105 protein-coding genes and 1 pseudogene (1 of these 106 only partly in view) are annotated in these 110,985 nt (G+C 68.6%); 40 read left to right on the top strand and 66 right to left on the bottom strand.

Annotated elements, in window-relative coordinates; genetic code table 11:
- Window positions 1–2,374 carry the 5' portion of a tetratricopeptide repeat protein gene (locus tag AB0F51_RS11230; protein ID WP_360277581.1) on the bottom strand. It extends 305 nt beyond the left edge of the window, so 2,374 of the gene's 2,679 nt are visible here — the first part of the coding sequence; its start codon is at window positions 2,372–2,374; its stop codon lies beyond the left edge, outside the window.
- Complete coding sequence (locus AB0F51_RS11225; RefSeq protein ID WP_360277578.1) at window positions 2,371–4,140, bottom strand: HSP90 family protein; 1,770 nt, start codon at window positions 4,138–4,140, stop codon at window positions 2,371–2,373. Before AB0F51_RS11225 ends, AB0F51_RS11230 begins: the two co-directional genes overlap by 4 nt.
- A 65-nt stretch (window positions 4,141–4,205) precedes the next feature.
- Between AB0F51_RS11225 and AB0F51_RS11220 the strand changes: the two genes are divergently transcribed.
- On the top strand, window positions 4,206–5,168 hold the full coding sequence (locus AB0F51_RS11220; protein WP_360277576.1) for an endonuclease/exonuclease/phosphatase family protein: 963 nt from the start codon (window positions 4,206–4,208) through the stop codon (window positions 5,166–5,168).
- 13 nt (window positions 5,169–5,181) lie between these two features.
- Entirely contained in the window at window positions 5,182–6,837 is a 1,656-nt protein-coding gene (locus AB0F51_RS11215; RefSeq protein WP_360277573.1) for a hypothetical protein, read from the top strand.
- Here the strand turns inward: AB0F51_RS11215 and AB0F51_RS11210 are convergent.
- Window positions 6,821–7,597, bottom strand: a complete 777-nt coding sequence (locus tag AB0F51_RS11210) for a TetR/AcrR family transcriptional regulator (protein ID WP_360277570.1) — start codon at window positions 7,595–7,597, stop codon at window positions 6,821–6,823. The genes AB0F51_RS11215 and AB0F51_RS11210 overlap by 17 nt on opposite strands.
- 82 nt (window positions 7,598–7,679) lie before the next feature.
- Here AB0F51_RS11210 and AB0F51_RS11205 point away from each other — a divergent pair, with 82 nt between their 5' ends.
- From AB0F51_RS11205 to AB0F51_RS11190, 4 genes are read left to right on the top strand one after another with little or no spacing between them, the layout of a single operon-like run.
- A complete protein-coding gene (locus AB0F51_RS11205) occupies window positions 7,680–8,513 on the top strand; it encodes an NmrA family NAD(P)-binding protein (protein ID WP_360277567.1) in 834 nt (277 codons plus the stop codon).
- A 56-nt stretch (window positions 8,514–8,569) separates the two neighbouring features.
- On the top strand, window positions 8,570–9,595 hold the full coding sequence (locus AB0F51_RS11200) for an Rv2578c family radical SAM protein (RefSeq protein ID WP_360277564.1): 1,026 nt from the start codon (window positions 8,570–8,572) through the stop codon (window positions 9,593–9,595).
- A gap of 46 nt (window positions 9,596–9,641) precedes the next feature.
- Window positions 9,642–10,259: a TetR/AcrR family transcriptional regulator gene (locus tag AB0F51_RS11195; protein ID WP_360277561.1), complete on the top strand. Its 618-nt coding sequence runs from the start codon at window positions 9,642–9,644 to the stop codon at window positions 10,257–10,259.
- Window positions 10,256–10,969, top strand: coding sequence for a GAP family protein (locus AB0F51_RS11190; RefSeq protein WP_360277558.1), 714 nt, complete (start codon window positions 10,256–10,258; stop codon window positions 10,967–10,969). The genes AB0F51_RS11195 and AB0F51_RS11190 overlap by 4 nt, the downstream gene beginning before the upstream one ends.
- Before the next feature lie 47 nt (window positions 10,970–11,016).
- Here the strand turns inward: AB0F51_RS11190 and map are convergent, their stop codons facing one another.
- Complete coding sequence (map, locus tag AB0F51_RS11185) at window positions 11,017–11,784, bottom strand: type I methionyl aminopeptidase (RefSeq protein ID WP_360277555.1); 768 nt, start codon at window positions 11,782–11,784, stop codon at window positions 11,017–11,019.
- 135 nt (window positions 11,785–11,919) lie between these two features.
- Here map and AB0F51_RS11180 point away from each other — a divergent pair, with 135 nt between their 5' ends.
- Window positions 11,920–12,468 carry an rRNA adenine N-6-methyltransferase family protein gene (locus tag AB0F51_RS11180; protein ID WP_360277552.1) on the top strand — a complete coding sequence of 183 codons (549 nt, stop codon included), beginning with the start codon at window positions 11,920–11,922 and terminating at the stop codon, window positions 12,466–12,468.
- A gap of 98 nt (window positions 12,469–12,566) precedes the next feature.
- On the opposite strand, the gene AB0F51_RS11175 is transcribed toward AB0F51_RS11180, so the two are convergent.
- The 3 genes from AB0F51_RS11175 to AB0F51_RS11165 are packed head-to-tail and all read right to left on the bottom strand — an operon-like array spanning window position 12,567 to window position 17,239.
- Window positions 12,567–14,303: an ABC transporter ATP-binding protein gene (locus AB0F51_RS11175; protein ID WP_360277549.1), complete on the bottom strand. Its 1,737-nt coding sequence runs from the start codon at window positions 14,301–14,303 to the stop codon at window positions 12,567–12,569.
- A complete protein-coding gene (locus AB0F51_RS11170; RefSeq protein ID WP_360277546.1) occupies window positions 14,300–16,021 on the bottom strand; it encodes an ABC transporter ATP-binding protein in 1,722 nt (573 codons plus the stop codon). The genes AB0F51_RS11175 and AB0F51_RS11170 overlap by 4 nt, the downstream gene beginning before the upstream one ends.
- Before the next feature lie 54 nt (window positions 16,022–16,075).
- A complete protein-coding gene (locus AB0F51_RS11165) occupies window positions 16,076–17,239 on the bottom strand; it encodes a DUF418 domain-containing protein (RefSeq protein ID WP_360277543.1) in 1,164 nt (387 codons plus the stop codon).
- 147 nt (window positions 17,240–17,386) lie between these two features.
- Here AB0F51_RS11165 and AB0F51_RS11160 point away from each other — a divergent pair, with 147 nt between their 5' ends.
- The gene (locus tag AB0F51_RS11160; protein ID WP_360277540.1) at window positions 17,387–18,352 is read left to right on the top strand and encodes a glycerophosphodiester phosphodiesterase; all 966 of its coding nucleotides are present in this window, start codon (window positions 17,387–17,389) and stop codon (window positions 18,350–18,352) included.
- Here AB0F51_RS11160 and AB0F51_RS11155 read toward each other — a convergent pair.
- Window positions 18,349–19,617 (bottom strand): M48 family metalloprotease, encoded by a 1,269-nt coding sequence (locus tag AB0F51_RS11155; protein ID WP_360277537.1) that lies wholly within the window; start codon window positions 19,615–19,617, stop codon window positions 18,349–18,351. The genes AB0F51_RS11160 and AB0F51_RS11155 overlap by 4 nt on opposite strands.
- Window positions 19,618–19,742: 125 nt before the next feature.
- A complete protein-coding gene (locus AB0F51_RS11150) occupies window positions 19,743–20,063 on the bottom strand; it encodes a PspC domain-containing protein (RefSeq protein ID WP_360277534.1) in 321 nt (106 codons plus the stop codon).
- A gap of 152 nt (window positions 20,064–20,215) precedes the next feature.
- On the opposite strand from AB0F51_RS11150, the gene AB0F51_RS11145 reads away from it, so the two are divergent.
- Window positions 20,216–20,551 (top strand): MmcQ/YjbR family DNA-binding protein, encoded by a 336-nt coding sequence (locus AB0F51_RS11145; RefSeq protein WP_360277531.1) that lies wholly within the window; start codon window positions 20,216–20,218, stop codon window positions 20,549–20,551.
- 1 nt (window position 20,552) lies between these two features.
- Here AB0F51_RS11145 and AB0F51_RS11140 read toward each other — a convergent pair whose 3' ends face one another.
- Window positions 20,553–21,122 carry a GNAT family N-acetyltransferase gene (locus AB0F51_RS11140; protein WP_360277528.1) on the bottom strand — a complete coding sequence of 190 codons (570 nt, stop codon included), beginning with the start codon at window positions 21,120–21,122 and terminating at the stop codon, window positions 20,553–20,555.
- A 236-nt stretch (window positions 21,123–21,358) separates the two neighbouring features.
- Here AB0F51_RS11140 and groL point away from each other — a divergent pair, with 236 nt between their 5' ends.
- Window positions 21,359–22,987 carry a chaperonin GroEL gene (gene groL, locus AB0F51_RS11135; RefSeq protein WP_360277525.1) on the top strand — a complete coding sequence of 543 codons (1,629 nt, stop codon included), beginning with the start codon at window positions 21,359–21,361 and terminating at the stop codon, window positions 22,985–22,987.
- A 70-nt stretch (window positions 22,988–23,057) separates the two neighbouring features.
- On the opposite strand, the gene AB0F51_RS11130 is transcribed toward groL, so the two are convergent.
- Both AB0F51_RS11130 and AB0F51_RS11125 read right to left on the bottom strand, forming a co-directional pair.
- On the bottom strand, window positions 23,058–24,044 hold the full coding sequence (locus tag AB0F51_RS11130; RefSeq protein WP_360277522.1) for a glycoside hydrolase family 6 protein: 987 nt from the start codon (window positions 24,042–24,044) through the stop codon (window positions 23,058–23,060).
- Window positions 24,045–24,149: 105 nt separating this feature from the next.
- Window positions 24,150–24,674: a DinB family protein gene (locus tag AB0F51_RS11125; RefSeq protein WP_360277520.1), complete on the bottom strand. Its 525-nt coding sequence runs from the start codon at window positions 24,672–24,674 to the stop codon at window positions 24,150–24,152.
- Window positions 24,675–24,874: 200 nt separating this feature from the next.
- On the opposite strand from AB0F51_RS11125, the gene AB0F51_RS11120 reads away from it, so the two are divergent.
- Both AB0F51_RS11120 and AB0F51_RS11115 read left to right on the top strand, forming a co-directional pair.
- Window positions 24,875–25,798 (top strand): GNAT family N-acetyltransferase, encoded by a 924-nt coding sequence (locus AB0F51_RS11120; RefSeq protein WP_360277518.1) that lies wholly within the window; start codon window positions 24,875–24,877, stop codon window positions 25,796–25,798.
- A 120-nt stretch (window positions 25,799–25,918) separates the two neighbouring features.
- Window positions 25,919–26,362, top strand: coding sequence for a hypothetical protein (locus tag AB0F51_RS11115; RefSeq protein WP_360277515.1), 444 nt, complete (start codon window positions 25,919–25,921; stop codon window positions 26,360–26,362).
- On the opposite strand, the gene AB0F51_RS11110 is transcribed toward AB0F51_RS11115, so the two are convergent.
- The 11 genes from AB0F51_RS11110 to AB0F51_RS11060 all read right to left on the bottom strand — a co-directional run bounded on the left by AB0F51_RS11110 (window position 26,334) and on the right by AB0F51_RS11060 (window position 40,098).
- Window positions 26,334–27,623 carry an epoxide hydrolase gene (locus AB0F51_RS11110; RefSeq protein WP_360277513.1) on the bottom strand — a complete coding sequence of 430 codons (1,290 nt, stop codon included), beginning with the start codon at window positions 27,621–27,623 and terminating at the stop codon, window positions 26,334–26,336. The two genes, AB0F51_RS11115 and AB0F51_RS11110, sit on opposite strands and share 29 nt — an antisense overlap.
- A 115-nt stretch (window positions 27,624–27,738) precedes the next feature.
- Window positions 27,739–28,449 (bottom strand): FHA domain-containing protein, encoded by a 711-nt coding sequence (locus AB0F51_RS11105; RefSeq protein WP_360277510.1) that lies wholly within the window; start codon window positions 28,447–28,449, stop codon window positions 27,739–27,741.
- Window positions 28,446–29,723 (bottom strand): VWA domain-containing protein, encoded by a 1,278-nt coding sequence (locus AB0F51_RS11100; protein WP_360277507.1) that lies wholly within the window; start codon window positions 29,721–29,723, stop codon window positions 28,446–28,448. Before AB0F51_RS11100 ends, AB0F51_RS11105 begins: the two co-directional genes overlap by 4 nt.
- A gap of 26 nt (window positions 29,724–29,749) precedes the next feature.
- On the bottom strand, window positions 29,750–30,811 hold the full coding sequence (locus tag AB0F51_RS11095) for a PP2C family serine/threonine-protein phosphatase (protein WP_360277505.1): 1,062 nt from the start codon (window positions 30,809–30,811) through the stop codon (window positions 29,750–29,752).
- The gene (locus AB0F51_RS11090; protein WP_360277502.1) at window positions 30,808–33,192 is read right to left on the bottom strand and encodes a tetratricopeptide repeat protein; all 2,385 of its coding nucleotides are present in this window, start codon (window positions 33,190–33,192) and stop codon (window positions 30,808–30,810) included. Before AB0F51_RS11090 ends, AB0F51_RS11095 begins: the two co-directional genes overlap by 4 nt.
- On the bottom strand, window positions 33,189–34,313 hold the full coding sequence (locus tag AB0F51_RS11085) for a hypothetical protein (protein ID WP_360277499.1): 1,125 nt from the start codon (window positions 34,311–34,313) through the stop codon (window positions 33,189–33,191). The genes AB0F51_RS11090 and AB0F51_RS11085 overlap by 4 nt, the downstream gene beginning before the upstream one ends.
- Window positions 34,310–35,308 (bottom strand): glutamate ABC transporter substrate-binding protein, encoded by a 999-nt coding sequence (locus AB0F51_RS11080; protein ID WP_360277496.1) that lies wholly within the window; start codon window positions 35,306–35,308, stop codon window positions 34,310–34,312. The genes AB0F51_RS11085 and AB0F51_RS11080 overlap by 4 nt, the downstream gene beginning before the upstream one ends.
- On the bottom strand, window positions 35,305–36,630 hold the full coding sequence (locus AB0F51_RS11075; RefSeq protein ID WP_360277493.1) for a hypothetical protein: 1,326 nt from the start codon (window positions 36,628–36,630) through the stop codon (window positions 35,305–35,307). The genes AB0F51_RS11080 and AB0F51_RS11075 overlap by 4 nt, the downstream gene beginning before the upstream one ends.
- A complete protein-coding gene (locus AB0F51_RS11070) occupies window positions 36,627–38,153 on the bottom strand; it encodes an AAA family ATPase (protein ID WP_360277490.1) in 1,527 nt (508 codons plus the stop codon). Before AB0F51_RS11070 ends, AB0F51_RS11075 begins: the two co-directional genes overlap by 4 nt.
- Window positions 38,150–38,728 (bottom strand): hypothetical protein, encoded by a 579-nt coding sequence (locus AB0F51_RS11065; RefSeq protein WP_360277487.1) that lies wholly within the window; start codon window positions 38,726–38,728, stop codon window positions 38,150–38,152. Before AB0F51_RS11065 ends, AB0F51_RS11070 begins: the two co-directional genes overlap by 4 nt.
- Before the next feature lie 92 nt (window positions 38,729–38,820).
- A complete protein-coding gene (locus tag AB0F51_RS11060) occupies window positions 38,821–40,098 on the bottom strand; it encodes a toxic anion resistance protein (RefSeq protein WP_360277485.1) in 1,278 nt (425 codons plus the stop codon).
- Window positions 40,099–40,497: 399 nt separating this feature from the next.
- Here AB0F51_RS11060 and AB0F51_RS11055 point away from each other — a divergent pair, with 399 nt between their 5' ends.
- Both AB0F51_RS11055 and AB0F51_RS11050 read left to right on the top strand, forming a co-directional pair.
- Window positions 40,498–40,701 (top strand): hypothetical protein, encoded by a 204-nt coding sequence (locus AB0F51_RS11055; protein WP_360277482.1) that lies wholly within the window; start codon window positions 40,498–40,500, stop codon window positions 40,699–40,701.
- A complete protein-coding gene (locus tag AB0F51_RS11050; protein WP_360277479.1) occupies window positions 40,698–40,847 on the top strand; it encodes a hypothetical protein in 150 nt (49 codons plus the stop codon). The genes AB0F51_RS11055 and AB0F51_RS11050 overlap by 4 nt, the downstream gene beginning before the upstream one ends.
- A gap of 76 nt (window positions 40,848–40,923) precedes the next feature.
- Here AB0F51_RS11050 and AB0F51_RS11045 read toward each other — a convergent pair whose 3' ends face one another.
- From AB0F51_RS11045 to AB0F51_RS11025, 5 genes are read right to left on the bottom strand one after another with little or no spacing between them, the layout of a single operon-like run.
- On the bottom strand, window positions 40,924–41,094 hold the full coding sequence (locus AB0F51_RS11045) for a hypothetical protein (RefSeq protein ID WP_360277477.1): 171 nt from the start codon (window positions 41,092–41,094) through the stop codon (window positions 40,924–40,926).
- A gap of 10 nt (window positions 41,095–41,104) precedes the next feature.
- Window positions 41,105–41,686 (bottom strand): dihydrofolate reductase family protein, encoded by a 582-nt coding sequence (locus AB0F51_RS11040; RefSeq protein WP_360277474.1) that lies wholly within the window; start codon window positions 41,684–41,686, stop codon window positions 41,105–41,107.
- Window positions 41,687–41,695: 9 nt separating this feature from the next.
- Entirely contained in the window at window positions 41,696–42,166 is a 471-nt protein-coding gene (locus AB0F51_RS11035) for an SRPBCC domain-containing protein (protein ID WP_360277471.1), read from the bottom strand.
- A gap of 2 nt (window positions 42,167–42,168) precedes the next feature.
- On the bottom strand, window positions 42,169–42,510 hold the full coding sequence (locus tag AB0F51_RS11030) for a metalloregulator ArsR/SmtB family transcription factor (RefSeq protein WP_360277469.1): 342 nt from the start codon (window positions 42,508–42,510) through the stop codon (window positions 42,169–42,171).
- Window positions 42,511–42,560: 50 nt separating this feature from the next.
- On the bottom strand, window positions 42,561–43,352 hold the full coding sequence (locus AB0F51_RS11025) for a thymidylate synthase (RefSeq protein ID WP_360277467.1): 792 nt from the start codon (window positions 43,350–43,352) through the stop codon (window positions 42,561–42,563).
- A 339-nt stretch (window positions 43,353–43,691) separates the two neighbouring features.
- Between AB0F51_RS11025 and AB0F51_RS11020 the strand changes: the two genes are divergently transcribed.
- Both AB0F51_RS11020 and AB0F51_RS11015 read left to right on the top strand, forming a co-directional pair.
- Window positions 43,692–44,378, top strand: coding sequence for a peptidyl-tRNA hydrolase (locus tag AB0F51_RS11020; protein WP_360277464.1), 687 nt, complete (start codon window positions 43,692–43,694; stop codon window positions 44,376–44,378).
- Window positions 44,379–44,445: 67 nt separating this feature from the next.
- Window positions 44,446–44,769 carry a hypothetical protein gene (locus AB0F51_RS11015; RefSeq protein ID WP_360277461.1) on the top strand — a complete coding sequence of 108 codons (324 nt, stop codon included), beginning with the start codon at window positions 44,446–44,448 and terminating at the stop codon, window positions 44,767–44,769.
- On the opposite strand, the gene AB0F51_RS11010 is transcribed toward AB0F51_RS11015, so the two are convergent.
- From AB0F51_RS11010 to AB0F51_RS10965, 10 genes are all read right to left on the bottom strand, one after another.
- On the bottom strand, window positions 44,746–45,348 hold the full coding sequence (locus AB0F51_RS11010; RefSeq protein ID WP_360277459.1) for a dihydrofolate reductase family protein: 603 nt from the start codon (window positions 45,346–45,348) through the stop codon (window positions 44,746–44,748). The two genes, AB0F51_RS11015 and AB0F51_RS11010, sit on opposite strands and share 24 nt — an antisense overlap.
- The gene (locus AB0F51_RS11005) at window positions 45,345–45,947 is read right to left on the bottom strand and encodes a dihydrofolate reductase family protein (protein WP_360277456.1); all 603 of its coding nucleotides are present in this window, start codon (window positions 45,945–45,947) and stop codon (window positions 45,345–45,347) included. Before AB0F51_RS11005 ends, AB0F51_RS11010 begins: the two co-directional genes overlap by 4 nt.
- The gene (locus AB0F51_RS11000; RefSeq protein WP_360277453.1) at window positions 45,944–46,426 is read right to left on the bottom strand and encodes an SRPBCC family protein; all 483 of its coding nucleotides are present in this window, start codon (window positions 46,424–46,426) and stop codon (window positions 45,944–45,946) included. The genes AB0F51_RS11005 and AB0F51_RS11000 overlap by 4 nt, the downstream gene beginning before the upstream one ends.
- Window positions 46,423–46,761: a metalloregulator ArsR/SmtB family transcription factor gene (locus AB0F51_RS10995; RefSeq protein ID WP_360277451.1), complete on the bottom strand. Its 339-nt coding sequence runs from the start codon at window positions 46,759–46,761 to the stop codon at window positions 46,423–46,425. Before AB0F51_RS10995 ends, AB0F51_RS11000 begins: the two co-directional genes overlap by 4 nt.
- A 77-nt stretch (window positions 46,762–46,838) precedes the next feature.
- Window positions 46,839–48,368 (bottom strand): multicopper oxidase domain-containing protein, encoded by a 1,530-nt coding sequence (locus AB0F51_RS10990; RefSeq protein ID WP_360277449.1) that lies wholly within the window; start codon window positions 48,366–48,368, stop codon window positions 46,839–46,841.
- Window positions 48,365–48,835, bottom strand: a complete 471-nt coding sequence (locus AB0F51_RS10985) for a hypothetical protein (protein ID WP_360277446.1) — start codon at window positions 48,833–48,835, stop codon at window positions 48,365–48,367. The genes AB0F51_RS10990 and AB0F51_RS10985 overlap by 4 nt, the downstream gene beginning before the upstream one ends.
- Complete coding sequence (locus AB0F51_RS10980) at window positions 48,832–49,233, bottom strand: hypothetical protein (protein ID WP_360277444.1); 402 nt, start codon at window positions 49,231–49,233, stop codon at window positions 48,832–48,834. Before AB0F51_RS10980 ends, AB0F51_RS10985 begins: the two co-directional genes overlap by 4 nt.
- Window positions 49,234–49,299: 66 nt before the next feature.
- Complete coding sequence (locus AB0F51_RS10975) at window positions 49,300–49,644, bottom strand: hypothetical protein (protein WP_360277441.1); 345 nt, start codon at window positions 49,642–49,644, stop codon at window positions 49,300–49,302.
- Between the two features lie 85 nt (window positions 49,645–49,729).
- Window positions 49,730–49,954 (bottom strand): hypothetical protein, encoded by a 225-nt coding sequence (locus tag AB0F51_RS10970; protein ID WP_360277438.1) that lies wholly within the window; start codon window positions 49,952–49,954, stop codon window positions 49,730–49,732.
- Window positions 49,955–50,050: 96 nt separating this feature from the next.
- Window positions 50,051–51,088, bottom strand: coding sequence for a LacI family DNA-binding transcriptional regulator (locus AB0F51_RS10965; RefSeq protein WP_360277435.1), 1,038 nt, complete (start codon window positions 51,086–51,088; stop codon window positions 50,051–50,053).
- 134 nt (window positions 51,089–51,222) lie between these two features.
- Between AB0F51_RS10965 and AB0F51_RS10960 the strand changes: the two genes are divergently transcribed.
- Genes AB0F51_RS10960 through AB0F51_RS10950 form a run of 3 tightly spaced genes read left to right on the top strand, consistent with a single transcriptional unit; the run spans window position 51,223 to window position 53,064 of the window.
- Window positions 51,223–51,927, top strand: coding sequence for a copper homeostasis protein CutC (locus AB0F51_RS10960; RefSeq protein WP_360277431.1), 705 nt, complete (start codon window positions 51,223–51,225; stop codon window positions 51,925–51,927).
- A complete protein-coding gene (locus AB0F51_RS10955; protein WP_360277428.1) occupies window positions 51,924–52,181 on the top strand; it encodes a DUF4031 domain-containing protein in 258 nt (85 codons plus the stop codon). The genes AB0F51_RS10960 and AB0F51_RS10955 overlap by 4 nt, the downstream gene beginning before the upstream one ends.
- Before the next feature lies 1 nt (window position 52,182).
- Window positions 52,183–53,064 carry a serine hydrolase domain-containing protein gene (locus tag AB0F51_RS10950; RefSeq protein ID WP_360277425.1) on the top strand — a complete coding sequence of 294 codons (882 nt, stop codon included), beginning with the start codon at window positions 52,183–52,185 and terminating at the stop codon, window positions 53,062–53,064.
- Window positions 53,065–53,106: 42 nt separating this feature from the next.
- Here the strand turns inward: AB0F51_RS10950 and tuf are convergent, their stop codons facing one another.
- The 3 genes from tuf to AB0F51_RS10935 form a co-directional block, all read right to left on the bottom strand.
- Entirely contained in the window at window positions 53,107–54,294 is a 1,188-nt protein-coding gene (tuf, locus tag AB0F51_RS10945; protein ID WP_360277422.1) for an elongation factor Tu, read from the bottom strand.
- A gap of 525 nt (window positions 54,295–54,819) precedes the next feature.
- Window positions 54,820–55,605: a class A beta-lactamase gene (bla, locus tag AB0F51_RS10940; RefSeq protein WP_360277419.1), complete on the bottom strand. Its 786-nt coding sequence runs from the start codon at window positions 55,603–55,605 to the stop codon at window positions 54,820–54,822.
- Between the two features lie 140 nt (window positions 55,606–55,745).
- A complete protein-coding gene (locus AB0F51_RS10935; RefSeq protein ID WP_360277417.1) occupies window positions 55,746–58,127 on the bottom strand; it encodes a hypothetical protein in 2,382 nt (793 codons plus the stop codon).
- A gap of 135 nt (window positions 58,128–58,262) precedes the next feature.
- Between AB0F51_RS10935 and AB0F51_RS10930 the strand changes: the two genes are divergently transcribed.
- Window positions 58,263–59,141: a Gfo/Idh/MocA family oxidoreductase gene (locus AB0F51_RS10930; protein WP_360277414.1), complete on the top strand. Its 879-nt coding sequence runs from the start codon at window positions 58,263–58,265 to the stop codon at window positions 59,139–59,141.
- Window positions 59,142–59,174: 33 nt separating this feature from the next.
- On the opposite strand, the gene AB0F51_RS10925 is transcribed toward AB0F51_RS10930, so the two are convergent.
- The 7 genes from AB0F51_RS10925 to AB0F51_RS10895 form a co-directional block, all read right to left on the bottom strand.
- Complete coding sequence (locus tag AB0F51_RS10925; protein WP_360277412.1) at window positions 59,175–61,430, bottom strand: PQQ-binding-like beta-propeller repeat protein; 2,256 nt, start codon at window positions 61,428–61,430, stop codon at window positions 59,175–59,177.
- Between the two features lie 91 nt (window positions 61,431–61,521).
- The gene (locus AB0F51_RS10920; protein WP_360277410.1) at window positions 61,522–62,397 is read right to left on the bottom strand and encodes an RNA polymerase sigma-70 factor; all 876 of its coding nucleotides are present in this window, start codon (window positions 62,395–62,397) and stop codon (window positions 61,522–61,524) included.
- 16 nt (window positions 62,398–62,413) lie between these two features.
- Window positions 62,414–64,420, bottom strand: coding sequence for an AAA family ATPase (locus AB0F51_RS10915; RefSeq protein ID WP_360277408.1), 2,007 nt, complete (start codon window positions 64,418–64,420; stop codon window positions 62,414–62,416).
- 47 nt (window positions 64,421–64,467) lie between these two features.
- Entirely contained in the window at window positions 64,468–65,217 is a 750-nt protein-coding gene (locus AB0F51_RS10910) for a phosphatase PAP2 family protein (protein ID WP_360277406.1), read from the bottom strand.
- A 189-nt stretch (window positions 65,218–65,406) separates the two neighbouring features.
- Window positions 65,407–66,294 carry a carbohydrate ABC transporter permease gene (locus AB0F51_RS10905; RefSeq protein ID WP_360277403.1) on the bottom strand — a complete coding sequence of 296 codons (888 nt, stop codon included), beginning with the start codon at window positions 66,292–66,294 and terminating at the stop codon, window positions 65,407–65,409.
- A complete protein-coding gene (locus AB0F51_RS10900; RefSeq protein ID WP_360277400.1) occupies window positions 66,291–67,235 on the bottom strand; it encodes an ABC transporter permease subunit in 945 nt (314 codons plus the stop codon). The genes AB0F51_RS10905 and AB0F51_RS10900 overlap by 4 nt, the downstream gene beginning before the upstream one ends.
- Entirely contained in the window at window positions 67,236–68,858 is a 1,623-nt protein-coding gene (locus tag AB0F51_RS10895) for an extracellular solute-binding protein (protein WP_360277397.1), read from the bottom strand.
- Window positions 68,859–68,918: 60 nt separating this feature from the next.
- On the opposite strand from AB0F51_RS10895, the gene AB0F51_RS10890 reads away from it, so the two are divergent.
- Genes AB0F51_RS10890 through AB0F51_RS10880 form a run of 3 tightly spaced genes read left to right on the top strand, consistent with a single transcriptional unit; the run spans window position 68,919 to window position 71,614 of the window.
- Complete coding sequence (locus AB0F51_RS10890) at window positions 68,919–69,980, top strand: sialidase family protein (RefSeq protein ID WP_360277394.1); 1,062 nt, start codon at window positions 68,919–68,921, stop codon at window positions 69,978–69,980.
- A 16-nt stretch (window positions 69,981–69,996) separates the two neighbouring features.
- A complete protein-coding gene (locus tag AB0F51_RS10885) occupies window positions 69,997–70,938 on the top strand; it encodes a dihydrodipicolinate synthase family protein (RefSeq protein ID WP_360277391.1) in 942 nt (313 codons plus the stop codon).
- A 4-nt stretch (window positions 70,939–70,942) separates the two neighbouring features.
- Complete coding sequence (locus AB0F51_RS10880) at window positions 70,943–71,614, top strand: FCD domain-containing protein (protein ID WP_360277388.1); 672 nt, start codon at window positions 70,943–70,945, stop codon at window positions 71,612–71,614.
- A gap of 1 nt (window position 71,615) precedes the next feature.
- Here AB0F51_RS10880 and AB0F51_RS10875 read toward each other — a convergent pair whose 3' ends face one another.
- The gene (locus tag AB0F51_RS10875; protein ID WP_360277385.1) at window positions 71,616–73,256 is read right to left on the bottom strand and encodes a DNA repair helicase XPB; all 1,641 of its coding nucleotides are present in this window, start codon (window positions 73,254–73,256) and stop codon (window positions 71,616–71,618) included.
- Window positions 73,257–73,444: 188 nt separating this feature from the next.
- On the opposite strand from AB0F51_RS10875, the gene AB0F51_RS10870 reads away from it, so the two are divergent.
- Window positions 73,445–73,636, top strand: coding sequence for a hypothetical protein (locus tag AB0F51_RS10870; RefSeq protein WP_360277382.1), 192 nt, complete (start codon window positions 73,445–73,447; stop codon window positions 73,634–73,636).
- A gap of 25 nt (window positions 73,637–73,661) precedes the next feature.
- Here the strand turns inward: AB0F51_RS10870 and AB0F51_RS10865 are convergent, their stop codons facing one another.
- Window positions 73,662–74,417: a carbonic anhydrase family protein gene (locus tag AB0F51_RS10865; RefSeq protein WP_360277379.1), complete on the bottom strand. Its 756-nt coding sequence runs from the start codon at window positions 74,415–74,417 to the stop codon at window positions 73,662–73,664.
- 140 nt (window positions 74,418–74,557) lie between these two features.
- Here AB0F51_RS10865 and pepN point away from each other — a divergent pair, with 140 nt between their 5' ends.
- Window positions 74,558–76,984, top strand: a complete 2,427-nt coding sequence (gene pepN, locus AB0F51_RS10860) for an aminopeptidase N (protein WP_360277376.1) — start codon at window positions 74,558–74,560, stop codon at window positions 76,982–76,984.
- A 42-nt stretch (window positions 76,985–77,026) separates the two neighbouring features.
- On the opposite strand, the gene AB0F51_RS10855 is transcribed toward pepN, so the two are convergent.
- Window positions 77,027–79,315 (bottom strand): helicase C-terminal domain-containing protein, encoded by a 2,289-nt coding sequence (locus tag AB0F51_RS10855; protein WP_360277373.1) that lies wholly within the window; start codon window positions 79,313–79,315, stop codon window positions 77,027–77,029.
- A gap of 155 nt (window positions 79,316–79,470) precedes the next feature.
- On the opposite strand from AB0F51_RS10855, the gene AB0F51_RS10850 reads away from it, so the two are divergent.
- Window positions 79,471–80,253 carry an alpha/beta hydrolase gene (locus AB0F51_RS10850; protein WP_360277370.1) on the top strand — a complete coding sequence of 261 codons (783 nt, stop codon included), beginning with the start codon at window positions 79,471–79,473 and terminating at the stop codon, window positions 80,251–80,253.
- On the opposite strand, the gene AB0F51_RS10845 is transcribed toward AB0F51_RS10850, so the two are convergent.
- Window positions 80,196–80,819: a TetR/AcrR family transcriptional regulator gene (locus AB0F51_RS10845; RefSeq protein ID WP_360277368.1), complete on the bottom strand. Its 624-nt coding sequence runs from the start codon at window positions 80,817–80,819 to the stop codon at window positions 80,196–80,198. The genes AB0F51_RS10850 and AB0F51_RS10845 overlap by 58 nt on opposite strands.
- 78 nt (window positions 80,820–80,897) lie before the next feature.
- On the opposite strand from AB0F51_RS10845, the gene AB0F51_RS10840 reads away from it, so the two are divergent.
- On the top strand, window positions 80,898–81,908 hold the full coding sequence (locus tag AB0F51_RS10840; protein WP_360277366.1) for an aldo/keto reductase: 1,011 nt from the start codon (window positions 80,898–80,900) through the stop codon (window positions 81,906–81,908).
- Between the two features lie 99 nt (window positions 81,909–82,007).
- On the opposite strand, the gene AB0F51_RS10835 is transcribed toward AB0F51_RS10840, so the two are convergent.
- From AB0F51_RS10835 to AB0F51_RS10815, 5 genes are all read right to left on the bottom strand, one after another.
- Entirely contained in the window at window positions 82,008–82,388 is a 381-nt protein-coding gene (locus AB0F51_RS10835) for a DUF427 domain-containing protein (RefSeq protein WP_360277363.1), read from the bottom strand.
- 160 nt (window positions 82,389–82,548) lie between these two features.
- The gene (locus tag AB0F51_RS10830; RefSeq protein WP_360277360.1) at window positions 82,549–83,340 is read right to left on the bottom strand and encodes a metallophosphoesterase; all 792 of its coding nucleotides are present in this window, start codon (window positions 83,338–83,340) and stop codon (window positions 82,549–82,551) included.
- Window positions 83,341–83,347: 7 nt separating this feature from the next.
- Window positions 83,348–84,583, bottom strand: coding sequence for an Nramp family divalent metal transporter (locus AB0F51_RS10825; protein WP_360277357.1), 1,236 nt, complete (start codon window positions 84,581–84,583; stop codon window positions 83,348–83,350).
- 63 nt (window positions 84,584–84,646) lie between these two features.
- A complete protein-coding gene (locus tag AB0F51_RS10820) occupies window positions 84,647–85,432 on the bottom strand; it encodes a hypothetical protein (protein ID WP_360277354.1) in 786 nt (261 codons plus the stop codon).
- 118 nt (window positions 85,433–85,550) lie between these two features.
- Window positions 85,551–86,171 (bottom strand): SIMPL domain-containing protein, encoded by a 621-nt coding sequence (locus AB0F51_RS10815; protein WP_360277351.1) that lies wholly within the window; start codon window positions 86,169–86,171, stop codon window positions 85,551–85,553.
- A gap of 84 nt (window positions 86,172–86,255) precedes the next feature.
- Here AB0F51_RS10815 and AB0F51_RS10810 point away from each other — a divergent pair, with 84 nt between their 5' ends.
- The gene (locus AB0F51_RS10810; RefSeq protein ID WP_360277349.1) at window positions 86,256–87,878 is read left to right on the top strand and encodes an AMP-binding protein; all 1,623 of its coding nucleotides are present in this window, start codon (window positions 86,256–86,258) and stop codon (window positions 87,876–87,878) included.
- On the opposite strand, the gene AB0F51_RS10805 is transcribed toward AB0F51_RS10810, so the two are convergent.
- Window positions 87,852–88,772 carry a LysR family transcriptional regulator gene (locus tag AB0F51_RS10805; RefSeq protein WP_360277346.1) on the bottom strand — a complete coding sequence of 307 codons (921 nt, stop codon included), beginning with the start codon at window positions 88,770–88,772 and terminating at the stop codon, window positions 87,852–87,854. The genes AB0F51_RS10810 and AB0F51_RS10805 overlap by 27 nt on opposite strands.
- Here AB0F51_RS10805 and AB0F51_RS10800 point away from each other — a divergent pair.
- Window positions 88,763–89,830: pseudogene (locus tag AB0F51_RS10800) on the top strand (MFS transporter); the annotation flags it as partial. The gene AB0F51_RS10805 and the pseudogene AB0F51_RS10800 overlap by 10 nt on opposite strands.
- Window positions 89,831–89,842: 12 nt before the next feature.
- On the opposite strand, the gene AB0F51_RS10795 reads toward AB0F51_RS10800, so the two are convergent.
- The gene (locus tag AB0F51_RS10795; RefSeq protein WP_360277344.1) at window positions 89,843–91,093 is read right to left on the bottom strand and encodes an MFS transporter; all 1,251 of its coding nucleotides are present in this window, start codon (window positions 91,091–91,093) and stop codon (window positions 89,843–89,845) included.
- 38 nt (window positions 91,094–91,131) lie between these two features.
- Between AB0F51_RS10795 and AB0F51_RS10790 the strand changes: the two genes are divergently transcribed.
- Complete coding sequence (locus AB0F51_RS10790) at window positions 91,132–91,569, top strand: helix-turn-helix domain-containing protein (RefSeq protein ID WP_360277342.1); 438 nt, start codon at window positions 91,132–91,134, stop codon at window positions 91,567–91,569.
- 77 nt (window positions 91,570–91,646) lie between these two features.
- Window positions 91,647–92,282 carry a hypothetical protein gene (locus AB0F51_RS10785; RefSeq protein ID WP_360277339.1) on the top strand — a complete coding sequence of 212 codons (636 nt, stop codon included), beginning with the start codon at window positions 91,647–91,649 and terminating at the stop codon, window positions 92,280–92,282.
- A gap of 1 nt (window position 92,283) precedes the next feature.
- On the opposite strand, the gene AB0F51_RS10780 is transcribed toward AB0F51_RS10785, so the two are convergent.
- The 3 genes from AB0F51_RS10780 to AB0F51_RS10770 all read right to left on the bottom strand — a co-directional run bounded on the left by AB0F51_RS10780 (window position 92,284) and on the right by AB0F51_RS10770 (window position 94,797).
- Window positions 92,284–93,231 (bottom strand): R2-like ligand-binding oxidase, encoded by a 948-nt coding sequence (locus tag AB0F51_RS10780; protein WP_360277336.1) that lies wholly within the window; start codon window positions 93,229–93,231, stop codon window positions 92,284–92,286.
- Entirely contained in the window at window positions 93,228–93,815 is a 588-nt protein-coding gene (locus AB0F51_RS10775) for a TetR family transcriptional regulator (RefSeq protein WP_360277334.1), read from the bottom strand. The genes AB0F51_RS10780 and AB0F51_RS10775 overlap by 4 nt, the downstream gene beginning before the upstream one ends.
- Before the next feature lie 61 nt (window positions 93,816–93,876).
- Window positions 93,877–94,797 (bottom strand): TauD/TfdA family dioxygenase, encoded by a 921-nt coding sequence (locus tag AB0F51_RS10770; RefSeq protein WP_360277332.1) that lies wholly within the window; start codon window positions 94,795–94,797, stop codon window positions 93,877–93,879.
- 115 nt (window positions 94,798–94,912) lie between these two features.
- Here AB0F51_RS10770 and larE point away from each other — a divergent pair, with 115 nt between their 5' ends.
- The gene (gene larE / locus AB0F51_RS10765; RefSeq protein ID WP_360277329.1) at window positions 94,913–96,394 is read left to right on the top strand and encodes an ATP-dependent sacrificial sulfur transferase LarE; all 1,482 of its coding nucleotides are present in this window, start codon (window positions 94,913–94,915) and stop codon (window positions 96,392–96,394) included.
- A gap of 145 nt (window positions 96,395–96,539) precedes the next feature.
- Entirely contained in the window at window positions 96,540–96,923 is a 384-nt protein-coding gene (locus AB0F51_RS10760) for a cold-shock protein (protein ID WP_360277327.1), read from the top strand.
- Between the two features lie 48 nt (window positions 96,924–96,971).
- Here the strand turns inward: AB0F51_RS10760 and AB0F51_RS10755 are convergent, their stop codons facing one another.
- Window positions 96,972–97,703, bottom strand: a complete 732-nt coding sequence (locus AB0F51_RS10755) for a TetR/AcrR family transcriptional regulator (protein WP_360277324.1) — start codon at window positions 97,701–97,703, stop codon at window positions 96,972–96,974.
- 109 nt (window positions 97,704–97,812) lie between these two features.
- On the opposite strand from AB0F51_RS10755, the gene AB0F51_RS10750 reads away from it, so the two are divergent.
- On the top strand, window positions 97,813–99,390 hold the full coding sequence (locus AB0F51_RS10750) for an MFS transporter (protein ID WP_360277322.1): 1,578 nt from the start codon (window positions 97,813–97,815) through the stop codon (window positions 99,388–99,390).
- Window positions 99,391–99,426: 36 nt separating this feature from the next.
- Here the strand turns inward: AB0F51_RS10750 and AB0F51_RS10745 are convergent, their stop codons facing one another.
- A complete protein-coding gene (locus AB0F51_RS10745; protein ID WP_360277319.1) occupies window positions 99,427–101,424 on the bottom strand; it encodes an MFS transporter in 1,998 nt (665 codons plus the stop codon).
- Window positions 101,425–101,509: 85 nt separating this feature from the next.
- Here AB0F51_RS10745 and AB0F51_RS10740 point away from each other — a divergent pair, with 85 nt between their 5' ends.
- A complete protein-coding gene (locus AB0F51_RS10740; RefSeq protein ID WP_360277316.1) occupies window positions 101,510–102,499 on the top strand; it encodes a DUF3027 domain-containing protein in 990 nt (329 codons plus the stop codon).
- A gap of 1 nt (window position 102,500) precedes the next feature.
- Here AB0F51_RS10740 and AB0F51_RS10735 read toward each other — a convergent pair whose 3' ends face one another.
- Complete coding sequence (locus AB0F51_RS10735) at window positions 102,501–102,818, bottom strand: DUF2530 domain-containing protein (protein WP_360277313.1); 318 nt, start codon at window positions 102,816–102,818, stop codon at window positions 102,501–102,503.
- Window positions 102,819–102,905: 87 nt separating this feature from the next.
- Between AB0F51_RS10735 and AB0F51_RS10730 the strand changes: the two genes are divergently transcribed.
- Together AB0F51_RS10730 and AB0F51_RS10725 are read left to right on the top strand one after the other, a co-directional pair.
- Window positions 102,906–104,378: an NCS2 family permease gene (locus tag AB0F51_RS10730; protein ID WP_360277311.1), complete on the top strand. Its 1,473-nt coding sequence runs from the start codon at window positions 102,906–102,908 to the stop codon at window positions 104,376–104,378.
- 67 nt (window positions 104,379–104,445) lie between these two features.
- Window positions 104,446–106,539, top strand: coding sequence for an alpha/beta fold hydrolase (locus AB0F51_RS10725; protein WP_360277308.1), 2,094 nt, complete (start codon window positions 104,446–104,448; stop codon window positions 106,537–106,539).
- On the opposite strand, the gene AB0F51_RS10720 is transcribed toward AB0F51_RS10725, so the two are convergent.
- Window positions 106,501–107,589 carry a hypothetical protein gene (locus tag AB0F51_RS10720; RefSeq protein ID WP_360277305.1) on the bottom strand — a complete coding sequence of 363 codons (1,089 nt, stop codon included), beginning with the start codon at window positions 107,587–107,589 and terminating at the stop codon, window positions 106,501–106,503. The genes AB0F51_RS10725 and AB0F51_RS10720 overlap by 39 nt on opposite strands.
- A 93-nt stretch (window positions 107,590–107,682) precedes the next feature.
- On the opposite strand from AB0F51_RS10720, the gene AB0F51_RS10715 reads away from it, so the two are divergent.
- The 3 genes from AB0F51_RS10715 to AB0F51_RS10705 are packed head-to-tail and all read left to right on the top strand — an operon-like array spanning window position 107,683 to window position 110,888.
- Complete coding sequence (locus tag AB0F51_RS10715) at window positions 107,683–108,132, top strand: MarR family transcriptional regulator (RefSeq protein ID WP_360277302.1); 450 nt, start codon at window positions 107,683–107,685, stop codon at window positions 108,130–108,132.
- A complete protein-coding gene (locus tag AB0F51_RS10710) occupies window positions 108,129–109,442 on the top strand; it encodes an MFS transporter (protein ID WP_360277299.1) in 1,314 nt (437 codons plus the stop codon). Before AB0F51_RS10715 ends, AB0F51_RS10710 begins: the two co-directional genes overlap by 4 nt.
- A gap of 48 nt (window positions 109,443–109,490) precedes the next feature.
- On the top strand, window positions 109,491–110,888 hold the full coding sequence (locus AB0F51_RS10705) for a mycothione reductase (protein WP_360277296.1): 1,398 nt from the start codon (window positions 109,491–109,493) through the stop codon (window positions 110,886–110,888).
- Window positions 110,889–110,985: the final 97 nt, after the last annotated feature.

Genomic DNA, 110,985 nt, shown 5'->3' with positions numbered 1-110,985 from the left:
GGAGGCCGGCTTGCTGAAAGAGGACCGCCTGGTCGGCTGAGGGGAGTGACTCGAGGACCGGGCGGGCGCGTTCCAGTAGTTCGACAACGAGGTCGAAGTTGCCGCAGTAGCGGGCTGATTGGCCTGCGAGCCGGATTGCCTGGACGTACTCGACGGGCCTCTCAGCGGACTCGAAGTACTCCGCCGCCGCCAGCAGCGCGTCGATTGCTTCCTCGTCGCGGTCCATCCGTTCGAGCAGCATGCCCTCGTCCTGCCGCAGCATGCCGAGCCACTGGGGATGCGCGTCGGCCGGCGCCTCAGTGAGCTGGGCACGGAGCTTCGCCAGCGCCGCGTCCAGCTCACCGAGTGCCCGATAAGCATCGATCAGTACGCCGCGCGCCTCCGCCAGCACCCCCGCCAACTCGGGATCACCCTCCAGCGTCGGCGAAGCCTCCTCAGCAGTTTCGGCTGCCTCCAGCGGACGCCCGCTCATCAGGTAAGCGCGCGCCAGATCGACCTGGCAGAAGGCGAGATGCAGTTCAGCACCCGGTACGCCGATCGCGACGGCGATCGCCTCCTCGAGGTCCTCCACCGCTTCGCCCGGCCGGTCCAGCATCGTCCGGATCCGGCCGCGTTGCCGATAAGCCACCGACCGCGGCAGGTCGTCGCTGACGGTCAGCCCCGCCGTCGCGGCGACCTCGGCCTCGTCGAGCCGGTCGAGCTGGGTCAGCAGGTTGCTCTGCAGGATCGCCGAGTTCGCCAACTGATCGGCATCAGTCTCCGGCAACTCACGAGCGGCCGCCAACTCGACCACGGCCTCCTCGAAACGACCGGCCTGCGCGTACATGGTCGCCAGCGAGTCCTGCCAGCCAGCACGGCGACGCGGTTCGTCGTTGGCGATCAGCCAGCGCAGCGGTGCCTCTCCGGTAGCCAGTGCCTCCTCGATCTGCCCCAAGTAGCCGAGCAACCGCGAGATCCGGGCACGGTCGCGCAGTAGTCGCGCCTCCTCGCCCAGTTCGGCGTACAGGGTGAGTGCCTCACGCCACGCTTCGAGCGCCACCTCGGGTTCGCCGTACGACGCCAGGCCCTTCCCGTCGAGCAGTCGCGCGCGGTCCAGCGGCGTACGGTCGCCCTCGGGCACCTCCCGCTCGAACGCCTCCCAGGCAGCGATCGCCTCGTCCCGCTGGTAGTTCTGCCAAGCCTGCTCAGCCTTGTCGAGCCACTCGCGCCCACTAACCGGTACTACGGCCTCCACCCCAGCCGCCTCCCGCACCTCAGCCGACTTGGCCTGCTGGCGAGCATGAGCGCGGCGGGCGGTCTCCGACAGCGGCAGGTACTCCACCCACGGCTCAGCGTCCAGCACCGCCTGGACGAGCTCACTCTGATGCTTCGTCCCATTGCGCTCGTCGAACCGCGCCGCCAACTCGACGGCCCGCCCAGCCAACTCCTCAGCCAGCTGCCCAGCCGGTACGTCCTCACCCTTCGGCTGCCGGATCATCAACCCCTCGCCACTGATCCGTCGCAAGGCCAGCGATGCGGCCGCAGCAAAGTTCATCTCCGCCAGCGTGCTGGGCGGATCCGCAAGCTCACCCAGATGCCGCTCGACCAACTCGACAGCCCTGGTCTCGTTGCCGGTTCGCGCGAGAAAGACAACATGGTCGGCGTACGCGTCCAGCTCGCCCGGCCGGTCACGCAGCATCCGGTAGGCCCGCCGATGCGCATCGACGGCTTCCGAATACATGCCCTCGGCAACATAAGCGGGCAGCAACTCGGTCAGCATCATCTGCGGCTGTTCCGCGCACGTCAGCGTCCCGTCCAGTACTCCGACCGCCAGCGCCACCGCGTCATCCGGCCGGCCCGTGCGGATCAGATGCCGCACCTTGGAGGTCGGATCGCAACCGACACAGTCGGACAAGGAGTCGCGCGGCGCGGTCGACCACAGCCGGTACTGCTCGGCGGCCGCCTCAGCGTCCCCGACATGGTCGGCGACAACCCACCGGTACTGGTGCACCGCGTGCATGCTGTGTCCACCCGCACGCCACCGTCGCTCCATGTCGTCCAGTACGCCGTACGTCTGCGCCAGCGGCACTTCCGGGAACTTGCTCAGCGTGCTGGGCGCGTACTTGAACGTCCACAAGAAGCTGTGCGTGTGATCGCGGTACCGCTCCGGGTCCGCGTCCCACTCCGCCACGCACCGCGCGAACGGCACTAGCGACTTGCGTGCCTCGCCACCCATCACGTACGCCGTCACCAGGCTGAGCCGCGAGTAGAACGCCAGCTCTTGCTCCTCGGCCGCATCCGCCCGCCGGACAACGTCCTCCAGCAGCGCCGACCGCGCTTTCCCGTACGGCGTACTCTCCGCGCGCCGCAGCCGCTCGATCAGTTCGTCACTCATCGCGGGTCCTCCTGAGCAGGGACGGCCTGGTCGAGCAGGCCGAGGAAGGAGCGGTTCACCAGGGCGGAGTCCGCCGGGCCGATCGGGTGGTAGCCGAGCATCAGCGCGTGCCCATACAGCCCTTCGACGGCCAGCCTGGCCAACTCGGGGTCGGCCAGCGAGACCATCCGGCGTACCAGCGGGCTGCGGTGGTTGAGCACGAGTTGTGGGCGGCTGTCGTCCTGGGTGTCGAGCGCGCCGAGGACCTCCGACCACAACGCGTCGGCCTTGCTCTTCGTACTGCGCAGCTCGGCGGCGAACTGTGCCGACCGGTCGACCAGGTAGATCGCGGGCAGCCCGGCCGGGTCGAAAGCGCGGACGACGACCTCACAACCCACGCCGTCGAGCGCCTCCTGGGCGAGCCGGACGAACGGGCGCAAGGCGAGTTCGGTGGCCGGGTCGAGACTGTCGAAACTGGTGCTCAGCTCGGTCGGGTCGAACCTGCTGGTCGTCAGGCCGGGGACGACCTCGGGCAGCCGTTCGATCAGCTCGCTGTCGTAGGTGTAGCCGCCGTTCACCACCGTGAGCTGCTGGGCCGCGGCGACCGCCGCGAGCTGGCGGAACTCCTCGATCGTGGCGACGTAGCGGATCTCGCCGTGCCGTTCGTGCAGGTCGGCAGCGGTCATCCGGCCGTGGTTGGTCTCGAACCTCAGCCAGCGGTAGACCAGCCGGAGCATCTCGTCGTCGTGCAGCGCGAGCGCTTTGACGCCGAGCTGGTGGATGCCGAGGAAGCGGTCCAGCTTCTGCGGATCGGTGCTGCCGAGCCGGACCAGCCAGCCGCGCAACTGCGCCCCGAGCGCTTCCCGGGTGGCCTCGAGGTTGCCGTCGTCGAAGAGGGCCTCACGGCTTGCGGTGGGCCGGAGTTCCGAAGTGTCGATCACGGCCCGGACGAAGAAGGCCCAGTCGGGCAGCAGCCCTTCGATGCCTTCGGCAAGCAACATCCGCTTCAGGTAGACCCGATGGGTCGCGCGCTCGGTCGGGTTGGCCGGGAACGGCAGCACGAACGCGACGCCGGTCAGCCCGGCGGCCGGGATGTTGAGCGGTATCACGTCGAAGGGAGTGAACCCGAGTTTGTCCTGCGCATACCCGACCAGCTCGGCGCGTTGCGTCGTACCGGTGGCTTCCCAGGGGGCGTGCCCGTCGGTGACCTGTTCGCCGTTGACCCGGATCTCCAACGGGAGCAGGGCCCCGAAGAGCCGGATGAGCTCGACGACGGTCGCGTGCTTGTACCACTGCTCGGCTCCCCGCCTCGCGGTGAGCGTGACGGTGGTGCCGATCTCGTCGCGTTCGGCGGTCTGCTCGAGTGAGTACCGGCCGTCCGCAGTACCGATCCAGAGGGTGGTGGGACCGCCGGACGGTCGGGTCACCACCTCGATCTCCTCGGCCACCATGAACGCCGACAGCAACCCGATCCCGAACTGGCCGAGGAACTCGGTCCGGGCGAAGCCGATCTCGTCGCGTTTGGAGCTGCGCCCGATCGTCGCCAGCAGCTCGGTCACCTGGCCGGGATCCAGCCCGATTCCCGAGTCGCTGATGCTGATCCGGCCGTCGTCGACCCGGACGTCGATCCGGCCGGGCGCGTCGGCCTCGACCGCCCGGCGCGCGGTGATCGCGTCCACGGCGTTCTGCAGCAGCTCGCGCAGGTACACCCGCGGACTGCTGTACAGATGATTGCTCAGCAGGTCGACAACCCCATGTAGATCGACCTGGAACTTCTCGGTCCCCATCCCCACCTCCAGCGGCCCCGGACACGCTACCTTGGGAAAGGAGTATTGAGCCTGGGGAGGGGCCGATGGTGCTCACGGTGGGGACGTTCAATCTCAACAACCTGTTCGACCGGTGGAACTTCGCGGGAGCGGTCGAGGCCTTGGCGACCGGGACGAGTTCGGTGCCGGCGACCTACACCTTCGACGACGAGCATCGGCGCCGGTTGCAGCTCGACGGTCACGGGAAGCTGCTGGTGTCCAAGCCGGCCGCCGACACCGAGCGGATCGCGGAGCGGTTGCTGGCCGCCGATGTCGACGTCTGGGTGGTGCAGGAGGTGGAGAACATGGACGTCCTGCGCGAGTTCAACCGCGACCACCTGAACGGCGCGTACCCGCACGTGATGGTGATCGACGGCAACGACTCGACCCGGTTCATCGACATCGGGATCCTGGCCCGGCGGCCGGTCGGTGGGGTGACGAGTTTCCAGCGGGTCTTCCATCCCGACGTGCCGACCCGACCGATCTTCTCCCGCGACCTGGTCGAGGTGGAGATCCTGGACACCGAGGGACGCCGGCTCCTGACCGTCTACGGGACGCATCTGAAGTCGAAGTTCGTGGACTTCACGGTGGCCGATCCGGTCGCGGCGCTGGCGGAGTCCCAGCTGCTGCGGCAGCGGCAGGCCGAGACGATCACCCGGATCATCGCGGCCCGGACGACGAGCCGGCAGCACTACCTGCTCTGCGGCGACATGAACGACACCCCGGACTCGACGGCCCTGGTCGCCTTCGAGCGGGCCGGTCTGGTCAACGCGCTGACGTCGCCGACCGAGGTCGGCACGGTGACGACCACCGTCGACTTGCCGGCCAGCCCGGCCTGGACGTCGACCTTCAAGGCGTCCGGTCAGCCTCGCACCTTCGACCTGATCGACCAGATCTGGCTGTCGCCCTCGCTCGCGCCGCGGCTGACCGGGTCCTTCATCGGCCGCCGCCGCAAGCTCGACCGCGACGGCACCGACCACGATCCGGCCTGGATCAGCCTGGAGCTGTGACTACAGTTCGAGGATGGAACCAGATCTCGCCGGGCTGATCGCGCCGGTGGACAGCCTGGTCTTCGGGCCGGACCCGGCCAAGGCGCTGGAGCCGTTCGGTCGCGCGATCGCGGCGTACGACGCGAACCCGGATCCCGATGAGCTCGACGGTCTGCTGACCACCTTCGGCTACGTCGTCCTGCAGTTCGACGAGTACTACGGACTGCCGCTGGACCGCACGCTGGAGATCCTCGACGACCTGGAACGGCGGCACCGCGAGGCCGGCAACAGCTTGCGGATCGTGCACTTCAGCCGCTGGCTGATCGCCCGGCACCTCGGTGACCGGGCGACGGCGGAGGCGCAGTACGAGGCGTGTCTGGCCGCGCCGCGGGACGAGTTCGCCTGGTGCGAGGGCTGCGAACAGGTCTACCAGGTGAGGCACCTGATCGAGACGGGCCGGCCGGAGCAGGCTGTGGCGGTGGCCGAGGCGGCGTTCGCCGATCCGGTTGATGGTTGCCATCAGCAACCACAGGCCTTGCTGACCGCGGCGTTGCCGGGGTATGTCGCGGTCGGCGATCTCGAGGCCGCGGCCGACGCGCACCGGACGGCGTACAGGATGGTTCGGAACGACCCTGACGAGTTGTTCGCCCATGCGCAACACATCCGTTTCTGTGTGCTGACGGGGAATCAGGAGCGCGCGGAGGAGTTGGTCGAGCGGCATGCGGAGGGGTTGGAGGCGGACGTTTCGCAGTACGACGCGCTGGCGTTCTGCGTGGCGGCCGGACGGACCCTGGGCGAGGGGGAGTTCACCGAGCGGGCTTGGCGGTTGGCGGCCTCCTTTGATCGGCGGAACGGGACCACTCACCAAGGGGAGCTGGTCAAGACCCAGTTGGCCGAGCGACAGTGGGTGGCCGAGCTGGAGTTGTTCGGCGATGGTGGTTGCGCTGAGCAACTTGCCGCGGTACGGGCGCGGCCGGACGACCCGGTCGCGGGCTGGGAGCTGGCGCGGGCGCGGATCGATCTGGCGCACCGGATGCACCTCGAGGAGCGCAATCTCGAGGCGGCCGAGATCGGCGAGCAGGTGCTCTCGGCGTTGACCGATCCGGGCATCGCCGCACTGGCCGATCCGCAAAGCCTTCAGGTACTGCGGAACGTGCTGTTCGCGGCGTACCTGGAACTCAACGAGCCGGAAGCCGCCTTGCCGCAGGCCGAGCTGGTGCTGGCGAACGTGCCGCCCGATGCCGGCCCGGACTGGCTCGGCATGGTGCTGCGCAAGAAGGGCGAGCTGCTCGAACAACTCGATCGCGATGGCGAGGCAAGGGACACGCTGGTCGCCGCTGCGGCGCAGTACCGGCTGGCTGGACTGGCACACGAGCAGGTCGGAGCACTGCGCCTTGCTGCGCAGTCGGCTCGCTACATCGGCGAACTGGACGAGGCGGAGAGCCTGCTCGACGAGGCGCGCGTAGTGGTCGACCAGTTGGATGCGGAAGACCTCCGGAGCGCGACCACCGATGCAGTGGTGCAGTGGGAGCTCGCAATGGTGCGGGACATGCAGGGCAGGCTCTCTGAAGCCATCGAGCTCGCGCTGGTGTCGGCGGCCCTCTATGAGGCGGTCGGACAGCTCGAGAGCGCCTCCAACGCTCGCGACTACGTGGAGAACCGGCAGTCGCGGCTCAGGCCTGGCTTCTGAGTGCCTCGATGCCGTCGAGCAGGCGGTTCAGACCGAATCGGTAGACCTCTTCGGTCCCGTCGTCGAAGCCCTGGGCATTCCAGATGGCTGTCATCGTCGGGTGGCGCTCGACATCGAAGTACGTCTCCCAGAGGTCCGAGCGCTCGTGCCACCAGGCGTCCTGGCTCTGCCCGGTCGACCGCTCCAGTTGCTCAGTCTCGGCTTCCAGGCCGGCCGCGGAGTCGACGTACGTCGTGATCGCCAGAGCCGCTGTGTTCGTCTGCCGCGGGGACAGCCCCAGTACTGCGCACGCCGACAGCAGGTACTCGCGACCGGCCAGCATGCCCGGTCCGACGGGCGGGCGGATCGTGGAGATGCTCGCAAGCCAGAGGTGGCGACGGAACATGGCTCGCGTCTGGTCGGAGTACAGGTAGATCTGGTCGCGCCAGCTGGCGGGTCGCGGCTCACCTGGGCCGGGCAAGGCGCGCTCGGCGAGGACCTGGTCGACCATCAGGTCGAGCAGCTCCTCCTTGGAAGGGACGTAGGTGTAGAGCGTCATCGTCCCGACGCCCAGCGCCTTGGCGACGCCGCTCATCGACGCGGCGGCGAGGCCTTGTTCGTCGGCGAGGGTGATGCCTGCGTCGACGACCTTGTTGAGGTCGAGGGTCGGGCGGCGGCCGAGGGCTGGTTTGGCATCCGTGGCCGGGGCCGGCCGGTGGTTCCGCCAGAGCAGGGCCAAGGTCCGATCGGCCGGACCGCCGCCGCTGTGCCGCACCGTCATTGGCCCTCCCGTCGCTGTCGCTTCCCCTGTCGACGAACTTTCTCATAGGCGCGCCGGGGCTATTCTCGTATACCCTACGAGAATGACGATTCTGGTGACCGGTGCGACGGGCAGTGTGGGACGACTGTTGGTGGATGAGTTGGTGGAGGCGGGCGCGCCGGTGCGGGCGCTGACGAACAATCCGGCGAAGGCGGCGCTGCCGGCAGGGGTAGAGGTGGCCCAGGGGTACCTGGGGCGGCCCTCGACGCTGCCGGATGCGTTGAAGGGGATCGACACGGTCTATCTGGCGCCGTTGCCGGCGAAGGTGGACGAGTTCGTCGCCTGCGCCCTGGAGGCCGGCGTACGGCGAGTGGTCGTGCTGTCGGGGGAGCCTGCGGAGTACGAGGCGCAGGGCGATCCGGCCGGGTGGCACTACTACAAGGTGGAGCGGGCGATCGAGGAGGCCGGGTTCGAGTGGACTCATCTGCGGCCGGGGCAGTTCATGAACAACACGCTGGACTGGGCGGAGATGATCAAGACCGACGGGGTGGTGCGGGCGCCGTACCCGGAGGCCGTGCAGACGCCGATCGACCTGGGTGACATCGCGGCGGTGGCTCGCGTCGTGTTGCTGGACGAGAGCTACACGGGCCGCAAGCTGACGATGAGCGGGCCCGAGGCGATCACTCAGCCGGAGGAAGTCGAGCTGATCGGGGCTGCGATCGGGCGGCCGCTGCGGTTCGAGGAGTTGTCTCGGGAGGAGGCGCTGGCGGCCTGGGCTCCGGTGATGGGGGAGGGGTCGGCGGAGTGGTTGCTGGACGGGTTCCGGATGATGTCGGAGTACCGGATGACGCCTGAGTCGACGGTGCTGGAGGTGACCGGCCGGCCTGCGCTGCCGTATCGCGAGTGGGCTGTGCGGAACGCCGCTGCCTTTATCTAGCGGGCGAGTTGGCGGTGTGGGTTGAAAGGCTGGCGAACATGTGTTCGACTATCATCATGCGATGGGCTGGACAGCAGGTCGAGGCGGAGGCGCCGGGGGCGTTGCCGGGTCTGGCGTCGATTGCCGGGCTGGTGCGGAGCGTGACGACACCGGAGTTCCAGGGCGTCACGTTCCACGAGGTGCTGGCGCGCTCCGCGCTGAACTCGGTGCCGGGCTCGTCGTTGCCGTTCAACTGGACGATCAACCCGTACCGCGGCTGCACCCACGCCTGCCGGTACTGCTTCGCCCGGCCGACCCATCGGTACCTGGAGCTGGACACCGGGCTGGACTTCGACCAGCAGATCGTGGTGAAGACGAACGTGGCGGACGTGCTGCGCCGCGAACTGGCCCGGCCGTCCTGGCGTGGTGAGCAAGTTGCTCTGGGTACCAATACCGATCCGTACCAGCGGGCGGAGGGGCGCTATCGGTTGATGCCGGGCATCATCGAGACGCTGGCCGCCTCGGGGACGCCGTTGTCGATCCTGACGAAAGGGACGCTGGTACGCCGCGATCTCGGCGTACTGGCTGCTGCTGCCGAGGAGGTGTCGGTCGGGATCGGGGTGTCCCTGGCGCTGGCTGACGAGGAGCTTCGCCGGCAGGTGGAGCCGGGGGTGCCGTCGGTGCGTGCGCGGCTGGAGTTGATCCGGGCCGTTCGCGAGGCTGGGCTGCCGTGTGGGGTGATGGTTGCTCCTGTGCTGCCGTGGCTGACGGATTCTGCGGAGCAGCTCGACCATCTCTTCGGGGAGTTGGCGCGGGCTGGGGCGACTGGTGTCACTCCGTTGGTCCTGCATCTGCGGCCGGGGGTGAAGGAGTGGTTCATGGGTTGGCTTGCCCGTGAGCGTCCCGAGCTGGTCGAGCGCTACGAGGATCTCTACTCCCGGGGCGCCAACGCCTCGCCCAGTTACCGGAGCGCTTTCGATCACAAGGTCCGGCCGCTCCTCGACAAGCACGGCTTTGGTCGCCGCTCGCGCCATCGCAGTTCCGCTCAGCCGCGCGCTCGGGCCCGGGCTGCTCCGGCCGTCGCTCAGGAGACCTTGTTCTGAGCCTGCTGGCTGGCGGTTTTTACATTAAGGGCTTAATGTAAAAACCGTGCCGAAGAGAGTGGACCAAGATCAGCGGCGTCGCCAGGTAGCGGAGGCGCTGCTGCGGGTCGTCGACGCCGAAGGGCTGGATGCGGCGAGCCTGCCGCGGATCGCCCGCGAGCTCGGGGCGACGACCGGGCTGATCCAGCAGTACTTCCGGAGCAAGAGCGAGTTGCTCCAGTTCGCCGTCGATCATCTCTCGGTGGTGCAGAGAGCGCGCGCCGCCGAAGCGTTGGAGGCGACACCGGTCGATCAGGTGCGCGATCGTCTGGTCGCCGCGATGAGTGTCGTCGGGGGAGCGGGTGACCAGTCCGGCGCGGAAGGGCGGATCTGGCTCGCGTTCCTGGCCCGGGCTGCGGTCGATCCCGTCCTGCGCCAGATCCACATCGACGGCGCGAACGAGATCCGCGAGCACTGCCGGCTGGCCTTCGAGTACGCGCGCAGTCTCGGGCAGGTCCCGCCGGAGCTCGATGCCGCCGCTGAGGCGAGGGGGCTCGCGGCCTTCGCGGACGGGCTCGCAGTACAGCGGGCGATGGAACCCGAGCTGATCACGCCGGCCGAGGTGCGGGAGCACCTGGATCGCTACCTGCAAAGGATCTTTGTGACCGAGGGGAGTTCGTCATGAGTGCCGTGCTGCTGGGGAGCCTGGCCGGCTTGGCGTTGCTGGACAGCACCAGCATCGGGACGCTCTTCATCCCGGTCTGGTTGCTGCTGACGCCGGTGCGGCTGCGGGTCGGGCGGATCGTGGTCTACCTGCTGACCATCGCGGCGTTCTACTTCCTGATCGGCCTGGCGGTGGTCGCGGGGGTGGCGTCGTTCGGTGATGAGCTCGGCGACTTGATCGACAGCCGGGTCGGTTTGTGGATCCAGCTGGTGCTGGGCGTGGGGATGTTCGTCCTCAGTTTCCGGTTCGACCCCAAGCGTCGCAAGGAGAAGGGCGGCGGTGCCGTCGGGCGGTGGCGGGAGCGGGCGATGTCCGGGGCGTCGTCGGCGATGGTGCTGGCCGGTGTCGCTGTGCTGGCGGGGCTGGCGGAGCTCGTGATGATGCTGCCGTACCTCGGTGCGATCGCGATGATGACCGCTGCCGAGCTGTCCTTCGCCGCCACCGCTCTGCTGCTCGCCGGCTACTGCTTGCTGATGATCGCGCCCGCGGCGGTGCTGCTCGGGGCACGAATAGTTGCTGAAGGCAAGATCATGCCGGTGCTCGAACGACTGAACCGGTGGGTCAGCACCAAGGGCGCCGGAGCCACCGGCTGGCTACTGGCCATCGCAGGCTTCCTGGTCGCCCGAGACGCCGCCGCACGACTCTGGTTCCCTCACCTCATGGGCAGCTGACCCGAGGTGGCTCGCCGGCTGTCCTCCGGCTCCGCCAGCCCGGCCGGTTAGCGGGCTGTGAGGATCTCCGGGCCTTCGGGGGTGATGGCGACGGTGTGTTCGGCGTGGGCGCCTCGGGTGTGGTCGGCCGAGCGGAGGGTCCAGCCGTCGTCGTCGATGACGTAGACACTGCCGGGGCCGTGCCAGAACCAGGGCTCGATGGCGATCACGTGGCCGGGACGGAGCTTCAGGCCCCGGCCCGGTTGGCCGCCGTTGGGGACATGGGGTTCTTCGTGCATGCGGCGGCCGATGCCGTGACCGCCGAAGTCGAGATTGGTGCCGAGACCCGCGCGCCGGCCGACCTCGCCGATCGCCGCGCCCACGTCGCCCAGGCGGGCACCTGGCACGGCTGCCGCAATGCCGGCCGCGAGTGCACGCTCGGTCGTCTCGATCAGTTCCAGGTCCTCAGGCCGCGGCGTGCCGACCACGAAGCTGGTGGCCGAGTCGGCGCACCAGCCGTCGACCGAGGCGCCGCAGTCGACGTTCAGTAGGTCGCCGTCGGACAGTCGCAGGTCCGTGGGCAGGCCGTGGAGCACGGCGTCGTTGACCGACGTACAGATGACGCCGCTGAACGGGCTGGCCGCGAACCCGGGCTGGTAGCCCTCGAACAGGGAGACCGCGCCTTCGGACCGGAGTACCTCGCGGGCCACCTCGTCCAGCTCCCGCAGCGAGACGCCGACCGCGGCGTGTTTCTTCACGGCGGTCAATGCCGCGGCGACCACCTGCCCGGCGGCGCGCATCTGCTCGATCTCGGCAGCGGTCTTCAGGTCCACCATCTACTGCTTCCCCAACATCACCTGACAGTTATACCGGTTGCCGGGCCCGGCGCCGGCCCGAAAATGCTTTGATGGCCGGCCGATCCACGCTCTAGGGTCGTCGCATGTCTACCAACTTCTTCGTGATGGTCCGCCGTGCCCGGCTCCGGGCAGGCGAGGGGTGCCTGGGGATGGCATCCGCTCGATAGTCGTTGGGCCCAACGTGTCGTGGACGCCGCCGGGATCGAACCCGGTGAACTCGTTCTCGACGTCGGAGCCGGCCTCGGTGCGCTGACCGCGCCGCTGGTCCGGGCCGGAGCCCAGGTGGTTGCCGTCGAACTCCACCCTGGCCGTGCCGACCGGTTACGCCGGCGGTTCGCGGACGCGCCGGTGACGGTGGTCCGGGCCGATGCCGGAGATCTGCGGTTGCCGTCCCGGCCGTTCCGGGTTGTCTCCAGCCCGCCGTACGGGATCTCCACCCTGTTGCTCAAGAGGTTGCTCGCGCCCGGCTCCCGCCTGGTGTCGGCCGATCTCGTCCTGCAGCGTCAGGTGGTGAACCGTTGGGCGCAACACCGCGCACCGGCGGCCGCCAGATGGAGCCGGTACTACGACCTTTCGATCGGGATTCGCCTTCCCCGCAAGGCTTTCTCACCCCCACCCCATGTCGATTCCGCCGTCCTGGTGCTGCGCAAGCGCCAGGCCTGACCTCAGAAACGCGAAGCCCTCGTTGCCCAGAGGTGGGCAACGAGGGCTTTGACGTACCGGCGCTCTGGTCGGCTCAGCCGTGGTGGGCCGGCCGTGCGTCAGCCGTGCCAGGAGGTCCAGAGCGCGGCGTAGGAGCCTTGGCGGGCGACCAACTCGTCGTGGCTGCCGAGTTCGGTGATGCGGCCGTCCTCCACCACCGCGACCCGGTCGGCGTCGTGGGCGGTGTAGAGCCGGTGGGCGATCGCGATCACCGTCCTGCCTTCCAGGACCGCCGCCAGCGAGCGCTCCATGTGCCGGGCCGCTCGCGGGTCGATCAACGAGGTCGCCTCGTCGAGCACCAGCGTGTGCGGATCGGCCAGCACCAACCGCGCCAACGCCAACTGCTGCGCCTGCGCCGGCGTCAACGCGAGCTGACCGGAACCGACCCACGTGTCGAGCCCGTCAGGCAACGCCTCGGCCCACTCCCGCGCGTCGACAGCCGCCAACGCGTCGAGCAGCTCGGCATCGGAAGCGTCCTGCCGAGCCATCGACAGGTTGTCGCGCAAGGTCCCGACGAAGACGTGGTGCTCCTGCGTGACGAGCGCAACCTGGCGGCGAAGGTCGTCCAGTGGCAGCTCGGTCATCCCGACCCCGCCGACCGTCACCGAGCCGGTGCGTGGCGGATGGATGCCCGCGATCAGCCGCCCGAGCGTCGACTTGCCCGCACCGGACGGTCCGACCATCGCGATCCGCTCACCCGGCTGGACGGTCAGATCGACACCGTGCAGCACGTCGCGACCGTCGACGTACGAGAAACGCACGTCGCGTGCCTCGACCAGTTCGCTGTCCGGTGCGCGGCCCGACGGGGTCCGATCGTCCGGTACGCCGGCGATGCCGAGCAGCCGCGCGAGCGAGGCGCCGCCGACCTGCAGCTCGTCCAGCCAGGAGATCAGCCGGTCGACGGGGTCGATCAACTGGTTCACGTAGAGCACGCCGGCCGTGACCGCGCCGAGCGAGATGTGGCCGTTGATGTGCAGCCAGCCGCCGAACAGCAGCGTGCCCAGGATCGGCACGAAGTAGCCGATCTCCACAACCGGGAAGTACAGCGTGCGCAGGCGCAACGTGTAGCGCTCGGCGTCGTACGAGCCGCGGATGTCGTCGTCGGTGCGCCGCACTCGCTCGTCGTACCGCTGCAGTGCCTCCACCGTGCGAGCGCCCTCGACCGTCTCGGCAAGCGAGCTGGTCAGCTGCGCGTACGCCGCGTTCTCGCGCAGGTACCCGTCTTTGGCGTACCGCAGGTACCACCGGGTGCTCAGGGCGAGCATCGGTACCATCGCGAGCAGCGGGAGCAGCACCCAGACGCCGACCAGCAGCGTCGCGGTGACCGTGAAGGCAATCGTGACGAGGGCGACGATCGTCTCCGGTACGGCGAACCGCACCGTCCTGGACAAGGCGTCGACGTCGCGCGAGGTCCGGGACAGCAGATCGCCTGTCCCGGCCCGCTCGACGGTGCCGATCGGCAGCGCCAGCGCGTTGTCGACGAACTCCTCACGCAGCTCCGCCAGCACCTGCTCGCCGAGCGCGAACGAGCGGAACCGTGCCCACCGGGTCAGCAACGACTGCGCCACGATGAAGACGGCGATCACCAGGATCACCTGGTTGACCTTGCCCGCCGTGGTGCCGCGCTGGACGTCCTCGACGAGCGTGCCGATCAGCCGGGGCGCCGCCAGTCCGGAGACCGCGGCCAGCGCGTGCAGTCCCATCGTGGTGAGCAGCGCGCGCGGATGCCGCCGGGCCAGTCGCCGGGCGTGCCGACGGACCTCGGCGGTGTCCGCGACAGGTAGCAGCGTGCTCATGCGGACACCTCCTCGTCTTCGGTCTGCCGGGTGACTGTCGTTCGGTACTGCGGAGCTGTCCCGAGCAGCTCGCGATGCTTGCCAACAGCAACCACTCGGCCGGCGGCGACGAAGATGACCTCGTCGACGCGGTCCAGCAGCAGGGGGCTCGAGGTGAGTACCACGGTGCTCCGGCCGGCCCGGTGCTCGCGCAGCCGGTCCGCGATCCGGGCCTCGGTGTGCGCGTCGACGGCAGAGGTCGGCTCGACCAGCACCAGCACCGACGGATCGGCCAGCAACGCGCGGACCAGGACCAGCCGCTGCCGTTGCCCGCCGGAGAAGGACCGGCCCTTCTCCTCGACGATCGAGTCGAGCCCGTCCGTCAACGCGACCAGCACGTCCTCGGCGGACGCAGTACGGATCGCCGTCATCAGTTCGTCGTCCGTACGCCGGTGGTCCGGGTCGAGCTCCTGCCGCAACGTGCCGGTGAAGAGTTGCGAGCCGGTGTCGCTGACCAGGATCCGGGCCCGGACATCCGCACGGGTCGCGCTGGCCAGGGTGACCCCGCCGTACCGGACCTCGCTGGCGTCGTCGTACCGGCCGAGGCGATCGGCCAGCTCGGCGGCGCGGTCCGGCTCGGCGGAGACGATCGCGGTCAGCAGCCCGTTGCGCGCGCGGATCCCGGAGACGGGGTCGACCAGGTCACCGGCCGTGGGCAGCTGCACGGGCCTGGCCGGGTTCACGACGTCGGACGTCAACGCCAGCACCCGATTCACCCGCCCGGCCGCGACCAGGCCACGCATCAGCTTCTCGGCGGCCTCCGTCGCGGTCCGCAGTGGCAGCACGAGAAAGGTGGCGTACCCGTAGAAGGCGACCAGGCTGCCCGGAGTCAGCTCGCCGCGGAGGGCGAAGTGCGCGCCGAGGCCGACGACGACCACGGTGAAGATGCCGGGCAGCAGCACCTGCGCCGCGTCGAGCAGCGACTGGATCCGGGCCACCTTGACGCCCGCGGTACGAACCTGTTGCGACTCGCGCCGGTACCTGCGCGAGAACGAGTCCTCGCCGCCGATACCCCGGAGCACCCGCAGGCCCGCGACGATGTCGGAGCCCAGCGAGTTCAGCTCGCTGACCGCCTCGCGTTGCGCGGACTGCCGGGCGTGCAGCGGCCGCAGCATCGGGCCGAGGCCGAACACCATCAGCGGTACGCCGATCAGCACGATCAGGCCGAGCAGGGTCGACGACGAGAGCAGGATCACCGCGACCACGAAGAACGTGACGACGGCGCCGGCGAACCGGCCGGACACCTCGAGCAGGTTGCCGATGTAGGCCAGGTCGCTGGAGCCGACGCTGACGACCTCACCGGTGGCGAGCTGCTTGGGCAGGGTGGCGCCGAGGTCTGCCGCCTTCCGGGTGACCACCTGGACCGTGCGGTAGGCGCCGCTCAGCCAGTTCGCCACGACGAACCGGTGCCGCATGATGCCGGCCAGCGCCTGCAGCACGCCGACCCCGAACAGCACGCCGCTCCACAGCAGCAGCTTGTCGAGGTCACCCGCCGCGATGCCCTGGTCGATCGCCTTGCCCAGCACGGCTGGTACGAGCGCCTGCGCGCCCATCGCGAGGACGCCGAACGCCATCCCGCCCGCGAGCGTGGCCTTCTGCCCGCGCGCCACCCACCACAGGTAGCGGGCAGGCGAACGGTGGTCGGGTACGCCGGGATCGGCCAACGGAAGCTGTCTCATAACCCTTCGAGGCTATGTGGCCGCACCGACAAAAGCATTCGAATAAAAGGGATGTCAGCGTTGGTAGGTCAGTCTCCGCAGCAGCACCTCGACCGGTCCCCGTACGCCGGCCCGCCGCATCCACTCGGCCAGGCCGACCGTCGCGGCCCAGGTGGCGACCGCCACGGGCACCGACTGCCACAGGGGCATGGTGTGGCCGAGATCCAGCAGGAACGGGAAGAACAGGACAGCCCACACGACCGACTGGATCAGGTAGCAGGTCAGCGAGCGTTGCCCGGTCGCCTGCAGAGCGGTGATCACCACGTTGTCCTTGTTGACCCGGAGCGCCCACAGCGCGATCAGTGCGGCGTACGCCGGTCCGCCGGCCAGGCCGGTCAGAGCGTGCAGCGCAGCAACCGGTATGACCTGCTGCGCCGAACCGGACAGCGCCCCCGACGTGTAGAGCGCCAGCGGGACACCGCCGAGCACAGAGACCGGCAGGCCGATGGCGACGATCCGGCGCAGCACTACGCGGTGCTGCTCGGGCTCTTCGAGGAGCCGACGCTTGGCGGCCCAGAACCCGACCAGCAGACAGGCCGCTGCGGTGATGGCGAACAGCGGCGCTGAGACGACGATGGCACTGAGCCGGAGGAGGGCACCGCGTACCGGGTTCTCCTCAACACTCCACGGATAGACCTCGACGACCATCTCCGGGTTCATCGGCGACGCGAAGAGGCCATAGACGAGCGCACCGACCACTGCCCACACCCCGGCCGTGATCAACAACCGGCGATCGCTGTGCCGCAGAGCGGACACCAGCGCCAGGGCGAGCAGTCCGTACGCCGCCAGGACGTCGCCGTAGTACAGCAGGGTCGCGTGTACCAGTCCGAGGACGATCAGCCACCGGCCACGGCGGCGCAGCAGCGCGTGGGCATCCTGCCACGAGCTGCCGTTGCTCTCCTGACGCCGGGCGATCTGCACCATGCCGTAGCCGAACAGGGCGGCGAACATCGGGTACGACCGACCATCGACGAGTACGGTCTCGGCGAACGCGACGACCCGGTCCACCAGCGCGGTGGCGACTGGCATGGCGCGGATGACCGTGCCGCCGTCGGGGTGCACGAACCCGTGGGCGTTGGCCAGGGCGATGAACAGCAGCATCAGCCCCCGGGCGAGGTCGGGCCCGAGCGCGCGGGTGGTGACGGCGATCGGGCCGGTGGAGTGCTTCGTACTGCTCACCTCAGAGAGCCTAGAAGCTGTTCGGCCAGGCCACACCAGGTCCGCGGAACGAATCCGTACCGATCGGGGGACAGTTGGTGGTCTAGCTTCACCTTGCGTTGGGCAACGAGTTCCCCGGCCGCCACCTGCACCGCCTGTGCTGGAACCATGCTGGTGATCGCGCATCGGGGAGCGAGTGGCTACCGACCGGAACACACGCCGCAGGCCTATCGGCTCGCCGCGGCCCTGGGAGCCGACTACCTGGAACCTGACCTCGTCGCAACGCTGGACGGCGTCCTGGTGGTCCGGCACGAGAACGAACTGTCCGGTACGACGGACGTCGCCGAGCACGCGGTCTTCGCGGACCGGCGGATCACCAAGATCGTCGACGGGACGGCCGTCACCGGCTGGTTCGCCGAGGACTTCACCTACGAGGAGCTGCGCACCCTGCGCGCCCGGGAGCGGATGCCCGCGCTGCGAGCCGGCAACACGGCGTACGACGGGCGGGAGGGGATCGTCACCTTCGACGAGGTGGTCGCGCTGGCGCGGCAGGAGTCGGCCCGGCTGGGCCGGCCGATCGGGGTGATCCCGGAGATCAAGCACCCGGCGTACTTCCGCCGCCTCGGGCTGCCGCTGGAGGAGCTGCTCGCCGAGCGGCTGGTCGCGCTCGGACTGCACAAGGGCGAGGCGATGATCCAGTCGTTCGAGCCGACCAGCCTGCGCCGGTTGTCGGTGATGACGGACGTCCCGCTGGTCCAGCTGGTCGACTCGGCGAGCGCCCCGAACGACTTCCTCAGGCACGGTGACAGCCGGACGTTCGCCGACCTCATCTCGCCCGCCGGCCTGCGGGAGATCTCGACGTACGCGCAGGTGCTGGCGCCGCACAAGGACCTGGTCATCCCGCGCACCACGGACGGCCGCCTGGGCGAGCCGACCCAGCTGGTCGACCAGGCACACCGGGCCGGTCTCTCGGTCCAGCTGTGGACGTTCCGGGCCGAACGCCGCTTCCTCCCGACCGGCCTTGACCTCCCGGGGGAACTGGCCCGCTTCGCCGCCACCGGCATCGACGGCGTCTTCTCCGACCACCCCGACATCGCCGTGGCCGCCACCGTCAAGACCAGCCTCAGGGTCTAACGCAGCGCGGACCGCAACTCCTTCAGCACACCCTCCGCCGGCCCAGCCAACTCACGGTCAATGGCGCGACTCTGATCGTTCCCCAGTACGACGAGGGCGCTCTGAGTGGGCCTGGCCCGGATCAGCTTCACCCGGAGGTTCGTCGGTGGGTGGCTCGAGTCGATCCGGCTGTCCCGGAGGCCGCTGACCCGGAGCCGCCGCTCGACCTCCCGCGCCGGGATCTCGTTGACAGCCCGGCCGGCTTCCTCCAACGGGTCGAGCTCCGAGCTGAAGCGCACGGCATGCTGCAGGGCCCTCCAGGGGGTGTCGACGAGGACTGACCGTTCCAGCGCCCGCGCGCACGCTTCCGAGCCGGCGATCTCGGCCGACCGCCGATCGGCCAGGTACTCGGCGCGTTGCCTGCTCCGCAGGTCGATCATGGTCAGCATCCACTGGACGCCGCTGACCGCGCCCCCGACCGTCGCGTTGACGATCCTGGTGATGAGGCTGGGGGTCGTGTCGGTCCCGGTCGCGTAGATGAGCTCTTGCCGGTACTGGTCGAGCGGTTGCTCGCTGAAGGTCTCGTCGAGCTCGTCCAGGATCGCTGCCGCCGAGTTGACCACCCAGCCGTGCCGGGCGTCGCCGTTCCGGCCGTGGCCGAGCTCATGCGCCAGGACGGCGACCCGTTCCTGCGGCCGCAGGCCCATCCACAGGGAGAGCCCGATCCCGACCACCGGCGTGAAGCGCCAGCCGACTCTCGCGTAGTAGATGTTCGGCTCGGCATCGACAGCGACCGCGCCTACCGGCGTGGTGCCGACGGCGACGGCGATCTTGTCGAGCAGGGCGAAGAGCAGCGGAGCCTGCTCGCGGTGGATCAGCCGGGTGTCGGAATCCAACTGGTTGGCCCGAGGGCGGAGCAGGAAGGCGAGACCGAACGGGATGATCGACAGCGAAGCACTGAGCCAGAGAGGCCGGTAGAAGACCAGCAGGGCGATTCCGCCGAGCAGGCCGGCCAGGGGGAGCAGCAGGATGACTGCGGACAGCAGGTAGGCCGCGACTCGGGCGGCATCCCAGCCCGGGCGGTGGATCTTTCCCTGCTCCAGTTCGCGGTACAGGGTTTCTGCCAGGCGGTGCTCGAGCCTGAGTCGCCAGGCGGGCGTCTTGTCGGTGGGGCCGGTCGGGTCCACGTTCCAGTCGCACCGGTCGCACCAGGTGACGTACAGCGGGTCTGCGGGGAGCTGATGGGCGCACTGCGGGCAACGGGTCGCGCCCTGGTCGGTCTGCACTTCAGGAGTGTGACAGGACCAGGGCGCCGGCGGGAGTGGCAGTTGCGCGGTCGGCACGGCAGCAAGGGTGGGGGCGCCGGTGGCCTATATGTGGCGCTCTCAGCTTGCTGCCGTGCGTCCGGCCGTCACGCCGCCGGCGGCTTGTCGTCGTAGATGCGGGCGGCGATGTCGGATTCGGGGGTGGGCTGCTGCTGGGGCTGCTGGACCGACTGCCAGACGGCCTTGCCGTCAGCCTCGGGCATCACGATCCACGCCACGACGTACCCGATGAGCGCGGTACCGCCGGTGATCAGGGTCAGCCCCACGATGGCCAGCCGGACCAGGGTGGCGTCGATGTTGAAGTACTCCGCCAGGCCACCGGACACACCGGAGAGCATCCGCTGGTTACGCGAGCGGCGAAGCGACTTGCCGGACAGGTTCGAGAACGGTGCGTTGGAGTTCGTCATGTCACCTACTCTGCCCGCCGGCCCCCTCCCGCCACATCGGGATCGCTACCGAGCCAACCCTGGTCCCACCCCTGACCCCGCTCAGCCGCCCCACCCGGCACCCCTGACGACTTTCGTCGGTTTCTGTCGGTGGGCGGTCGTACCGTCGGGGGATGGATGCTGAGGCGGTGACGAAGTTGCTGCTCGCCCTGCCGGGGGTGGAGGAGCACGTGGGGTGGGCCGGGCAGCCGGCGTTCAAGGTGCGGAAGAAGGGTTTCGTCTACCTGTCGGCCGACGAGACCGCAGTGATGCTGAAGGCGTTGCGGGAGGAGCAGGAGGCACTGGTCGCGGAGAATCCGGAGGTCTACTCGCCGTCCTGGGCGTCCGGGCAGTTCGCCTGGCTGGAGGTCGACCTGGCCGCGGCCGACGACGAGGAACTCCGCGAGTTGCTGACCGAGGCCTGGCGGTTGAGCGCGCCCAAGTTCCTGATCGCCCAGCACGAGGGGTGATTCACCGCAGAGACTTCGACACCAGCACCCATCTGGGCGACGTACGGCTGAGTTCCTTGAAGCCGGCGTCGAGATAGACCGACAGCGGGCCGCGGTAGAGGTCGGCGGAGGGCACCTTGCCCGCTTGAGCGGTGTCCACCGCGCAGGCCTCCAGTACGGCGGCCCCCTGCGCCCGCGCGAACTCGATCGCGCCGGCCAGCAACTCCCCGGCCATCCCCTGACGCCGATGCCCGACCGGTACGACGAAGCAGGTGACGGCCCAGGCGTCCGGGTCGCCGCCACGCCAGTTGGGTGAGGCCTCCACCCGGGGATAGGCCGAGCGGGGAGCGACGGCGCACCAGCCGACCGGCGTACCGGAGTCGGTGTCGGTGGCGATGACGCCCGGTGACAGGTCGGAGGCGACCTGGGCGTGGAGGGCGTCGCGGTGCGAGGCCGGCGAGGAGTCGGACCACTGCTTGCCGCGGAGGCGGAAGTACTGGCAGAAGCAGCGGGACGGGTCGCCGCGGTCGCCCATCACGGTCAGCACGTCGGGCCAGCGGTCCGGAGTGGCCGGGGTGACTTCCAGAGGCACCACACCACGGTACTGCGGGCAGAGGGCTGGCTTGCACTCGCTTGGGTCGAGTGCTAATACTTGGTTAGCACTCGATGGGCGAGAGTGATAAGCCCGCGCCCTGACGGTGTGACCATAGACGGCCTCGATGAGGCACTGGAAGCGTGGCGGGACGTGACCGCCACACCGATGGTGCCGTCCGTCGCGGGCATCCGGCCGGCTGAACAAAAAACTCGACGCGGGAGGACTCGCGGAGAATGCCCAAGCTGATTTCTTTCAATGAAGAGGCGCGCCGTGGCCTCGAGCGGGGTATGAACACCCTCGCCGACGCCGTGAAGGTGACGCTCGGCCCCAAGGGCCGCAACGTCGTGCTGGAGAAGAAGTGGGGCGCCCCCACGATCACCAACGACGGTGTCTCCATCGCCAAGGAGATCGAGCTCGAGGACCCGTACGAGAAGATCGGGGCCGAGCTCGTCAAGGAAGTTGCCAAGAAGACGGATGACGTCGCAGGCGACGGCACCACCACGGCGACCGTGCTGGCCCAGGCGCTGGTGCGCGAGGGTCTGCGCAACGTGGCCGCCGGCGCCAACCCGATGGGCCTGAAGAAGGGCATCGAGAAGGCTGTCGAGGCTGTCAGCGAGCAGCTGCTGGCCCAGGCGAAGGACGTCGAGACCCGGGAGCAGATCGCTTCCACCGCCTCGATCTCCGCCGCCGACACCCAGGTCGGCCAGATCATCGCCGAGGCGATGGACAAGGTCGGCAAGGAAGGTGTCATCACCGTCGAGGAGAGCAACACCTTCGGTCTCGAGCTCGAGCTCACCGAGGGCATGCGCTTCGACAAGGGCTACATCTCGCCGTACTTCGTGACCGACACCGAGCGGATGGAAGCGGTCCTCGAAGACCCGTACATCCTGGTGGTGAACAGCAAGATCTCGAGCATCAAGGACCTGGTCCCGGTGCTGGAGAAGGTCATGCAGACCGGCAAGCCGCTGGCGATCATCGCCGAGGACCTCGAGGGCGAGGCGCTGGCCACCCTGGTCGTGAACAAGATCAAGGGCACCTTCAAGTGCGTCGCCGTCAAGGCGCCGGGCTTCGGTGACCGCCGCAAGGCCATGCTGGTCGACATCGCCGTGCTGACCGGCGGTGAGGTCATCTCCGAGGAGGTCGGCCTCAAGCTCGACACCGTGGACCTGGAGCTGCTCGGCCAGGCCCGCAAGGTCGTCGTCACCAAGGACGAGACGACCATCGTCGAGGGTTCCGGCGACGCCGACCAGATCTCCGGCCGGGTGAACCAGATCCGCGCCGAGATCGAGAAGTCGGACTCCGACTACGACCGCGAGAAGCTGCAGGAGCGGCTGGCCAAGCTGGCCGGTGGCGTTGCGGTGATCAAGGTCGGCGCGGCCACCGAGGTCGAGCTGAAGGAGCGCAAGCACCGCATCGAGGACGCCGTTCGCAACGCGAAGGCGGCCGTCGAAGAGGGCATCGTCGCCGGTGGCGGCGTGGCGCTGCTGCAGGCGTCGGTTGTTGCGTTCGAGAAGCTGGAGCTCGAGGGTGACGAGGCCACCGGTGCCGCCATCGTGCGGTCCGCGGTCGAGGCGCCGTTGAAGCAGATCGCCGTGAACGCCGGCCTCGAGGGTGGCGTCGTGGTGGAGAAGGTTCGCAACCTCGAGCCGGGCTGGGGCCTCAACGCCGCCACCGGTGAGTACGTGGACCTGATCGCCACCGGCATCATCGACCCGGCGAAGGTCACCCGCTCGGCGCTGCAGAACGCGGCGTCCATCGCGGCGCTGTTCCTCACCACCGAGGCAGTCATCGCCGACAAGCCCGAGAAGGCCGGTGCCGCCGCCGGCGGCGGCGCGCCCGACATGGGCGGCATGGACTTCTGATCTCCTAGAAGTTCTCTGTACGACACGAAGCTGGTCCCGGGCGGTTGCCCGGGACCAGCTTTTGTTTGGGTCAGCTCCCGGTGATCAGGCGTTTGGCCAGGACCGGGGAGAAGGTGCCGGCCGGGATGCCGGTACCGATGCCGCAGCTGCCGTCGGAGTCACCGGGGACCTTGAGCCACAGGAGCATGTCGACGGTGCCCGAGACGTGGTTGCCGTTGCGGGAGGTGTCGCCCAGCTTCCGGCCGGCCGGGTTGCACCACTCGCCGTTAGAGCCGTTGCCGTTGCGGGAGGTGTCGATCACGAACTGCCCACCGCCGACGGCGCCCCTGATTGCGTTGCCCTTCGTCACCGACTGCGCGGTGGTGTAGTAGTTCGAGGTGTTCAGGGCGAAACCGCGGATCTTGCCGACCTCGACCAGCTTGAGCCGCCGGGCCATCTCGCCCGCCTCGATCCAGGTCGCGTTGCCGCCGTCCATGTAGGCCCAGGTGTTCGGATTCTTGCTGGCGAACTGGTTGACGGCGTACTTGAGCAGGTCGAGCCGGGTCTGCTTCTCGGCCGCGGGCACGCAGTCGAGCTGGGCCAGTGCGTCCGGTTCGATGATCACCACCGCCGGGCGGGTGCCGATCCCGTCGGCGAACCGGCTGATCCACGTCCGGTAGGCCTCGGGGGAGCCGGCGCCGCCGCCGGAGTGACTGCCGCAGTCGCGGCCGGGAATGTTGTAGGCGATCAGGATCGGCAACTTGTCGGCGCTGTCGGCGGCCGTCGTGAACGACCGGGTCGCCGCGGTGATGTCGCCACTCCAGTTGCCGAACCAGCGACCGCCGGCCTTCTCGGCGATCTGGGTCCGGATCAGGGTGGCGTCGGCGTGGCCGGGGTTCTGCCGGACCCAGGTGGCGGGGTTGGAGTTCGGGTCGACGTAGAAACCGCTGGTCATCGACGTAGGGTCACCGGCCACCTGGGTGGGCTCCTGGCTGGGCATGGCCAGGGCCGACTGGTTGCCGATAGCAACCATGGACACAGTGAGCAGGCTGAGTAAAGCCTTTCGCAGGCTGGACATCGAAGAATGGTCCTTCCGTGAGGGGCGGAAACAACTACTCAACGTGTCGACGACGTTACGCAGGAGATTAACCGGTTAGGCCTTGATTTGGAAGGTCCTTGACGACTATTGGGTGCCGGCCGCGCGCAGCAGTCGCAGCTGGCCGATCTCCGCGGCGTTCTTCATCAGCTCCACGTTCACCCACGCGAACTGGTCAGCGGTCGAGCGCCCCGCCTCCGGTGGCCACGGGAAAACCGCAGGCCTGGCGAGGTGCTCGTCGTCGGTGTCCTCTAGCAAATGCGACCACTGGTCCCGCAGGGCCCGCATCCAGCCGAGTGTCTTGGCCAGATCGCCCGGCCACAGCACCGCAGTACGGTCTGGCGGTACGACGCCGCGCACGTGGGCCGCCGTGGTCGACCACCACCAGCCGATATGCCAGGTGAGCCAGCCGATCGTCGGCACCGGGATCGGGTCGAGCGCCTGGTCGGACCAGTCGGCCCGCCAGTTGCCCACACTGTCCGGCCGCACCGTCCAACTGACCTTGGCCGGCTCCCACAGCAGGTCGTCCGGGGTCAGCCGTTCCAAGTGGTACTCGAACAGTGCCCAGGTGAGCTCGAACTGATTACGCACCACCGAAGCCGAATCCGTCACCGACGGATCATCTCAGCCCGCACCGACACCGGACGTATTCGGTGGACGATGACCCGGTGGTTGTCCTAAGGTCGTCGGCGGCGAGAACGATCCCGAACGGAAGGAGCGACCGATGAAGACTCAGATTTGTCTGCCGGCGCACCTGCTCCGTTCGCACAGCTCGCACTGAGCGGAACGGTGCGCCTCCTGCTGGAGGATTCGTGAAGATCCGCACCACCGTCGAGGCCGACCTCGACATCATCCACACTCTCATCGCCGAGCAGTCGCTCAACACCGTCACCCGGGAACGCTGGGACGAGTACCTGGTCAGCGGCGCCTATCGCCACGACTGGACCTGGGTCGCGGAGGACGACGGCAAGATCATCGCCCTGGCCATCTGGTGGGGCATGGAGCAGTTCGCCCACCCGTTCAGCATCGACGGCCTGTACGCCGTACCGGGGGTCGATCGCGTCGCTGTCTGGACCAGCCTGATCCGGCACACCCTGGCCACCGTGCCGGCGGAGGCGGAGCAGCCGGAGTACCACATCTTCTTGCCGAACGGCTGGCGTGATCGGCCCGACGTCGTCGCCGAACTCGAACCGCGACTCGAAGCCGCGGCGGCCGCCGGGCTGTCCGAGCTCACTGAGCGGTTGCGCTACGAGTGGACGCCCGCCGACGGGTTGCCGCCGCGGTCGACCCGGTTGCGTTTCGAACCGGCCGACGACGACGCGTTCCTGGACGTGTTCCGCCGGGTGATCGACGGCAGCCTCGACGCTTCGACCAAGCGGGCCGTCGCCCGGGTCGGTGTAGAGGGCTCGGCCAAGGAGGATCTGGCGGTCTACAAGTCGATGCCGGGGGAGCGATCCTGGTGGCGGCTGGCGTACAACGCCGACGGCGAACTGATCGGTTTCGCGCTGCCGTCGGCGAACAACGGCGGGCCGGTGGTCGGGTACCTCGGCGTACTGGCCGAGCATCGCGGGAACGGGTACAGCGACGACCTGCTCGCCGAGATCACCCACGTCCTGGTCGAAGCTGGCGCCGAACGCATCCGCGCCGACACCGACCTGACCAACAAACCAATGGCAGCCAGCTTCGAACGCCTCGGCTACCACAACCACGCAGTACGAATGGTCGCCAGCCACTAACCCAGGGATCCCCACGCCTGCGTAAACCTCTAGGGCTCGGGGGTGGGCTGAGGGGGAGACGTGGGGTGGTGGGGGCCCTATGCTTCGCTGACATGTCAGATATGTCTGGCTGGTGGGGCGATGCGTGACATCGCGTTGATTCTGCACGTGGGCGCGGGGGTGGTGGGGCTCGTCTTCGGGCCGCTCGCCATCGTCGTCACCCTGCGATCTCGCCGGCTCAACTGGGCCGGCGAGATCTTCCACTGGGCTGTGGTGGCGGTCTGCCTGACCGCGATGGTGATGGTGCCCTACGACTGGGACCGGCTGTGGATGTTCTGGCCGATCGCGATCGCGGCGTACCTGTTCGTCTATCTGGGTCAGCGGGCGGCGGAGTCACCCGGCGGGATCTGGTACCGCGGCGTACTGCGCGGCTACGGTGGCGGCTGGATCGCTTTGTGGACAGCGATCCTGGTCGTCAACGTCCCCGGACACCCGTGGATGTGGGCGATCCCGATCGTGGTCGGCACGGCCGTGATCGAGGTGCTCTGCTTGCGGCTCAGCGCAGTGGGCGGAAGAACGTCCTGAGGTCCTCGGTGAGCAGCTCGGGCACCTCCATCGCGGCGAAGTGGCCACCCTGCTCGTACTCCGTCCAATGCTCGATCTTGCCCTCGGGATCGGTCAGGCTCTTGATCGCCGTCTCGTTCCCGAACACAGCCACCCCAGTCGGCGGCCCCGCCACCGCCCCCCACTCCTGACCCTCACCGGAACCCCAGCCACCGCCCTCACCGCCGCTTCCGGCCGAGCCATCCCAGCCGCCGGCCTCGCCTTCGCCTTCGCTGGATTCGCCCCAGCCGACGCCCTCGGCCGACTGCATGGCGAGCAATGCCTTCCAGGCGGCCATTCCTTCGTAGACCGCGTGCGCCGATGACGCCCCCGACCCCGTGAACCAGTAGAGGCTGACATTTGTCAGCAACTGGTCGCGATCGACAGCATCCTCCGGCAACTTGTGTGCCGGATCGGTCCACTCAGCGAACTTCTCCACGATCCACGCCAGCTGCCCGACCGGCGAGTCGTTCAGCGAGTACGCCAGCGTCTGCGGCCGCGTCATCTGCTGCACCAGATAGCCGAAACCTTCGTCCTGCAAGGCATTGAACCGCTCCGCCCGCGCCCGGTCCGATTCGTTCAGCCCGTCCAGCGGGATCGGATCGCCGAACGGCGCCGACCCGCTCACCCCGGCCAGATGAATGCCGATCACATGAGCCGCGTCGACCATCGGCAGAATGCCGGCAACACCCGACCCGGCGTCGGTGCCATGCGCGGCGTACCGGTCGTACCCGAGCCGGCTCATCAGTTCCGCCCACATCTGCGCCACCCCGAACAGATTGAATCCGCCCTCCCCGATCGGGTTCGAGAACCCGTACCCCGGCAACGACGGTACGACGACGTGAAACGCGTCAGCCGGGTCACCACCATGCGCGCGGGGATCAGTGAGCGGGCCGATCAGCCGCTGGAACTCCACCGGCGAACCAGGCCAGCCGTGGGTCAGAATCAGCGGCGTCGCACCGGGCTCGGGCGACCGCTGGTGGAAGAAGTGGATCCGCTGCCCGTTGATCTCGGTGACGAACTGCGGAATCTCGTTGAGCGCCGCTTCCTGGGCCCGCCAGTCGTACCCGTTCGCCCAGTAGCCGGCCAGCTCCTTCAGATAAGCCACCGGTACGCCGCGGCTCCAGTCGTCCACCCGCGGCACGGCGGGCCACCGGGTCGCCGCCAACCGGGTTCGCAGGTCATCGACCTCGCTCTGGGCGATCTCGATCCGGAAGGGCTGAATCTCACTCTGGTTCGTCATGTGACCAACGCTAGGGAGAGCGGCGGCCACCTTCTGACCGCTACTCGACCTTTAGACCAGAACGGCAAACGAACTAGCGGCAGCCCCGGGCAGAAGCCGGAGCTGCCGCGAGCCGTCAGGCTTGGCCGGCTTGTTCCTCCGGGGTGGACTTGCGGACCACGAGGCGGGTCCAGGCGCCGACGTAGACGCGGTCGTCGGTGTTGAGTTCGCGGCGCTGGCCCGGGGTGATCGGGTCTTCGGGGAGCGGACCGGAGGACGGGCCGACGAAGGTGCCGTTGGAGGACTGGAGGTCTTCGACCCACCAGCGCTGGCCGTCGGTGGTGAGCTGGGCCTGACGGCGGCTCACGCCGGTGTCGTCGCCGCAGTCGATCTCCGGGGTGATGCCCCGGCTCTTTGACGGCCGCCCGACCAGCACGCTCTTCGCGGTGACCGGGATGACCACCGGCAGGCCGGGGGACGGGCACGGGTCGTCGCTCTGCTGCACCTCGTACCAGTCTGGGTCGACCCAACGCTCCACCACCCAATCGGCGACCTCCTGCGGCGCCGGCGGCACCGGGGGCGGCGTACCGAGGTCCAGAGACGAGGCGGGGCGGGGCATGGTGCCGGTGGTGAAGTCGTAGCCGCAGCTCTCGCAGAACAGCGCGTCAGGTGCGGCCGGCTCCGAACAGTTCGGGCATGCCTGTACTGCGGGGGCCGGAGCCGCCACAGCGGGGGACGGCACCGACGCAGCCGCGGGTGTAGCGGCCGCTGCGATCGGCAGGCCGCAGACGTCGCAGTAGTCGGTGGAGACGGACGGGTGCCCGCTCGGACACGTCGCTGAGGTCATTTCTTCACCCGGGTGGTCTTGGTGGAGGCGGTGTCGAGTGCCATCTCGTCGGCCTTCTCGACACTGCGCTTGAGCCGCACGGTGCCGGTTTCCTGGTTGTCGATGTCGACCACCTTACGGAGCCGCGTGGTGGCTTCCTCGTTCCCTGTCTGCGCGGCGAGTTGCACCGCGCGGCCGAGCTTGGTGGTCGCCGTGGCCGTGTCACCGGCGGCCTTGGCAGCCAGGCCTTCCTGGATCGCGTCGGCCAGCTCGGTCTGCCCGGTGTAGTGCGCGACCTCCGGGCTGATCCGGGTGGTGAGCGCCTCGTCCTCCGACCACAGCGCCCGGACCAGGCCCTGCGCGACGACGTCGTTGCCGATCACCAGCTGCACCCGGGCCGCGAGCTGCTCCTGGCCGATGCCCTTGGCCGCCAGCCGGATCGCCACGTGGTAGTCACGGGACTCGTCACCCCACGACCCGGTCGGGTAGGCGCCGGTCAACGGGTTCACCTCGGTACGCCGGGACGTCAGGTCCTCGACGGTGGGGGCGACCTGCCGGACGAACAGCACCTGCGCGCCCTGCGGAGCCCAGACCCGCATGTCCGCCTGGGCCACGCCCTTGCTCATCGCGTTCTGGATGATCTTGGCGAACTCGGCGGCGAGCTGGTCGGGCGCCGGGATGATGTCGACGGTGCCGAGCAGCGCGGTCGCGATCCGGCGTACCTCGTCGACCTGCCAGGCGACGCCGACACCGCGGCAGTCGCACTGGAACTCGCCGGTGACCGCCTGGATCGTCTGGGTCAGTGCCTCCGGCGTCTCGTGCTGGTTCTCGCCGTCGGTGAGCAGCAGCGCGTGCTTCTGGGTCAGCGACGGCACGGTCGCGAAGACCCGCGAGGCGAGCCGCAGCCAGGTGCCCATCGCCGTACCGCCGTCGGCGTAGAAGCGGGAGACCGCGTCCTTGGCCGCCTGCCGGGTGAACTGGTCCATCTTCACCATCACCGGCTCGGGGGACGGCGGGAACGCCAGCTGCGCCCGGTCGTTGCCCGAGATGACCGCGAACCAGACCCCGTCGAGGATCTGGTCGAGCGCGGTCTGCGCCGCGAACGCCGCGGCCCGGACCCCGTCGGCGCCCATCGAGCCGGAGGTGTCGACGATGATGATCTCGCCCGCGTCGCCGCTGCCGGACTGGCCGGCCGCCCCCGCGCCGCTGCAGGACACCGTGACGATCGCGTGCACGTCGGTGCCGCCGTCGGGCAGGAACTCGTTCTGGTACACGGTGGCGGAGAACTCGGCCATCTCAGGCGTCCTTTCGGTGGAGCTTCTTAGATACGAGCGAGTGCAACGGTGATGTTGTCCTGGCCACCCTGGGCGTTGGCCCAGTCGACCAGGGCGGACGCGGTCGCCAGCGGTTCGCCGCCGTTGGCCGCAGCGGTCTGACGGGTCAGCTCGGCCAGCGGTGCCGCCTCGGAGCAGTAGTTCCACAGTCCGTCCGAGCAGGCCATCAGCCAGCCGGGGCCGGCCACCTTCAGGGACGTAGTACGGGGTGTGTGGTCCGGAGCGTCCTTGCCGAGCCACCTGGTGATCGCGTGGCCCTGCGGACCCGACTCGGCCTCGTGCCGCGGTACGCCGGTCGCGATCAGCTCGGCAGCCCAGGAGTCGTCCACAGTCAGCGCGACGGCCTCGCCGTTGTCCGGGAACCAGTACGCGCGACTGTCACCCACTACGCCCGCCACCAGGAGGTCACCCTCGAGCACAGTCGCCACAAACGTGCAGGAAGCCGGATTCGGGCTGTCCGGCGAAGTGTTCGCCAGTACTGCGTCGCTGGCGGCGTCCGCTGCAGCCTTGAGCCGCGCAACCACCGCACTGATCCGGGAGGACTCGGTCCCCATGCCCTGCGCGTTCCCGACCTCCAGTACGTCGCGTGCTGCGCGAGCAGCGGCCAGGCTGGCCACATCGGAGTCGAGTGACGAGCTCACCCCGTCGCAGACCACCAGCAGGGCCCGGCTGCCCGGCTCGGGGTCGGCAGCGATCGCCACGGCGTCCTCGTTGCGGCTGTGCCGGATCCCTCGGTCGCACACGGCGGCCACCCAGGGGGCGGGCTGCTCGCTGAAGTGGTCCCGCGCCTTGGTGGCCTTCGTACCGCAGGTCTCGCAGTACCCGTCGGCGCTGATCGTGCCGCCGCAGGAGCGGCAGGGACCGGGAGCGGCCTCGGCACCGCGAGGGCCGGACGGGTTCAGCTCGACCGTCGGCTCGGTGTCCGTGTCGATCGCGGGCGTGGTCGGTGTGGCGGGCGTGAGCTCGGCCCCGCACGCCTCGCAGAAGCGGTCGGCGTCGGAGATCGGCCCACCACAGCTGGGGCAGACCGTCTTGGTCGTACTCGTCATCGCAGCGTCCATCCTCGAACATCGTTGGCCAGGTCGACCAGGGCGATCCGTTCCTGCCGGTTCCGCGCGTGCCCGGCGAGCTCACGGTAGGCGGCTTCGAGCCCGTCCCGCAGTTCGGGCTCGACCGCTTCCCGCCCGGCGATCTTCAGACCGGGCTGCGGGCCCTTGCCGAGTACCTCGTCCAGAGCGGTCCGGAAGATGGTCGCGGTCAGGTTCGCCCGGTCGACCGGGTCGATCGTCACGCTCTCGATGTTGCTCATCGCCTCGGCCAGCGCGGACAGCCCACGCCCCGATCCTGCCAGCAGACCGGCTCGCATCCGGCGAGCCCGGACGTACGACCCGCTGGTCGGCGGTACCAGGTCGAGTGCGGAGACGGCACCGTCGAGGTCACCACGCGTCGAACGGATCGCGGCCAGTCCGAAGGCCGAGGGTGCGATGTAGTTGGCGTCGGTGCGAGCACAGGTCAGGTACAGGCCTTCCGCCACGTCGTACTCGCCGCTGATCTCACAGGAGACGGCCAGCGCGAGCTTGGGTGCCAACTCGCCCGGCACCTGGCCGTAGACGGCGTTGAAGGCCGACTGCGCCGCAGAAGCGTCGTTGCGAGCCAGGGCGACCAGCCCGGACATCCACACGGCCCGCCACTCCCACGGGTCGGCCGCCAGCAGGTCGGCGACAGCGGTGTCGACCATGTCGTAGCGGGACGGCCCGATCTCCAGCGCGCTCTGGGCGATCTCCAGGAGGATCTGAGCGGACGACTCGGGCGCGTCGACCAGCAGTTCGAGGCGCTGCTCCGGGTCCGGCACGCTCACGGTCTTCAGCCAGCCGGCCATCTTGTCGCTGTCGTCCTTGGCGAGCGACGGCAGCCGCCGCCACGCCTCTGCCTTCTCTCCCAGTCCGGCCGCGAGGTCACCCGGGCTGCCGAAGAGCAGCGACGACGTGGAGTGCCGGGCAGCCTTGACGCCTTCCTTGTCGGCCACCACCTCACGCAGTACGCCGAGGAGCTGGACGCGGAACTCGTCAGCGGTCTGGAAGCGGTCGGCCGGGTCCGGCGCGCAGGCCTTCACCAGGAGCCGGTAGACCGAGTCGTACTTCTGGAAGAGCGGCACCTCCGACACCGGCGGCAGCGAGTGGACGTACCGCGACTGGTAGCCGCGGAACTCGAACGCGAGCACGCACAACGTCCGGCCGAGCGTGTAGATGTCCGAAGCCACCGACGGGCCGACCTCGGCCACCTCCGGTGCCTGGAAGCCGACCGTGCCGTAGATGGCCGAGTCGGCGTCGTCGATCCGCCGCACGCCACCCAGGTCGATCAGCTTGACCGCGTCGCCGACCTGGATGATGTTGTCCGGCTTGAAGTCGCAGTAGACCAGGCCCAGATCGTGCAGGTACGAGAAGGCCGGCATGATCTCGAGCAGGTAGGCGATCGCCTGGTCGACCGGCAGTGCGTCGTACTGGTTGTTGTTGGCCTGCATGCGTTGCTTGAGCAGCGTCTTCAGCGAGGTGCCGCCGACGTACTCCATCACGATGTAGCCGGCGCCTTCGTGGGTGACGAAGTTGTAGATCTCCACGATCAGCGGGTGCTCGACGCGGGCCAGGAACTGCTGCTCGGCGATCGCGGCCGCGACGGCGTCCGGGTCCTCGGAGTTCAGCAGGCCCTTCAGCACCACCCAGCGGTTGGACACGTTCTTGTCCTGGGCCATGTAGATCCAGCCGAAGCCACCGTGGGCCAGGCAGCCGCGGACCAGGTACTGGCCGCCGACCAGGTCGCCGTCCTGCAGCTTCGGCGAGAAGGAGAACGGGCTGCGGCACTTGGGGCAGTAGCCCTCGGTACGGCCCGGCTGGTCGCCCCGCGCCCGGCCGACCGGGTTGCCGCAGGTGGGACAGTTGCGGCGCTCCTCGGGGACCATCGGGTTCTTCAGGATCGCCTTGCTGGCGTCGATCGCGGGGATCGGCGGCACATGCGTCAGCCCGGCACCCAGCCTGGCCCCGCGCAGGCGGGTGGACGAAGTACCGAGGCGGCGGGTCAGCTTGGAGCCGGCCGCTGCCGCCCTGGCCGAGCCCAGTGGGGTCGAGGCCAGGCGGTTGGAGGCCCGGGAGACGGTGGACGCAGTGCTGATCGGGTCAGGTGCCGACGCAGCCACTGATCCTGATCCGCCAGGAGTGCCGCAGACATCGCAGTAACCGTCCACCACCGTCCCCGCACAACCAGGCTGGTTGCAGGCGCCAGCGGCCGTCGGGGGCCCGGAGATGCCGGGGCGTCCCGTGACGGCAGAGACACCGGAAGCTGCAGCGGCACCGGCGGCAGGGGAGCCGCAGACGTCGCAGTAGCCGTCCAGGATCGTGCCGGTGCAGCCCGGCTGTGTACAGGCGTTGGTCGTCATGTCGTCACTCCCAGATACGTCTGGTACGCCGCCACCAGCGCTCCGAGCCGAACCAGGTCCACTGGTTCCGCTTCAAGCACCGCACGGCCACGTCGATAGAGCTCTGCCAGGTCTTCGGTGGTGCCACTGTTCCGGGGGACGCTGCCGGCCTTCACCTGGTACGCGTCCAGCCGCCCGGCCAACTCGTCTCGTCGCTCCAGCGCCGAGCCGTACGCCGTCTGCGCCTGACCCAACGCCCGGCGTACCGCGTCCAGCCGCTTGAGGTACTTCTCCAACTCAGCCGGCGTGTTCGGCACCGGCCCCAGCGCAGTGACATCCGGTACTGCGAGCCGCGGCGCCGGCGTGACAGCCGCGACGCAACTGTCGGCCAGTGCCCGGACTGCCTGCCCCTGCGCTTCGAGCTCGTTCCGTACTGCGCGAGCCCGCGCGACGTCCGCGGCCCGTTCGCGTCGGGTCGCCGCGCCGACGATCAGGTCGCGTTCGTTGTGCGCGGCATCGATCTCCAGCGGGCCGATCAGCCCGCCGATATCGGCACCCCGCTTGGCTCGCTCGGTCAGGTCGGTGACCCGGCGGTCCAGGTCGTGGTGCGCCGCGATCGCCGCGTTCCGGGTCGCCGCGGGCTCGAGCGCGACCAGGTCGTTGATCCGTTCCACCTGGGCGCGCAACTGCCGCAGCCGCGCCGCGAGTTCGGCGTCACCGGGCGCGAGCGCGAGCTTGGCCCGCAGCGTCGAGGCCAGCGCGTCCGACAAAGTACATGCCTCAGGCAACGAAACCGCGAGCGAGCCGGCCGCGCCACCGGTGTCCAGGCCACCCCAGATCAGGGTCGAGATCCGCTCGGTCTCGGTCGGCCCGACCCGGCCGGAGTCCCAGGTCACCAGGATCAGCTCGTAGCGGTCCGAGACCGCCTTCCAGACCGCCATCGACAGCACGATGTCGGCGCTCAGCGCGTCCGCGTCGGCCGACTGCAGAGCAGCCTGGTCGAGCTCCTCCAGCTCGGCGCGGCGCCGGTCCCGCCAGGTCCCCAGGGCGTCGAGGAACGACAGCAGATCCTTCGCGGGAATGCTGCTGCCGATCCGGCCCGGAGGCGACGGCGCGGTGGCCGTCGGCGTACCTACTGTCACTGATCGCCTCGGCCGTAGAGGGGCTTGGGTGGAAGCGCCGGACCGAGGGCAGGGCCGAGCCACTTGTCGTACGACTGCTGCCAGGCCGACTTCGTGCCCGCGGCGGGTGCGGTCTTCATCTTCTCCAGTACGCCGTTGACGAACATGACGAAGTCGACCTGCGCGCTGTTGATCCCGAGTCCGTACGGCTCATCGCTGATCTTCTCGGCCTTGGTCACCCGGGCGTACGGGTCCTGAGCGGCATCGCCGGCCAGCACGGTGTCGTCACCGGAGATGCCGACCACCTTGCCCTGCTGGAAGAGCGCCAGGCAGCCGGTGTCGGTGTCCGCGGTGACCGGGATGATCTCGGGATTGGCCTTCATCATGTTGTCCAGGCTGGTCGACCCGGCGGGCGCGCAGACCTTCTGGCCGCTCAGCTCGGCCAGACTCTCGACCTTCATGTCGCGCTGGACGAGCAGCTTCTGGCCCGAGCGGTAGTACTCGGCGGAGAACGCGATCTCCTGCCAGCGGGCGCAGTTGATGGTCATGTTGCGCGCGACGATGTCGACCTCGCTCCTTTTCAGGGCAGGGATCCGCTGCGGGCTGGAGATCACCCGCAGCTCGACCTTGTGCGGTTTGCCCGGCGCCGGGGCGCCGAAGATGGCGTCGGCGACGGCGTTGATCATGTCGATGTCGAAGCCCTCGATCGCCCCGGTGATCGGGTTGCGCGAGCCGAGGTTGAGGCTGTCCGCGGACACCCCGGCGATCAGCCGCCCGCGCTTGTAGATGCGGTCCATCGTCGAATTGGCGGGCATCGCGTGCGGCTCCGGCAGTGGACCGGCCGGCGCATACGACTGCGTGGCGTTCTCGCACGTCTGGGTGGGAGGAGGGGCAGCCTTGGTGGCCCGCGGCGTTTGCTTCACCGGCAACGGCGTCGCGTCGTACGAGCTGGAGCCGCAGGCGGTCGCGGCGAACAGCAGCGCGAGCGAGCCGGCGATCAGGCGGATCTTGGTCATCGGTACTCCTCCAGTCGCTGGGAGAATCCCCAGGCGGCGAGCAGGGCGGCGACGATCCCGATCGGCAGCCCCAGCCAGCCGATCGGCGGCAGATCGTTGCGGGCCTGGGTCAGCTCGGCGCGGGCAGTGTTGCTGAACCTGGTGAGGTCCCCCGACGACCGGTCGTCGAACGCCTTGAAGGCCGCGTTGGACGAGCCGCTGCTCTCCCCGATCGCCTTCTCCACCGCCGCGTCCCAGTTGCCCTTGTCATCTTCCTTGCGGATCTCGACGTGGACCGCGCGATAGCGGTTCCACAACGGTTCCAGCCCGGCGCCCCGCTGGACCTTGCCCAGCTGGCTGCCGGTGTCGTCGGCCGCCCTCTTCCAGGCATCCTCGAACGCCGCGCCGGAGCCGCGGGCGATCAGGGTCAGGCTCTCGTTGGACTTCGCGTCGTACGCGCTGATCCGGGCCTGCGACAGTGCGAGGGTGTCGGCGAACGCCTCGTTCCGGGTTTCCTTCGCATCGCTCGACGAGCCGGCCAGCGAGGCGCCGCCGACGACCATGGTGAACAGCACGAGTGCCGCGGCGGCCGCGATCGGAAGGTTCAGGTAGCGGTGGCTGCGCTTGGCCAGCCAGACCAGGCACAGGACGAGCACGGCCAGCGTGAGCAGGCCGGCCACGATCAGCCAGAGGTTGCCGTCGTTGATGCCGTCGAACTCGGTGTTCACCCGGGCCTGGTTGGCCTTGACCAGCTCCTTCAACACCGGGAGCGAGTCGCCCTGCAGCGTCGCGCTGGCGTCCTTCAGGTACTGCGAACCGATCGGCAGCCCCTGCCGGTTGTTCGCCCGGGCCTGCTCGATCAGCCCTTGGTAGGTGAGCAGGGTGGCGTTGAGCTCGCCGAGTGCCTTCTGGTCCGCCGGCTGCGCGGTGGCGGCCTCGGAGATCAGCTTGGCGGCGGTCGTCATCGAGTCGACGAAGTGCTGCCGCTGGGCGGGCGGCTCCAGGCCGCCGACCAGGAAGGCGTTGGTGGCGTCGGCGTTCGCGCTGACCAGGTTGGTGTGGATCGCCTGGATCCGGACCAGCTGGGCGGTGTTCGCCTCGGCCCGCTGCAGGGCACCGTCGGACTGGTTGTAGCCCTGGGCCGCGGCGAGGCCGAAGACCACGCTGATGATGGCGGCGAGGATGAGCATCGCGCGCATCCGGCCCGGCGTCCCCTCGAACCAGGTCGCGACCCGGCCCTTGACCAGCTGGGCAACGGGCGGCGGTGCCGGCTGACCCGGCGCCGCGGCCGGCGGGGCCACCGGCGACCTGGTCGCGGGGGGCGCACTGGCAGTCTGTGTCACGCCGTCTCTCCTTGCTCGTCCTTCGGTACTACGGATCCGGGCTGCTCCGGCTGCTCCGGTACTGCGGGTTCGGGGTGCTCGGGTGTCTCCGGCTGCTCCGGTACTGCGGGTTCGGGGTGCTCCGGTGTGGCCGGCTGCTCCAGTGCGACCGGTGGGGCCGGCTGGTCCGGTGTTGCGGGGTGGAGGTCTTCGTCGGTCAGGTCCTCGGCGACGATCTGACGCAGCTGGTCGGTGGTCGGTGCCGTCACGTCGCGCAGCCGCCAGGCGTGCCGGCCGATCGCGGCCTCCAGCATGTTGCGCGCGAACCGGCCGTTGCCGAACGAGCGGTCCCGCCGGGTCGAGGCGAGGATCACCTTGAACTGGTCCAGCGCTTCCGGCGTCAGCTCGTAGTCGGCGGCCGCGGCCAGCCCGGTCAGGATGTCGGTCAGCTCTTCGTCGGTGTAGTCCTCGAACGCGATCGTGGTCCGGAACCGGCTGGCCAGCCCCGGGTTCGCCGCGATGAAGTCCTCCATCGGTTCGGGGTAGCCGGCCACGATGACGACCAGGTCGTCGCGCCGGTCCTCCATCTCCTTGACCAGCGTGTCGACGGCTTCCCGCCCGTACTGGTCGGCGCCCAGCTCACCGGCGGTCAGGCTGTACGCCTCGTCGATGAACAGCACCCCACCAGCCGCGGAAGCGACCACGTCGGCAGTCTTCGTTGCCGTCTGCCCCAAGTAGCCTGCGACCAGCTCGGAGCGGTCAACCTCAACCAGCTGCCCCTTCGAGAGCAGCCCGAGCGCCTTGTAGATCCCACTGACCAGCCGAGCGACGGTCGTCTTGCCGGTCCCAGGGTTGCCGGTGAACACCAGATGCCGAGTAATCGTAGGACTCTTGAGCCCTGCCTCGATCCGGAGCTTCTCCACCCGCAGCACCGCAACCTGCCGGTGCACCTCCCGCTTGACCCGTTCAAGCCCAGTCAGCGCATCCAGCTCAGCCAGCAACTCCTCAACAGTCCGCTCCGGCACGGCAGGCTCGGTCTCGGCAGCCGCCTGTGCAGCAATTGCAGGCGCTCCTGCAACCGCAGAGCCCGCCCCGCCCGGAACTGCAGTTCCTGCACCCGGAAGTCCAGCCTGCTGCTGCCGTGCGCCTGCTGCCTGCAACTGCGCGGCTGCTGCGACCGATGCGTTGCCGATGACGCGCATGGTGGGTTCGCCGAGGGTGCAGGCGGCTGAGGCGACCTCGGCCAGCGCTTCGGCGTACGGGATCTTTTCGGGGGAGCCCTGCGCGACCAGGTCGGTCAGTACCGCGGTTGGCGCTCCCCGCCACCTTCGACCCCGTACTGCGGCGTCGAAGAAGTCCTGTGTCCCGGAGCCAGGTGTGACAGCGGCCCAGTCGACGGGAGCGCCTGGTGCTGACTCGGCCAGTGCGGCCGCGAGTGAGAGCGCCTCTGCTCGGGCGACGTCCTCCGAGGCTCCGGCACGAGCTGCGACTGCCAGCAGCGCCGACAGCGCGTCCTTCAACGAAGTACCGGCTACGCCGCTCATGCGCCCCCTCGTCCGGTCGGTGGTTGCAATGGTCCGGAGCCGGTGTCCGGTGGTGGTGTCGACTCCGTCGCGCCGAGGGCGAGACCGCCACCGGTCGACCCGGTACCGAACTTCTCCTGCAGGAACCGGCCGTGCGCGATCAGTGCCGCCGCATCCGCCCGGTTCACCGCGTCGAACACCTTGTCCATGGTGGATCCCAGCAGGTCCAGCTGGTCGATCAGGATCATCAGCGACGTCTTGCCGCGATCCACCGGCCGGCTGTCGGCCCACTGCCGCGGCAGCCGCAGGTAACCGCCGATTGCCTCCGGCAAGTAGTCGGTCGCGGTCGCCATCACGGAGTACGCCTGCGCGCTGCCGCCGAGATTGCCGAGTCGCGGGATGGTCTCGCGCACGATCCGCACCACCCGGTTGACCCGGGACGCCACCACGGCCGGTACTGCGCCGTCCGCGACGAGCTGCTCGACCCGGATCAGCGACTTCTCCAGATCGTCGGTCGTTGGTGCGCGGGGGACCGGGACAGGCTCGGGCTCCGCCTTGCGGCCGGTCAGCCGCGCGAAGAAGTCACCCAGTGCCATCCGGTTGTGCCCCCGCTTCTAGATCTCTCCAGCGCCGGAGCGGAGTACTCCGGCGCACGTACTGCAGCCTGGCGTCGGCTGGGCCTGCCTGGTCAGCGCCCGAGGTCGAGCGTGCCCTGGACCACCCGCTGGTCCTGCCGGGCGACCCGGTCCAGGTAGCTGCGGGACTTGGTCACCTCGTTCTCCAGCGTGCCGATGGTGGCCGCCATGTTGTCCAGCGCCTCCACCTTGAAGGTGTCGATCGCGTCCATCGTGGCGTAGATGTTGGCGAAGGCCGCCTGCAGCTGCGGCAGCCCGATGGTCGCCGACGCCGCCTGCTGCTGGATCGCCACCGAGTTGTCCCGCAGCATCTGCGAGGTGCGCTCGATCATCCCGCTGGTGGTGGTGTTCAGCGCGGTGATCTGGTCGAGCACGAGCTTCTGGTTGCCCAGCGCCTGCGCCACGATGACCGCGGTCCGCAGCGCGGAGACGGTCGTGGTCGAGGCCCGGTCGACACCCTTGATCAGCTCGATGTTGTTCTTGATCACGATGTCGATGGCCAGGTAGTTCTGGATCGACACGGCCAGCTGGACGAGCAGGTCCTGGTGCTTCTGCCGGACGTAGAACAACACGTCCTCGCGCAGCGCCTTCGCCTTGTCGGGGTCGGTCGTCTCCAGTTCGGCGATCGTCGCCGACAGCCGGGCGTCCAGCCGCTCGGCGACGTACACGTACTGGTTCAGCCGGCCCATCGCGTCCCAGAGCTGCTGCTTCTCCAGGTTCAGCGCGGCGTTGTCCTTGGCGAGCTCGTCCTGGCCGTTGCGCAGCGAGTGCAGGATGCCTTCGAGGTGGCTCTGCGCGCTCTGGTACTTGCGGAAGTAGTCCTCGATCTTGTCCCCGAACGGGATCATCCCGAGCAGCTTCTTCGGCCCGGTCGCTTCCTTCGGGTCCAGGTTCTCGACCGTACGGCGAAGCTCGAGCAGCGTCTTGCCGACGGTCGAGCCCTCCGACAGCCCGCCCTGGGTCAGTGCCTTGACCGGCGACTGCAGCAACCGGTTCGAGCTCTCCGCGGCGTGCCGGATGTCGACGTCACCCATGCTGCGGACGTCGCCGGCCTTCTGGGCGAACTCCGGCGAGCGCGGCGCGGCCGTCATCAGCGAGCTCAGGAACGTGTCGACCTTCGAGTCCAGGCCGGGCAGTGCGGCCGGGTCGACCGCCGGGGCCAGGCTCGGCGCCGCGGTCGCCGCTACGGGCTGTGGCGGCGCGGGCGCGGTCAGTACCAGTCCAGGTGCGGTCGCGGTCGGCGGCTGCAGCGGTGACTGAACCGGCGCGGCCTGTGCCGCCGCCTGTCCGGCCTGCCCTGCGGTGCCCTGTGTGTTGTCAGCTTCGGTCATCGTCGTTCCCCTCCGGTGGCCTGCCGCGAGCCTCCGCGGCCCGCATCCCCTGTCACACACTCCGTGACGCGCACACAATCTACGCGGTTCCCGGTCCCCAAAGGGACCACCTTCCCCGATCCGTGACCAGGACATTCGCCGCAACCCCGCCGTACACGCCTCCGGGCCGTCACCCGCCCATTGCCACCGGTGGCTGCCGGACGCATGATCGATAAGGAACCGAGGGGGCCTCGATGGCGCGGTTGCAACGTGCGGGGGACTGGCGACGCCTGTTCAACTTGCGCTCATAGGGACGCTACCGGCGATACTGACCGACGAGCAGTACCCGGGCCGGGTGTTCGCCACTTCGGGCTGGAGGTCGACGACCCGGGCTGGACCGGACATGTGTACCTCGACGACGTGAGCTGGTCCGCGCCCACCGAACTGCCGCCCGTACCGATCACGGGTCCGGCGCGAGAGGTTCGCAGTACGACGGCTGTCGTCACCGGGACTGTGGATCCGCGAGGGCTGGGCCTGCCGCCGATCTGGGACCAGCAGTGCGCCGGTGCGTCCGACGCCTGGTCGCGCGCCTGGCAGGAGTGGATCATCCGGGCAGCCGGGTGAGGCTTTACGAGCTGGGCAACGAGCCTGACCACTACTGCGGGATGACCGGGCAGCGGTACTACGACGAGCTGTGGGTCAACGCGCCGATACTGAAGGCCTATGCCCGCACACTCGGGCACGAGATCTTCATCGGCGGACCCGGCTGAAGCTCGCCGACACCGAGTGGAACGCCACGATCGAGCTCGACTGGCCGGGCAATGACGATCAAGCCTGGACCGACTTCTACGTCACCGCCATGTTCACGATGCTCCACGACCACGGCACCTGGCTGTCCACCCAGTCCACGATCGCCTCCCACACCGGCAAATCGATGGACCTGTTGAACACCGACGGCACCGCGAAGCCGCTGTACAACTCCTTCAAAGCCGTCAGTACGACAGACCCGCTCAACAACCGACCGAGGCTAGGCCGGCTTCACCATGCCGGCGGGCTTGTAGGTGCTGAAGATGATGCCGGACGGGAAGGTGTCCGTGCTGACCAGTTCGAAGGAGTGCGCCGGAGAACCCTCGGCGAAGAAGCGCTTGCCCGTCCCGACGAAGACCGGATTGACGGCCAGCAGGACTTCGTCGGCCAGTCCGTGGTCGAGCAGCGGCGAGGTCAGCGTGGAGCTGCCCGCGAGGACCAGGTCCGGGCCGTCCTGCGCTTTGACGCGGCGTACGGCCTCGACGACGTCCGGTCCAAGGCCTTCGTGCGGACCCCAGGCGAGACTCTCCGGGCGGTGGGTCACGACGAACTTCGTGGCTGCGTTGAGTCGGTCCGCCATCGGATTGCCCGAGACCGTCGGCCAGTAGGCCGACAACATGTCGTAGGTACGGCGGCCGAGCAGCAGGTCGAAGCTCTCGCCGTGGGCGGCGAGGATCGCGTCCCGGCCTTCGGGAGTCCGGTAGGGCGCGGTCCAATCGGGGTAGGGGAAAGCGTCGTCGTCGGCGGTGTTCTGGATCACGCCGTCGAGCGAGATGTGCTCGATGATCTTGAGTTTTCGCATCGGATTCTCCTAGCCGGCAAGGACTGCATCGAGTTGGGACATTGCTGCGCGGAGCCCGACCTCCATGCCGGGGATCGTCCGTTCCATCGCTTCCAGGCTGGAGAACCTCGTGACGCAGACCATCCGCGAGCCGGTCGGCGTGGTGGCGAAGGTGAACGTCATCGACGCGGGCATGTTCTCGTCCTCGGCGTTGTCCTCGCCGTCCTCCGCCTCGAACGAGTTGATGGGATCCACCGCGGTGAACTTCCAGGAGCCGCTCCACTTCTCACCGGCCGGACCGGTCAGGAAGTACTCGGCGCGCCCCCCGACTCTCAGGTCGTGGTGGGTGAAGGTGGCAGGCATGGTCGGCGGCCCCCAGAAGCGCTCCAGTTGGCGCGGGTCGGCGAAGGCGTCCCAGAGGCGTTGCTGTGGAACGGGATAGTCGCCCACCACGGTGAGCGTGAGGTTCGCGGCGTCCTTGGTGATCGACGTCAGCGGCATGATCAGTCTTCTTTCGGTAGCAGGACGTCGTCGAGCTGCGCCATCCGATGGCGCCAGATGGCCTCGAGCTGATCGAGAACCTCGCCGGCCCGCCGGAGCCGCTCGTGATTGGTGGAGACCAACCGCTCCCGCCCGCTCGCCTGCTTGCGAACGAGTCCTGCTCGCTCGAGTACGGCGACGTGCTTCTGAACGGCGGCAAAACTCATCTCGTAGTGCGCGGCCAGATCGGACACCGACGGCGTCCCGGTCAACGACCGCACCAAGATGTCCCGCCGAGTGCCATCGGCCAGCGCCCGGAACAGCTGGTCAAGCTCCTCATCACTCTCAACACCAAGTACAACCATGTGGTTGTACGTTAGTCACAACTGATGGTTTTGGCAAGCAGCGTGGGCGGTCAGACCGCGATCGGCGCCTTGATCCCCGGATGCGGGTCGTAACCGATCAGCTCGACGTCCCCGATCTCGTAGGAGTCGATCGAGTCGCGCTTCTTGAGCCGCAGCTCAGGCAGCGGGCGCGGCTCGCGGGTGAGCTGCAACTCTGCTTGTTTTTGGTGATTGAGGTAGATGTGCGCATCGCCAAGGGTGTGGACGAAGTCGCCAACCTCGAGCCCTGTCTGCTGAGCGATCATATGGGTGAGCAGGGCATAAGAGGCGATGTTGAACGGGACGCCCAAGAAGATGTCCGCGGACCGTTGATAGAGCTGGCAAGACAATTTGCCATCGGCAACGTAGAACTGGAACATCGTGTGGCAGGGCGGGAGTGCCATGTCCTCGATGTCAGCAACATTCCATGCGCTGACTATGTGACGCCGAGAATCAGGATTCTCCCGCAAGGACTTGATCACTGCGGCGATCTGATCGATGCTCCTGCCGTCCGGTGCCGGCCAGGAACGCCACTGGTAGCCGTAAACAGGCCCCAGTTCGCCGTCGCCTCCCGCCCACTCGTCCCAGATGGTGATGCCTTTGTCCTGCATCCATCTCGCGTTGGTCGAACCGCTCAAGAACCAGATGAGTTCACCGACGACCGACTTCATGTGCAGTTTCTTGGTGGTCACCGCCGGGAATCCGGCACGCAGGTCATAGCGGCTCTGATGACCGAAGACGCTCAAGGTTCCGGTGCCTGTCCGGTCACTTTTCTTCGTGCCATTTTCCAGGACATGTCTCATCAGATCCAGATACTGGTGCACGTTCTGGACGATAGCAGCAGGCGTCGCGAGCACCTCGTAGCCACTCGCGATGCACTCGGCAGGTGCTGGAAGCTGCCGGTTCCGGCAGTCGCTCGGTCACTCTGCGTCGGGCCAGATCGGTCATTCGTCCCTCGCCGGACACTGCCGGCTTCGTTCCGTGACGCCACCGCGGCGGTGGGGCGTCGGGCAGGTGGCCGCCTGCAAGCAGAGCTTTGAAGGCGGCCTGAATGGGCGCTGTATTTCTATCTATTTCTTGTTCTTGTTTTCTCTTGATCTTTTATGGCCATTTCCCTGGTGGGCTCTACCTCGCGTGCACACCCGAGCTGGCAGACTCGGTGGGTGAGTTCTGATGAGTTCGTGCTGACGCTGGTGTTGCAGGTCGAGAAGGTGGAGCGGCCTGCGCAGACTGATGCTCTGGAGGCCGGGGCCCGGGCGGTGCTGGCGATTCTGGCGGATGAGCGGTCGGTCGGCGAGGGGGAGTGGGCCGAGGCGATGCGCGGCTGGCAGGACGCCCGGATCCGGAAGGTGGTACGCCGGGCGCGGGGTGCCGAGTGGCGACGGGCTGCCGCGCTGCCGGGGGTCACGGTGACGGGTGGGACGGCCGTCGTACGGGTGTTCCCGCCGGTGCCGCTGGACGCAGTACCGAAAGATCTGGCCAAGCTGCAGGTGACTGGTACCGATCTGGAGGATCCCGACGAGCTCCCGGCGGTGGAGTCCGGCGTACCGGTGCTTTGGGTGAACCCGGGCCTGACGATGTCTACCGGCAAGACGATGGCCCAGGTTGGCCATGGTGCTCACCTGGCGTGGCTCCAACTCTCTGACGCCGCGCGCAAGTCGTGGCAGGAGGACGACTTCAGACTTGCTGTCCGCACCGCCAGTCCCGCTTACTGGCAAGGCCTGCTGGCGACCACCTTCCCCGTAGTACAGGACGCCGGCTTCACCGAGGTGGAACCAGGCAGCCGGACAGTGGTGGCCGAAGTACCACAGCTGCTGGGTCAGGACGGCCGGCGGCCGCGCGCTGTCTAAGTGTTGGTGGGCAGCCGCCGGCGCTTCCTACCGTTTGAGGCCAGTCACTTCGTCGAAGGAGAAGTCAATGGTCAAACGGATCAGGCGGATGGTGCTGGCCGGTGTGACGGCTGCGTTGGTGATGAGCGGCCTGACGGCCCAGGTCGCGGCAGCGGACCCGCCCTGCTACTCGGGCGAGGTCTGCGTCTACCGCAACGGCTATCTGCTCGACAAGTTCCCGCCGGTGTACTCCGGTCAGTGCAGGACGTTCAGCCGGTACTACGACCGGATCTGGAACCGCTCCGGGAACATCCAGCGCACCTGGTACAACAGCGGCTGCACCGGCGGCAACCTGCTGGTGTACCACGGTGACGACAAGCTGATCTTCTCAGTCTCGGTGGGAGGCTACTGACCTGCGGTAGTGCAGGTGGGTGACGCGGTCGCCTTCGGTGACTGTTGGGTTGTCGAAGAGTTGGTGGCGGCCTGTGTAGTTGCCGAAGAAGGGCTTGCCGGTGCCGAAGATGACGGGGACGAGTTGGAGGGAGAGCTCGTCGACGAGGCCGAGCTCGAGGGCCTGGCCGGTCAGGTTGCCGCCGGTGAGGGAGATGTTGCGGTCGCCGGCCATCGTCTTGGCCTGGCTGATCGCCTCCTCGAGGTTGTCGACGAAGGTGAACGGCGCGTCGGGGAACGGCCAGTCGGTCGGGGCCTGGTGGGTGACCACGATGACGTGGTCACCCACCGCCGGTACGCCGTTCCAGCCGTTGGTGATGTCGAACAGCCGCCGGCCGATGACGGTGACGGCGATGTCCGGCCAGACCGAGGCGATGTAGTCCGCACTCGCCTGGGTGACGTGGAACGGGCGGTCCGGATCGGCGCCGTAGACCTCGACCGATCCGTTGCCGTACCAGTCGAACAGTGGCCCGACCGCGTCGGAGTCGTCCGCGATGAAGCCGTCCAGGGAGACCGTCGCTCCCGCGATCACCTTGCTCATTTCGCCACCCGGTAGGTGAGATGCTGGGCCGTCGGAGTCGAGACGGCGTCGGTGAGTTCGAGATCGATCCGTGGCGAGGCGTCCACGGGGAAGAGTCGCGTACCCGATCCCAGTACGACGGGTGCGACGTGCAGCCGGACGATGTCGACCAGCCCTGCCGCCAGGAAGGCGTGGCAGACCTCGCCACCACCCATCACCACGATCTCCTTGCCGTTGGCAACCTCCTGGGCCTGCCGGACGGCGCTGTGCAGTCCGTCGGTGACGAACCGGAAACGCTCGCCGAGCCGGGTCGTGGCCGGTGCCTCGTGGGTGATCACGAAGACCGGTGGCGGGCGCTCGCCCGGCGGCTGGGCGCCGTACCCGACCTCCTCGTCCCAGCCGTGCGGGCCGTCGATGATGTCGAACAGCTTGCGGCCCTGGATGATCGCGCCGGTCCCGGTGAACGCCGCGTCCAGGATCGCGCGGTCGGCCTCGTTGCCCTCGAACGCCCAGGTGTGCAGCACCTCGCCGCCCTCGCCGAGACCGTGCTCCAGGTCGACGCCGGGGCCGGTGACGTAACCGTCCAGCGACATCGAGATGTCGACCACCACGGAGCTCATGACGACTGTCCCGCGAGCAGTTCGGCGAGCCGGTCCATCGAGTCGTTGATGCCGTACTCCATCCCGCTCTGGACCGCGGCGTCGCGCGCCTCGACCGACGGGAACACCGAGTGGGTGTGCAGCCGGACGCCGGTCTCGGTCTTCTCGTAGGTCGCGTTCTCCAGGCAGACCTGGCCGGGCGCGCCCTCCCACTCGAAGGTCTGGATGATCAGCGTGGCCGGCTCCACGGTGTGGAAGACACCACGGAACGCGTACTCCGTGCCGTCCTGCGCCTTGTGGATGTAGCGGTACCGCCCGCCGGGGCGTACGTCGTACTCCTCGACGATCGCCTCCAGCTCGCGCGGGCCGAGCCACTGGGCGATCAGTTCCGGATCGGTCTGGACCCGGAAGAGCTGTTCGGGGGTGGCGTCGAACTCGCGCGTCACGGAGACGAACGGGGTGCCCTCGGGGGCGCTGATGGTGGTCGGGTGGGTGCTCATCGGTCCTGCTCCTTCACGGTTTCGAGAACGGCGTCGATGCGGCGGAACCGGCGCTCGGAGGCCAGCCGGTAGTCGTCGATCCAGCTGGTCAGGGCTTCGAGAGCCGCCGGGTTGAGGCGGCACGGCCGGCGCTGGCCGTCGCGGCTGCGGGTGATCAGGCCGGCGGCCTCGAGCACCTGGAGGTGCCGCGAGATCGCCTGCTTGGTGATCGCGAACGGCTCGGCGAGCTCGTTCACCGTCGCCTCGCTCCGCGACAGCCGGGCGATCAGGGCCCGGCGGACCGGGTCACCGAGCGCCGTGAAGCCCCGGTCCAGCGTCTCTTCGTCAATCGACATCTTTATCAACCGTTCCGTTGATCAACTGATGTGTTGAATATAAGCACGTGCTCGGACGCAGGTCAAGCGGTGAGTTTTCAGACGGTTTCGAAGGCGGCCATCATGGCCATGTCCTCGTGTTCGAGGTTGTGGCAGTGGATGAGGTATTTGCCCTTGTGGGCAGTGAACTTCACCAGTACGTCGACCACTTCGGCCGGGCGGATGTCGACGGTGTCCTTCCAGCCGGCGTCGTACGGGCCGGGTTTGGCGCCGCCTCTGCGCAGTACCTGGAAGGGGGCGAGGTGGACGTCGACGGGGTGGTGGACGTCGGTGACGAAGGACCACACCTCGTACTGGTCGAGCTTGACCGAGGCCTGCATGTCCTTGGGGTCGAAAGCCCGGCCGTTGATCGTCCAGCCGCGGTGCCCACCCGCGCTGCCTCGCCGGAACCGCCACTCGCGGTGGACCAACCCCGACGGTTCGGGCACAGCGGCGTACGCCGAAAGCCTGGCGGGCACATTGCTGTCGTCAGCGGCCTTGCGGGCGACCTTGAACCGCATCACCTGCCCGGTACGCCCACTGTCGAGCTTGTTGACCAAGGTGACCTCACTACCCACCTCGTACTGCGAGAAGTCGACCACCACATCGAATCGCTCGGCCGGAGCAACCACCAGGGTCTTGTGCTCGACCGGAGCGCCGAGCAGCCCGCCATCGCTACCGATCTGCACGAGCTTGGCCGGGCCCTTGTCGAGTGCCAGCTCGAACCGGCGCGCGTTCGCCGCGTTGAGGATGCGGAACCGGTAGCGCGCCGCGTCCACCTCAAGCACCGGCCACGGAGCGCCGTTGACCAGGATGACGTCGCCGATCACACCTTCCATGTACTTCGCCTCAACACCCGGCCCGTCTTTGGCTGCTGGGTAGAGGAACGACCCGTCGGCCGCGAACGCCCGATCCGCCAGCACCAGTGGGATCTCGCGCTCGCCACCCGGTAGCGGCAGCGCGTCTTCCTCGGCGTCACGGATCAGGTGCAGGCCGAACAGGCCGCGGTACACCTGTGGGGCGGTGTAGTCCATCCGGTGGTCGTGGTACCAGAGCGTGGCGGCTCGCTGGGTGTTCGGATAGGTGTAGGTCCTCTTGCCCGACTTCACGTCGCCACCGGTCATGCCGCTGTGTCCGGCGTGCCCCTGATGTCCACCATCAGGCATCAGCAGGTCCAGCGGCCAGCCGTCGCTCGCTGCTGGGGTGTGGCCGCCGTGAAGATGCACCACTGTCGGTACGTCGAGCTGGTTGACCTGCTCGACCACAGTCGTCCGGCCGCTCCGTACGTCGAAGGTCGGGCCTGGCAGCAGTCCGTCGTACCCGAGCACTTCGGTCTTCAGTCCCGGCAGGATCTCCAGGGACGCCTTCTGCTGCACCACCCGGTAGTAGTCGACGCCTGCTCGCGTGTGGAGCGGCTTCTTCACCGGCGGGATCGGCAAGGGCACCTTGAAGGCTTCTGGCAGGGGCGCCTTGCTGGTAAGCAGTTCGGCAGTCTGCCCGGGGGACGGGTCGAGGCCGCAGTCGGCCAGCGTGACGGCCAGGCCGACGGCACCGGCCGCTCCGAGGAACCCACGGCGTGACAGCTTCATTGCTTGACCTCCTGGCGGCCCTGGCGAGCGCTGGAGCGGAAGGACCAGACCGTCATCCAGAGGACGGTGATCACGATGGCTGTGCCGAGCGGCACGTGGACGGCGAAGTTCTGCGTGTGGCCGACGACCTGCTGGGTGAGTTCGGCGACGACGAGACCGACTGTGGCGAGGGCCGGCCACCATCGGCCGCCGCCCGGGAAGCCGTACAGGATGGCGACGAACAGCTGGATCATCGCGATCAGGAACACCGACGAACCGATCGGGCTGTGCCAGTCCATCGCATCGACTTCACCGGAGAGGAAGTAGCCGGCCAGGATCGGCTGCGCCGTGATGAGAGCAGCGTGCAGGACCATGAAGATCCGCAACAGCACCAGCGTCGTTCGCGGCCGGCGAGGGCGGCGCTGCCTGGCCTGCTTCAGCTCGGGCGTCGGCTCAGGCTTCGGTTCGGCGGTAGGCGTCGATGTCATGCGAGCACCTCGCTCGGGACAATTTTCGCCGTACGCCGTACCCGCGCCGCCTTGCGGAAGGTCCAGACGGCGAAGGCGCAGGCGATCGCCACGGTCGCGACGCCGAGCGGGAGATGCAGGGCGAGTTCGCGGCTGTACCCCATCCCGATCTGGAAGCCCTCCGTGACGAGCAACAGCAACGAGATCAGCGCGGCCGAGCCGCGGCCGCCGGAACGCCAGTAGACGATCGCGATCGGCAGCTGGGCCATCGCGACGAAGGCGACACCCAGGCCGATCGGCTCGTGCAGCCGCATCGCGGCACCCGATCCGTTCAGGTAGACGCCCGCGAGCACGGGTTGCAGGCAGACCGCGACGGCGTGCAGGGCCGCGACCAGCCGAAGGGCAGCAAGGGACTTCATGGCCGCCACACTAGTAGCTTGTCTACATGTAGCGCGACCAGTTAAATCCCTGAGTCGTCCCTCAGCTCAGGTCAGGTGCCCCAGGGGTGAGACGGAGATGCCGGCCCGCTCGCAGACCCAGTGCGGATCCGGGCCGAGCTCGGGCTCGATCCGCAGCTCGTGATCGTGGAGGTCGTCGCAAGCGGTGCAGCGCGGCCAGCGAACGCCGGAATCGGACAGCCGGTCCTGCACGTCCTGCGCGACCAGGCCGGCGATGTGCTCGGCGCCGTCTGGCCACTGGTCCAGCCACCACTGCCGTCCGGCAACGGCGTCCTCCAGCAAGGACACCATCACGGCGTCGTCGAATCCCCGCGCGGCCAGGTCGTGGAGCACCTGAGCACGGGCCGTCAGCAACACGCCTGGTTCGTTCATCGCCCTTCAGAGTGCCAGACAGAACCGACAAAACCCCAAGCCGCGTGGCTTGGGGTTCTGCCGCCTCGGGAGAGGTCTGGTGGGATCAGCCCGCCAGCGGCTCGCACCGCGGGGCCGGGTCGATCCGGTCGGCGAGCTTGAGCTCGCGCTCGGCCACCTTCCGCAGTACTGCGGACAGCTGGGCGCGGACGGCGACGGTGCGCCGCGGGGCCGGCTCGTAGTACTCCTGCTGAGGAGCGTTCGGCAGTGCGGACTGGGCGAGGGACCGCGCGTTTTCCACTGCGGTGTTGCCGGCGATGAAGTAAGTCATGGTCGTGCTCCCTTCCGGAGGGCGCGTTGATCAGAACCAGCGGCCGGACGGCCGTCGGTGCGGATGGTGCGGGGGGACTGTGGGGTTCTGGGGGACTCAGTTGCGGGGTGCCGGACCGCTGCTGGCGCGGACCTTCAGCTCGGTCGGCATCATGATCTGGCGTTCGGTACTGGCCGGGTCGAGCAGCATCCGCCCGACGGCGCGGCCTTTGTCTTTGATCGGCTGGCTGACCGTGGTCAGCCCGGCCGTCTCGGCGGCGGGGATGTCGTCGAAACCTGCCACGGTCAGGTCCCGGCCGGGGACCAGGCCGCGGGTCCTCATCGCCTCCATCGCGCCGAGGGCCAGTACGTCGCTCAGCCCGACGATCGCGGTCGGCCGGTCCTGGGAGTCCAGCACCCACTCGGCCGCGGCCAGCCCTGAGCTGAAGGCGTTGTGCCCACCGGAGACGAGCCTGATCCGGGCGTCCGGCATCGCCTTGTGCAGGCCGCGGACCCGCAGCTCGCAGTCGGTGTAGCCGACCTGGTCGAGGCTGAGCTCGACCGGCCGGCTGCCGGCCGCCTGAGCGTTGTCGAGCAGGATGACGAGATCGCGGTGGCCGAGCCGGGCCAGGTGCCGGCCGAGCTCGGCGGCCGCCTCGGTCTCGTCGATCGCGACCCAGGACAGGTCCGGGTGGTCGCCGCGGTCGGTCGAGACCATCGGGATCCCGCGGTTCTTCAGCACGTCCAGGGCCGGGTGGCCCGGGGCGACGCAGAAGATCGCGGCGGCGTCGATCGCGGCCTGCTGGACCGCGTTCGTCCCGCCCTGGATGTCGGTCGAGCTGAGCGGCACCAGCAGCAGGCTGGTGGCGAACTCCTCGGCGACCTCGGCCAGCCCGGCCAGGAAGCCGACCGCGTACGGATCGGAGAACGCGTAGGCGAGCTTGTCGGTGAACAGCACCCCGACCGCACCCACCTTGCCGCTCCGCAGGGCCCGGGCGGAGGCGTCGGGCCCGGCGTACCCGAGCTCCTGGGCCTTGGCCAGGATCCGCTCGCGCAGTGCGGCGGAGAGCTGGTCGGGCTTGTTGTAGGCGTTCGAGACCGTCGACGGCGACACCCCGGCGGCCTGCGCCACGGTCTTCAGGGTGACTCTCGACATCTCGGCACCTCGTCTCTGGATCGTCTTCTGTATCGATCTTCTAAATCGTTCTAGAAAAACGATACAGAAGACTGCTGGGGAGCGCAACACCTATTTCGGGGCTACCTGGCGGGCCGATACAGGATGATGGCGGCATGGGTTCGTTGCTGGAGGTCATCGCGCTACATCCGGCGGACGCCGAAGCGGCTCAGGAGGGCGGCGCGGACCGGCTGGAGCTGTGTGCCGCGATGGAGGCCGACGGCCTGTGCCCGTCGGTCTCGACGGTCAGTGCGATCCGCCGGGTCACCGACCTGCCGTTGCGGGTGATGCTGCGGCTGTCGGACTCGTTCGGCACCGACGGCGCCGAGCTGAACCGGCTGACCGCGATGGCGCAGTCCTACCTGTCGGCGGGTGCGGACGGGTTCGTGTTCGGCTTCCTGACGCCGGACAACGAGGTGGACGTCGATTCGGTCGCCGCACTGGCGAGCACCTTCGCCGGTACGCCGTGGACGTTCCACCGGGCCGTCGACCATGTCCTGGAGCAGCGCAAGGCGTGGCGCGCGTTGCGCGGGCTCCCCGGTATGGACTGCGTGCTGACCGCAGGCTCTGCGCTCGGTGTCGGGCACGGGCTGGACGATCTGCTCAGCCTGGCGAAGGACGATCCGCAGGTCGCCCAGGTGATGATGGCGGGCGGCTCGCTCCAGCCGGAACACGTGCCCTGGTTGTACGGCGCGGGCGTCCGGCGGTTCCATGTCGGGTCGTCGGTGCGGCAGGACGGTTCGTGGACCAAGGCCTACGTGAACTCGCGGTTCGTCCGGGCCTGGCGCAACCTGCTGGACGCGCAGGACGAGAAAGCATGATCCTGATCGACCCACCGGCCTGGCCGGCCTGGAACCGCGTCTGGTCCCATCTGGCCAGCGACGTCTCGTACGACGAACTGCACGAGTTCGCCCGCAAGGCGGGCATCCCGGCACGAGGCTTCGACCGCGACCACTACGACGTACCGTCCGACCAGTACGACGCGCTGGTGGCGGCCGGCGCAGTACCGGTGTCCAGCCGGGTGCTTGTCCGGCGGTTGATCGAGGCTGGGTTGCGGCGTCGCAAGAGGAGTTGAAGTGGAACTGCAGGGCTTTGGCGGGCTGGATGCGGTGGTGGGGGTGTCGCATCGCGGGCACCGGGAGACGGCCGCGTCCGGCGTGGATGTCGGTGCACCGTTTCGGATCGCTTCGTTGACGAAGACGGTGACCGCTGCGGCGACTGTCAGAGCTCTGCGGGACAAAGGGTTCGGGGTGGACATACCGGTGGCTGAGGTTCTGCCGGAGCTGGAGACGGAGTTGACCGTCGCGCAGGTGTTGGCGCAGTCGTCGGGGCTCAAGCAGGTCGTGGATGCTGAAGCAGCTGCCGCGTTGGGTGAGGGCGACGACGTGTTCCTGGCGGCGGCGAGGTTGGTGGTTGCCGGTGGGCAGGAGTATCCGCCGGGGGAGCGGTGGGCCTACTACAACGGGAACTACTTCCTGGCGGGCGCGCTGCTGGCGCGGTTGACCGGGGGTACCTTCGAGGACGGACTTGGCGGGCTGATCTCGGCCTGCGGCCTTACAGCCACCGGCTTCCTCGCCCCCGAGGGCCGAGCGGCGTTCTATCCGCGGGCTCGGCGGCCGAGTGGTGGGTTGTGGTCGACTGTTCCCGACCTGCTGAGCTTCTGTGAGTTTCTCCTGCAGGACAAGGGTTTGCTGGCCGAAATCGCGCGGCCTCGGGTGACGGTGCCGCTGGCTTATGGCTTGGGATGGGCGGTTGGGCCGGCCGGAATGCTTTACCTGAACGGGCGTTTGCAGGGCTACCGAGCGGCCATGCTGTTGTCGCCACGCGACGAGTGGGCGGCCGTCATGTTGGTGGCCGATACCGATGCGCTGCCGGCGATCGCGCAGTACCTGGACGAGCTGCAGCGGCCGCTCACCGGCGTACCGATGGCTCAGTTGATCGACGACTTCGCAGCTTGACATGAAAGGTGCCCCAGGCAACTAGCCTGGGGCACCTGTTCTTCAATCGAGCAGTTCGGTCACTGTGCCGGCGGCGACGGTGTGGCCGCCTTCGCGGACGGCGAAGCCGAGGCCGACCGTCATCGCGACCGGCTTCTCCAGCTCCACGCCGAGCTCGATCGTGTCACCCGGCATCACCAGGGCGATCTCACCCAGGTCGATGCCACCCGACACGTCCGTGGTCCGGAAGTAGAACTGCGGCCGGTAGTCCGCGGCGAACGGCGTGTGCCGGCCACCCTCAGCGGTCGACAACGCGTGCAGCTGCGCCCGGAACTTCCGGTGCGGTTGCACGCTGCCCGGCAGCGCCACCACCTGGCCGCGACGGACCTCGTCGCGCTTGATGCCACGCAGCAGCACGGCCGCGTTGTCACCCGCCTGCGCGGACTCCAGCGACTTGCCGAACGTCTCCAGCCCGATCGCCGTACTGGTGACGGTCGGGCCGAGACCCACCACCTCCACGGCGTCGCCGAGCCGCAGCGAACCCTGCTCGACCGCGCCGGTGACGACAGTGCCGCGGCCACTGATGGTGAGCACGTTCTCGATCGGCATCAGGAACGGCTCGCCCAGCTCACGGTCCGGGACCGGCACGTAGTCGTCGACAGCGTCGAGCAGGTCGCCGACCGCCTTCATCCACTCGGGGTCGCCCTCGAGCGCACGCAGACCAGAGACCCGCACGACCGGTACTTCGTCACCCGGGAAGCCGTACTCCGACAGGAGTTCGCGGACCTCCAGCTCGACCAGGTCGAGCAGTTCGGGGTCGTCGACGGCGTCGGCCTTGTTCAGTGCGACGACCAGGTACGGCACCCCGACGCGTTGCGCGAGCAGTACGTGCTCACGGGTCTGCGGCATGGCGCCGTCCTGCGCCGACACGACCAGGATCGCGGCGTCCACCTGGGCGGCGCCGGTGATCATGTTCTTCACGTAGTCGGCGTGCCCGGGCATGTCGACGTGCGCGTAGTGCCGGTTGGCGGTCTCGTACTCGACGTGCGAGATGTTGATCGTGATCCCGCGCTGGACCTCCTCGGGCGCCCGGTCGATCCCGTCGAACGCGACGAAGGAGTTGGTCCCCGGGTAGCGCTCGGCGAGCACCTTGGTGATCGCGGCGGTCAGCGTGGTCTTGCCATGGTCGACGTGCCCCATGGTGCCGATGTTGAGGTGCGGCTTGGTCCGCACGAACTGGCTCTTGGCCATGATGTTTTCCCTTGCTGGTCAGAAGATTCGAGAGCCAGGACCCCAGGGCCCGCCATCCGTACCAGCTGGTTCTTCAGCGGTCGGAGGGGGCCGGTGCGAGCCACCCTCCTCCGCGGGTCCTGCTGTCAGCAGGAGGAGGGTCGGCGTCGGGCGCCGGTGAACAGAGCTGAATCCTCTGCAGTCCACGCGGCAGCGCCTGACAGGCCGGTGCCTGACAGGTACGCAACAGAATCCACGCGGAACATGACCATCACGGTAGGTGTCAACGCTGCCCCGGGCAACGGAAATTCCCGCTAGCCGAGGAGTTCGGCGATCCCGAAGAGGTCGGCCAGGTCGGCGGTAGCTTGTACGCCGCCTGCCGCTCGTCATCTGTCGTCTTCTTCGCTCGCGCCTGGAAGTCCAGCACACAAAAGCCGGCCAGCCGCCCTTCGTGCGACGACTCGTCCAGCAGCCGCTCGACGCTCCCGCAGAGCCGCCATCATCGCGGCCGCCGTCAGCTCGCGTTCGCTCATCTCATGTCTTCCTTCACCCCAGTGCGGTGACAGCTGCCTTGGCGGCGGCCGTGAGCAGTGCGTCGTCTCGTTCTGCGTTCTTGACGCCTTTGGTGGTCATCACGGCCAGGATGATCGGTGGACGGTTCGGGGGCCAGAGGATGGCTACGTCGTTGCGGCCGCCGTAGCCTGCGGTGCCGGTTTTGTCGCCGACCCCCCAGGACTTCGGTACGCCGGCCCGGATCGTGGTGGCGCCGGTGGTGTTGTTCTGGAGCCAGCCGACGAGCAGCGACCGTGGAGCCGGTGGGAGCGCGTTGCCCAAGGCAAGCTTTTGCAGGGTGGTCGCCAGGGCTCGTGGGGTGGTGGTGTCGCGGGGGTCGCCGGGGGCGCCTTCGCTCAGGCTCGGCTCGTTGCGGTCGGAGCGGGTGGTGGTGTCGCCCAGCTTTCGCAGACCCGCTTGGAAGCCGCTGGGTCCGCCGAGTTCGGTCAGGATCAGGTTGGCCGCCGCGTTGTCGCTGTAGCGGATCGCGGCGTCGCAGAGTTGGCGCAGCGTCATGCCGGTGCGGACGTTCTTCTTGGTGATCGGTGAGTTGGCGAGCAGGTCCGACTCGGAGTACCGGATCAGCTTGGCCAGGTTCTTTCCCTGGGCCAGCAGTACTCCGACCGCGAGCGCCTTGAAGGTGGAGGCGAAGGCGAAGCGCTCGTCGGCGCGATAGGTGATCGTGCGGTTGGTGCCGGTATCCAGCGCGTACACGCCGAGCCGGGCGGCGTACTGCTTCTCCAGCTTGCCGAACTCCGGTGCGGGGAGCGGAGTCGCCACAGGCGTGGTCTGTGAAGCAGGAGCAGGAGCTGGGGTGGAAGAGCTGGTAGGTGCAGGATCCGTAGTACAAGCAGCGGTGATGAGAATCAGGGCGGCAAGGAGGGCTCGTCGCATGGAGCGAGCCTAGCTAGCGGCCCGAGTCAGTTCAGGGCGAAGAGGCGGGTGCCGTCGCTGAAGATGGGGCGGCCGCTGGCTACTGCGACGGCGGGTCTGTTGCAGGTGACCTTCTTGGTCTCGGCTGCCGAGGCTGTGGTGGGGCCGGCGACCAGCGGGCGCGGCTGGACGCCGGTGGCGCCGATCATGACGGGGGAGCAGCTTCCGTCGGCCTGGGGCATCAGGGTGACCACTCGGCCGTCCGGGAGCAGGCCGAACCCGTCACGGGGGAACTCGGCGTGCTGGAGCTTCGGCGGGATGGGCAGGAGGTGGTGCCACTGCGGTGTGCCGTCCGCCGGGCTGAGTGCGGACACGTCGTACGTCTGGGGCTCCCCGGCCTCGGTATTGCCCCGGCAGGTCACCAGGATGATCGAGGAATGCGTTGCGGCCAGCTGCGCGTCACACGACGACCGCCCGAGCCGCGGCCGCGGCGTACCGGGCACTGGGGTGGACCAGAGGAGACGGCCTTCGTTGACGTCCAGTGACCACTGGTGAAGTGTTCCGCCGGCCGCGCCGGTCCAGACGAGCCCGGAGACCTCCCGGGTGTCCGGTACTGCGACAAGCTCGCCGATCCACTTGGCCGGGTCGAGCTCGGCCTCCATCTCGAAGCGGATACCCAGGTTGGCCTCCCAGCGCTGCTTGCCGTCCATGAGGTCCAGCCCCCGGACGACCGCGCCGTTGCCACCACAGGCGTCGACCACGACGGCCTGGTCGGCCAGCAGCACGCCCTGGGTCACGGTGCACTTCAGCTGCGTCTGCCAGTGAGTGGGGCTGCTGACGCCATGCGCCACGACCTTCTCGCCCTCCGCGACGAGCAGCCGGTTCGCATCGACAGCGAGTGCGGTGCCGTCGGTGTGAACCTCGGCGAGCACCTTGCCGGTCTCTGCATCCAGTACTGCGTACGTCGGCAGGTCGATCCCTCGAGGGGCCCGCCCGGCGTCGTACGGGAGGTGAGTCGCGATGGTGCGGCCGTCACTGGAGACCAGCAGGCCCTCGGAGCCGCTGGATGCGGCGTCGTCCACGTCTGCCCGGGCGTACCGCCAGCGGATCTGGCCGGTCGTCGCGTCGGACATCACCACGCCGTCGGTCCGGAGCTCGGCCACCCCACCCACGGTCCCGGCGATCGCGCCCGTTGCGGGCACCTCCCGGCTCCAGGCGACGCCACCGTCGAGCTGCACCGGCTGAACGCCGGGCGGCACGGTGGTCGTGGTGCTCACGGTGTTCGCTGTCTCGAGTCGGGCCTGCACGAACGGCTCACCGGCCGACACCACGATCCAGGCGAGCAGCGAGGCGCACACCACCGTCACACCAAGGCTCAGCCCTCGCGGGGGTGACAGCGCGTACGGCGGAGCCAGCCGGAGTCGTCTGGCCAGGGCCAGCAACGCACCGGCGATCAGCAGGGCGACAGAGGCGAGCATGAGGTACGGCCAGCGCTCACTCATGGCCGCACCGGGTTGCGCCGACGGCCATTGCCACCAGCAGATCCCGATGGCGACCACCCCGACCGCGGCGAGCACCATCGCGGGGATCGTCACCAGCCGGGGTTGCCCCCGCCGGAACCAGGCGCACGTGAGTCCGGCGGCAACCGCAGTACCGGCTATTGGTGCCCAGACCGGGAAGCCGTTGACGTCTCCGGGTCCGGCAGGCCAGCGTGCGGCCGCACCGAGCCCGCGGCCCAGTAGCACCGAGGCTGCGATGATGACACCGAGTGCTGCGCCCAGGTAGATCATCGGGATCAGCCCGGCGATCGGGCGAGCCGCCTTCGGGCCCCACTGCTGCAGTTCGCGCTGGATGTTCTCGCGGGCCGCCGCTTCCCAGTGCTCGTGGCCGTAGTCGGTCGCGTACAGGGAGGTCTCGGCGAGGCCTTGCAGGAAGGTCATCCGGCCGCGGGCGAAATCGCGGTCCGCGATATGCTCGTACTCCGCGCGGATGCCGGCCGCGTACTCGTCGTACCGGGCGGCGGACAGGCTGAGGACGCGCAGGTCGGCGTCGCACAGGACGGCGCCGTTCGCGTCATCGGGGGCGCAGTCGTGCTTGGCGGTCAGCCGGATCAGCCGGCCGATCTCGGCGACCCTGGCCGCCTCCACGCCGTACGCCGACAGCTCGAGCTCGGCGAGTTGCGCCGAGACCTCTTCGTTCTCACCCGGTTCGGCCTGCGGGTCGTAGATCGCGTCGTGGAACCAGGCGGCCAGCCGGACCGCGTCGGCGTCATCGGCCTGGCCGGCCAGCTCGTCGATGGTCTCGAGCATCTCGGTCAGGTGCCGCTGGTCGTGATAGTGCCGATGTTGCTCTGCGTAACGAGCGAGCAGGTCGTCGCCCAGCGGCTGCGCGTGCGGCAGCAGGCGATTCCACTGGTCGCGCAGGTCCATGGCCGTGAGTCTCGCACCCGGTGCGGGCCCGCACCGACCGATCCGGGGCTCCCGGTTAGGGTCGTGGCCAAAGCGATATCGGCTCGTCACCTGTTCGGGGCCGGTCGGGGTGGAAGACCAGGAAGGGCGGATACCATGCGGTTCGGTTTGGTAGGGACGGGCCCGTGGGCCACATTGACGCAGGGGCCGGGGCTGAAAGCCGCCGAGGACGTCGAGCTGGTGGGTGTCTGGGGCCGGGACGACAGCAAAGCTCAGGCCTTGGCTACAGACTTGGGCGTCACTCCCTACAGCGACTACGCAGCGTTACTTGCGGACGTCGACGCGCTGGCGTTCGCGGTACCGCCGAAGGTGCAGGCGTCGATGGCGCTCGACGCCGCGGCCGTCGGGAAGCACCTGCTGCTGGACAAGCCGGTCGCCGACTCGCTCGACGACGCCCGGGCGCTGGCCGACGAGGTCAGCGGCGAGGGAATCGCCTCAGTGGTCTTTTTCACTGGCCGGTTCGAGCCGGAGACCCGGGCCTTCTTCGACCGGATCCAGGCGACCGGCGGCTGGAAGGGCGGCTGGACCCGGATGCTGGCGTCGCTCGACGCGCCCGGCAACCCGTTCAGCGAGTCGCCGTGGCGGCGCGAGCAGCGTGGGGCGCTCTGGGACATCGGCCCGCACGCCCTGTCCAACCTGAGTGCCCTGCTCGGCCCGATCACCGACATCCGCGCGGTCGGCGGAGCGGGCGACCTCGTCCACCTGGTCCTCACCCACGAGTCCGGTGCGACGAGTACGGCGAGCCTGTCGTTGTTCGCGCCACCTGAGGGCAGCAACTTCGAGACGGGTATCTGGGGAGAGACCGGTACTGCGCTGCTGCCGGCCGGTGACACCCCTGCCGCCGACGCGTTCGCGCTGGCCGCGACCGAGCTGGTGGCGGCCGCGGAGTCGGGTGACACCCACCCGGTGGACATCGCCTTCGGCACCCGAGTCGTCGAACTCCTGTCCACCGCCGAGGCCCAGCTCCGGCCGTGACTCGACATGCCGCCGAGCATGAGCCCAGCCCGCTCAGTGCAGGGCGACGACTCCGGCGGTGCCTGAGGTGAGGACGAGGTTGCCGATGGCGACCGGGTCGCGGCCGCAGGAGATGCCGGTCGGGAGGCGGACCCGGCGGTAGCCGGTGCGATCGATGACGTTGGCCCAGCAGCCTCGGGAGCTGCTGCCGGACAGCGACACGACCCGGCCGTCGGTAGTGACGGCGACTCTGGTGCGGGGGTTCACCGGCCCCGTCGTCTGCCAGGTGGTCTGCCCGGTCACCGCGTCGATCGCGGTGACGACCGTCTGGGTGGCCTCCGATCCCGGGCAGTCCACCACGACCAGGTACCGCCCGGCCGGCTTCAGCAGCGTCCGGCACGACCAGCCCGCCGGTACCGGCCAGCGCCACTTCGTCTCACCCGTCCGCGGCTCGATCCCCACCAGCGCGACCGGTACGTCGGAGTCGCCACCGGGCTCGGCCACCACGACCACCCCGCCGACCACCGTCGGCCGCCTGTACATGTCGGTCGGTGCCTTGCTCCAGAGCTTCTTGCCACTCTCCAGGTCCAGTCCGGCGATCTCGTCGGGCTCCCGTCCGCAGCTGTGTCCCAGGAAGGTGACCACCGTGTCCGAGGTCGCCACGGCTCCGATGTCGGTACAGCGGCCCGGTTCGAAGGTCCAGCGGGTGCTGCCGTCCGCGTCGACCCCGTGCAACTTGTCGGAGCCCCGGGCCAGCCGTTCGCCGGTCAGGAGCGGGTCGGCCTGCTGGATGCTGTGGTCGCGCGTACTGCCCGGCCAGGCCGCCTTCCGCTTGCCGGTGTTCGCGTCCAGCAACAAGTAGCCCACGTCGGCGAACTCGGCCAGCACGTACTCGCCGTTGCCGGTGGCGACGATCTCCGGCTTCTCGTCCGAGTCGGACCGGCTGTACCGCCAGCGCAACTCGCCGGTGGCCGCGTCGAGCATCTCCACCACACCGCTGTTCCGCGGTACGGCGATCCCGTACTTCGTCCCGACGGCCTCCTCGGCGCCCGCGTTGGCCAATGCGCGGCTAACCCACGTGACGCCGCCGTCCAGCACCGAATGAGGTGCCGCGCCAGCGGGCTTGCGGGGTCCTTCGGATCGCTCGTTGGAGCTCAGCACATACCCCCTGGCCAGCGGCTGCACCACCAGGAGGAGCAGTAGCGCGATCACTCCCGGTACGGCGAGCCACGCCAGTTGCTGGCCAAGGTTCCGGGAGGGGAGGAATCTCGCGGTCTTCGTCCGCAGCAGGGATGCGACCAGAGCCGCAGTACCGGCTAGCAGGAGTAGTAGGAGTGCTGAGATGACCAGTGGGACCCGCAGACCGATACCGACGGCCGGGTTCGTCGCTGGGACCTGGGCCCACGCCACTAGGAGCCCTGTGACCGCGATGGCCACTGCTGCACCCGCAATCAGCCTGCCGCGCTGACTGGCGCTACGAGCGGATCGGAAGAGCAGGGGAGCACAGACCAGCGAGATGACGGCCAGGGCTACCGGTGGCCAGCCGGACTCGGGCTCCACCGTCGGCACCTGCCAGGGAGCGCCCGCTGCCGCTATCGACGCGACTGATGCCGCCACTGCCGCGAAGGTGGCTGTCGCTGCCAGTGCGGCCTGCTGCCACCCTCGCCAAGGCGCAGGCAGTTCGCTGTCGAGCCCGGCCAGCTCCGCTTCCAGGTTGGCTCGAGCCATCGAGCCCATCCGTTGCCGCGCCAACTGAGTCCGGTAGAGATGGCCGTCCAGCAGTTGCTGCACTTCGTCGTACCGGCGGCTGATGGCGGCGGTGCGGTCACCGGCGTCCCGTCGTACTTCGGACGCGTGCGCGGCATAGCGGGCCGGGGCGATCGCCAGCACGCCGTTGACCGCGTCGAGCAGGACGTCACCGTTCGCGTCCCGGCGCGGCGGCGCGTAGGCATCGGTCGGCGGGGTCGCCAGCTCGCCGGTGAGCCGGACCAGCCGGGCCACCTCGGCGATCCGGATCGGATCCACCCCGTACGCCGGCAGTGTCTGCTCGGCCAGCCGCGCCGACGACTCCGCGTCCTCGGCGGGCCCGCCACCTGGCTGGTGCACCGCCCGGTGGAACCAGGCCGCGAGCCGGACCGAGGTCGGGTCGGTACTGAGCTGGATCAGCTGGTCGAGGGCGGTGAGCACCGTGTCGAGGTACTGGTCACGGTAGGCGCGCCGGGTCCGCTCGACGTACCTGGCGACGAGCTCGTCGGCCAGCGGTGCCGAGCCGGGAATCAGCTCGTTCCACCTCGTCCGCAGCGCTACCACCGCCACAGTCTGCCAGCCGGACCACCACGACCGCCCCTCGATCGCCGCTCCGAACGCTTGCGGTTACCGAACAACCGGGCCTTCGTCCCGGTCAGCCGGTGAAAGTGAGGGCGGCCAGCTTGCTGGGGTTGAGCATCCACTGGATCTGGTCGATACCGGCCGCTGAGGCGCTGATGCTGACCACCACGTACGTCTCGCCGTCCCGGGCGGCCGCCACGGACCAGCCGCCGTTGGTCTGCGTCCAGGTGAAGGTCGCGCCGGTCCAGAAGTTGGCCGAGTAGGCGACGGTGACCTTGGCGATCTGCTCGGCCCCGACCAGCGGGATCCGGGTGGCGCGGACGATGCCGCCGCCGTCGGAGTAGCTGACGGCGTCGGCGGCGAGCAGTTCGACCAGAGTGGCCAGGTCGCCTTCCTGGGCGGCGGCCATGAACGCCTCCAGCAGCCTGCGTTGCTCAGTGGCGTCGACCGGCTCGCGGCGTTCGTCGGCGAGCCGCTTGCGCGAGCGGCTGACGAGCTGGCGCACGTTCGGCTCGGACAACTGGACGATCTCGGCGATCTGGTCGTACGGGTAGTCGAAGGCCTCGCGCAGGATGTAGGCCGCCCGCTGCGCCGGGGAGAGCTTCTCCAGCAGCACGAGCATCGCGAGCTCCAGCGCCTCACCGCGCTCGGCGCCCAGGGTCGGGTCCGAGCTGGTGTCGACCGGCTCGGGCAGCCACGGCCCGACGTACTTCTCCCGCCGGGCCCGGGCCGACTGGCTCGCGTTGATCGCCAGCCGCGTCGTCGTGGTGGCAAGGAAGGCGGCCGGCTCCCGGACCGTGCTGCGGTCGTAGGCCTGCCACTTGAGCCAGACCTCCTGGACGAGGTCTTCGGCCTCCTGGACGCTGCCGAGCATCCGGTAGGCGATCCCGAACAGCCGCGGCCGCACGCGCCCGAAGTCGACGGCCGCTTCGTCCAGCTCAGTGGTCACGGCACCAAGCCTACGATCAGGTGGTCAGCACCTCGGGAAGGTCCTCACTGTGCAAGATCGCGAGTGAGGTGACGGCACGGGTCAGGCAGACGTAGAGGCGGCGCAGGCCGGTGCGTTCGTCGGGCTCGCCGGAGACGATGCCGGCCGGTTCGACCAGCACGACGTGGTCGAACTCCAGACCCTTCGCCAGCCCGGCCGGTACGACGTCCACGTGGGCGTCGACGTCATCCTCGTCACCCAGTACTGCGAAGCTCAAACCCCTGCCCTGCAAGGCTTTTCGGGCTGCCGGGACCAGCGCGTCGGGGACGATCATGCCGATCGACCCCGGCCGGTCCATGACGTCTGCGACAGTGGTCGCGGCGGCGTCCAGGGCATCCGGTACCCGGGTGATGGCCAGCTCACCGCGAGCCCGCCGTACCGCTGTGGGCGGGGTCAGGTGCGGGGCGATCTGCGGCAGGAGGCGGGCGGCGTACTCGATCACCTGGCCGGGGACGCGGAAGCCGGCGGTCAGCTCCTCGGTGTGCGCCCCGGACTTGCCCAGGTGTCGCAGTGCCTCGTCCCAGGACGGTGTGGCCCACGGTGTCGTGCCCTGGGCGATGTCGCCGAGCACGGTCATCGAGCCGGTCGAGCACCTGCGTCCGACCGCCCGGAGCTGCATGGCCGACAGGTCCTGCGCCTCATCGAGTACGACGTGTCCGAGGCTGGGCGTCCGGTCGACCAGGTCCGCGATCTCGTCGATGAGGGTGGCATCGGCAACGGACCACTTGGCAGCGCCCGCAGACCGTGGTGCCTTCTCCCAGAGCAACATGCTCTGCTCGTCAGCAGTCAGGATCCCGTCAGCGTGCTCGGCGAGCAGGTCAGCGTCGGTGAAGAGCTGGAACAGCAGCTTGACCGGATCGATTGCCGGCCACAGCGCCTCGGCGTACTGCTTCACCGGACGGCTCCGGGCCACCGAGTCCTGCACACGGTCGTCGGGGGAGTCCCCGGCCGCCTCCATCCGCAGCAGGACCGCATGCGCGAGTCGTTGCGGCAGCATCGCGCGTCCGGCGCCGTACCGAACCCCGCGAGTACGCAGCTCGTTGACGAGCTCCTCAGCCTGGTATGCCGGTACGCGCCATCGGTGAGATCCCCGAGGAACCACCAAAGCTTCCTTAGGGAGCTGGACCTGCGACCAGACCGCACGATGCAGTACGTCGGCCATTCGCGCGTCGCCCTTGAGCACGTCCACGGCGGCCGGCCCGGGTCCGGCGACCTTCACCCGGGCGACCATCTCCTCGACGGTGGTCTGCTTCGCCTCGATCTCGCCCAGTGCCGGGAGCACGTCGCCGATGTAGCGCAGGAAGCTCGCGTTCGGCCCGACCACCAGCACGCCGGCCCGGCTGAGCTGGTCGCGGTACGCGTAGAGCAGGTACGCCGCCCGGTGCAGGCCGACCGCCGTCTTCCCGGTCCCCGGCGCACCCTGGACACAGATGGTCTCGTCGACCCCGGCCCGGACGATGACGTCCTGCTCGGGCTGGATCGTCGCCACGATGTCGCGCATCGGCCCGGAGCGCGGGCGCTCGATCTCGGCGTCCAGGATGTTGCTGTGCTGCTCGGGAGCGGCAGAGGTCAGGTCCTCGTCCTCGTACGCCGTCATCTCGCCGTGGGTGAACCCGAACCGGCGGCGGGTGCCGACACCCATCGGCTCGGTCTTGCTGGCCCGGTAGAACGGCACCGAGATCTCGGCCCGCCAGTCCACCACCAGCGGCTCGCCGGCGTCGTCGTTGACGTGCCGGCGACCGATGTGGAAGGTCTCCTCGGCCGGCTCGAGGTAGTCCAGCCGGCCGAAGAACAGTGGGACGTCAGGGTCGTCCTCGAGCTCCTTCATCCGCCGGTAGATCGCGGCTTTCAGGAACTGGGTGTTGACCGGGTCGGCGCTGGCAATCTCCAGCGAGCCGGTCTTCTCCCGCATCACGGCCAGCGCCGCGCGGGAAGTCCGGAGGTAGTCCTTCTCGGCTTGGAGGGTGGGGTCGTCCGGGGGCATGACAGATCCTCCGCAAAGCGGTCGACGGTCGGGGAAGCCCCGCCACGTTACTTGAGAGCGGTCTCCCGGGCGAGTGATTTAACCGGTACCGGCCGGTCGCCGCGCGGCCCTGGTCGCTGATCCGGCCGCAGCCCCGGCCGGAGCCCCGGCCGGAGCAGCAGCGGCAGGCTGACGGCCAGCAGGATCAGTACGACGATGCCGTCCAGCCAGTAGTGGTTCGCGGTCACGACCACCACGCCGAAGGTGATGATCGGGTGCAGCAGCCACAGCCAGCGCCACCTGGTCCGGGTGATCAGGATCATCGACAGCGCGATCAGGGCAGCCCAGCCGACGTGCAGGCTCGGCATCGCGGCGAACTGGTTCACCACCCCGCCGGAGGCGTCCGGCCCGTAGACCGACTGGCCGAACCGCAGCCCGGTGTCGACGAAGCCCGGCATCATCCGGGGTGGCGCGAGCGGGAAGACGATGTGGCCGATCAGGGCCAGCCCGGTGAGCGCCGCGATCGTCCAGCGCACGTGCGGATAGGCCTTCGGGCGCCAGATGCTCAGCCAGAGCAGCACCGCTCCGGTCAGCGGCGCGTGCACGGAGGCGTAGTACAGGTTCGCTGACTCGACCAGGTGAGGGGTCTGCAGCGCCGCGTGCTGGACGGCTGCCTCGTTGGGCAGGTGCAGCCAGTTCTGCCAGGAGAGCACCTCCCGGGCATGGTCGTAGGCGGAGCTGGTGTGTTTGGCGGCGAACTGCCGGCCTGCGCTGTAGACCCCGAACAGGCCGGCCAGCAGGACGACCTCCCGTACCACCCTCCACACCACCGGCGCCGGCCCCTGCGTTGGAGCCTTTCCCCGTTCCCCGACCCGATCCACCTGCTCCAGTGCCTGTATCCCCATACCCCTCGACGGTACCGGCCGAGGCGTGGGGAATGGCCCAGGCCGAACCCTGATGTTGCCCTGGGCAAGCCCCGAGCGACGCTTTGTGACAGGACCGTCACATCAGCCCTTGACCGCCCCGGTCAGCACCCCCTTGGCGAAGTGGCGCTGCAGGAACGGGTAGACGAGCAGGATCGGCACGATCGAGACGACCAGGATCGCCATCTGGATCGAGGCCTGCGGCGGCAGTTGCTCGGTGCCGAGCTCCGCGGTGCCCAGTTGGGTGTCGTTGATGACGTAGGTTCGCAGGACCAGTTGCAGCGGCCAGAGCTTGCTGTCGTTGAGGTAGAGCAGGGCGGAGAAGAACGCGTTCCAGTAGCTGACCGCGTAGAACAGGCCGATCACCGACAGGACCGCCTTCGACAGCGGCAGCACGATCTGGGTGAACGTCTTCAGCTCGCCGGCACCGTCGATCCGCGCGCTCTCGGTGATCTCCTGCGGCAGAGCGGAGAAGAACGCGCGCAGCACGATCACGTTGAACGCGCTCACCATCGTCGGCACGATCAACGCCCAGATACTGTCCAGCAGACCCGCACCCTTCACCACCAGGTACGTCGGGATGATGCCAGGCGAGAACAGCATGCTGAACAGCACCACCAGCAGGATCGGCCGCCCGGCCGTGAACCCGGGACGAGCCAGCGAGTACGCCAGCAGACACGACACGGTGAGGCTGAGCAGCGTGCCGATCACTGTCACGAAAACGCTCACAAACAACGCCTGGGTCACCACGCCGCCCGCGAACAGTGAGCGGTACGCACCGAAGTCGACCGAGCTCGGCAGCAGGACCAGCCCACCGGACTCGTTGATCTGCTGGTTCGGCGCGACGCTGGTCGAGATCACCGCGACGAACGGAATGATCACGACGGCACAGAACACCAACAGGACAACGCCCTTGAGCCCCCGCATCGGCCAGGACGGCATCGGTACGCCGTTGACGATCCGCCGGCTCATCTGCTGTACACCCCTTGCTCCCCGAAGATGTGCGCGACCTTGTTGGCCGCCAGGACCAGCACGACCCCGACGATGCCCTTGACCAGCCCGACCGCCGCGGCCACGCCCCACGCCCCACCGATCACGCCGTTGTTGTAGACGTAGGTGTCCAGTACTTCGCTGACGTCGCGACCCACCGCGGCCTGTTGCAGGATGATCTGCTCGAAGCCGACGGTCAGCGAGTCACCCAGCCGCAGGATGAACAGCAGGATGATGATCCCGCGCAGTCCCGGCATGGTGACGTGCCAGAGCTGACGCATCCGGCTGGCGCCGTCCACGCTGGCCGCCTCGTAGAGCTGTGAGTCGATCTGGGAGAGCGCGGCGAGGAAGAGGATCGTCGCCCAGCCGGTGTCCTTCCAGATGATCTGCGAGGTCAGCAGCACGTGGAAGAGCTCGGAGTTGCCGATGATGTCGAGGGTGGCGAGGTCGTGCGAGCGCAGGTAGTTGTTCAGCAGACCGCTGCCGCCGAGCATCTGCTGGAACAGCGCGACCACGATCACCCAGGACATGAAGTGCGGCAGGTACAGGATGCTCTGCGCGATCCGTTTGATCCGCTCGGAGAACAGGGAGTTCAGCAGCAGCGCGAGCAGGATCGGCGCCGGGAAGACGAACACCGACTGCAGGCTGGTCAGGATCAGGGTGTTCTTCAACGCCTGCAGGAAGGCCGGGTCACCGGTGAAGATCACCGAGAAGTTCGCCCAGCCGGCCCAGTCACTGCCGCTGATGCCCAGGAACGGCTGGTAGTCCTTGAAGGCGATCACGTTTCCGAGCAGCGGAACGTAGTGGAAGGCAACGATCAGCGCCGTACCGGGCAGCGCGAACAGCAGCAGCACCCGGTCGCGGAGCAACCGCTGACCGAGTGACAGCTGCTGCGAAGGTTTCGCCCTGGTTGCCTTGAGCATCTAGCGCCCTGCCGCGTCGGAGAAGGCCTTCTCGAGCTCGGACCGCATCGCGTCACCGCCGGAGGACTTCCAGGTCTTGACCGCCGCGGTCCAGTCCGCCACCGGCTTCTTGCCCTGCACGATCTGGTTCTCCAGATCCGTCATCGTCTTGGCGAGCTGCGTCTGCTTCTTCGACTGCGTATCGGAGTACAGCCCGTACGACGCGTCGAAGGTGAGTCGTGGCGCGACCTTCTGCTGGATCGCGTGCTGCCGGCGCGGGACGTCCGGCTTGCCCGACCAGTAGAGCGCGAGGGCGGAGTCGCTGATGTACTGCAGACCGATGCCGGTCTCGACCACGCCGGTCTTGGTCGGCACCGGGTCGGTCCCGACGAGCGAGTAGTGGCGGCCCGCGACGCCGTACTTGCGGAACAGGTACTCCTCGGTGCCGAACGGCGCGGCCATCCAGTTGGCCAGCTTGAGCAGCGTCTCGACCGAGTGCTTGCTGTCCTTGCTGAACGCGGTGATGTTGTTCAGCGCCGAACCCATCCACGGTGCGCCCTGACCGCCGGCGAACCCGGGAACGTCGAGCATGCCCACGGCGAACGACTCGTTGGTGGTGTTGTCGGCGTAGTACTGGTTCCAGGCGACGAAGCTGTCGTAGTCGAAGGCGGCGATCCCGCCGCTGAACCACTGCTTGCGGGCGGTCGCCTTGTCGTTGAACGCGTCCGGGTTGATCACGCCGGCCGCGACCATCTTGCGGGCCGCCTCGAGTGCCTCGGTCTGGGCCTCGTGCTCGTACATCGAGGTGAACTTGCCGCCCTCCTCGCGCCAGACGTTCGGCACCATCAGCATCTGCCGGATGGTCGACAGCGGCACTCTGGTCCAGGCCCACTTGTTCTGCTTGGTCGCGGTCATCTCCTTGGCCAGGTCGAAGAACTCCTGGAAGTTCTTCGGCGCCGGGTCCTTGATCCCCTTGGCCGCCAGGAGATCCGCGCGGTACAGCGGCAGTGACGTCCGGGACATCCCCCGCGGCACCGGTACGCCGTAGATGCCGCCGTTGAAGACACAGCCCTTCCAGTACTGCGTGGGGATGTTCGCCAGGAACGGGTACTTCTGCACCGCGTCGCCGGACAGGTGCTCGGTCAGGTCCGTGCACTTCGCCTTCACCAGGCCGGGGATCTGCACGGTGTCGACCGGGATGTTGAGCACGTCGGGCAGGTCACCACCGGCCACCCGGGTGGCGAACTTGTCCTTGTACTCGTCGTTGGACGCCATGCTGATCTGCAGCTCCGAACCGAGCCGCTCGTTCAGCGCCTGCCAGAACTCGTTCTTGTCCGCGGCCGGCGGGATCGCGCCGGGGATGTTGGTCATGAACGAGATCGGCTGACCGTCACCGGGCTTGTCCGCGATCGCCTTCAGCGGGTTCGCGGGGTACTTGAGGAAGCCGTCCAGGACCAGGTCGGTGCCGGGCAGGTCGGGCTTCACGCCGGTGAACCGGGAGTAGGTGGGCAGTTTCACCGCGAGGTTGGCGGCGGCCTGGTTCTTCTTGTCGGCCGCGCAGCCGCTGATCAGCGGCGTACCGGTGACCGCGACCGCCGCTGCGGCCAGGCCGCCACCGAGGAACGTTCGTCTGCTGAGCTGCATGAGGCCTCACTTCAGGGGGAGCGATTGTGACTGCGGCCTCACAGTGACATAGTACGTCCTATGTCTTCAAGAGTCGGCGAGACCCAAATCGTCTTCGACCCGGTCGGCAGCCGCTATCACACCTTCCGGATCCCGGCAGTTCTTGCTGTAGGGGAAGGGTTGCTGGCGTTCTGTGAGGGTCGGCTGGATTCTGCGGGGGACGCGGGTGAGATTGAGGTCGTCCTACGTCGCTCGCTGGATGGTGGCTTGAGTTGGCTTCCGCTCCAGGTGGTTTCGGCGGTCGCGGGCAAGACCTGTGGCAACCCGGTGCCGCTGGTCGACCCGGCGAGCGGGGACCTGGTGCTGGTGACCTGCCAGAACGGTGCCGACGCGATCGAGACTTCCCTTGCCCAGGGCATCGGTGCGGAAAGTGGCCGGCGGGTGTACGTGCAGCGCAGTACCGACGGCGGTGAGTCGTGGACCGCGCCGGTCGAGATCACCGCGCAGGTGAAGCCCGCCGACTGGGGCTGGTACGCCACGGGTCCGTGCCACGGCATCACCCTCACGCAGGGCCCGTACGCCGGGAGGCTGGTCGTGCCCGCCAACCACTCAATCGTCCCGACCGGAATGAACGGCGGGCATTGCATCTTCAGCGACGACGGTGGGCGGACCTGGTCGTGTGGGTTCGTCGATCGCAACGACGGCGACGAGATCAATGCGAACGAGACGACCGTGGCCGAGCTGGCCGACGGCCGGCTCTACTTCAACGCACGCAACCACCTTGGGACCGGGCCCGCCCGCGTGCACGCGTGGTCGTCGGATGGCGGGCGCACGCTGGATTCGCCGTACGAGGGAATCGCCGGCGTCACCGCGCCGGGGATTCAGGGCAGCGTGGTGCGGGTCGGCGATCGGCTGCTGATGAGCACGCCGGTGGATCCGTCGGTCCGGCGGGAGCTGACCGTGTTCGTCAGCGACGACTCGGGCATGAGCTGGCGCCCGGGAGCCGTCGTCCATCCCGGGATGTCCGGGTACTCCGATCTGGTGGTGCTGCCCGGCGGCCGGGTCGGGGTGTTCTACGAGGCCGGCGAGACGTCGTCCTTCGCCAGTTTGCGCTTTGCCACCTTCGATCCGTTCACGCTCTGAACCAGGGGAGATCTTTGTGCCTACTTCCGCCCAGAAGCTCAGCGGTGTCGTGCCGCCGCTCGTCACACCGCTGACCCCCGAGTACGACGTCGACACCGCCTCGCTGGCGCGGCTGGTCGAGCACCAGTTGACCGGTGGAGTGCGCGGCGTCTTCGTGCTCGGAACGTCGGGAGAGGGGACGTTTCTGACCGACGAGCAGCGGCAGACCGTGCTGGAGACCGTCGTCTCGGAGGTGGCGGGTCAGGTGCCGGTGCTGGCCGGGGCGATCGACACGTCGACCGCCCGGGTCGGGGCTCATGTGTCCGCCGCGCTGAAGGCCGGTGTCGACGCGATTGTTGCCACCGCACCCTTTTATGCGGCGACGCATTGGGCCGAGATCGAGCGGCACTTCACCCGGCTGGCCTCGGTGGCGGGGGAGACGCCGCTGTACGCCTACGACATCCCGTCGCGGGTCGGCGGCACGAAGTTGCCGGCGGCACTGGTGATCGAGCTCGGCCGGCGCGGAGTCGTTGCCGGGGTCAAGGATTCGAGCGGGCAGGAGACCAGTCTTCGGCAGTTGGTGCTCGACCGGGCGGCCGCGGGGCTCGACGGGTTTGCCATCATGACCGGCTCGGAACTGACGGTCGACTCGGCGTTGAGCTTCGGCGTCGACGGCGTCGTACCGGGGCTCGGGAACGTGGATCCGGCGGGGTACGTGCGGATCTTCGATGCGGTTGCGGCTGGGAGTCCTGAGGTGGCCCGGGCCGAGCAGGACCGGCTGTTCCGGTTGTTCGACATCGTCGAGGTCGCCGACCGGAGCCGGATGGGGGCCAGCTCGGCGGCGCTCGGGGCGTTCAAGGCCGCGCTGTTCCTGCTCGGGGTGATCGCGTGCCCGCTGACGGCGTACCCGTCGATCCCGCTGGACGACGACGAGATCTCCGGCATTGGCGACCTGCTGGACCGTGCCGGGTTACGGTGACGGCGTGAACCAGTCCTTCATCCGCGACCGGATGAAGTCGTTCATCCTCGAACGTGGCCTCAAGGCGGGCGACCCGCTGCCGAACGAGCAGGAGCTGATGGTCCAGCTCGGGGTCGGGCGGCATCCACTGCGCGAGGCGATCAAGGCGCTGCAGGCGGTCGGCATCATCGAGATCCGGCACGGCCACGGGACGTACGTCGGTGAGGTGACGCTGCAGTCGCTGGAGGACGGGCTCGGCTTCCGGATGTCCCAGTCGATGGCGGGCGACCTGAGCGACGTACGCAACGTCCTGGAGGTCCGCCAGGCCCTCGAGGTCGGCCTGGCCGAGGACGTGGTCGCGCACTTCAGCGGCACCGATTGCGACCAACTGGAAGAGATCGTCGCCCGGATGGAGTCGAAAGCCTCGTCGGGGGAGTACTTCCCCGACGAGGACTGGGCCTTCCACCAAGCTTTGTACGAGCCGCTCGGCAACGCCTTGGTGATCGACCTCCTGAGCGTCTTCTGGCGAACCTTCGCCCAGGTAGACGCCCGCCTCCCCGGCGCCCGCTACACCCCCGCCGACGCCGCCGGCTGGCACCGAGACCTCCTCGACACCCTGAAATCCGGCCGGCCCGACAGGTTCGCCCGCTCGATGAAGGCCCACTTCGTCGGCATCCACACCAGATTCAACGGCTAGTTCAGGCGAAGAGATTTTCCGCATCCACAATGGTGTACGCATAGCCTTGCTCAGCCAGGAAGCGTTGGCGGTGGGCGGCGAACTCGGCGTCTACGGTGTCCCGGGCGACGATGGAGTAGAAGCGGGCGGTGCGGCCGTCGCCCTTCGGGCGGAGTACGCGGCCCAGGCGCTGGGCTTCTTCCTGGCGGGAGCCGAAGGTGCCGGAGACCTGGACGGCGACCGACGCCTCGGGCAGGTCGATCGAGAAGTTGGCGACCTTGCTGACCACCAAGCGGTCGATCTCGCCGGTCCGGAACGCCTGGAACAGCCGCTGCCGCTCCTTCACCGTCGTCTCGCCCTTGATCACCGGGCACTCGAGCCGCTCACCCAGTTCGTCGAGCTGGTCGATGTACTGGCCGATCACCAGCATCGGCTCACCCTTGTGGTGCTCGGCGATCCGGCGGACCAGCCGCGACTTGGCCGGTGTCGACGCGGCCAGCCGGTACCGGTCCTCCGGCTCGGCGGTCGCGTAGACGAACCGCTCGGTCTGCTCCAGATCGACCCGTACTTCGACGCAGTCCGCCGGCGCGATCCAGCCCTGCGCTTCGATGTCCTTCCACGGCGCGTCGTACCGCTTGGGTCCGATCAGCGAGAACACGTCGCCCTCGCGCCCGTCCTCGCGGACCAGCGTCGCGGTCAGCCCGATCCTTCGCCGGGTCTGCAGGTCCGCGGTCATCCGGAAGATCGGGGCCGGCAGGAGGTGCACCTCGTCGTACACGATCAGGCCCCAGTCACGCGCGTCCAGCAGCTCCAGGTGCGTGTAGACGCCCTTCCGCCGGGTCGTCATCACCTGGTACGTCGCGATCGTGACCGGCCGGACCTCCTTGCGGGCGCCGGAGTACTCGCCGATCTCGTCCTCGGTCAGGGTGGTCCGCTTGAGCAGCTCGTCCTTCCACTGCCGGGCGGAGACCGTGTTCGTCACCAGGATCAGCGTGGTCGCCGACGCCTGCGCCATCGCGGCCGCGCCGACGATCGTCTTGCCGGCGCCACACGGCAGTACGACGACCCCGGAGCCGCCGTGCCAGAACGCGTCGGTCGCCTGCTGCTGGTACGGACGCAGGTCCCAGCCGTCCTTGACCAGGTCGATCTGGTGCGCCTCGCCGTCGACGTACCCGGCGAGGTCCTCGGCCGGCCAGCCGATCTTCAGCAGTGTCTGCTTCAGGTGGCCGCGCTCGGAGGGGTGGACCAGGACTGTGTCGTCGTCGATCCGGGCGCCGATCATCGGCTTGACCTTGGCGGAGCGCAGTACCTCCTCCAGGACCGGCCGGTCGGTCGTGACCAGGACCAGCCCGTGCTGCGGGTGCTTCTCCAGCCGGAGCCGGCCATAGCGATCCAGGGTCTCCGCGATGTCGACCAGGAGCGAGTGAGGGACCGGGTACCGGCTGTAGCGGAGCAGTACGTCGATCACCTGCTCGGCGTCGTGCCCGGCCGCCCTGGCGTTCCACAGGCCCAGCGGCGTCAGCCGGTAGGTGTGCACGTGCTCCGGCGCCCGCTCCAGCTCGGCGAAGGGTGCGATCGCCTTCCGGCAGTCGCTGGAGTCCGGATGAGCGGTCTCCAGCAGCAAGGTTTTGTCGGACTGGACAATCAGCGGTCCGTCAGTCACTACAGCGTCTCCCGTCACCAGCGACGGGCGGAACACTCCGCCCGACCCTCCATTGTGCCTCGTGCCGCCAAATCTCACGGTCGGGTGCCGATCCTCGTCCGAACGTTTGAACCGGGCCGAAGCTGGCAAGGTATGAGGTCGGGTACAGAGATGTGGCCCACGGAATGACCACCTGAAAGCAGCGTGCCGTGAACACCAGCGACACCGTGACGATGACGGAAACCCGCCCGGCGGAGGCTTCGAGCCCCGCCGTACCGGCCATCTACCGCACCACCGCCCACCTTCGGGCCCACTGGCTGAACCACCGCCTCGTGGCCGACCTCACCCTCGCGATCACCCTGCTCGGCCTGGCGGCCGCGGCGCTCGCCGCGGCCCGCTGACGCCTCGCAGGTCAGCCTCGCAGGATCAGTGGTGCTGGGGGCGGTAGGTGACCGTGCGCCCGTTCAGCGGCTGGATCGGGCGGCTGTCGCCGTTGGGGAAGCGGCTCTGGAAGTGGGCCAGCGAGACCGGCAGGATCCCGCGATGGTGCTTGAGGACCAGCCAGCTGACCGGCTCGGTGTACGGGTCGGTGGTCAGCGAACCCTGGTACCGGTAGGTCGACAGGTCGCGCGGCAACGCCGCGGCCAGGTTGGCCTTGGCGAGGTGCACGTCCTCGTCGCACTCCTCCGGCACCGTCGCCAGCACCTTGTCCTGCAGGGTCCCACCTGGGCCGCCGGTCGTGATGAACAGCGCGATGACGAGCTTCTCGCCGTTCGGCCCGAGGTGCACGAAGTGCTGCTCCAACGGGAACTGATGCCCGTTCAGCCGGTGCTCCGAACGGGTGTGGAAGTGGAAGTTGGCCAGGTCGTACCGGACCCCACCGACCGTCACCCACGCCGCGCCGGCCGGAATCTCGGACAGCACGGTCTCTTCGGAGGTGCGCGTCTCGCACCCGCCCGGCTGGCCGCCGTCCTTGCTCTCGTACCGCACGGACAGATCGAGCGCCGTCGGGTAATGCACGTGCAGCGCGGGCAAGGCCGGATTGCTCACGGCCTGGAAGGTCTGGATGTCGATCGGGCTCTGGTGCGCGACCTGGGCCGACGCACTCAACAACCCGGGCGCCGCCACCACGGCAGCCGCTGCGGGAACTCCGAACAAAACGGCACGACGAGACACTGACACAGAAGAACTCCACAATCGGGCGGGAACAGGAACGGGTGCCTCATACACCCGTTTGGCAAGGTACGCCCGTTCGGTGCCACCACCTCGACCGGGTCCAAAACCCGATGCCCGGCGGGCCGGCGGCATGGCATTGTGCGGTCATGGGAGTTCGGAGTCTGACCCAGGTCGAGGCGGCGGAGCGGGCACGGTTGGTGGAGGTGCGGCGGTATGACATCGCCGTCGACCTGACCGATCTCCCGGCAGGCTCCCGGGTCGTCTGTACGTCGACCATCGCCTTCACCTGTCGTGAACCGGGCGCGGCAACGTTCGCCGACTGCGTCGCGGAGATCGAGAGCGCCACGCTCAACGGCGTCGCTCTGCCGCCGCCGGTCGATGGGCGGATCGCGTTGCCGGACCTTGCCGCGGAGAACGTCTTGACCGTGGTGACCGTGCGGGCGGACAGCACGCAAGGCGAAGGGCTGCACAAGGCTGTCGATCCCGCCGATGGCGAGGTCTATCTGTGGACGGACTTTCAGCCCGACAACGCCCGCTCCGTCTGGGCCTGTTTCGATCAGCCCGATCTCAAGGCGCCGCACGCCTTCACGGTGACCGCTCCCGCGCACTGGATCGTCCTGACCAGCAGCGGCGACCCGGAGATCGAGAGCGTCGGGAGCAGTGCTCGCCGCTGGACGTTCCCGCCCACCTCGCCGCTGTCGACGTACAACCTGGTGATCAACGCGGGCCCGTACTACGAACTGCGTCGCGAAGGCGCGGGTCATGATCTCGGCCTTTTCGCCCGCCGGTCGCTCGCGCCGATCCTGGACCGTGACGCCGACGAACTGTTCCGGCTGACCACCCAGGGCTTCGAGTTCTTCACCGAGAAGTTCGGGATGCCGTTCCCGCAGCGCAAGTACGACCAGGTGTTCGCCCCGGAGTTCGCCGGCGCGATGGAGAACTACGGCTGCGTCACCTGGATGGACTGGTTCCTCCGCCGCAGTACGCCGACCAGGGCCGAGTGGGACCTGTTCGCGCGGTACCTGCTGCACGAACTCGCGCACATGTGGTTCGGCAACATCGTCACGATGCGCTGGTGGGACGACCTGTGGCTCAACGAGGCCTTCGCCGAGTTCGCCAGCAACTGGGCGGCGGTCAGTGCCACCTCGTACTCCGATGCGTGGGCCGCGCACCTGGCCGGGGAGAAGCTCAAGGCCTACCTCGTTGACCAGGGCCCGACCACGCATCCGATTCGCCAGCCGGTGCGGGATGTCGCCGCGGCTGCCGCGACCTTCGACGCGATCACCTACCCCAAGGGTGCGTCCGTCCTCCAGCAGCTGATGACGTATGTCGGCGAGGCGCAGTTCTCCACCGGCCTGACCAAGTACTTCGCCAAGCACGCTTGGGGAAACGCGACGCTGGAGGACCTGGTCGCGGCGATCGCCGAAGAGTCCGATCGTGATCTGGAGAGCTGGCACGTTGGCTGGCTGGACATCGCCGGGACCGACCGGCTGACGCTTGAGCAGGACGAGGACGGCTTCACGTTAGTTGCCCAGGGCCCCAATGGTGAGCCGCGACCGCAAGTGCTTGCCGTCGGCGCCTATCAGCGCAACCGCCGGCAGTTGGAGCGGATCGCGCGAGTGCTGGTGGAGGTCGCCGGCGAGCGAACGCCACTGGAGCTGCCCCCAGCCGATCTTTATCTGGTGAACGACGACGACCTGACGTTCGCCTCCACGCGGCCGGATGCCCAGAGCCGGGAGGCCTTCTTCGGCAACGCGGGCGGCCTCCCGACGCCGATCTCGCGCGCGGTCGCGATCGCCACGGCGTGGGACATGCTGATCACCGGCGAAGCGCCCGCGGGCGAGGTGGTCCGGTGCCTGACCGGAGTACTGGCGGTGGAGACGTCCGAGTCGCTGATCGAGCCGCATCTCAACCGCGCGGTCGATGTGGCGCTGCTGTGGAGCTCCGAGACGGAGTTGGCGGCGACGGTTGCCGCGGCATGTCGCAGCCTGGTTGGTGATGCGCGGCTGAGGAAGGTGGCGCTGCGGGGGTTTGCCAGAACGGCCGCTGATCTGGACGCGGTCGGGTGGCTGCAGACCGAGGCCGGCGATGATGTCGACCTGCAGTGGCGGGCGTTGGTCCGCGAGGCTCAGCTTGGTGGCGACACTGCCGCGGAGGCTGAGGCGTTGCTGGCCAGGGACCCGGACCCTGAGGCCTGGATCAGCAGGCTGACGGTCCGCGCGGCGACGCCCGATGCTGCCGAGAAGCAGGCTGTTTGGCAGCGCGTGGTGGTCGACCAGGCGGTGCCGCTCGGCATGGTGCATCAGGTGATGGCGGCGTTCTGGAGTGCGGGACAGGACGAGTTGCTGCGACCGTTCGCGGCGGCGTACCTCGAGCTCGTGCCCACTGTCGCCGAGGGGGGAATGATGGCGGCGATGACGTATTCGAAGCTGCTCTTCCCGCTGTTCGGGGTCGACGAAACCGTTGTGGAGAAGGCGAAGGCGCTGGTCGGGGACGCCGAGCCGGTGGTCCGCGCGGGCGTGCTGGAGCGCGCGGACCTGGTCACCCGCATGCTCCGCGCCCGCCGCGCCTGACTCCGGCTCCGGCGCGTGACCCTACTGCGCCGGCTCCGGTGACTACTTGTCGACCGGCCGCGCGGTCGCGATGCGGTGCAGGGCGTACGTGCGCGGCTGGTCCGCGTCCTCGTCGTACGCGGTCAGCCAGCCGTCGGCGACCCGGACCGGCTCGACGATCCGTTCGGCCGGGGTGCCGTTGTGGTCGACGTACGAGATCCAGGTCCGGGTGTGCGCCTCGGCCGCTTCGCTGAGCACGCTGATCGTCTCCGCGGGAGCGATCGTGTCGCCCGAAGTGTGCTCGGCCGGCCGCTCGGCGGCGACCCGGTCGCCGGAGCGGACCTTCTCGATGACCGCCTTGATCTGGTCCTCGGTGAGGTCGACCGCATGGTCCGCGAAGTCCCGGCTGGTCCGCCGGCGCGGTGGCTCGCCCCGGCGGCTCCCTGCCGTGGTCACGTGGACGACACCGTCGAAGGTCTCGCCGAGCGGAGCCAGTCCCGCGTCGCGCAACCGGCTCAGCACCAGGTCGGGCGGGGACGGCGAGACGACCACAGTCGGCGCCAGCCGGCGGAACCGGATGCCGGGCAGGTTGGCGCTCAGCAAGCCGGTCAGCACGTTCTCGTCGTCACACCGCAGGTACGTCGACGCCGCGCCGATCCGCAGTACGCCGTGCCGCCGCGCCACGTCGTCGATCAGGTACGTGAGCGGCTGCGGGACGGGCGTCCGGGAGTGCTCGGCCAGCCACTTGTGCAGCTGGTCGCTGGTCCGCCCGAGATCGAAGGCCCGGCGTACTGAGCTCTCACTGAAGCGGTAGACCCCACCGCCACCGTGCGACTCCATGTCGGCCATGGCAGCCAACTCATCCTGTACTGCGCGCACGAGCGGCCCAGGCGCGACCGCAGTCAGATCAGCCTGCAGCAGCACCTCTGAGACCGGCTCTGGCACCAGCGGCTGGATGGCGGCGGCCAGCTCCTCAGTGGTCGGCTCCTCCTTCAACAGGACGGCAGCGTGCGTGGCAAGCGCGCCCAGCCCGGTCAGCCCGAGCAGAGCGGCCTCGGTGATGGTCCACTCGACCAAGTCGTCTCGGAACTGTCCGCCTCGCCGCGGCCGGTGCCACGCAACCCACGTGACCACTGACTCGATCGCGGGCGCAGTACCTTCCGGTGCCTCGGCCAGAGCCCGCAGCGTGAGCAGCCGAATCTCAGGAGCCAGCAGTCGCTCCAGGTCCGGCGCCAGCGCATTCACCAACCGGTCACGTGCAGCCGCGGTCGCACCGCCACTGTCCCGCCGGCCGATCAGCCCGATAGCCCGCAACCCGGTGAACCAGGCATTGACCAGCGCGGCCCAGCGGTGAGCCGTGTCGAGCTCCAGCCAGTCGTCGTACGCACCAGTGGGCAGCCACAGCTCGCTGGTGCCGACCTCGACGGCCGCCACCAGCCCTGCGGCGTACGCGATCTCCAGGACGGCTCCGGCGGTCTGTTCCTCGGCACCGATCTTGGTAGCGAGGCTGCGGAGCTCACGGACGCCGATGCCGCCAGTACGCAGTACAGGTGGCGGGTCTGTGCCCAGCTGCTCGAGAGTGCGGTCAACCTGCCGTACGAGGTCCAGCGCGGCGCCTGCGGCGGCACGGTTGGCAATGGCACTCGACACCGGCTTGCCATCGAGTGGAGGCGGAGTCGGCCTGGTAGAGGCCAGCACACGTCCACCGCGCAGGTGCAACCCGATCTGCCGAGGCAGCACGACAGTGGTCGGATCCTTCGGTACTACGAGGCCGCGCGCGAGCAGCTGCTCGATCGGGGAGCGGGCAGACGCGATCGTCACCGGGCGCTCGGCTTTCTCGACTGTGCCGGTGGGCGGGCCCCAGGTGAGCTTGTCGAGCACCTCACGGGCTTCCGGACCGGCGTCCTCAATCAGCTTGTCCAGGTCGCCGAAGTGCCGGGTGGTCAGCGGGCCGAGCCCGGCAGGTGTCGGGCCGAGCAGTTCGTGCACGGCCCGGATCGGGCGCAGGTCGTCCTCGTTGCCCCAGACGAGGGCAAGCGACAGCAGCTCGGTCACTCGCGGCCGGACAACCTCGACGGGCTGGTCGACGCCCTTGGCCAGGGCCGCGAGGTCCACTGGCTCGGTCAGCGCCGACAGGGCTTCCAGCAGGTCGACACTGAACTCGTCGAGCCGGTTGATCGCGCGTGCCGCCGAGGCGTTGGTGGTAGCCCGGGCCGCAAGTTGGCCGGTGTCGGCCGGGATCGGTGTCGCCAGGTCAGGCCGGTGCCGGAGCAACTGCCCGAGGGCAAGGTCGTCCCAGCCGCGCAGTGCCTCGGCGAGGGTACGGGGGCGGGTCCGCTCGGTATTGCTCATCCCTCCAACGGTACGGCCCCCAGTCCAATCCAGCGGACCCCCGCCCGAACTCTTGTCACGCTATTGCGGTTCCGGCGCCGCAAACCGCGACATGTCGAGGCCCGCGCGGCCGCTCCGACGTCGCTGACGACAAGACCCAGCAAGAGGAGACAGGCATGCTCACGACAACCTCAGCGGACGGTACGACGATCGCCTACGACCGGGTGGGCTCAGGCGCCGCGCTGATCCTCGTCGGCGGCGCACTCTGCGACCGCAACTCGACCGCACCACTGGCCGGGGCGCTCGCGCCCACCTACACCGTCATCTCCTACGACCGCCGCGGCCGTGGCGACAGTGGTGACACCAGCCAGTACTCCGTCGCCCGCGAGATCGAGGACTTGGGAGCAGTCATAGCGGCGGTTGGCGGTACAGCGGCTGTCTACGGCCACTCGTCCGGCGCTGCCCTGGCGGCAGCAGCAGCCGCCGCGGGGCTTCCGATCAGCAAGGTGGTCCTGCACGAGCCGCCGTACGGGGGCGATGACGAGGAGTCACGGCAGCAGGCCGACGAGAGTGGTGCGGCGGTCCTTCGGCTGCTGGCCGAGAATCGCCGGACGGAAGCGGTGGAGACGTTCCTCACGATGGCAGGCATGCCCGCGGAGGCGGCGGGCGAGCTGGCGCACATGCCCGGCATGGCCGAGGTGGCGCCGTCGCTGGCGTACGACTTCGCTGTGATGGATCACGGCACTGCAGGTGGCGGAGTGCCCTTCGAGCTGCTTTCCGGCATCACCCAGCCGACGCTGATGGTCGCCGGTTCGGCGAGTCCGCCGTTCATGGTCGAGGCGGCTCGGGCCGTGGTGAAGGTGCTACCGGATGGACGGCTGGCCGAGCTGGACGGCCAGGATCACGTCGTACCGGCGGAGGTGCTGGCGCCTGTGCTGAAGGAGTTCCTCGGCGACTGAAGGCCGGTGAAGAGTTCTGCGACGACTCGTTGGCCGTACTCCGGGGAGAGGGGTTCGTGGCTGACCAGGAGGCGGTAGTAGAGCGCGCCGTACAGGGCGTCGATCGCGATCGGGATGTCCAGGTCGGGGCGCAGTTCGCCGCGCTCGACGCCGCGGCGTAGTACCTCGCTCGCCCCGGCGCGGCGGGAGGTGATCAGCCACTCCTGGAGCGCGCCGGCCAGTGCTTCGTCGTGCTGGCTGGCGGCCAGCAGGCCGACGAACGGTTTGGCGAACGAGGGGTCGGTGAACAACTCGGCGACCCGGGAGACCTGCAGGCGCAGGTCCTCGGCCGCCGAGCCCGTGTCCGGGAAGGCGAGTCTCGGGTCCGACTCGACCAGGACCGCGTCCATCACGACGGCCGCCTTGCCGGGCCAGGACCGGTAGATGGTCGTCTTCGCCACCCCGGCCCGCTCGGCGATGCCTTCGATCGTGACCGCCTGGTAGCCCTTCTCGGCCACCAGGTCGAGCGCGGCCGACAGCACCGCTCGTCGGGCGGTCTCGGACTTCGGCCTGCCGGCTGGGCTCATGCCGGTGAGCTTAGCCGAAATTCATCGATACGAAACGTAGCGTTGCGAAATTCTCGGAGGCTGGCTACGGTCGAGGGCATGACGACACTTCCGCAGCGGCAACTCGGCAACTCCGGCCTCACTGTCTCCGCGCTCGGCCTCGGCTGCATGGGGATGAGCTACGCCTACGGGCCGGTCGACGCCGACGAGGCCGAGAAGACTCTCCGGCAGGCGTTCGACAGCGGGGTCACCTTCTTCGACACCGCCGACATCTACGGCTTCGGCCACAACGAGGAGTTCGTCGGCCGGGTGCTGGCCGACGTCCGCGACCAGGTGACGATCGCGACCAAGTTCGGGATCGTCCGCAACGAGGGCGACGCCTGGGACGGGCCGAACCGGGCCGACGGCCGGCCGGAGTACGTCCGGTCCGCGATCGACGCCTCGCTCAAGCGGCTCGGCACCGACCACGTCGAGCTCTACTACCAGCACCGGGCCGACCCGTCCGTGCCGATCGAGGAGACCGTCGGCGCGATGGCCGAGCTCGTCCAGGCCGGCAAGGTGCTTCACCTCGGGCTGTCCGAGGCGGCGCCGGAGACGATTCGGCGGGCCGCCGCCGTGCACCCGATCGCCGCGGTCCAGACCGAGTGGTCGCTGTTCGCCCGCGACATCGAGGACGGCGTGGTCGGCACCTGCCGCGAGCTCGGGATCGGCCTGGTGCCGTACAGCCCGCTGGCCCGCGGCATGCTCAGCGGCGCGGTGAACAGTCTCGACGACCTGGCCGAGGACGACTTCCGCCGTGGCCTGCCGTGGTGGCGGCCGGAGAACCTCGCCACCAACCAGGCGCTGCTCGACGTGGTGGGCGACCTGGCCGCAAAGAAGTCCTGTACGCCGGGCCAGGTCGCGCTCGCCTGGGTGCTCGCCAAGGGCCCGGACGTGGTGCCGATCCCGGGCACCAAGCGGTCGAAGTACCTGCTCGAGAACCTGGCGGCGATCGAGGTGCAGCTGACACCGGCCGAGATCGCGGAGCTGGACGCGCTCCGGCCGGCCGGGGTACGGGCCGCCCTCGATCGCGAGGACGGCAACCGCACCACCGTCGCCGCGCGCGGCTGAGCCCGGCTGACCGGCCCGAACCGGGGCGGGCCGGTCAGCCAGTGCGGTCAGCCAGTCCAGTCAGCCAGTGCGGTCAGTCAGTGCGATCAGTCAGTGCGATCAGTCGGTGACGATCTCGATCGAGTCGACCCGGTCGGGGTAGAAGGCGAGGTGGTCGCGGATGTCGGCCACCGCGTCGTACGGGTTCTCGTAGGTCCAAACCGCGTTCACGGTCTTCTCGCCGCCGGCCGGGATGCTGTAGTACGACGCCTCGCCCTTGAACGGGCAGTAGCTCTCGTGGTCGGTGCGCTCCAGCTGGGTCAGGTCGACGTCCTTGCGCGGGATGTACTGCACGGCCGGGTAGCTGGCCTCCTGCAGGGACAGGGCGTCGCGGCTGTCCGCGATGACCTGGCCGGCGACCTTGACGATCACCCGGTCCGGGTTCTTGCCCACCGTGATCGGGTGGTCGGGACCAGGCGTCTTGATCGGCTTGTCAGACATGTCTCAGCTCCAAAGGGCGTACGGCGGCTACAACTTCGACAACCGCGCCCGGCCGCCCCACATTCCGCTAGTGCCCTGTGTTCGAGGTTGTTTGAGTGATTGCGGTGTTGAGGTGCGTGCCTGGGCGCCGCAAGCGCCAAAGAACCTCGAACACAGGGCACTAGACCGGGAGCAGTTTGACGACCAGGCAGGGGCCGCCGTCGAAGGCGCCGCCGTCGATGCCGAGGGCCAGCCCGTCGGCGTACAGGAGTGGGCCGGTCAGGTACGCCGGGTCGATGCCGAGCTGGTCGGCCACGATGCTGTGGCCGTGCACGATCCGGCGGCCGCCGAGCCGGTCGAGCAGCTCGGCCGCGACGATCGGGCCGGTCTCGCCGCGGAAGGCGTACCGCGAGGTCGTCCGGCGCCAGATCTCCCACCAGACGACGATGTCGTCGCTGTGCAGCTCGGCCCGGACCGTCGCGTTGATCTCGTCGATCGAGTCACCCCAGGACAGGTACTCCTCGGTGTCGGAGTGCATCAGCAGGTGGTCGGCGTCCAGCCCGAGCATCGGCTGGTCCAGCAGCCAGGCGACATCATCGTCGGTGAGCAGCTCCTGGTCGCGGTCCTGACCGCCGTTCAGCGCCCAGCTGCGCTCGAAGCTGCGCGAGGTGATCCCGTCGTGCGGCACGAAGGTGTCGCCGAACTTGCGCATCCCCAGCGACAGGATCTCGTGGTTGCCGAGCAGCACCCGGACCTCGCCCCGGCCGGCCTCGGCCTGTGCGACCAGCCGCCGGACCATCGCCAGGGCGCCGACCCCGTCCGGCCCGCGGTCGAAGAAGTCGCCCAGGAACCACAGCCTGGCGTCCTCGCCCGACCAGTTGCCGTCGGCGTCGATCAGCCCGGCTTCGTGCAGGGCGGCGGCGAGTTTCTCCGGGTGACCGTGGACGTCACTGACCGCATAGGTCGCTGTCACGTGCGTTTCACCCGCGCAGCGTCAGCACGATCAGTACGACGTTGAGGGCCGTGACGGCGGTGGCGACCAGACATGCGGTGAGAGTAGTCGGCCACCGGTTGACAAGCTCACCCATGACGCGCCGGGAGGCCGTCAACCGGACCAACGGCCACAGCGCGCACGGGATGCCGAAGCTCAGAACGACCTGGGAAACCACCAGCGCGCGGCTCGGGTCGATCCCGATCGCCAGGATCAGCAACGCCGGCACCAAGGTGATCAGCCGGCGGACCGCGAGCGGCACGTGACGCTTCCAGAACCCTTCGAGGATCACCGAGCCGGCATAGGTACCGACCGAGGAGGAGGCGAAACCGCTGGCCAGCAGCGCGAGCGCGAACAGCAACGCGGCCGTGTGGCCCAGCCGGTCCCCGATCGCGCCGTGCGCGGCGTCCAGGGAGTCGGCGCCGGTGCCCTTCAACGCGGCGGCCGCGAGCACCACCATCGCGAGGTTCACCGCGCCGGCCAGCGCCATCGCGACCGCGACGTCCAGCCGCGTGGCACGCAGTACCCGCTGCTTGCCCTTCGCCGAGCGGATCGACTTCCAGTGCCGGTCGGTGACGAGGGCGCCGTGCAGCCAGATCGCGTGCGGCATCACCGTCGCGCCCAGCATGCCGGCCGCGAGCACCAGCGACTCGGTGCCCTGCAGGCGCGGGACGAGACCGTTGATGACACCTGATCCGGACGGCTGCGACTGGATCGTCGAGAACACGAAACCGACCAGCACGACGGCGAGAAGTCCGATGATGGCCGCCTCGAACGGCCGCTGCCCCCGCTTGGACTGGTAGATCAGCAACGCGAACGAGACCGCTCCGGTGATGACGCCACCGACCAGCAACGGGATCCCGAACAGCAGGTTCAGCGCGATCGCGCCACCGACCACCTCGGCCAGGTCGGTGGCGATCGCGACCAGCTCGGCCTGGGCCCACAACCCGGTCGAGGTCGACCGGCGGAAGTGCTCACGGCACAGCTGCGGCAGCGTCAGCCCGGTCGCGATACTCGCCTTGGCCGCCAGATACTGCACCAGCACGGCCATCAGGTTGGCGCCGACCACGACCCAGCAGAGCAGATACCCGTACGTCGCGCCGGCGGCGATGTTGGTCGCGAAGTTGCCCGGATCCACGTAGGCGACGGCCGCGACGAAGGCGGGACCGAGGAGCAACAGTCCCGAACGATTCAGCTGTCGCCGCAGCGGCGCCGGTGCATACATGGGAGAAGTCTGTACCCCGTGACGGACAGTGCAAGCCTCAGCCGGAAACTGAGACCGATCTCATCAGGTGCCGGTCTTGGCCGTGCCGAGCACCTTGTTCGCCTTGGCGGCCGCCGCGCCGAACGCTTCCGCGATGTCGTCGGCGCTGTCGAAGCTCATCCCGAGGGCCACGTCGTTCAGCCCGGCGAAGAGGAAATTCGCCTCCAGGCCGTCCAGCGCACCGCCCTCGGCGGTGAACCGGGCGCCGACCGGGTTGGTGCCGACCTTCGGCGCGGCGATCTCGCTGACGGCCATCGTCGAGCTGCCGACGCCGGGGATGGTCAGCTTGGCCTGCTTGCAGGACTTGATCGCCGTCCGGGTCCGGGCGAGCAGCGCGGTGACGGCCGCGGGTGAGCCCATCGCGTCCAGCGTCTCGTCGAAGAACGGTCCGTTCTGCCCGCCGGTGAAGCTGCGCTCCGCGAACGCCTTCGCCCCCGGCGTCGGCCGGGCGTTGAACAGCGTGACCAGGTCCTTGCACTTGGCATCCTTCGAGGACAGCTTGGAGTCGTCCTCCCCGCCGCTGTTGTCGATCGAGAGCCCGGCCGGAAGGTCGGCCAGGGCCAGCAGGGCCTTGGTCAGCTCCGCGTTGGTTCGCGGCTTGGCGGCCGGGGGAGCGGTCGTCGCCGGCGGCGTGGACGGGGCCGGCGAGGTCGGGGTCTCGCTCGGCGTCGGGGTGGCGCTCGGCGCCGAGGACGACGTACTGGCGCTCGGTGAGGTGGCGGCCTTGCCGGAATCGCCGTTACAGGCGGCCAGCGAGGTCACCAGACCGGCGGTGAGCGCGAGCGAGACGAGGGAACGCTTGATCAACATCGGGACAGTTCCTCCAGGTCGGGGACACGACGAAACGATTGCCGACCAGACTTCCCGGCGCACCTGCGCCGCACTCTAGCCCGGAAATCGATCTACTTTCGTTGCAACTTGCTGCAGTTCAGGCCCAGGACCACCGGACGTCGAGGGAGACCTGGATGGTGTTCTCTCCCGGCGTGACCGACAGCTCCGACCGGTAGGCGTCGGACGCCTTGCCCGCGGCGAGGCTCACGCCGAACGGGGCGTGACCGTAGCTCTCGGCGACGGCCGAGATCGAGCCGAGCGACTGCCCCGCCAGCGCGGCGAGTTGCGCCGCCTTCTCCCTGGCCTGGGCGAAGGCGAGCTCACGCGCCTGCTCCATCAGCGGCTTCTTGTCCTCGATGTCGAACTGGAGGTGGTCCAGCCCCAAGTTGTTGCCTGCGGCATCCACCGCCGCGTTCAGCAACCGGCCGAAACCGGTCAGGTCGCGGGTCGTCACGGTGAGCGAGTGCGACGCGCGATAGCTGGCGACGGCCATCGAGTCGGCGTACTGCGGGTAGACGTTGACCGAGCTGGTCTGGAGGTCGTCCGCGGTGACCCCCTGCGCGCTCAGCGCGGCATGCACGGCGTCGGTCTTCTCCGCCACCTGCGCGACCGCGGCGGCCACGTCGGCGGCATCGTGTCCGACACTCAACGTCAGGCGCAGCAGGTCCGCCGCTCCCGTTGCCTGCCCGGTCCCAGTCACTGTGATCCCAGAGTCCATACCAGCAGTCTGCCAGGCCGGACCGACACCGGCTCAGAGAACTGGCGTCTTGCTTGGGGTGGGGGTGGGGGTGACGATGGCTGGATGGAGCTTGGGTCTTATGCGTCTGGGGTGTCTGAGGTTGGGTTGTTGGGGGAGACGATCGGGGAGAACCTCAGGCGGACGGTTGCGGAGTACGGGGAGCGGGAGGCGCTGGTTGAGGTGGCCAGCGGGCGGCGGTGGACTTACGGGGAGTTCGGGGCGGCCGTTGACGAGTTCGCGCGGGGGTTGATGGCGCGGGGGATCGAGAAGGGGGATCGGGTCGGGATCTGGGCGCCGAACTGTGCGGAGTGGACGATCACGCAGTACGCGACGGCGTCGATCGGGGCCATTCTGGTCAACCTGAACCCGGCGTACCGGACGCATGAGTTGGCGTTTGCGCTGAACCAGTCCGGGGTGAGGCTGCTGATCTCGGCGACCGAGTTCAAGACGAGTGACTATCGGCGGATGGTCGGTGAGGTGCGGGCGGACTGCGCGGCGCTGGAGGACGTGGTCTACATCGGTACGCCGGACTGGGACGCGGTCGTCGAGGCCGCCGGGCTGGTCAGCCAGGAGCAGTTGGACGAGCGCGCGGCGCAGCTCAGCTTCGACGATCCGATCAACATCCAGTACACGTCCGGGACCACCGGCTTCCCCAAGGGCGCGACGCTTTCGCACCACAACATCCTCAACAACGGCTACTTCGTCACCGAGACGATCGCCTTCACCCCGGACGACCGGCTCTGCATCCCGGTGCCGTTCTACCACTGCTTCGGCATGGTGATGGCCAATCTCGGCTGTACGACGCACGGCGCCTGCATGGTGATTCCCGGTCCCGCGTTCGACCCGGCCGCGACGCTGCGGGCCGTCCAGGACGAGCGCTGCACCGGTCTGTACGGCGTACCGACCATGTTCATCGCCGAGCTCGGCCTGCCGGATTTCGCCTCCTACGACTTGACCAGCTTGCGGACCGGCGTGATGGCCGGCTCGCCGTGCCCGGTCGAGGTGATGAAGCGTTGTGTCGCCGACATGCACATGGCCGAGGTCGCCATCTGTTACGGGATGACCGAGACCTCGCCGGTGTCGACGCAGACCCGCCGCGACGACGACCTGGAGCGCCGTACGTCGACCGTCGGCCGCGTGATGCCGCATGTCGAGGTGAAGGTGGTCGACCCCGCGACCGGCCTGGTCGTACGACGCGGCGAACCGGGCGAACTCTGCACCCGCGGGTACTCCGTCATGCTCGGCTACTGGGACGAACCCGAGAAGACCGCCGAGGCCATCGACAGTGCACGCTGGATGCACACCGGCGACCTTGCGGTGATGCGCGACGACGGGTATGTGAACATCGTCGGCCGGATCAAGGACATGGTGATCCGCGGTGGCGAGAACGTCTACCCGCGCGAGATCGAGGAGTTCCTCTACACCCATCCCGACATCGCCGACGTCCAGGTGATCGGCGTACCGGACAACCGGTACGGCGAGGAGCTGTGTGCCTGGATCAAGCTCAAGGAGGGGGCGGCGCCGCTCGATGCGGCGGCCGTCAAGGAGTTCGCGACCGGCAAGCTCGCGCACTACAAGATCCCGCGGTACGTGCTGGTGGTCGACGACTTCCCGATGACGGTGACCGGCAAGATCCGCAAGGTGGAGATGCGCGAGAAGTCAGTCGGCCTGCTCGGCCTCGGCTAGGGTCGCGGCAAACGCCTTCAAATGCGGGGTTTCCTCGCCACGGCGCCAGATCAGTCCGAGCGCGGAGTCCGGTACGCCGGTGATCGGGATGTGCCGGATGTCAGCGCGCTGGTTGTACTCCGCCGTCGGGCGGCACAGCAGCATGCCGCCACGGTTGGAGGCGATCATCGACAGCCCTTCTTGCAGGGTGCGTACTTCGGGACCTGGCGGGATCAGCTTGCCGTTCGGGGTGTGGGCAGGGGCCTGCGCCTGCCGCCAGTAGCCGGGGGCGGGGCCGGCGACGGAGATCAGCGGGGTGTCGGCGAGGTCCTCCGCGGTCACCGTGTCTCGGTGTGCGAGCGGGTGCCGGGTGGAGACCGTGAGGGTCTGCGGTTGCTTGGAGAAGATCGGGCCGAGCACGAGGTCATCCTCGGCGACGGGCAGCAGTACTACGGCCGTGTCGACCTCACCGCGACGCAATGCGCTGAACGGATCGTTCAGCGGCAGCTCGGTGACCTCGATCGTGCAGCCCGGGTACTCCTCCTGGAATGCCGCGACGGCCTTGAGGATGTCGTCGTTCGCTGTTCCCTGGAACCCGATCCGCAGTCGCCCTTCGACGCCACGCGCGGTCTGCCGGGCCGACTCGACCACCCGCTCCAGAGCGGCGTACGCCGGACGCAGTGACGCCACGAACTCCCGGCCGAGGGGAGTCAGGCTGACCCGCCGGCTGGTCCGCTCGACGAGCTTGCCGCCGATCCGGTGTTCGAGCGACCGGAGCAGCTGACTCACCCGGCTCTGGGACAGGTAGAGGCGCTCCGCGGTCCGGCCGAAGTGCAGCTCGTCGGCCAGCACCAGGAAGCACTCGAGTTCCCGGATCTCCAGACTGATGGCAACCTCCCCGATCGATGAGCTCACCTAATACAAGGATGAGGACATCATCGTTGTTCCCGTTCGCTGACGGGCGTTGGCTTGGGGCCATGACACAGGTTCTGCAGAGGCCCGAGACAACAGCCGCGAAAGGGTGGGCCGCGGCGGCGGCCATGGCGGTGACCATCTTCAGCGTGGTGACGGCGGAGATGCTGCCGGTGGGTCTGCTGACGCCGATCGGCGCAGACCTCGCGGTCAGCGAGGGGACGGCCGGGCTGACGTTGACGGTGACCGGGCTGGTGGCGGCGTTGTCGGCGCCGGTGCTGCCACGGGTGCTCGGCACGATCGACCGTCGGGCGGTGCTGGTCGGGTTGATGGTGCTGCTGGCGGTCGCGAGCATGGTGGCGGCTTGGGCACCGACGTTCGCAGTACTGGTGGTGGCGCGGGTGTTGACCGGGGTGACGATGGGCGGCGTGTGGCTGCTGACGGTAGGGCTGGCACCCCGGCTGGTGGCGGCCCGCTCTGTCGGCCCAGCGACGTCGTTGATCTTCAGTGGCATCGCGGTGGCGTCAGTACTCGGCGTACCGGCTGGTGCGTATGTCGGTGAGCTCGCCGGCTGGCGGTGGGCGTTCGCTTCGCTTGGGCTCCTGGTGCTCGCTCTGGCCGCCGTACTGGCCTACTTGCTCCCTCCGCTGCCAGCTGCGGCGCCGACCCAGGTGCGCGACATACTGAGGTTCACCCAGGTACGCCGCGGTCTGTTGCTGACGGCTCTCTTGGTCACCGCGCACTTCTCGGCGTACACCTACATCCGCCCAGTGCTCGAAGAGGTCGCCGACGCCGGCCCTGCGCTGATCAGCTTGCTGCTGCTCACCTACGGCGTCGCCGGGGTGCTCGGGAACTTCGTAGCCGGTGCTGCGAAGTCGGCGCGCAAGATGCTCGCCTACATCTCCGCAGTACTCGCTGGAGCCGTCCTGCTGCTGCCACTACTCGGTACTACGGCAGCGGGAGTCCTTGTATTGCTGGCGATCTGGGGCTTTGTCTATGGCGGCGTCACCGTCACCACACAGGCCTGGCTGCTCGGGGCAGCTCCTCGAGAGCAAGCGGAAGCCTCCTCTGCGCTACTGGTCGGAGTGTTCAACGCAGCGATCGCTCTGGGCGCATTCGCCGGCGGCCGAGTCATCGACGCCATCGGCACCACCGGCACGACCTGGCTCGCAGGACTGCTGGCTCTCGCCGCGCTCGGAGTCGCGGTGAACAGCGGTCGCCAGCGCGCCTAGGCTGAAACTTGCTCCTAGCAAGCAAACGGCTGTCCAGCCGCAACGGGAGTAGAGCGCGGTCGACAGGATCGCGCCCAGCGCGCTGCCAACCGAGTAGAACACCATGTATCCACCGATCAGCCGACTGCCCGCCTCAGGGCGCAGTTCGTAGATTCGGCTCTGGTTGCTGACGTGGATAGTCTGTACGGCGAGGTCAAGCACGATCGCGCCGATCGCCAATGCCCAAATGGAGTGTGGCGTCCAGACGATCAGGAGCCAACTCGTTGCCAGCAGCACCGATGCGCTGATAGTGACCAGTTGCCCACGGCCCTGATCGTTGAGTCGCCCGGCCGGTGCCGCCGCGATTGCGCCTGCGGCCGCGATGAGGCCGAATGCTCCGATCTCGGTGTGTGACAGAGACTGGTCGGTGAGCGGCAGCACCACCGAGCTCCACAAGGTGCTGAACGCCGCGAACACGAAGAAGGCGAGCGTGGCGCGCTTCCGGAACACGGGTTCGCCGGTCCAGACGGTCGCGGTCGAGCGGAGCAGGGCGTAGTACGAGAGATTGGCCTTTTGTTGCTGGGGTGCTTTGAACAAGGTCAGGGCGATCAGCAGGCTCAGTGCGCAGGAGATCAGGTAGACCGAACGCCAGCCGGCCAGGTCGGTGAGCAGGCCTGAAGTGGTGCGGGCCAGGAGGATGCCGATCACGATGCCGCTGGTGACTGTGCCGACCGCGCGACCTCGCTCGGCGGGTGCGCTGAGCGACGCGGCGAAGGCGACCAACGACTGGGTGACGACGGCGAGCAGTCCCACCGCGGCCAGACCGATCAGCAACATCGCGGCGTTGTGGGCTGTCCCGACCAAGGCGAGGGCGATCGCGAGGAGGACGAACTGGGCGCGGATCAGCCGGCGCCGATCGACCAGATCCCCCAGCGGGACGAGAAAGAACAGACCGAGCCCGTACCCGAGCTGGGTGACGGTGACGAAGGCGCCAACCGTCCCGGGCGCGATGCCGAGATCTGCGCCCATCGTGGCCAGCAGCGTTTGCGCGAAGTACACGTTCGCCACCGCCACACCGGCGGCCATGGCCAGGAAGATCCGTTGTGGTTGCATGTTGAAACCGTAGGCGTCGGTGGTAGCATGTTGCAACCATGGTGAAGCGAACAACCTTCGAAACGGCGGACTGCCCGGTCGCGCGGTCGGTCGACGCGGTCGGCGACTGGTGGTCGCTGCTGATCGTCCGGGACGCGTTCGACGGCAGCCGCCGCTTCGGCGAGTTCCAGCGCAGCCTCGGGGTCGCCAAGAACATCCTCAGCGCCCGACTCAAAGCCCTCACTGACAACGGCATCCTCGAACTCGTGCCGGCAGGCGCCCACCACGAATACGTCCTCACCGCCAAAGGCGAGGCGCTGTTCCCGGTGATCGTCGCCCTGCGCCAGTGGGGTGAGGCCTTCTCCTTCGGCCCTGGAGAACCACATTCCCAACTCGTCGACCGCCGCGACGCCAAACCCCTACGTCCCTTGGAAATCCACGCCGCTGACGGCCGCCGGCTCACCCCGGTCGACACCGAGGTCCGCAAACTGGCCTGAGGGCGACTTTAAGGCTGTCTGAACCGTGCCGCCGAAGATCTGGAGAGTCAGATCGACTCAGGGCGGGGAGCGGGAACATGCGAACAGGTCTCACGAAGGCAGCCGGTATCGGAGTACTGGCGGTGTCACTGGTCACCATCGGTTCAGTAGCGTCGGCAGCCGGGCCCGAACCAGTCATCAACGGCTGCGTCGGCAAGGTGACCGGTCTGCTCCGCGTCGTCGACCAGTCGAAGAACCAGACCTGCACCCGGCTGGAGACGCCCATCTCCTGGGCCCAACGCGGAGTACCAGGCCCTGCCGGCCCCGCCGGCCCTGCAGGCCCCGCTGGGCCGACTGGTGCCGCTGGACCTGTTGGACCGGCAGGACCCGTCGGAGCCACTGGACCGGCAGGACCCGCGGGACCGGCCGGTGGGAGCGCGCTCTGGGCGAGGGTTCAGACCCGGGATGGCGAGAACAACAACTACGTAGCCACCATCGTCAGCCAGAGCCATGCCGTAGCTGTCGCCTTCAACCCGTCGACCAACCACTACTTGGTCCACTTCGACCGCGCGGTGGCCCAGTGCGCGGCACAGGTGACCGTCGTGAGCACCCGCAACCAGATCGCGTCGGTGAGCTACTTCGGCACCCCGGCAGACGCCATCGACGTGTCCTTGTGGATCGACGACTGGAACGCCGCGGTCCCCGGCGACTTCGTCCTCACCGTCAACTGCTGACCTAGCGGACCGCGGCGAGCGCTGCCGAGTCCTCTTCGCCGAAGACGTCTTCCAGCTTCTCGGGGGAGTAGTCGAGGTCTATGCCGGCGACGTCGGCTCCTACTGCTGACTCGATGGCGCCGAGGCGGCGGGTGGCTCGGTCGCCCGCGTAGGTCATCAGCGCGGTCGGGTCGATCTCCGGTGGGATCTCCGGCATGTTCTCCAAGGCCCACTGGATCTGGGTCAGTGCATGCGGGAGCAGCTCTTCCATCGTGTCCGTGACGACTTTCCAGTTCGACTCGTCGGCGGCGATGTGGCGGCGGCACGTGAACGTGCCCCACGCCATGTGCCGCCGCTCGTCGTCGCCGATCCGCCGCACCAACTCCTGCATCCCCGGCAGGACACCGCGCGCCGTACAGAGCAGGTTCCACGCGTGATACCCGGTCAAGGCCAAAGTGCCTTCCACCACGTGGTTGTAGGTGACCGACGCTCGCACCTGATTCGCCGGGGACGGATCGCCCGCCAACGACTTCAACGCCACCGGCAGGGCCTCGTAGAAGATCGCCCGGTAGCCAGGGTTGTTCTCGATGTACCGGTGCAGGTCGTCCTTGACCCCGACCGCGTCCAGCCACATCCGGAAGACCGCGGTGTGCTTGGCTTCCTCGAAGCAGAACTGGGTCAGGTACATCTCGTCGCCCAGGCGCCCCTCGGCCGCCATCGCAGCCAGAAACGGCTGGATGTCCTCGGTGACCGCCTCCTCGCCCGCAATGAACTGCGCGCACAGCATCAGCGCCGCCTCGCGCTCGTTGTCCGTGAAGGTCTCCCAGTCGCGAGCGTCCTGGCTGAGGTCGATGTCGCGCGGATTCCAGAACTTCCGGTTGCCCTTGTCGAACAGCCGCAGCGGCAACGCGTCCCAGTTCAGCCCGCCCTCCCGCAACGAGCTGAAACCCTGCCGGTGAAGGGGATTCATACCTGCCTCCGAGAGGTGAGAAAGGGACCGAGTACCTGCGCGATCTGCTCCGCGACCGCGGCCGGAGCCGCGCCGGGGTTGACGATGTGGCTCAGTACGACGCGCAGCGCGACGTCCACGCAGGCCGTCGCGTCCTCGGCCGGTACTTCGGGCCAGTGCTCGCGAACGTGGATCCCCAGCCGCTGCTGACAGAGCTCCAGGACCTGCTGCCCACGCGTGGTCAGCAGCTGACTGGCCTGGTCGGACCCCGGCTGGCCGAGCGCGGCCTTCACCAGCGGGTTGTCCGCCGCGAGGTTGAGGGCGCGCTCGACGGCGGCGCGGAGACCGTCGATCGGGTCGGCGTGGGCGGACAGCGCCTCGTTCACGTCGACCAGGAACCGCTCGGTCTCCCGCGCCGCCACCGCCTCGAGCACGCCCCACTTGTCGCCGAACTCGTTGTAGACGGTCTGCCGGGACACCCCGGTACGCCGTCCGACGTCGGCCATCCGCAACTCGTCGTACCCGCCGCTGACGATCGCGTCGTACGCCGCGTCGAGCAACTCGTCCCGCAACCTGCGCTTGGTCCGCTCGGCAAACGACTCCATGCGGTCCAGGGTTTACATTGAGCCCAAAGATGTCAAGAGGCGGGACATAAATCAGGAAACGTCAAGCCGAGAAATGCGCGGCATCGCCCGTTCTCGGCGTACTGCGAACGCCGTCGACGCTGACCGGCACGTCGCCCGCCAGCGTGATCCGGTGCAGTCGGCGAGGCTGGTCGTCATAGTCGGCGACCCCGTAGTGCTGGGTCGCGCGGTTGTCCCAGATCGCCAGGTCACCCGGCTGCCACTGCCAGCGCACGGTGTTGTCGAGGTTGGTGATCCGGTTCTGCAGCAACTGGAACAGCGCGGTCGTCTCCGCCGAGCTGAACCCGACGAAACGGCGTACGAAATGCCCCAGCACCAACGACCGTTCGCCGGTCTCGGGGTGAACCCGCACCACCGGATGCTCGGTCTCGAACAACTGGGAGACGAACTGCTCCCGATGCGTCTGGACCTTCACATCCACCCCGCCGATCCGGACCTCGTCCGCCGCGCCCGCGTAGTCGTAGACGTTGCTGTGCACCGCCCACAGCCGATCGACCAGCGCCTGCAGCGGCCCGGGCAGCTTCTCGTACGCCGCCACCGTGTTCGCCCAACTCGTCGCGCCCCCGTACGCCGGCAGCGTGACGGCCCGGAGGATGCTGATCGCCGGGATCCGGTCGACGAACGTGACGTCGGTGTGCCAGCTGTTCGCCTTGCCGTAGTCCGAGTCGATCGGCAAGACGTTCGCCGCGCCCTCGAGGCTCTTCGAGGTCGGATGCGCCAGCGTCGGGGTGCCGAGCAGGTTCGCGAAAGCGAGCTGACCGGCGTCGTCCAGGTGCTGCTGGTCGCGGAGGAAGATCACCTTGTGGGTCAGCAGTGCCTGCCGGATCGCGGCGACGACGGCCGGGTCGAGCTCGCCGCCGAGGCGTACGCCGCCGATGGTGGCGCCGAGCGCTCCGCCGGTCTTGCTGACCGTGATGGTGGGTGTTTCGAGCTGGGTGGTCATGGTTCGGGCTCCTTGGGTGAGGGTTAACACCCATAATCCAACTGATTTAGTAGACATAGGCGCTGTTTCGGGATGCGAGACCGGTCGCCGGAGGGGACGACGTAGGGTTGGGGACGTGTCAACCGCCGAGATGCAGTCGTCCCAGTCCGCTCAGCCGGCGTCCGCCGACGTACCGGAGCTGGTTGTCGGGTTCGACCTGGACATGACGCTGATCGACTCCCGGCCGGGCATCAAGGCCGTCTGGGACCTGCTGGTCGCGGAGACCGGGGTCGCGATCGACACCGACCTGGTGGTGAGCAGGCTCGGGCCGCCGCTGACCTGGGAGATGGCCAACTGGTTCCCGGCCGAGCAGGTCGACGCGATGGTCTCGCGGTACCGCGAGCACTACCCGGACCACGCGATCACCGGGAGTCTGCCGCTGCCTGGCGTCGAGGAGTCGCTGGCCGCAGTACGGGCGCTTCGGGGGCGCACTGTGGTGGTTTCGGCGAAGTACCAGCCCAGTGTCGAGCTGCACCTGCAGCACCTTGGTCTGGACGTCGACGAGCCAGTGGGCGACCTGCATGGGGCTGAGAAGGGCACTGCGCTGCGGGAGCACCAGGCGACCATCTATGTCGGCGACCACACGGCTGACATCGACGGTGCGCGGGCTGCTGGAGCAGTAGCGGTGTCTGTGGCCACTGGGCCGTTCACTGCCGATGAGCTGCGGGCCTACGGCGCGGACGTCGTACTGAACGACTTGACCGAGTTCCCGGCCTGGCTGGACGAGTACGTGCTCGAGCAGCGGCTGGAAGCGCTCATGAAGCGCCTGTCCAGCTACGAGAGCATGGTGGTCGCCTTCAGCGGCGGCGCCGACTCTGCCTTCCTGCTGGCCGCGGCAGCGCGCGCTATCGGCCCGGCGAACGTAGTAGCGGCTACTGCCATCAGCCCGAGCCTGCCAGTGGCCGAGCTGGAGCCGGCCGCGCACTTCGCCGACAGCATCGGCGTACGGCATGTCACGCCGCACACGCACGAGATGGAGCGCGAGGGCTACCAGGCCAACGCCGGTGACCGGTGCTACTTCTGCAAGGCCGAGCTGGTCGAGACGCTGCAGCCGATCGCCGACGAGTTCGGCATCGAGGCCATCGCGACCGGGACGAACGCGGACGACGCGATCGCCGGCTTCCGGCCGGGCATCAAGGCGGCGTTCGAGCGCGGCGCGATCACCCCGCTGCGCGACGCCCGGCTGACCAAGGCGCAGATCCGCGAGGCGTCCCGCAGCTGGGGACTCGAGACCTCCGACAAGCCGGCCGCCGCCTGCCTGTCGAGCCGGATCGCGTACGGCATCCGGATCACGCCGAACCTGCTGGCCCGGGTCGACCGCGCCGAGCAGGCGGTCCGCAACCACCTCGCGCCGTACGGCGTCCAGAACGTGCGGGTCCGCGACCTGGGGGAGACGGCGAGCATCGAGATCGACTTCGCGCTGCTCGGCACGGTCAACCACGCCGAGCTGATCGAGCTGGTCCGGGCCGAGGGCTTCATCGCCGCCGCCGTCGATGCCCGTGGCTTCCGCTCCGGCTCGATGAACGAGCGGCTGGCGAACCCTGAGCGCTACCGCTGAATTGCCGGGGGTGCGGAATCGTTTCCTCATCAGGTAGTTTCCCGGAGGCGCGGGCCTCCTGGTTCACGTACGCTGGGTAGTCGGCCGGGCAGCTTGTCCGTCCGACCTCCGTCCTGTTCCGACGATTGACACCGAAGAGGTTCCCGTGCCTGTTGGCAAGGTCAAGTGGTATGACTCCGAGAAGGGGTTCGGCTTCCTCAGCAAAGAGGAGGGCGGGGACGTTTACGTGCGCGCCGAGGCGTTGCCGGCCGGAGTGACCAGCCTCAAGCCGGGCCAGAAGGTCGAGTTCGGGGTGGTCGAGGGCCGCAAGGGTGAGCAGGCGCTGCAGGTCCGGCTGATCGACCCGCCGCCGTCGGTGGCCAAGGCGATGCGGCCGAAGCCGGAGGAGATGGCGCTCGTCATCGAGGACCTGATCAAGCTGCTCGACAACATCGGCGAGGGCTACCGCCGCGGCCGCCACCCCGACGCCAAGGCCGCCCGCGGCGCCGCCACCGTCCTGCGCGGCGTCGCCGACAAGCTCGACATCTGACCGGTACTACGCACACGGGCCGGCTGAGCCGGTGGCGTCCGACCGGTACTACGTCCGGCGGGCGATCAGCGCCTCGATGCCGTCCAGCACGGTGTCGAGGCCGAAGATGAACTCGCCGGCGTCGTAGTCCACATCGAAGTCCTCCGCGGGCCTCGACCGCAGGTTCCCGGCGATCGTCGGGAAGCGGTCGGGGTCCGCGAGCATGGTCAGCCGCTGCACGTAGAGCTGGTTGGCCTCGGGTGCCTGTTGCGCGTCCGGCGTCATACCCGCGGTCAGCGCACCGGCACCGCGCACGTAGATGTTCACCAGCAGCATCGCGGACAGGCTGTCCGCCGGGCTCAGCGCGGTGTCCTCGAAGGACCGCAGGCCGTGCTCCATCCACTCCAGCTGCATCGGTGACAGCGGTGGTTCGCGCACCGGCACCTGGAGCACCCAGGGGTGCCGCCGGATCGCGTCCCGGAACGCGACGGCCCAGGCGGTGATCCGCTCCCGCCAGCCCGCCGCGGGGTCGATCGGTGCGGGCGGCCCGAACGCCTGCTCCAGCATCACGACGTACAGGTCGTCCTTGGAGTCGACGTACCGGTAGAGCGACATCGTGGTGAAGCCGAGCTCGGCCGCGACCTTGCTCATCGAGACCGCGCCGAGGCCGGCCGTGTCGGCCAGCTTGATCGCCGCGGCGCCGATGTCGCTGATGTGGAACGTCGGCTTCGGCCCCGGACGGGCCGGCCCCTCCAGGCCCCAGAGCTGCTGGAGCACGCGGGGCAGGTCCTCTGCGGTCATCGCCGATCCCTTCTCGAAGCCATCTGTTTACATCATAGACAGATCGTGGGTATGGTCTGCGTATGGCGCACACAGTGTGCGTCGTACACAGATCTCCTGGAGGGGTGCGATGAGCACATCAGAGCTGACCGGAGCCAAGGCCGGCCGGAAGGAATGGACCGCTCTCGGCGTGCTCGCGCTGCCGCTGCTGCTGGTCTCGATGGACGTCTCGGTGCTGTACTTCGCGGTCCCGTACATCGGTGCCGACCTGGGTGTCTCGGCGACCCAGCAGCTGTGGATCTTCGACATCTACGGGTTCGTCCTGGCCGGGCTGCTGATCACGATGGGCTCGCTCGGCGACCGGATCGGCCGTCGCCGGTTGCTGATCTTCGGCGCGATCGCGTTCGGCCTCGCGTCGGTCGCCGCGGCGTACGCGCAAACACCCGAGCAACTGATCGCCGCCCGCGCGGTGCTCGGCATCGGGGGCGCGACGCTGATGCCGTCGACGCTGGCGCTGATCCGGAACCTGTTCCACGACCCGGTGCAGCGGCAGAAGGCGATCGCGTTCTGGAGTGCGGTGATGCTCGGCGGCATCTCGCTCGGCCCGGTGCTCAGCGGCGTACTGCTCGAGCACTTCTGGTGGGGCTCGGTGTTCCTGATCAACACTCCGGCGATGCTCCTGCTGCTGGTGCTGGCGCCGCTGCTGCTGCCGGAGTTCAAGAGCGCGGTGACGGGCCGGTTCGACCTGTTCAGCTCGGTGCTGTCGCTGGCCGCGGTGCTCCCGGTGATCTGGGGCATCAAGGAGATGGCCGCGCATGGCGTCGAGACGCTGCCGGTGGTCAGCATCGTGGTGGGTCTGCTGGTCGGCTACGCCTTCCTGCGTCGGCAGCGGACTGCTGAGCACCCGATGATCGAACTGGCGATGTTCCGCAACCGCGCCTTCAGCGGAGCACTCGCCGCCAACACGATCGGCACGCTGGCGCTGGTGGGCAACGCGGTCTTCATGACGCAGTACCTGCAGCTGGTGCTCGGCATGGGTCCGCTCAAGGCCGCTCTGTGGTCGCTGGCGCCGTCGCTGGTCGTCGGCGCTGCGGCTCCGCTGGGCGCAGCACTGGCCCGGAAGATCGACCGGGCGTACGTGCTGGGTCTCGGCTTCGTGGTCGCGGCGAGCGGGTTCGGCGTACTGACCCAGATGCATGTGGACAGCAGCCTCGCAGTGCTGCTCGTTGGCGCCGGTCTGCTGGCGGCAGGCCTGGTGATGGTGATGTCCCTGGTCACCGAGGCAGTAGTCGGCGCGGTAGCCCCGGAACGGGCCGCCTCAGCCTCGGCGCTGATGGAAACCTGCAGCGAGTTCGGCGGCGCGCTGGGCATCGCAGTACTGGGCAGCATCGGTACTGCGGTCTACCGGGCGGACCTAGACCTCCCGCCCACCATCCCAACCGCTGCCGCCACCACAGCCCACGAGGGCCTCTCCGGCGCCGCCGCAGCAGCAGCCCAACTCCCCACCGACCTAGCCACAACGGTCCTCACCGCGGCCCGCCACTCCTTCAGCCACAGCATGAACATCACGTCAGTAGTAGGCGCCCTCCTCCTACTAGCCACCGCCCTCGCAGTAACCCTCGTACTACGAGGCACCACCCCGCAGTCGCCCGAGGCCAGCTCTGTGGAGTCACCCGATCCTGAGCTCGACGTCACCGCCACGCGGTAGCGCCGGACGGGAATCCCGCCGCCTGCTCCTCTGAAACTAGCGGGGCGGGCGGCGGCGGAAGGGGTTGCGACGTGGGGGCGGGGGTGGCGGTGAGGTTTTGTTTTCGAGGGTTTTTTCGGCGGCCCAGGGGGCCTCGTCGACGGTGGTTTCGTCGTCGTCTTCGTCCGGCTGGCCGCTCCACCAGCGGCCGACCGTTGGGGGAGTGGAAGGGCGGGCGCCGTCTGGGGTTGGGGATGTCGGGTCGACCTGGATTTCGATGGTGGGTTCGTCGACTCGGGTGGTGGGGGTGGGGCGGGAGCGGGCGGCTCGGCGTTCGGCGATCGACTCGGGAGCGCCGCTGCTCAGGATCGTGCGGGTGAAGCCGGGCTCGCGAGTCCCCGGCCGGGAGCCGGGGTCGGGTTGGCTGGAAGCGCGGGCGTTGGGGACTGGGCGGGAGTCGTGGTGATGCGCCGGTACGACGGTACTGCGAGGTCCCGATCCGTCCACTCCCGTCGAGCGCGGTCCCGACGGCGGTTGCGGGGCGGGCTTCTGGCGGATGACCAGGATGACAGCGAGGATCAGCACCCCGGCCAGGAAACCGAAGCCGAGGCGCGGGATCAGCGGGAGCACGATGCCGCACGCGCCGCCGATCACCCAGGACAGTTGCAGCACCGTCTCCGAGCGCGCGAACACCGACGTCCGCACGGTCTCCGGTACGTCGCGCTGGATCATCGCGTCCAGCGACAACTTGCCCAGCGAACTGCACAGGCCAGCGACCAGCCCGAGCACGATCAGCAACGGGAACCCGTAGAACACCGCCACCGCGATCGCCACCGTCGCGTCTGCGAGCAGCACGACCAGCACCACCGCCTCGGGTTTTCGGGCTTTGAGCAACGATCCGACCAGGGTGCCGAGGCTGTTCCCGATCCCGGCCGCCGCGATCACCGCGCCCGCGGCCAGCGCGCCGTCGATCCCGTTGATCGGTTTGTCCCGCAGCAGGAACGCGAGGTACATGGTCAGGAAGCCGGACACGAAGCGCAGCCCGAGGTTGCACCGGATGCCGCGGGCCACCGCGGCAGTGATCGCCCGCCGCCGGGCGTCGCGCCCCGCAGTACCGGTCATCTCTTCGCCGGCTGGTGAGTCGACGCGGCTGGGCAGGCGGATCGCGAGGATCAGGCCGATCGTGTAGACCAGCGCGGCCCAGCGCAGCGACCACTCCGGTCCGATCGCGGCGAACGCGCCCGCGATCCCGGCGCCGACGGTCGCGCCGGCCACACCGGCGAGCGAGATCCGCGAGTTGGCCGTGACGAGGGTGATCTCCTTCGGCAACAACCGCGGTACTGCGGAAGCGCGCGTGACGCCGTACGCCTTGGACGCGACCAGGCACCCGAGCGCGGCCGGGTAAAGCCAGGTGGAACTGTCGTGGATCGACGCCGCGAGACTCCAGACGAGGAACCCGCGCAGCCCGAGCGTGCCGCCGATCGCCCAGCGCCGCCCGTGCCGGAACCGGTCGAGCACCGGCCCGATCAGCGGAGCCATCAACGCGAACGGCGCCATCGTCAGCAGCAGGAACAACGCGACCCGGTCGCGCGCCTGCGAGCTCGGTACTGCGAAGAACACCGTGCCCGCGAGCGAGACCGCGAAGGCGGTGTCACCGGCCGCGTTCACGAAGCCGAGCTCGATCAGCCGCGACAGCCCGGACTCGCCCGCACCCTGAGCGCTGGTCAGCCCACGGATCCGCCGCCCGGTCGCTTTCCCCACCCGCCCGGTGACGCCCGCGGTCTTCCGCGACACGTTGGCGAACCCAGCAGCCCCGACCTTGGAGGCGTGCCCAACCTTCTTCCCAGCCGCCCCCACCTTCTTCCCAGCACTCCCCAACCGCTCACCCGCCCGCCGCTGCCCAGCGCCGCCGGAGCCGTCACCGCCCGACCCGGTACTACGTTGCGAGCCGCTCCTGCGTTGTTCTGCGGACCCGTTGCCGCTGGTGTGCTGGCTGCCTGGGCGACCGCCTTCGGCGCCCTGGCGCGGGGGGTTGTCGGGGTCCGGGCGTTCCATGTCACCATCCTGCCTTGTGCGGGGGACAGACCGGAGTCTCCACGCGGTTCGGATCGTGGCGGCAGGCGTGCGAGAATGACCGATTGTGACTCCCGTCAAGACTCCGGAACCGGTCCGCGCCAAGCCCGACGCCGTCTGCGTCGCGGCGGTCGAACCTGCCCGCGAGGCGGCGATCGCCGAGGCCGGTGCCGCCCAGATCGGTGAGCACCTCGGTCACCTGGTCGAGGGTGAGCGGCTCGTCACGCACTACTTCGCCTCCACCCACCCCGGGTACCGCGGCTGGCGCTGGGCGGTCACGCTGACCCGCGCCTCGCGCGCCAAGACCGTGACGATCAACGAGGTCGTCATGCTGCCGGGCGACGACGCGATCGTCGCGCCCGAGTGGGTGCCGTGGTCGGAGCGCGTCCAGCCGGGCGACCTGCGCCCCGGCGACCTGTTCCCCACGCTGCCGGACGACCCGCGACTCGAGCCCGGCTACACCGAGACCGGCGCGCCCGACGAAGTACTGGCCGTCGTCGACGAGCTCGGCCTCGGGCGCGAGCGGGTGCTGTCACCGATCGGCCGCGAGGAGGCCGCCGACCGCTGGTACGCCGGTGACTTCGGCCCGTCGTCGGCGATCGCGCAGGCCGTTCCGTACAAGTGCTTCGCCTGCGGCTACTGGATCCGGCTGAACGACAGCCTCGGCCAGGCGTTCGGCGCGTGCACCAACGAGATGGCGCCGGGCGACGGCCGGATCGTGTCCTACGACTACGGTTGCGGCGCCCACTCGGACGCCGTGATCGAGGCGCCCGACCAGCCGTCGACCGTGCACGCCTTCGACACCACCGGGTACGACGAACTGGCGATGGAAACCGTCCAGGCGCTGAACCCCGTCGACGAGGACGCGGAGGAGGCGGACGCAGTACAGGCCGAGGTTGAAGCCGCCGCCGAGCCGCCGTCGGACGACGAGGTCCAGGCAACTACGGCCGAGGAAATCGCCGCGGACGTCCAGGCGTCCACCGCTGAGGACGACGACGCGGAGATCCCGATGCCCACCCCCGAGGAAATCGAAGCGGAAGCCACCGCGAACTACTAGTTCAGTCCTCGATCTCGGAGCGGTGGCCGGCCTGGATGGCGGCCCAGCGGTGACGGCAGTAGAGCAGCCCGATCCAGCCCAGCCCGAAGCCGGCCACGGTGACCCACAACCACCACTCGTCGCCGCTCTTCTTCAGGTCGTCGCGGAAGAACAGCACCACCAGGAACGCGAGCGCCCAGGCGATGATGCCGACGATCACCGTCGGGATGCCGGACAGGTCCAGCGGCTTGACCTCGGCGTGCACCAGTTCCCCGCGCGCCAGCTGACTGGTCGGGTCGTTGCGCTTCTTCGAAGCCGGCACCTGCTCGGGATCTGCCACGAGCCCACCTTAGCCGCCCGCGATTCGCCGGCCGCAGGTGTCCCGATTCGCTCGCCACGGGCCGATGCCACCTGGCACCATGCCGTCATGAGCTCGCCACCAGCCGCCACCGCCCGCTCCGGGTCCGGCTTCCTAGACTCCTTCTTCAAGATCAGCCAGCGCGGTTCGACGCTCGGCCGCGAGGTGCGCGGCGGACTCGTCACGTTCTTCACGATGGCCTACATCGTCGTGCTGAACCCGCTCATCATCGGCACCGTCAAGGACGGCGCCGGCCAGTACGTCGGTGGCGGCACCGACCCGGGACTCGCGATCGCCAAGATCGCGGTGGCGACCGCGCTGGTGGCGGGCGTGATCACCATCCTGATGGGCCTGGTCGCGAACTTCCCGCTGGCGCTGGCCACCGGGCTCGGCCTGAACGCGTTCATCGCCTTCAGCGTGGCCAGCAAGATGACCTGGGCCGACGCGATGGGCCTGGTGGTGATCGAGGGGATCATCATCTTGGTGCTGGTCCTGACCGGCTTCCGGAGAGCGGTCTTCGAGGCCGTGCCCCGTCAGCTCAAGATCGCGATCAGCGTCGGGATCGGCCTGTTCATCGCGTTCATCGGCGTGGTCGACGCCGGCTTCGTCCGCCGCCCCTCGGCGGCCGGTGGACCGCCGGTCGAACTCGGTGTCGGCGGCAACCTTCGCGGCTGGCCGGTACTGATCTTCGTGATCGGCCTGGTGCTGATCATCACGCTGTACGCGCGCAAGGTGAAGGGCGCGATCCTGATCGGCATCCTGACCGCGACGGTGCTCGCGATCGTGGTCGAGTCGATCGCGAACATCGGGGCCCGGTCCGCCGAGAACCCGGGCGGCTGGGGCCTGAGCGTGCCGAAGCTGCCGGACCAGTGGTTCACCACCCCGAACCTGGACACGATCGGCGAGTTCAACCTGTTCGGCTCGTTCGAGAAGGTCGGCGTGGTGTCCGCGCTGCTGCTGATCTTCACGCTGATGCTGGCCGACTTCTTCGACACGATGGGCACGATGACCGCGATCGGCGCCGAGGCCGGGCTGCTCGATGCCGAGGGCAACCCGCCGAACGCGCAGCGCATCCTGATCGTCGACAGCGTCGCGGCCGCCGCCGGTGGTGCCGCCTCGGTGTCCAGCAACACGTCGTACATCGAATCGGCCTCGGGTGTCGGTGAGGGCGCGCGAACCGGGTTGGCCAGTGTGGTGACCGGGATCTGCTTCCTGATCTCGATGGTGGTCGCGCCGCTGGTCACGCTGGTGCCGTACGAGGCGGCCACGCCGGCGCTCGTGCTGGTCGGCTTCCTGATGATGGCGCAGGTGAAGGGCATCGACTTCGACGATCTCGAGGTGGCGATCCCGGCCTTCCTGACGATCATCCTGATGCCGTTCACGTACTCGATCTCGGCCGGCATCGGCGCCGGGTTCGTCTCCTACGTGGTACTCAAGGTGGTCCGCGGCAAGGCCCGCCAGATCCACCCGCTGATGTGGATCGTGTCCGCGCTGTTCGTCGTGTACTTCGCAATCGGCCCCCTCGGCGACTGGCTCACCTGATCCCGCCGGGTGATAAACTGACAGACGTCTGGGTGACCCCTCTGCGGGGCCGCCCAGAGTCTTGTTTATGGACACCAACGCGTTCCCGACCCAGTCAGCCCGCACCCGCCGCTTCACCCTCGGCCTCCCGCGCGCCTTCACCCTGTCACCCGACGGCCACCGCACCCTCTTCCTCCGCACCCGCGGCCCAGAAGACTCAACCAGTTGCCTCTGGCTACTGGACGAAGCCGGCGAACACCTCCTGGTCGCCCCCGAAACCCTCGGCGCCGACGGCCCCCTCCCCGAAGCCGAACAAATCCGCCGAGAACGCACCCGAGAACAATCCACCGGCGTCGTCGCCTACTCCACCGACACAGCCGTCACGACCGCGACATTCGCCCTGAACGGCGACCTCTGGACCCTTGAGCTCAGGATCGGTGCCCAGCCGCGGCGGGTAGCTACTGCCGGACCTGCGGTCGATCCGCGCCTCGACCCCACCGGGCGTCGAGTCGCGTATGTGACCGGCCGCTCGCTCCACGTAGTAGAAGTTGCTAGCGGCAACGATCAACTGGTTGCTTCCGACGACGATCCTGAAGTGAGCTGGGGGCTGGCGGAGCATGTTGCTGCTGAGTCGATGCATCGGACTCGTGGCTACTGGTGGTCTCCGGACGGCACCCGTCTGCTGGCTGCCCGGGTCGACCAGACGCCGGTCCAGCGGTGGTGGATCGCCGACGCGGCCAACCCCGCCAGCCCGCCGCGCGAGATCGCCTACCCCGCCGCCGGCACCCCCAACGCCCTCGTATCGCTCCACGCCTTCGATCTGACTGGCCAATCAGTCGAGCTGCAGTGGGACAGTACGGCGTACGAGTATCTAACCGCGGCCACCTGGGACTCCCACGGCCCGCTGCTCACCGTGCAGTCCCGCGACCAGCGCACTCTCCAGGTGCTCGCCGCAGACCCCGCGACCGGCCAGACCCACCTCCTGCACGAGCAGCGCGACCCCGCCTGGGTAGAACTCATCCCCGGTACTCCGGCCCGCACAGCATCCGGCAAGCTCGTCCACCCAGAAGACACTCCCGACACCCGCTACCTAACAGTCGACGGCCAACGCGTCACCCCACCCGGCCTGCAGCTCCGCGAAGTCCTCGACGTGACAGGCGAGTCAGTCCTCTTCCGCGCCAGCGACGACCCCAGCGACTGCCACCTCTGGCTGTACGACGAGGAAGGCCTGCACCAACTGAGCGACGGCCACGGCTCGTACGACGGCCTCCGCGCCGGCAGCACCCTCCTCATGAGCGCCAACACCGAGACCGGCCGCACCTACGCAGTACGCCGCCCCGGCCACCCCGACCAGCCGATCACCTCGCTAGCAGCCAAGCCCTCGGTCACCCCACAGATCACCTGGCTACAAGCAGGCGACCTGCAACTCCGCACAGCCCTACTCCTCCCCTCCTGGCACCAGCCAGGCTCCACCAAGCTCCCAGTACTGATGTCCCCGTACGGCGGCCCCGCCCTAGCCCTGGTGATGCGTGTCAACGGCCACTGGTTCGACACCGCCCAGTGGTACGCCGAAGCCGGGTTCGCAGTCGTCATCGCCGACGGACGCGGTACGCCGGGCCGCGGACCCGCCTGGGAGAAGACGGTCCACCGCGACACCCTGTCAGCGCCGATAGAAGACCAGGTCACCGCTCTGCACGCAGCAGCGGAGTACTGCGCTGACCTGGACCTCACCCGAGTCGGCATCATGGGCTGGAGCTACGGCGGCACACTCGCCACAGCCGCAGTACTGCGTCGGCCGGATGTCTTCCATGCGGCCGTCTCCGGAGCAGGGCCGAGCGACCAGCGCCTGTACGACACGCACTGGCGCGAGCGGTTCCTAGGTCACCCAGACGAGCACCCAGAGGACTACGACCGCTCGTCACCCATCACGGACGCGGCCAAGCTCGAGCGACCGCTCCTGCTGATCCACGGCCTGGCGGACGACAACGTGGTTGCCGCCCACACCCTGCGCCTCTCGAGCGCCCTGCTGGCAGCCGGACGCCCGCACCAGGTCCTGCCGCTGTCAGGCGCGACCCACCTGCCCACCAACGAAGCTGCAGTCGAAGGCCTCATGCGCCACCGGCTCGACTTCCTGAAGACCGCGCTAGCTCTCGGCCGGGACCTGCCGGGCGCGGAGCTCTAGGTACTCGGTGCGGGCGGTGAAGAGCTCGCGGAGCTCGTCGGTGATGTTGTCGAGCCACTCCGCGCGGTACGTCGCGTCCGTCATCAGCGAGATCGAGTAGTACAGGCCGGTGAAGGTCGCGATGCCGGCCGCGACCTTCACCAGCGCGGCGCTGATCAGCAACTGGTAGCCGAGCAGATCGAGCTGGTGGGACCAGCCGCCGGTGTCGATGCCCCAGTTCTCGTAGATGTGCCGGCTGATCGCCAGCATCCCGAAGCCGATGAAGAACAGGCCGACGCCGGCACTGACCACGAGTCCCTGCAGCCACTGGCGGATCACCAGGCTGACGCTGAGGTTCAGCCGCTGGATCCGGCGCAGCGGCGGGCCGGACCCGGCGTCGCGCTCGATCGCGTCCAGTTCCTTCGGCAGCCGCAGGACCAGGAACAAGTCGCTGAGCAGGGAGAAGGAGACCGCCAGGATGATGATGAAGGCGACCGGCATCCCGGCGAAGACCTGCCACATCTCGGTGTTCACGAACAGCACCAGCGAGAACACCAGCAGTAGCGGCAGCGCGCGGACCAGGCTGGCGACCGAGTTGGCCAGCTCGGTGCCGAGCCGGCGGACACCCCAGACCGTCGTACCGATCAGGCCGTAGCCGATCACCAGGTAGACCATGCCGACGAGCAGCAGGTTGCCGATGGCAACGCCGAAGAACTGGCGCAGCTGGACCTCGGTGGCCAGCGGCAACAACGCGGGCAGCAGCACGAAGACGGCCAGCTCCGGCGTACCGAAGCGGGTCGGGAAGGACCAGAACCGGCGGCCGCGGAAGAGGTTCAGCAGCCCGAAGCCCGCGATCAGGACGGCCAGCCCGCCGAGCGCGGCGAGCAGGTTCTGCCACCAGTGCCAGCTGAGCCGGGTGGCGCCGATCATCTCCGCGATGAAGACCAGCGCGAGCACCGGCGTGGCCCGGCTGAAGATGTCGTGGGTGGGGGAGAAGTCCTCGATGAACAGCGGCAGCCCCGCCCGCCGGAACCGCTGCTCGTACCGGGCCAGCTCCGCTGATGTCGCCATGCGCGGAACCCTAGCGCGCCGGGCGGGCAGCTGCGGTGCGCCACCGCGGACAACTGACTTTAGTTAGCAAAGGTAATGAGTTATGCTAACGATATGCCCGAAGTCGTAGCCCAGCAGGTGAAGAGTGACGTCGGGCTGGCCAGTGCCCTGCGGTCGTCCACGTTGCGGTTGTCCCGGCAGATCCGCCGGCAGCGCGTCGAGGGTCACGACCTCACCGCCAACCAGCTCGGCGTGCTCGGTGCGCTCGGCAAGCACGACGCGATGACGATCGGCGAGCTGGCCGCCCACGAGCAGGTCAAGCCGCCGTCGATGACGCGGATCGTGTCCAACATGGAGGAGGCGGGCCTGGTCGTCCGCCGCCCGCACGAGACCGACAAACGCCAGATCGTGGTCGAGCTGACCCAGACGGCGCACGACCTGCTGCACGCCAACCGGCGCCGGCGCGACGAGTGGCTCCAGATGAAGCTGAAGAAACTGACCCCTGAGGAGCGCGACATCCTGCGCAAGGCAGCCCCTGTTCTCGAACGCCTGGCGGCTACATGAGTCCGACCTTCCGCGCGTTCAAGGTCCGCAACTACCGTCTCTACGCCACCGGCGCGATCATCTCCAACGTCGGCACCTGGATGCAGCGAGTCGCCCAGGACTGGCTGGTCCTCGAGCTGACCCACTCCGGTACCGCACTGGGGATCGTCACCGGTCTGCAGTTCCTCCCCGCACTGCTGGTCTCGCCGTACGCCGGTGTGATCGCCGACCGTTTCCCGAAGCGTCGGGTCCTGACCATCACCCAGCTCGCGATGGGCGCCGTCGCTCTGGTCCTCGGCACGATGACCGTGACCGGTGTGGTCGAGGCGTGGCACGTCTACGCGCTGGCCTTCCTGTTCGGTATCGGGACCGCGTTCGACGCTCCGACCCGGCAGGCATTCGTGGTCGAGATGGTCGGCAAGGAGGAGCTGTCCAACGCCGTCGGCCTGAACTCGGCCTCCTTCAACGCCGCCCGGCTGATCGGTCCCGGCCTGGCCGGTCTGCTGATCCACTGGATCGGGACCGGGCCGGTGATCATCATCAACGGGCTCAGCTACGCGGCGGTGATCCTGTCGCTGCACCTGATGCGGTCCAGTGAGCTGCACACGCCCAAGGTCGCGGCCCGGGAGAAGGGCATGATCCGCGACGGGATGCGCTACCTGTGGCGTCGGCCCGACCTGATGATGGTGCTCGTCACGGTGTTCTTCGCCGGCACCTTCGGGCTGAACTTCCAGATGACGTCGGCGCTGATGGCGGTCAGCGAGTTCCACAAGGGCGCGGGGGAGTACGGCATCCTCGGGTCGATCCTGGCGATCGGCTCGCTGGCCGGCGCGCTGCTCTCGGCCCGCCGGGTCCGGACCCGGGGCCGGCTGGTGATGGGTGCGGCGCTCGCCTTCGGGACGATGGTCATCATCAGCGGGTTGATGCCGACGTACCTGTCCTTCGCGCTGGTTCTTCCGCTGGTCGGGTTCAGCGCGCTGACGATGCTGACCGCGGCGAACGCGACCATGCAGCTGGGCATCGAGCCGACCATGCGCGGCCGGGTGATGGCGCTCTACATGACCGTCCTGATGGGCGGTACGCCGCTCGGTTCGCCGTTCATCGGCTGGATCGGCCAGGAGTTCGGCGCACGCTGGTCGCTGATCGTCGGCGGCAGCCTCACCCTGCTCGGCACCACCGCGTCGGTCCTGTACTTCTCCCGCCGGCGCGGCCTGGCGATCCGCCCCCACCTCCTGCCGCGCCCCCGCCTGGAGATCCTGTCCCCGACAACCGATCTGCTCGGCGAGAAGTCCACCCTCACCGAACCTCCGGGCAACTCCCGAGTCGCCTAGCTTCAGCCCGGGCTGGGTTCAGGTTGATGGTCACGCGCACAATGGGGTGTGACTCATTACGACTTGGTGGTCGTCGGTACCGGCTCCGGCAACACGATCGTGACCAGGCAGTTCGCGGACCGGAAGGTGGCGATCGTCGAGCGCGGCACCTTCGGCGGGACCTGCCTGAACGTGGGGTGCATCCCGACCAAGATGTTCGTGCACACCGCCGACCTGGCCGCCGTCCCGTCGCACAGCTCCCGGCTGGGGGTGGACGAGCAACTCGTCGGAGTGCGCTGGCAGGACATCCGGGACCGGATCTTCGGCCGGATCGACCCGATCTCGGCCAGCGGATCGGAGTACCGGCTGAACCATCCGAACAACGTGAACGTGACCCTGTACCACGGCACCGGGCGATTCACCGGCGAGCGCGAGCTGACCGTCACCGCTGCCGATGACGGTCAGACCGAGGTGCTGACCGCCGACCAGTTCGTGCTGGCGGCCGGGAGCCGGCCGATCGTGCCGTTCATCCCCGGGCTCGAGGAGACCGGTTTCCACACCTCCGAGACGATCATGCGGATGGAGCGGCTGCCGGGTCGGCTGGGCATCATCGGCGGCGGGTTCGTCGCGGCCGAGCTGGCGCACGTGTTCTCGTCGCTCGGTGTGGACGTGACGATGATCGTGCGCTCCGACCTGCTGCTGCGGCACGAGGACAGCGAGATCGCGAAGCGGTACACCGAGCTCGCGCAGGAGCGGTACACGGTCAAGTTCCGGCACGAGACGGTCGGGGTGCAGCGGCGCGACGACGGGATCGTCCTGGAGATGCTGTGCCCGGACGGCAGTGACGAGTTGGTGGTCGACGAGCTGCTGGTCGCGGTGGGGCGCACGCCGAACTCCGACGTACTGAACGTCGAGGCCGCGGGAGTCGAGGTGGAGTCCGACGGCCGGGTGATCGTCGACAAGTTCCAGCAGACGGCGGCGGAGGGGATCTATGCGCTGGGCGACATCTGCTCGCCGTACCAGCTCAAGCACGTCGCCAACCACGAGGCGCGAGTGGTGCAACACAACCTGCTGCACCCCGACGACCGGATCGAGTCCGACCATCGCTATGTGCCGCATGCAGTCTTCGGCGCACCGCAGGTCGCGTCGGTCGGGCTGACGGAGGAAGAGGCGATCGAGCAGAACATCCAGTACACCGTGGGCCGCCAGGCATACGCCGACATCGCCTACGGCTGGGCCATGGAAGACACCACCGGCTTCGCCAAAATCCTCGCCGACCCAGCCACCGGCAAGCTCCTCGGCTGCCACGTAATAGGCCCCCAAGCCGCCACAGTCATCCAACCGGTAATCCAAGCCATGAGCTTCGGCCTAGACGCCCACACCATGGCCCGCGGCCAGTACTGGATCCACCCCGCCATGCCAGAACTAATAGAAAACGCCCTCCTGAACCTCAAACTCAAAAACTGACCACAAGAGCAACAGACAAGAGCAACAGACAAGAGCAACAGACAAGAGCAACAGACAAGAGCAACAGACAAGAGCAACAGACAAGAGCAACAGACAA

The sequence above is a fragment of the Kribbella sp. NPDC023855 genome (assembly GCF_040639475.1).
Lineage (GTDB): Bacteria > Actinomycetota > Actinomycetes > Propionibacteriales > Kribbellaceae > Kribbella.
The sequence above is the reverse complement of the archived record's forward strand: the minus strand, read 5'-3'. Positions and strand labels throughout refer to the sequence as shown.

What these genes read in the sequence shown, in the direction of transcription:
- AB0F51_RS11205 (WP_360277567.1), top strand. Translation starts at nt 7,680, where the DNA reads ATGACGATTCTGGTGACCGGTGCGACGGGCAGTGTGGGACGACTGTTG.
- AB0F51_RS11170 (WP_360277546.1), bottom strand. Translation starts at nt 16,021, where the DNA reads ATGAGACAGCTTCCGTTGGCCGATCCCGGCGTACCCGACCACCGTTCG.
- AB0F51_RS10965 (WP_360277435.1), bottom strand. Translation starts at nt 51,088, where the DNA reads ATGTCGAGAGTCACCCTGAAGACCGTGGCGCAGGCCGCCGGGGTGTCG.
- AB0F51_RS10750 (WP_360277322.1), top strand. Translation starts at nt 97,813, where the DNA reads ATGAGCACATCAGAGCTGACCGGAGCCAAGGCCGGCCGGAAGGAATGG.
- AB0F51_RS11005 (WP_360277456.1), bottom strand. Translation starts at nt 45,947, where the DNA reads ATGAGCTCCGTGGTGGTCGACATCTCGATGTCGCTGGACGGTTACGTC.
- AB0F51_RS10770 (WP_360277332.1), bottom strand. Translation starts at nt 94,797, where the DNA reads ATGACCACCCAGCTCGAAACACCCACCATCACGGTCAGCAAGACCGGC.
- AB0F51_RS11070 (WP_360277490.1), bottom strand. Translation starts at nt 38,153, where the DNA reads ATGAGCGGCGTAGCCGGTACTTCGTTGAAGGACGCGCTGTCGGCGCTG.
- AB0F51_RS11035 (WP_360277471.1), bottom strand. Translation starts at nt 42,166, where the DNA reads ATGCCGCTGACGTCGATCACCAAGGACGCCGCGAACCTCACGCTCACC.
- AB0F51_RS11010 (WP_360277459.1), bottom strand. Translation starts at nt 45,348, where the DNA reads ATGAGCAAGGTGATCGCGGGAGCGACGGTCTCCCTGGACGGCTTCATC.
- AB0F51_RS10855 (WP_360277373.1), bottom strand. Translation starts at nt 79,315, where the DNA reads ATGAGCAATACCGAGCGGACCCGCCCCCGTACCCTCGCCGAGGCACTG.
- AB0F51_RS10755 (WP_360277324.1), bottom strand. Translation starts at nt 97,703, where the DNA reads ATGACCGCAGAGGACCTGCCCCGCGTGCTCCAGCAGCTCTGGGGCCTG.
- AB0F51_RS11090 (WP_360277502.1), bottom strand. Translation starts at nt 33,192, where the DNA reads ATGACGACCAACGCCTGTACACAGCCGGGCTGCACCGGCACGATCCTG.
- AB0F51_RS10900 (WP_360277400.1), bottom strand. Translation starts at nt 67,235, where the DNA reads ATGCTCAAGGCAACCAGGGCGAAACCTTCGCAGCAGCTGTCACTCGGT.
- AB0F51_RS11030 (WP_360277469.1), bottom strand. Translation starts at nt 42,510, where the DNA reads ATGGTTGTACTTGGTGTTGAGAGTGATGAGGAGCTTGACCAGCTGTTC.
- AB0F51_RS11145 (WP_360277531.1), top strand. Translation starts at nt 20,216, where the DNA reads ATGGATGCTGAGGCGGTGACGAAGTTGCTGCTCGCCCTGCCGGGGGTG.
- AB0F51_RS11200 (WP_360277564.1), top strand. Translation starts at nt 8,570, where the DNA reads ATGCGATGGGCTGGACAGCAGGTCGAGGCGGAGGCGCCGGGGGCGTTG.
- AB0F51_RS11065 (WP_360277487.1), bottom strand. Translation starts at nt 38,728, where the DNA reads ATGGCACTGGGTGACTTCTTCGCGCGGCTGACCGGCCGCAAGGCGGAG.
- AB0F51_RS10715 (WP_360277302.1), top strand. Translation starts at nt 107,683, where the DNA reads ATGCCCGAAGTCGTAGCCCAGCAGGTGAAGAGTGACGTCGGGCTGGCC.
- AB0F51_RS10930 (WP_360277414.1), top strand. Translation starts at nt 58,263, where the DNA reads ATGCGGTTCGGTTTGGTAGGGACGGGCCCGTGGGCCACATTGACGCAG.
- AB0F51_RS10720 (WP_360277305.1), bottom strand. Translation starts at nt 107,589, where the DNA reads ATGGCGACATCAGCGGAGCTGGCCCGGTACGAGCAGCGGTTCCGGCGG.
- AB0F51_RS10915 (WP_360277408.1), bottom strand. Translation starts at nt 64,420, where the DNA reads ATGCCCCCGGACGACCCCACCCTCCAAGCCGAGAAGGACTACCTCCGG.
- AB0F51_RS11105 (WP_360277510.1), bottom strand. Translation starts at nt 28,449, where the DNA reads ATGACCTCAGCGACGTGTCCGAGCGGGCACCCGTCCGTCTCCACCGAC.
- AB0F51_RS10975 (WP_360277441.1), bottom strand. Translation starts at nt 49,644, where the DNA reads ATGAACGAACCAGGCGTGTTGCTGACGGCCCGTGCTCAGGTGCTCCAC.
- AB0F51_RS10825 (WP_360277357.1), bottom strand. Translation starts at nt 84,583, where the DNA reads ATGTATGCACCGGCGCCGCTGCGGCGACAGCTGAATCGTTCGGGACTG.
- AB0F51_RS10815 (WP_360277351.1), bottom strand. Translation starts at nt 86,171, where the DNA reads ATGGACTCTGGGATCACAGTGACTGGGACCGGGCAGGCAACGGGAGCG.
- AB0F51_RS11130 (WP_360277522.1), bottom strand. Translation starts at nt 24,044, where the DNA reads ATGTCCAGCCTGCGAAAGGCTTTACTCAGCCTGCTCACTGTGTCCATG.
- AB0F51_RS10810 (WP_360277349.1), top strand. Translation starts at nt 86,256, where the DNA reads ATGGAGCTTGGGTCTTATGCGTCTGGGGTGTCTGAGGTTGGGTTGTTG.
- AB0F51_RS10990 (WP_360277449.1), bottom strand. Translation starts at nt 48,368, where the DNA reads ATGAAGCTGTCACGCCGTGGGTTCCTCGGAGCGGCCGGTGCCGTCGGC.
- tuf (WP_360277422.1), bottom strand. Translation starts at nt 54,294, where the DNA reads ATGGCCAAGAGCCAGTTCGTGCGGACCAAGCCGCACCTCAACATCGGC.
- AB0F51_RS10745 (WP_360277319.1), bottom strand. Translation starts at nt 101,424, where the DNA reads ATGGAACGCCCGGACCCCGACAACCCCCCGCGCCAGGGCGCCGAAGGC.
- AB0F51_RS10995 (WP_360277451.1), bottom strand. Translation starts at nt 46,761, where the DNA reads ATGTCGATTGACGAAGAGACGCTGGACCGGGGCTTCACGGCGCTCGGT.
- map (WP_360277555.1), bottom strand. Translation starts at nt 11,784, where the DNA reads ATGGTGGACCTGAAGACCGCTGCCGAGATCGAGCAGATGCGCGCCGCC.
- AB0F51_RS10955 (WP_360277428.1), top strand. Translation starts at nt 51,924, where the DNA reads ATGATCCTGATCGACCCACCGGCCTGGCCGGCCTGGAACCGCGTCTGG.
- AB0F51_RS11080 (WP_360277496.1), bottom strand. Translation starts at nt 35,308, where the DNA reads ATGACCAAGATCCGCCTGATCGCCGGCTCGCTCGCGCTGCTGTTCGCC.
- AB0F51_RS11040 (WP_360277474.1), bottom strand. Translation starts at nt 41,686, where the DNA reads ATGCGAAAACTCAAGATCATCGAGCACATCTCGCTCGACGGCGTGATC.
- AB0F51_RS11215 (WP_360277573.1), top strand. Translation starts at nt 5,182, where the DNA reads ATGGAACCAGATCTCGCCGGGCTGATCGCGCCGGTGGACAGCCTGGTC.
- AB0F51_RS11175 (WP_360277549.1), bottom strand. Translation starts at nt 14,303, where the DNA reads ATGAGCACGCTGCTACCTGTCGCGGACACCGCCGAGGTCCGTCGGCAC.
- AB0F51_RS11015 (WP_360277461.1), top strand. Translation starts at nt 44,446, where the DNA reads ATGGTCAAACGGATCAGGCGGATGGTGCTGGCCGGTGTGACGGCTGCG.
- AB0F51_RS10980 (WP_360277444.1), bottom strand. Translation starts at nt 49,233, where the DNA reads ATGAAGTCCCTTGCTGCCCTTCGGCTGGTCGCGGCCCTGCACGCCGTC.
- AB0F51_RS10785 (WP_360277339.1), top strand. Translation starts at nt 91,647, where the DNA reads ATGCGAACAGGTCTCACGAAGGCAGCCGGTATCGGAGTACTGGCGGTG.
- AB0F51_RS11220 (WP_360277576.1), top strand. Translation starts at nt 4,206, where the DNA reads ATGGTGCTCACGGTGGGGACGTTCAATCTCAACAACCTGTTCGACCGG.
- AB0F51_RS10850 (WP_360277370.1), top strand. Translation starts at nt 79,471, where the DNA reads ATGCTCACGACAACCTCAGCGGACGGTACGACGATCGCCTACGACCGG.
- AB0F51_RS10790 (WP_360277342.1), top strand. Translation starts at nt 91,132, where the DNA reads ATGGTGAAGCGAACAACCTTCGAAACGGCGGACTGCCCGGTCGCGCGG.
- AB0F51_RS10820 (WP_360277354.1), bottom strand. Translation starts at nt 85,432, where the DNA reads ATGTTGATCAAGCGTTCCCTCGTCTCGCTCGCGCTCACCGCCGGTCTG.
- AB0F51_RS10780 (WP_360277336.1), bottom strand. Translation starts at nt 93,231, where the DNA reads ATGAATCCCCTTCACCGGCAGGGTTTCAGCTCGTTGCGGGAGGGCGGG.
- pepN (WP_360277376.1), top strand. Translation starts at nt 74,558, where the DNA reads ATGGGAGTTCGGAGTCTGACCCAGGTCGAGGCGGCGGAGCGGGCACGG.
- AB0F51_RS10935 (WP_360277417.1), bottom strand. Translation starts at nt 58,127, where the DNA reads ATGGACCTGCGCGACCAGTGGAATCGCCTGCTGCCGCACGCGCAGCCG.
- AB0F51_RS10890 (WP_360277394.1), top strand. Translation starts at nt 68,919, where the DNA reads ATGTCTTCAAGAGTCGGCGAGACCCAAATCGTCTTCGACCCGGTCGGC.
- AB0F51_RS11095 (WP_360277505.1), bottom strand. Translation starts at nt 30,811, where the DNA reads ATGACGAGTACGACCAAGACGGTCTGCCCCAGCTGTGGTGGGCCGATC.
- AB0F51_RS11115 (WP_360277515.1), top strand. Translation starts at nt 25,919, where the DNA reads ATGCGTGACATCGCGTTGATTCTGCACGTGGGCGCGGGGGTGGTGGGG.
- AB0F51_RS10985 (WP_360277446.1), bottom strand. Translation starts at nt 48,835, where the DNA reads ATGACATCGACGCCTACCGCCGAACCGAAGCCTGAGCCGACGCCCGAG.
- AB0F51_RS11110 (WP_360277513.1), bottom strand. Translation starts at nt 27,623, where the DNA reads ATGACGAACCAGAGTGAGATTCAGCCCTTCCGGATCGAGATCGCCCAG.
- AB0F51_RS10775 (WP_360277334.1), bottom strand. Translation starts at nt 93,815, where the DNA reads ATGGAGTCGTTTGCCGAGCGGACCAAGCGCAGGTTGCGGGACGAGTTG.
- AB0F51_RS10845 (WP_360277368.1), bottom strand. Translation starts at nt 80,819, where the DNA reads ATGAGCCCAGCCGGCAGGCCGAAGTCCGAGACCGCCCGACGAGCGGTG.
- AB0F51_RS10795 (WP_360277344.1), bottom strand. Translation starts at nt 91,093, where the DNA reads ATGCAACCACAACGGATCTTCCTGGCCATGGCCGCCGGTGTGGCGGTG.
- AB0F51_RS10835 (WP_360277363.1), bottom strand. Translation starts at nt 82,388, where the DNA reads ATGTCTGACAAGCCGATCAAGACGCCTGGTCCCGACCACCCGATCACG.
- AB0F51_RS10905 (WP_360277403.1), bottom strand. Translation starts at nt 66,294, where the DNA reads ATGAGCCGGCGGATCGTCAACGGCGTACCGATGCCGTCCTGGCCGATG.
- AB0F51_RS11100 (WP_360277507.1), bottom strand. Translation starts at nt 29,723, where the DNA reads ATGGCCGAGTTCTCCGCCACCGTGTACCAGAACGAGTTCCTGCCCGAC.
- AB0F51_RS11060 (WP_360277485.1), bottom strand. Translation starts at nt 40,098, where the DNA reads ATGACCGAAGCTGACAACACACAGGGCACCGCAGGGCAGGCCGGACAG.
- AB0F51_RS11225 (WP_360277578.1), bottom strand. Translation starts at nt 4,140, where the DNA reads ATGGGGACCGAGAAGTTCCAGGTCGATCTACATGGGGTTGTCGACCTG.
- AB0F51_RS10725 (WP_360277308.1), top strand. Translation starts at nt 104,446, where the DNA reads ATGGACACCAACGCGTTCCCGACCCAGTCAGCCCGCACCCGCCGCTTC.
- AB0F51_RS11160 (WP_360277540.1), top strand. Translation starts at nt 17,387, where the DNA reads ATGCTGGTGATCGCGCATCGGGGAGCGAGTGGCTACCGACCGGAACAC.
- AB0F51_RS10730 (WP_360277311.1), top strand. Translation starts at nt 102,906, where the DNA reads ATGAGCTCGCCACCAGCCGCCACCGCCCGCTCCGGGTCCGGCTTCCTA.
- groL (WP_360277525.1), top strand. Translation starts at nt 21,359, where the DNA reads ATGCCCAAGCTGATTTCTTTCAATGAAGAGGCGCGCCGTGGCCTCGAG.
- AB0F51_RS10960 (WP_360277431.1), top strand. Translation starts at nt 51,223, where the DNA reads ATGGGTTCGTTGCTGGAGGTCATCGCGCTACATCCGGCGGACGCCGAA.
- AB0F51_RS11150 (WP_360277534.1), bottom strand. Translation starts at nt 20,063, where the DNA reads ATGACGAACTCCAACGCACCGTTCTCGAACCTGTCCGGCAAGTCGCTT.
- AB0F51_RS11190 (WP_360277558.1), top strand. Translation starts at nt 10,256, where the DNA reads ATGAGTGCCGTGCTGCTGGGGAGCCTGGCCGGCTTGGCGTTGCTGGAC.
- AB0F51_RS11210 (WP_360277570.1), bottom strand. Translation starts at nt 7,597, where the DNA reads ATGACGGTGCGGCACAGCGGCGGCGGTCCGGCCGATCGGACCTTGGCC.
- AB0F51_RS10970 (WP_360277438.1), bottom strand. Translation starts at nt 49,954, where the DNA reads ATGACTTACTTCATCGCCGGCAACACCGCAGTGGAAAACGCGCGGTCC.
- AB0F51_RS10895 (WP_360277397.1), bottom strand. Translation starts at nt 68,858, where the DNA reads ATGCAGCTCAGCAGACGAACGTTCCTCGGTGGCGGCCTGGCCGCAGCG.
- AB0F51_RS11000 (WP_360277453.1), bottom strand. Translation starts at nt 46,426, where the DNA reads ATGAGCACCCACCCGACCACCATCAGCGCCCCCGAGGGCACCCCGTTC.
- AB0F51_RS10710 (WP_360277299.1), top strand. Translation starts at nt 108,129, where the DNA reads ATGAGTCCGACCTTCCGCGCGTTCAAGGTCCGCAACTACCGTCTCTAC.
- AB0F51_RS10840 (WP_360277366.1), top strand. Translation starts at nt 80,898, where the DNA reads ATGACGACACTTCCGCAGCGGCAACTCGGCAACTCCGGCCTCACTGTC.